Origin of the sequence: Nocardioides oceani, assembly GCF_030412965.1 — a bacterium.
In the GTDB taxonomy this organism is placed as follows: Bacteria; Actinomycetota; Actinomycetes; order Propionibacteriales; family Nocardioidaceae; genus Nocardioides; species Nocardioides oceani.
In genome coordinates this window covers 549,650-660,627 of the sequence record NZ_JAUHJQ010000002.1, presented here as the reverse complement: position 1 = coordinate 660,627, position 110,978 = coordinate 549,650, and the positions used below count along the sequence as shown (strand labels likewise).

Below are 110,978 nucleotides of genomic sequence, written 5' to 3'. Positions count from 1 at the left end.
ATTGCGACCCGGGTGCCGAGCAGGGAGATGAGCAGGGAGAGCCCACCCCCGAGCAGTACGGCTCTCACGTCACGTCCTCCAGCAGTCCCTCGGCGAGGACCTCGAGCGCGGCGCCGCGCGAGGCCTTGACGAGGACGGCGTCCCCGGCGCGAGCATTCTCCCGCACCCAGGCGAGTGCTTCGTCCCGCCCCGCCGTGAGCATCGCCTCACCGGTCCAGCCGGCGGCCGCACGCGCGCCCTCGGCGATGCCGGCGGCCGGCTCCCCGACCGCGACGACGACGTCGATGCCCGCCTCGGCGGCCGCCCGGCCGACCGCGACGTGGTCGTCGTGGCTGGTCGGGCCGAGCTCGCGCATCTCCCCCAGCACCGCGACGGTACGCCGCCCGCCGCTCCGCCCGATCGCGGCGAGGGCCTCGATGGCGGCGACGGCCGACGCGGGGTTGGCGTTGTAGGCGTCGTTGAGCACCACCAGGCCGTCGGCCCGCTCGTGCATCTCCATCCGCCACCGCGACGCGCTCTCGGCGGTCGACAGCGCGGCGGCGACGTCGGCGAGGTCGCACCCGGCGGCCAGCGCCATCGCGGCGGCCGCGGCGGCGTTGGCGACCTGGTGGGCGCCGATCTGCCGCAGCGCCACCCGGTGCCAGCCGCCGTCGTGGCCGAGCTCGAAGCGGGGCCGGCCGAGCTCGTCGAGCTCGAGACCGCGCCAGGTCACGTCGCCGGTCTCGCCGAAGGCGAGCACCCGGGCGGCGGTGCGGGGCGCCATCGCGGCCACCAGCGGGTCGTCGGCGTTGAGCACCGCGGTGCCGCCCTCGGGCAGCGCCTCGACGATCTCGCCCTTGCCCTGCGCGATCGCCTCGCGGCTGCCGAACTCGCCGAGGTGGGCGGTGCCGACGTTCAGCACGGCGGCGACGACCGGCGGGGCGACCCGGCACAGCTCGGCGACGTGCCCGACGCCACGGGCACCCATCTCCACCACCAGGTGGGTCGTGTCGGGGGTCGCGCGCAGCACGGTGAGGGGGACGCCCAGCTCGTTGTTGAAGTTGCCCCGCGTGGCGACGGTGCTGCCGGGCACGCCACTGCCGGCGACGGTGGCGAGCACGTGCGCGAGGTAGTCCTTCGTGCCGGTCTTGCCCTGCGAGCCGGTGAGGGCGAGCACGGTCGCCCCGGTCCGGTCGAGCACGTGGCGGGCCAGCCGCCCCAGCGCCGCGACCGGGTCGCCGACCACGACGGTCGGGCGACCGGTCGGCCGGCTGCCCAGGACGGCGTGGGCGTGCTCGGCGTACACGTGCCCGTCGACACGCTCCCCCGCCACCGCGACGAACAGCCCGCCGACGACCGGGTCACGGCTGTCGAGGTACGCCGGCCCCGTCACCTGCGTCGTGCCGTCGCCGTCGACGGTCCCGTCGACCACCCCGGCGACCTCGTCCAGCGTCATCGCGATCACGACCGCACCGCCTCCAGCTCCTCGCGGACGACCTCGCGGTCGTCGAACGGGTGGACCACGCCGGCCACCTCCTGACCGGTCTCGTGCCCCTTTCCGGCGACGAGCACCACGTCACCGGGTCGCGCCATGGCCAGCGCCTCGCGGATCGCGGCCCGGCGGTCGCCGATCTCGAGCACCTCGGCACCCCCGGTCGCGCCGGCGAGCACGGCCGCGCGGATCGCCGCGGGGTCCTCGGTGCGGGGGTTGTCGTCGGTCACGACCAGCACGTCGGACAGCCGGGAGGCGATCTCGCCCATGATCGGCCGCTTGCCGGGGTCGCGGTCGCCACCCGCGCCGATCACGACGACGAGCCGTCCCTCGGTGACCGGTCGCAGGGCGGCCACGGCCGCCTCGACGGCGTCGGGCTTGTGGGCGTAGTCGACGACCACGACGAAGTCCTGGCCGGCCTCCACGCGCTCGAGCCGACCCGGGACGCCGCCCCCGGTCGCGATGCCGGCGGCGACCCGCTCGGCCCCGAGGCCGGCCTCGGCGCAGGCGGCGACGGCGGCGAGGGTGTTCGCGACGTTGAACCCGCCGGGGATCGGGCAGGCGGCCGCCACCTCGAGCCCGTCGGGGCCGAGCACGCGGAAGGTCGACCCGTGCGGGTGCAGCTCGACGTCGACGGCCCGCCAGTCCGCCTCGGCGCCGTCGGCGGAGAAGGTCCGCACCGGCACCGCCGTCTCCGCAGCCAGGCGCCGGCCGTGCTCGTCGTCGACGTTGACCAGTGCCAGCCGCGCGCGCTCGGGGGTGAAGAGCGACGCCTTGGCGCGGTAGTAGTCCTCGACGTCGGCGTGGAAGTCGAGGTGGTCGCGGCCGAGGTTGAGGAAGACCGCCACGTCGAAGACGATCCCGTCGACGCGGCCCATGACGAGCGCGTGGCTCGAGACCTCCATCGCACAGGCCTCGACGCCCTGCTCGACCATCGCCGCGAAGAGCCCGTGCAGGTCCGGCGCCTCCGGCGTGGTCAGGGTCGTGCGCACGTCGGCACCGCGGACGCGGGTGCCGACCGTGCCGATGACCGCCGCCGGGACGCCCGCGGCGTGCAGGCCGCCCTCGGCCAGCCGGGTGGTGGTGGTCTTGCCCTGGGTGCCGGTCACGCCGACCATCCGCATCCGCGTGGCCGGGTCGCCGTAGACCCGGGCGGCGAGCCGCCCGAGCAGCGCCCGCGGGTCCGCAGCCACGAGCAGGGGTACGTCGCCGACCGACCGTTCCGCACCCGTGGGGTCGGTGAGCACCGCGACCGCGCCGGCCTCGACCGCCGCCGCGGCGTACTCCGTGCCGTGCACGCGGGCGCCCGGCAGGGCGGCGTACAGGTCACCGGGCAGGACGCGCTGGGAGCTCAGCGAGACGCCGGTGACGACGGGGTCCTCGCCCCGCTCGTCGGGGCGGGCGAACTCGAGGTCGCCAACCTCGGCGACGAGGGCGGACAGGGACGTGCGCCGCGGGTGCTGCGGCCGGAGGGGGCTCGTCATGACGCGGCGAGGGTATCGCCGCGGCTCACCACTCGACCGGGAGGCGCGAGGGCTGCGTGCCGGTCGGGGGCACGCCGTAGCGGCGCAGCGCGTAGCCCATCAGCTTGGAGAACGCCGGGCCCGCGACCGAGCCGCCACCCCCGCCGTTGCTGGGGTCCTGCACGACGACGTAGACGGTGAACCGCGGGTCGTCGGCCGGGGCGAAGCCGGCGAAGGAGACCGTGAAGCCCTCGTAGCCGCCGGCGACCGCGCGCTGGGCGGTGCCGGTCTTGCCCGCGACGCGGTAGCCCGGGACGGCCGCAGCCGGGGCGACGCCGACCTCGGGGTCGATGACGCGCTCCATCATCTTCATCGTCTGCTCTGCCGCGTCCTCGCTGACGACGCGCCGACGGGTCGCGGTGTCCGTGCCGACCTCGGTGCCGTCGGGCAGCTCGGCGGTCCCCTTGATGATGTTGGGGTCGACCCGCACGCCGCCGTTGGCGATCGCGTTGACCGCGGCGGCCATCTGCACGGCGTTGACCGACAGCGCCTGGCCGAACGCGATCCGGTCCTCGGTCTGGTCGGTCCACAGGGCGCCGCTGGGCAGGATGCCGGCCGACTCACCCGGCACACCGAGGCCGGTCCGGGCGTCCAGGCCGAAGTCGACCAAGTAGTCGCGCAGCTCGCCGGCGTCGAACTTGTCGGCGGCGAGGACGGTGCCGATGTTGGAGGACTTCGCCAGCACGCCGGCGAGGGTCAGCTTGATCTCCCCGTGGTCGAACCAGTCACCGATCGGGCTGTCCTGGCGACGCAGCAGCGGCGGCACGGTGATCCTGGTCCGCGGGGTGACCTTGCCGGCGTCGATGAGCGCCGCCATGGTCAGCACCTTCTCGACCGAGCCGGGCTCGTAGACGTCGCCGAGGGCGCGCGAGACGCGGTTGACCTTCTTGGCCAACTCGGGGGCGTTGGCGTCGAACGTCGGGTGGTCGGCGAGGGTGAGCAGGTCGCCGGTCCGGGTGTCCATGATGACCGCGAAGGCCGACTCCGCCCCGGACGCACGCGTGGTCTGCGCGAGGACGCGCTGGGCGTACCACTGCATCTCGCGGTCGATCGTCGTCACCAGGTCCCTGCCGTCGACCGGCGCGACCTTCACGTTCTCGCCGAGGGGCAGCTTGTTGCCACCGCCGACCTCGTAGCGCGCCGAGCCGTCGGTGCCGGCCAGCCAGTCGTCGAAGGCCAGCTCCAGGCCGACCAGCGGCTGGTCGCCCTCCTCCGGGTGCGGCATGCCGAGCGCCCCGATGACGTTCGCGGCCACGTCGCCCGCGGGGTACTCGCGCACCGGGTCGCGCTGGGTGAGGATCCCGTCGTAGCCGAGCTCGCGGGCCTCGGTCACGACGTCGGTGGCCAGCGTCGAGGGCACCTGGCGGGCGATGTACTCGTACCGGCTGCCCTCCTCGCGGAGACGCTCGAGCGTCGTCGGGTAGTCCACGTCGAGCCGGCGGGCGAGGAACGTCGCGATCTCTGCGGCATCGTCCGTGGTCAGCTTCGGGTCCGCGACGACCATCAGGCCGTCCACCGAGTCCGCGAGCGGCTCGCCGTTGCGGTCGAGGATGTCGCCGCGCGTCGCGGGCAGCACGACGCTGCGCGAGCCCTCGGCGGCCGCCATCGCGGCGTACGACCCCGGGTCGAGGCCCTGCAGCTGCACCAATCGGCCCCCGAAGACCGAGAGCACCATCGCGATGAGCACGAAGCCCACCCGGAGCCGCAGCTGCGGTGACCCGCGGAGGCCGCCTCGAGCACGGACGGGGCGGGTACGGCGCACGGGGTCTCCCTGGTCCTGCTCGACGGTCCTGGCGGTACTGCTCAGCGGTTGCGCTGCTGGTTCTGCTGGTTCTGCTGGTTCTGCTGGGATCCCTGTGACTGCTGGGGCTCCTGTGAGTTTCTACCCCCGTCGCGGCCCCCGGCGCCGTCACCGCGGCCCGTGTCGCCGGAGTTTCCGCGCTGCCCGTCCTGGCCGGCGCCCCGGTCCTCGGGCAGCACGCCCTCGGGCGGCGCCTCGACCTCGACGACCGTCGGCGCCGGGGCCAGGACCGCCGGCAGCACGGGCGGGGCGGGGTTGATCGGGAGGCTGTTCTCGGGGCCGGCCGGGGTCGTCGTGCCGTGCACCTCGCCGGTGTCGAGATCGAGGAACGTCGGCGCGGTCGGCACGACCATCCCCAGGCGGGTCGCGCGGGCGGCGATGGTCTGCGGGTCGCGCAGCCGCTCGATCTCCATGCTCAGCGTCTGCTCGCGAGCGGCGAGGTTGCCGGCCTGCTGCTCCAGCGCGGTGGCAGCGAACGACGCCTGCTGCATCTGGGTGTTGAACAGGAGCAGCCCGACGACGCCGCCGAGGAGCACCGCGGTCACGAGCATCACGAAGGGGACGCGCGCGGCGCGCACCCGCCGGCTCGGGACGACGGTCAGCCGGGCCCGGTCGACTGCCGCCTCGGCCAGCCGGGGGACGCGGTGGCGGAGCTGGGCCGCTGCGCTGCTGGAGGTGGTGCTCATGAGGCTGCTCCCTGGGATGCGCGAAGCCGTTCGATGGCACGCAGGCGGACCGAGGCCGCTCGCGGGTTCTGGGCGATCTCCTGCTCATCGGCCTGCTCGGCGCCGCGGGTGACCAGGCGCAGGGCGGGCTCGCTCCCCTCGGGCACGAACGGCAGGTCGAGCGGGACGGTGGACCGGGTGGCAGCGGTGAACGCCTGCTTGACCAGCCGGTCCTCGAGGGAGTGGTAGGACTCCACGACCACGCGGCCGCCGACCCCGATGGCGTCGATCGCGGCCGGGATCGCCCGCCGCAGGACGGCCAGCTCGTCGTTGACCTCCATGCGCAGCGCCTGGAAGGTCCGCTTGGCCGGGTGCCCGCCGGTCCGGCGCGCCGGCGCCGGGATCTCGGCGTACAACAGCTCGACCAGGGGGCCGGAGGTCGCGAACGGCTCGGTCTCGCGGCGGCGGACGATCGCGTGCGCGATCTTCTTGGCGAAGCGCTCCTCGCCGTAGTCGCGCAGCACGCGGGTCAGCTCGCCGGCGGAGTAGGTGTTGAGCACGTCGGCGGCCGTCGGACCGGTCGTGCCGTCCATGCGCATGTCGAGCGGGGCGTCCTCGGCGTAGGCGAAGCCGCGCTCACGCACGTCGAGCTGCATCGAGGAGACGCCGAGGTCGAAGAGGACCGCGTCGACGGACGGCAGGCCGAGGTCGGCGAGGACGTCGGGCAGCTCGTCGTAGACGGCGTGGACGCCGGTGAAGCGCTCGCCGTACGCCGCCAGCCGCTCGCCCGCGCGGCGCAGGGCCTCGGGGTCGCGGTCGATGCCGACCACGCGCGCCTGCCCGCACCGCTCGAGGACGGCCTCGGTGTGGCCGCCGAGGCCGAGCGTGCAGTCGACGAGGACGGCGCCGTCGTGCTCGAGCGCGGGTTGCAGGAGGGCGACGACCCGGTCGAGCAGCACCGGGACGTGTCGGGGCTCGCTCATCGCGGGTCAGCCCCCGAGCCGGGCGAGCAGGAGGAAGGTGGTGGCCAGCCCGATCGAGCTGACCGCGGAGAAGGCCATGAGCACCGCGGCGTCGCGGGCCTGGTGCCGCACGCGCGGGGCGGCACCGTCGCTCGTCCTCGCGGACGTCACGTGCGTGCTGCTCATCGGCTCGACCCCTGCTGCGTGGTGGTGGTGCGTGGTGGTGGTGCGTGGTGGTGGGTGGTGCTGCGGCGCCGCAGGGCCAGGTCTCCTGCCCGCTCCCCCGGTGGGGAAGTGCCGCCACCTGGCACCGGGGAAGGTGCGCCAGCTGGCGGGGAGAGCGGGCCAGAGACCTGGCCCTGCGGATCCGTTCTTCGGTTCTGGTGCTGCCGGGTGCTGCTGGGTGCTGCCGGTCAGTCCTCGCCGGCCTCGTCGAGCTCGGCGAACTTGCGCTGGGCCTCGCTGGAGAACGCCTCCCAGCGAGCCGGGTCCCAGATCTCGATCCGGTCCATGACACCGATGACGACCACGTCCTTCTCCAGCGACGCGTAGTCGCGGAGGGTGGCGGGGATCGAGATCCGGCCCTGCTTGTCCAGCGACCCCTCGTCCGCGCCGGCGAAGAGCACGCGGGCGTACTCACGGGCGGACTTGTTGGTCATCGGCGTCGCCCGGGCCCGCTGCGCCTCCTGCATGAAGACGTCGCTCGGCCACACGACCAGGCAGTTCTCCTGACCCTGCGTCACCACGAGCCCCTCTGCGAGTCGGTCCCTGAACTTCGCCGGGAGGAACAGCCGCCCCTTCTCGTCGAGCCGGGGGGTGTAGGTGCCCATGAAGAACATCGGGCACCTCCGTCAGCCACGTTCCTCCACTTCGCACCACTTTAACCCACTTCTCCCCACCGTCAACCACATCGGGCGTGTCCACGGCGTCTTTTCGGCGTACGTCGCCGCTCCCCTCCCCCGCGCCCGTCCGGTCTGCCCGGGCTGCCCCGTCGATCGGGGTGCACGCCGTTCCCGCAGGTCAGCGGGCTCGTCGGCCAGCCGGGCGCCGCACCGGGACGGGCCCGGTGGGGCGGTGGTGGTGCGCGGGTGGGGACGCGGGGTGGGGCGTGGTGGGGCGTGGCGGGACGGCGCGGCGCGGACGAGGTGGAGGAGGCCCGCGGCCGGCGGCGTCGGAACCGCCTCCACGGAAGCCCCGTCGGAGCGCGAGGACCGGCGTAGGTTGCCGCCACCGAATACGGTGGTGGGGCACGGCTGGACGGGACGGGAAGGGTCGACGTGGGTACTCCGACAGCGGGAGGCGCTGACCTCGAGACGCTCGCGCGCGTGGTCGCCCGGATCCGCTCGAACGTCGAGCGGGTGATCGAGGGCAAGCCCGACGTGGTCTCCGCCTCGCTGGTCGTGCTGCTCGCCGAGGGCCACCTGCTCATCGAGGACGTCCCCGGCGTCGGCAAGACCATGCTCAGCAAGGCGCTGGCCCGCAGCATCGACTCCACCGTCCGCCGGATCCAGTTCACCCCGGACCTGCTGCCCTCCGACGTGACCGGCGTGTCGGTGTTCAACCAGGACTCCCGCGAGTTCGAGTTCCGGCCGGGCGGGATCTTCGCCAACATCGTGGTCGGCGACGAGATCAACCGTGCCTCGCCCAAGACCCAGTCGGCCCTCCTGGAGTGCATGGAGGAGCGGCAGGTCACCGTCGACGGCACCACCTACCAGCTCGACACCCCGTTCATGGTCATCGCGACGCAGAACCCGATCGAGATGGAGGGCACCTACGCCCTCCCCGAGGCGCAGCGGGACCGGTTCATGGCCCGCGTCTCGGTGGGCTACCCGGTCGAGGCCGCCGAGATCGCGATGATCGGCTCCCACGCCGGCGCGAGCCCTCTCGACGACCTCGAGCCGGTCACCGACGCCGCCGAGATCCGCAAGCTCACCGGCATCGTCGGCCAGGTCTACGTCTCCGACGCGGTGCAGCGCTACGTCGTGGCGCTGACGGGCGCCACGCGGCGTACCGACGACCTCACGCTCGGCGCCTCCCCCCGCGCCACGCTGCACCTGGTGCGCGCCGCGAAGGCGTACGCCGCCATGCAGGGCCGCGACTACGTGCTGCCCGACGACGTGCTCGCCCTCGCCCGCCCCGTCCTCGCCCACCGGCTGCTGCCGAGCGTCGAGGCGGCGATGAGCGGCCGGACGAGCGCGTCGGTCCTCGACGGGGTGCTGGCGTCCGTGCCGGTCCCCGACGGGCACGGCTCGTGAACGTCTCCGCCCACCCCGGGACGGGTCGTGCGTGAGGCGCTCGCCGGGCTGACCGTCCGCGGCCGGGCCTTCGTCGCGGCCGGCGTGACCGCCGTCGTGTGCGCGATCGTCCTGGGCCAGCCCGCACTGAACCGCGTCGGCGTGCTCGTGCTCGCGCTGCCCGTGGTGACGGCCGCGGTGCTCGCGCGCAGCCGCTACCGGCTGGCACTGGTCCGCACGGTCACCCCGCAGCTGGTGACCGCCGGGCAGTCCGCGCGGGTGGACCTCGCCTTGACCAACGAGGGACGCACGCCGAGCGGCGTGCTGCTGCTGGAGGACCAGGTGCCCTACGTGCTGGGCTCGCGGCCACGGTTCGTGCTGGAGGGCATCGGGCACGGGTGGCGCCGCCACGCGTCGTACCAGGTGCGCTCGGACGTCCGCGGCCGCTTCGAGCTCGGGCCGATGTCGGTGCGCGTGGCTGACCCGTTCGGCCTGGTCGAGATGGGGCGCTCGTTCCGCACCACCGCGACGCTGACCGTCACCCCGCGCACCGTCGCGCTGCCCACGATCCCCCTCGGCGGCGGCTGGACCGGCGCCGGCGACAACCGTCCGCGCGCCTTCGCGACCGGCTCCGCCGAGGACGTCACCGTGCGGGAGTACCGCCGCGGCGACGACCTGCGCCGGGTCCACTGGCGCAGCTCGGCGCGCACCGGCGAGCTGATGGTGCGTCGCGAGGAGCAGCCCTGGCAGTCCCGCGCGACCCTCGTCGTCGACAACCGCGCCCGCGCGCACCGCGGGCAGGGCGTCGCCTCCTCCCTGGAGGCGGCCGTCTCCGCCGCGGCCTCGATCGCGGTGCACCTGACCCAGCGTGGCTTCGCCGTCCGACTGGTCACCGCGACCGGCGAGGACCCCGGCAACGCCTGGCACCAGCGCGAGGCGAACGTCGGCACCGGCCCGCTCCTCGAGGCGCTCGCCGTGCTCCCGCCGGTCTCCTCCCCCCGCCTGGACGGCTCCTGGCTCGGCGAGCAGGGCCACGGCGGGCTGACGGTCGCGGTGCTCGGCGCCGTCGAGGCGCTCGACGTGCCGGTCCTGCGCCGCATGCGGCACCACGCCGGCTCCGGCCTGGCGGTCGCGCTCGACGTCGACGCCTGGGTCGACGTGCACGGCCCGGCCGGTGCTCCGGGCGGCGCGACGCCGGTGCTCGTCCAGCAGGGCTGGCGGGCCGCGGCGCTGACGCCGGGCGACCGGCTCGACACCATCTGGCAGGAGCTCGGCTCGACGGGCAGCCGCGGCCCCCGGACGCGCGGCGTGGAGGTGGCCCGGTGACGACCCGACGCGCGAGCCTGCGCACGACGCTGGCCGTCTCGGCGGCGGCCGCGGCGACGACCTGGGTGGCGATGCTGTCCTGGCGTCCCTTCACCGAGCTGCCCGGGCGCTTCCTGGGCCCGCTCGCCCTCATCGGCCTCGTCGTCGTCGCCACCGGCGCGCTCGCGCGCTGGGCGCGGCTGCCCGGCGGGGTGGTCGTGCTCGCCCAGCTGCTGACCGGCGGCGTCGCGACCTCCCTGGCCCTGACCGGCTACCCGCTGCCCCTCGGCCCGGGTGCCGTAGCGCTCGAGGCGGTCTTCCGGGCCGCGGTCGACAGCGCCAACCAGTACGCCCCGCCGGTGCCGAGCACCGCGCCGGGCGTCCACCCGCTGCTGGTCTCCGGCGGCCTCGCCTGCTTCCTGCTCGTCGACGTGCTGGTCTCCACGCTGCGCCGGGTCTCGCTCGCGGGCCTGCCGCTGCTGACGATCTACAGCGTCCCGGTGAGCCTCGTCGGCGGCGGCCTGTCCTGGTGGGTCTTCGCGCTCACCGCGACCGGCTTCCTGCTCGTGCTCTACCTCCACGAGGGCGACCGGGTCACTCGCTGGGGCCGCACGGTCGAGGAGGACCCGACCGCGTTCGACGTCCGCACCGGGCGGGTCCGGGCCACGGCGCTCGCGATCGGCGCCCTGGCCACGGCGCTGGCGGTGGCCGTGCCGATCGCGGTGCCCACGCTCGACGTGCGCCTGGTCGACTTCGGCCACGGCCCGGGCGGGGACGACGACATCGAGCTGTCCAACCCGCTGGCCGACCTCAAGCAGGACCTGGTCCGCGGGCCCGACGACCCGGTGCTCCGGTTCACCACCGACGACCCCGACCCGTCGTACCTCCGCACGACCGCGCTGACCTGGTTCAACGGCGACACCTGGAGCGCCGGCGACCGCGAGGTGCCGACCACCAACCTCGCGGCCGGCCAGCTCCCGCCGCTGCTCGGGGTGGAGTCGGGCCTGGACCGCCGCACCTACGACTACCGGGTCAGCGTCTACGAGAACTTCGAGTCGAGCTGGCTGCCCGCGTGGGCGACCAGCACGCTGGTCGACGCGCCCGGCGACTGGCGCTACGACGTCCAGACCCGTGACTTCCTCGCCGCCGACGACGACCTGGACACCCGCGGCCTGCAGTACCGCATGCTCGGCGTCGAGCTGGACTACGACGCCGTCGACATGGCCCGGGCCCCCTCGGTCGGCGGCCTGGTGCCGAGCACGTACACCGAGCTGCCCGACGGCCTGCCCACCGAGGTCCGCAACCTGGCGATCCAGGTGACCCGCGAGGCGCCGACCCGCTACGAGAAGGCCGTCGCGCTGCAGCGGTGGTTCCGCGAGACCGGCGGCTTCGAGTACACCACCGACGGCGTCGCGGGCAACGACATCCAGGACCTGGTGTCCTTCCTCCGCCCCGACGGCCGCCGCGGCTACTGCGAGCAGTACGCCGCGTCGATGGCGATCATGGCGCGGATGCTCGGCATCCCGGCGCGCGTGGCGGTCGGCTTCCTGCGCCCGCAGCGCGTCGGCACGAACACCTGGGAGTACAGCGCCCACGACCTCCACGCCTGGCCGGAGCTGTTCTTCCCCGGCAGCGGGTGGGTGCGCTTCGAGCCCACGCCGGCCGCGCGGGCGCGCACGGTCCCGCAGTGGACCCGCCAGGACGTCCCCGCCCCCGACCCCGGCTCCCCCGACCGGACCGAGGGTGCGGCGCCGGACACCCCCGACCGCGCCGCGGACCAGCCGGCGGCGCCGGTCGAGGAGGAGCAGCCGGAGGAGGCAGCCGGGGCCGGCGACGACCGCGCCTGGCTGCTGCCGGTGCTCGGCGGCCTGCTCGGAGCGGGCGCGCTCGCCGTCCTGCTCCTCCTCCCGCGCCTGGTCCGGACCCGGCGCCGCGCCCGACGGCTCTCCGCGGGCCCCGAACCGGCGTGGGCCGAGCTCCGCGACACCGCGGTCGACCTCGGGCTGCGCTGGCCCGTGGCCCGGTCGCCCCGGCAGACCCGCGACTGGCTGGTCCAGCACTTCGGCGCCCGGACCGACGAGTACGCCGCACCCCGCCCGCCGCGGGGGCCCGAGCTCGCCCCCGACGCCGTGCACGCCCTGGACCGGGTCGTCGCGTCGCTGGAGCTGCGGCGCTACTCCCCCCGCGGGGAGGACGCCACCGCCACCCTCCGCGCGGAGGTCGAGACGGTCACCGAGGCCCTCCACGACGGCGCGTCGCGCGGCGCCCGGCGGCTGGCCGCCTGGTGGCCCCGCTCGGTCCTCACCCGGCAGGCCGGGCCCGCGCCCCGGAGCACCACGGAGCCCGGACAGACGCGGTACGGCGGCGTCGTCGACCACGTCGGCACCTGACCCGCCGGCGCTGGTCCGTCGGCTGGGTTTCGACACGGTTGCTGCGCAACCTGATCAACCGGCCCGCGGACACCGGGCGGGGCGGAGCTGGGGGTGGCTCAGAAGCCGCCGTTCTGCTCCCGGCGCCTGCGCCAGCGCTCCTCCATCCGCTCCATGAAGGAGCCGGAGGAGCGTCGGGTGCGGCGGGTGCGACCGCGGCGCCCGCCGTCGATCACGGTGAAGCCACGCGAGGGGTGGGCCGCCTGACGGGGGTCGGCGACCGGCGACGACGCGGCGGCCGCCTGGCCGCGCATCGCGGTGAGCGCGACGGTGGCCGAGCCGAGCATGACGAGGAACCCGACCACGCCGACGACCGCGAGCTGGGTGACCGCACCGGTCATCAGCAGCGTGACGCCGACGAGGAAGCAGACGCCGGCGATGATCGCGCGGCGGCGGGCGGAGCGTCGCAACGAGGTGCCGCGCAGGGTGGAGGCGAACTTCGGATCCTCCTCCGAGAGCGCGCGCTCCATCTGCTCGAGCAGTCGCAGCTCCTCTTCGGAGAGTGGCACCGTTCCTCCACTGGTCGTACGAGCGGTAGACGTCCCACGCGGGTCGTGCACCAAGTCTAGGCAGGCGTCCTGGAACGCGGTACCCGCGTCGGTGAAATTCGTCCCTCCGGGTCCTCATGCCGGTGCGTCCCCGGACCGGCGACCGGCCCGGCCGTCGGCGCCGGGCAGCAACGCGGCCGGCCGCACGACCCCCGCCCCGAACCGGCTCGTCGCCCGGTCCATCGCTCGGTCGGCGTCGGACCAGCCGTGCTCGCGCTCGCCGAGCACCCGCTGCCGGTGCACGCGCGCGCTCGGCAGGAGGCCCTCGACCCGCACGCCGACGAGCCGCAGCGCGCCGCGGCGGCCCGGGCGCCCGCGCTCCTCGCGCCGCAGCGCGTCGAGCAGCGCCGTCGCGGCGGCGTACACCTCCTGCGTCACGTCGGTCGGCTCGGCCAGCGCGCGCGAACGGGTCAGCGTCGTGAAGTCGGCGTACCGGACCGTCAGCACCACCGTCCTCCCGGCGACCCCGCCGGCGCGGAGCCGACGGGTGACCTTGGCGGCCAGCGCGAGCAGCTCGCGCAGCACGTCCTCGCGCTCGGTCAGGTCGCGCGCGAACGTGCGTTGCGCCCCCATCGAGCGGTCCGGCTCCTGGGGCCCGCGCCGCTCGTGCAGCTCGGAGCGGTCGCGGCCCCACGCCAGCACCTGCAGCTGGTGCGCCGCACCCGGGCCCACGGCGGCACGGAGCTCCTCGAGCGGAGCGTGGGCGAGCTGTCGGACCGTCCGCAGGCCGGCGCGGCGCAGCCGGGTGGCGGTCGCCGTCCCGACGCCGTACAGCTCCTCGACGTCGAGCGCGTGGAGGAACCCGACGACCTCCTCGGGCGGCACGACGAGCACGCCGTCGGGCTTGGCCCGCCGGCTGGCGATCTTGGCCACCGACACCGTCGGCGCGACCCCGGCCGAGCAGGTGATGCCCTGCTCGTCGTGGACGGTCGCCCGGACCAGCTCGGCGATCGCCCGGGGTGACCCGAGCCGGCGGGTGGCCCCGCGGACGTCGAGGAACGCCTCGTCCAGGGACGCCATCTCCACCAGCGGCGTGACCCGGCGGAAGATGTCGCGCAGCGCCGAGGACACGGTCGAGAACGCCGCGTGGTCGCCGGGCACCGAGACCAGCTGGGGGCACAGCCGCTGGGCCCGGGCGCCCGACATCCCGCCGCGCACGCCGTACGCCCGGGCGGCGTAGTTCGCCGACAGGACGACGCCGCGGTGGCCACCACCGACCGCCGCCGGGACGTCCCGCAGGTCGGGCCGGTCGCGCAGCGCCACGGAGGCGAAGAACGCGTCCATGTCGACGTGCAGGATCGGGCAGTCCCACGAGCGGTCGAGGTACCCACCCGGGCCGGGAGGCGGGCGCCCGCCCCGCGGTGACCCGGTCACGGGCGGGAGCGGCCGCCCCCGCCCGCCGGCTCAGCGGGCGAGCAGGTGCAGCTGCGTGGCGAGCGGGAGGTACTCCGGACGGTCGGCGACGGCCCGCTCGAGCTCGACCAGGGCCGCGGCGGCGCCGGGCTCGGAGTCGAGGAGGGAACCGGGGACGAGGTCGGCGAAGACGCGGACCGCGTGCACGGTGCCGACCTCGAAGTCGGCCGCCGCGAGCAGGTCGCCGATCTCGGACCGCGTGAACCGCCGGCCCGACCGGCCGGGAGCCTGGGCGGTGCCGCCGGTCTCCTCGAGGAGGGCGAGGGCCTGCTGGAAGTGGCCCGCCATCGCGCGGGCGACCACGGCGGCATGGCGCTGCGCGACCAGGAGGCTGAGCGTCCCACCGGGGCGCAGCACCGCCCGGAGGGCGCGCAGGGCGGTCGCGGGGTCGGCGACGACCTCGAGCACCCCGTGGCAGAGGACGACGTCGGCCGCGTCGGGACCGACGACCTCGTCCAGCGTCGAGAGGTCGCCCTGGTGCGAGGCGACCTGGACGCCGACCTCCCGCGCGCGGCGGTCGAGCGCGGCGAGCGCGTCGGGGCTGGGGTCGACCACGGTGACCCGGTGGCCGAGCTCGGCGACCCGGACCGCGAGGCCACCGGTGCCGCCGCCGATGTCGAGCACGTCGAGCGAGCCGTCGGCGAGGACCGGGTCGAGGGCTCCCCACACCACGGCGGTGCGGGCCGCTCCCCGTCGCTCGCTGGGACGGTCGCCGGGCCGCTCGGTGACAGGCATGCCGCCCAGCCTAGGGCGTGGCCCCGGCCCCTTCGCCGCGCCCGACCCCCGACGCTCATCCGACCCGGCGCACGACGTGCACCTGCACCGGGACGTGCGGCACCAGGCCGAGGGCCTGCTCGACGACGCTCAGGAACCGGTCGGCGTCGCGGACCAGGTCGTCGGCCTCGCGCTCGGTCACCGCGCGGCGCGACCCGGCCTCGGCCGCCGCGCGCTTGCCCGCCCCCGCGGCGAAGAACCGGGCCCACTCCTCGAGCTCGGGCGCGACCTCGACGAGGAGCACCCAGGCGTTCTTCTGCGGGCGGCGCCGGGCCGGCGCCGGCCGGGCCCGCGCGGCGAGGAGCGCGGCAGCGGCCCGCAGCGCCGCGACGTGCGCGTGGGCGTAGCGCTCGGTCACCTCCGTCGCGGCGATCGCCTCGCTCAGCGACTCCGCCGAGCGCGCGAGGTAGGCGTGGGTGGTCGCGGGCAGCGCGTACGGGTGGGGCTGCTCACCGGGGCTCGGCACGCGGGTCACTCCCCCACCCCGGATCCCACCGCGAGCAGCTGCCACCGGCCGGCCCGCAGGTCGTGCGCGAGCTCGAAGACGTCGGCGGCCCGGCCCTCCTGGTCCAGCCGGCCACGTCCGGCAGCGACCCGCCACAGCTCCCGCCGGGGCAGCTCCTGGCTGCGCCGGTCGAGCACCTCCCTGACCTTCCACAGCCGCCCGCGCCACAAGAACTGCGCGGGCCCCTCCTGCCCCGTGCCCGTCCGCACCTCGACGGGGTCGTCGTACCGCACCACGCTCGCCTCGCTCCTCGGGCTCTCGCCCGGCTCCGTCGACCCCACCGACCCCGGACCGTGCGGCCCGGCGGGGACGGGGGTCGAGGTCGTCCCCGCCGGGGTTCGTTCGAACACAGGTTCGAACGAGGCGAAGGTACACCTCTGCACCGACAGGCCGTCAAGACCTGCCGGGAGGAGCGGCGCGAGGCCGCCCGGAGACTCAGGCGGCCGGGTCGTGCCCGCGCACGTACGCCGTGGTGGCGCGGCTCCAGAGCAGGACGAGGATCGCCACGTCGACGACCAGCGACACCGCGGCCGCGACGACGAACGGGGCCGGCGGGTCGGTGCGCAGCCCGGCCACCGTGGCGAGCGCCGCCATCAGCACGACGGCCGCCAGCGAGTGGCGCGCCCAGTTCGTGCCCGCGAGCAGGAAGGGGACGAGCGTGACGACCAGCCCGACGAAGACGACGAGCAGCACGACGGCGACGGGCACGAAGGCCGGCTGCTGGATGTCGGCGTCGACCGGGTGCCCCGAGGACCAGGAGTCCAGCAGGTCGTCGCGCAGCAGCACGCTGAGCACCGCGGTGAGCACGGCCAGCCCGACCAGGACGACCAGCAGCCGGACGGCGCGCTGCACCGCCGCGGGCCGGGCCGTCGTCGCGCGGGCCGGCGTGGTCTGGGTCCTCATGGGGGCTCCTCGGTGCGGGGCGGTTCCGGGGCGGTGGGGCGTGGGCGGGGCGCCCGTGGTCGTCCGTCGCGTCACGGTGCCGGTCCGGGGGTGCCCGTCGGTGCGGTGCCCTAGGGTCGCGCCATGACGACCGAGCACCCCTCGATCACGCGCTTCCGCGAGGAGCACGCACGACGTGGCGGCACGGGCGACGTGGTCATTCTGCCCGACTCGGTGCACACGGCGGCACTGGCCGCCGACGCGCTGGGGTGCGAGGTCGGCGCCATCGCCAACAGCCTCCTGTTCGAGGCCGACGGCGCGCCGGTCCTCGTCCTCACCTCGGGCGCCCACCGGGTCGACACCGGGGTGGTCGCCCCCGCCGTCGGGGTGCCGCGGCTGCGCCGGGCCAGCGCGGAGCTGGTCCGCGAGGCGACCGGCCAGGTGATCGGCGGCGTCTCCCCCATCGGGCACCCCGCCCCCGTCCCGACCTACCTCGACCGGTGGCTCGCGCGGCACCCGGTGCTGTGGGCCGCCGCGGGTCACCCCGCGGCGGTGTTCTCGACGACGTACGACGAGCTGCGCGCGCTGACCGGCGCCGTCGAGCTGGACGTGGAGTGAGCCGATGAGCATCGAGATCTGGCTGAACCCGGCCTGCAGCAAGTGCCGCGCCGCCGTCGCGGAGCTGGACGCCGCGGGCGCCGACTACACGGTGCGCCGCTACCTCGACGACCCGCCGACCGCAGCCGAGCTCGGCGCGGTGGTCGCCCGCCTCGGCCTCGAGCCGTGGGACGTCGCCCGGCCGAAGGAGGCGCGCGAGGCCGGCATCGACCTCCCCCGCGAGCCCGCCGCCCGCGAGACCTGGCTGGAGGCGCTGGCGGCGTACCCGCGGGCCATCCAGCGACCGATCCTGACCGCCTCGGACGGCACCACGGTGGTCGGGCGCGACGCCGACGCGCTGGGCCGCGTGATCGCCCGGGGTTGAGGTGGAGTCCCTCGCGCTCGCGTTCTCCAGCGGCTGGGCCAGCGGCGTCAACGCCTACCTGGTCGTGCTGGTCCTCGGCGTCGCCGACCGCCTGGGCGCCCTGGCCCAGGTCCCGGACGTGCTGGGCCGCTGGGACGTCCTCGCCGTCGCCGCCCTGCTCTACGCGATGGAGTTCGTCGCCGACAAGGTGCCGTACGTCGACTCCGCGTGGGACGCGGTCTCCACCGCGATCCGCCCCACGGTCGGCGCCGTCGTCGGGGTCCTCCTCGCCGGCGACGCCCGCACGCTGGACCAGGCCGTGCTCGGCACGGTCGGCGGCGGCACCGCGTTGCTCTCCCACCTGACCAAGGCCGGCGGCCGGCTGGCGATCAACACCTCCCCCGAGCCCGTGAGCAACGTGCTGGCCAGCGTCACCGAGGACGTCGCCGTCCTCGCCGTCGTGTGGTTCGCCATCGAGCACCCGCGCGCCGCCGCGGCCGTGGCGGCGGTGCTGCTGGCCGGCGGGCTCGTGCTGCTCTACCTCGTGGCACGGCTCGTCCGCCGGGGGTGGCGCCGCTGGTTCGCCCGCCCGGGCCCGCCCGCCGACGGCGTCGGCACCGCCCCCTAGGGTCGACCCGTGGCAGGCGTGGTGGTCGTGGGAGGCGGGTTCGCCGGGCTGGCGGCGGCCGCCCGACTGGCGAAGCTCGGCCACGACGTCACGCTCCTCGAGCGGTCCGGCACGCTCGGCGGGGCGCTCGGCACGGTCGAGGCCGACGGCTTCGCGTGGGACGCCGGGCCGACGTGGACGACGCTCCCGGCGGTCGTGCGCGACCTGTTCCGCAAGAGCGGGCGCCCGGTCGAGCGCGAGCTGGAGCTGGAGCCGCTCGACGTCGTGCGCGAGCACCGGTTCATCGACGGCACGGTCGTCTCCGTCCCGCCCTCGCGCGCCGGCCAGGTCGCGGCCTTCGACGCGCTCGGAGCCGGGCTCGGCCGGCAGTGGACCGAGCACGTCGCTTCGTACGCCGACGTGTGGGAGACCCTGCGCCGGGAGTACCTCGAGGTGCCCTGGGACCCGGCCGCGCCGTCGCGGGAGCTCGCCGCACTGCTGGACGGGCGGCAGACGCTGCACCGGCTGCTGCGCCGGACGTTCCGGGACGAGCGGCTCGCGCTCGTCGCCGGCCACCCCGCCGTCGCCGACGGCCACGACCTGCGCAACGTGCCCGCCTGGGCCGGCGTCACGGCGTACGTCGAGCAGCGCTTCGGCGCCTGGACGGTCGAGGGCGGCATGGCTCGGCTGGCCGACGCGCTGACCGCCCGGCTGGGGACCCGGGGGGTCACCGTCCGCACCGGGACCACGGCCCGGGACCTCGTGGTCCGGTCGGGCCGCGTCGTGGGCGTCGACGTCGGTCCCGGGGAGGTGCTCGAGGCCGACGTGGTGGTCGTCGCGGTCGACCCGCGCCTGCTGCCGGCGCTCGCGCCGCTCGTCGCCCGCACGATGCCGGCGATCCCGCCGGTCGTGGCGCACCTCGGCCTGGAGGGCGAGGTGCCCGACCTCCCCCACGAGCTCGTCCTCCACGGCGACCCGCTGCTGGTCGTGCGGCCCGGCGGCCGCGCTCCCGACGGCGCGTCGGCGTGGACCGTGCACGGTCGCGGCCGGCTCGCCGAGGACCTGCTCCGCGCGCTCGCCCGGCACAAGATCGACGTCCGCCCGAACGTCGTCACGCGCCTCGACCGCACCCCGCGCGACCTCGTCGAGCGGTGGGGCGGCTCGCCCCTCGGCGTGGTCTGGCAGGGGCGCTCCACGGTCCGTCGCCGGCTCGGGCCGACGACGCCGGTCGCCGGGGTGTACGCCGCCGGGGCACACGCGACCCCGGGCGCCGGCCTGCCGTTCGTCGGGCTCTCGGCCGCGTTGGTCGCCCAGGCCGTCGGTCCCGCGTGAGGCGCGAGCCCAGCCTCAGACCGAGACGTTGAGCCGGTCGAAGATCTCGAGCGTCGCCCGGGACCGGTTGAGCGTGTAGAAGTGCAGCCCGGGAGCACCGCCGGCGAGCAGCTCCTCGCACAGCTCGGCGGCGACCGCGATGCCCTCGTTGCGGACCGCGGCCGGGTCGCCCTCGTGGGCGGAGATCCGGCGCACGACCTCGTCGGGCACGTCGGCGCCGATCAGCTCGCCCTGCCGGCGGATGGCGCCGAGGTTGAGGATCGGCATGATCCCGGGCAGGACCGGCATGTCGACGCCGCGGTCGCGGACCCGCTCGACCAGCCCGAAGTAGTCAGAGGCGCGGAAGAACATCTGGGTGACGGCGAACTCCGCCCCGGCCCGCGCCTTGGCGACGAGCACGTCCGCGTCGTGGTCGAGCGACTCCGCAGTGGGGTGGCCCTCCGGGAAGGCCGCGACGCCGACCCGGAAGTCGCCGCGCGAGCGGGCCAGCTCGACCAGCTCGGTGGCATAGGTCAGCCCGCCCTCGGTCGGCGTCCACGCGGCGCGCGGCCCGTCGGCCGGGTCGCCGCGCAGCGCCATCACGTGATGGACGCCCGCCTCGTGGTAGGCGTCGAGGATCGCCTCGAGCTCCGCGCGGGTGTGTCCCACGCAGGTCAGGTGGGCCATCGGGATGAGGGAGGTCTCGCGCGCGATCCGGCCGGTGACCCGCACGGTCGTGTCGCGGGTCGAGCCCCCGGCGCCGTACGTCACCGAGACGAAGGTCGGCCGATAGGGCTCGAGGGCGCGGATCGCGTCCCACAGCTGCTGCTCCCCGGCCTCGTCCTTGGGCGGGAAGAACTCGAACGAGAACGACTTGCCGCCCTCGCGGATCATGTCCGCGAGCGAGCGTCCCGGTCCGGTCACCATGCCGGAAGCCTACGTTCGGCACCGCCCCGGGGTCGCATCCGTCCACCCTCTAGTCTCGTCGGCGTGACGGCCGCCGGGTGGGACAGCAGCGCCTTCCGAGACCGGGTGCAGGAGGCGCTCGACTCCTTCCTCGACGAGCAGGCCGCCCGGCTGGCGCCCCTCGGCCCGGACGCGGCCCGGCTCATCGCCGAGGCGCGCACCACGGTCCGCGGGGGCAAGCGGTTCCGCGCCGCGTTCTGCTGGTGGGGCCACCTCGCCCTCGCGCCGGCGGCCGACGAGGAGGCGCTCGTCCGCGCCTGCGCGGCCCTCGAGCTGCTGCACGCCAGCGCGCTGGTGCACGACGACCTCATGGACGCCTCCGACACCCGGCGCGGCCGGCCCGCGACGCACCGCCAGCTGGAGTCAGAGCACCGGACGTCTGGCTGGACCGGGGACCCGGAGCAGTACGGCGCGGCCGCGGCGATCCTGCTCGGCGACATGCTGCTGAGCTGGGCCGACGAGCTGCTGCGCCGCTGCGGCCTCCCCCTGACCCAGGTCGCCCCCGCGCTCGAGGTCTTCGACCTGTGCCGCTCGGAGGTCGTCGCGGGCCAGTTCCTGGACGTGTCGGTGCAGGCGCGCGGTCGCGCCGACGTCGACACCGCGATGACCGTGCTGCGCTACAAGTCGGCGAAGTACTCCATCGAGCGGCCGCTCCACATCGGGGCCGCGCTCGCCGGTGCCGACCGGTCGGCGCTCGACGCACTCTCCGCGTTCGGGCTGCCCCTGGGCGAGGCGTTCCAGCTGCGCGACGACCTGCTCGGCGTCTTCGGCGACCCGGCCACCACCGGCAAGCCGGCCGGCGACGACCTGGTCGAGGGCAAGCGCACGGTGCTGGTGGCCCTCGCGCTCGACGCAGCGCCGCCCGCCCAGGCGGCGCTCCTCGACCGCTCGCTCGGCGGGCCGCTGGACGAGGCGGCCGTCGCGCGGCTGCGGGAGGTCATCGACTCCTCCGGCGCCCGCGCACAGGTCGAGGCGGTCATCGAGCAGCTCGCCGACCTCGCGCTCGCCGCGCTCGACCGGGCGTCGGTCGACGTCGCGGCCCGCGACGCGCTGCGCGGCCTGGCCGAGGCCGCCACCCAGCGCGACGTCTGAGCCGGGGTGCCCTAGTCCAGCGGCGGGACGTCGACCTCGGGTCCGTCCCCGTGGAGCAGGACGGCGATCCCGGAGCCGGTCAGCAGGCGCAGGACGACACCGAACGACCGGGCGTCCTCCCGGGCCGACGGGCCCCAGCCGTCCCAGAGCAGGGCGACGCGGTCGGTGTCGACGTCGCGCAGGCAGTCGGCGAGCGCGTCGAGGTTGCGGCCCCACCAGGCGGGCAGCCCGAGCGCCTCGCCGAGCGCCTCGAGCATCTCGGCGCGAGCCGGGTGGGACCAGCCGTCGAGGTGCGCGAGGCGCCAACCGGCGAGCTCGACCGCGCCCCGGACCTCCTCGACGTCGTACGCCGCGTCCCAGCGGTACACCGCCGGCGGCAGCTCCCCGGCCAGCAGCGCCGCGAGGCCGCTCACGGCAGGACCTCCGCGAACGACGCGTAGTGGTCGTCGGTCCAGTACCACTCGCGCGGCTCGCCCTCGACGATCCGGCGCGGCCCGCGGTGGCCGAGGCCGGGCGTCGGCACGGTGTACTCCCGGTAGTAGCCGTCCTCCTGCTCCGGCAGCAGGCCTTCGTAGTTGTGGAAGACCGTGCCGTCGTGCTCCGGCTCGGGGAACGGGCCGCCCTCCTCGATCAGCTCGACGGTGCGGCGCGCCTCGACCGGCAGGTCCTCCAGCCCGACGGTCGGCAGCCCGGAGGTGCCGGCCTCCTCGCGGGTCCGGTCGTCACCGACGGGGTCCCCGCCACCGGCGAGGAGCGCGCCGAGGACGACGAGCACGACGACCGCCACGAGCGTGGCGGCCGCCCTCGTCCGGGCGCTCACCCGCTCACCCGCTCCGCCGTCGCCGGGTCAGAAGGCCATCGCCTGGGCGCGGCGCTTGACCTCCGAGCCGCGGTTCTCCCGCAGCGCGTCGATGGGGCGGCCGGGCAGGTCCTGGTCGAGGTAGAGCCAGGCGATGCACTCGCGGTCGTCGTACCCGCCGTCGTGGAGCACGGTCAGCAGGCCGGGCAGGCCCTTGACCGGGAAGCCGTCCTGGATGAAGTCGGCCGGCACCTGCTGGCCCGCGCCCGGGTAGGGCACCGCCGCGGCGAGCTCGTGGTCGCGGATCATCGTGCGGACCTTGGCCACGGTGACCTCGAGCAGGCGGGCCGCCGCGGCCCAGTCGAGCCAGTCCGGCACCAGGGCGGCGAGGTCGTGGTCGGCGAGCGGGATGTCGGTCATGGGCACCATCCTCCCACCGGCCGGGCCGTCGCCGCGCCACGCCGGGCGCCACGCTCACCCGTCCGGAGGGGCCGCGCTCCGTACGATGGTCCCGCCGAGGACTTCCCCCTTCGGCACGCAGGAGGGTCGCCGTGACGTCACACCGTCATGCCCGGTCGGGCGCGGACGCGCCCTCGACCGACCCCTCGACCGGCTCCTCCCCCCGGTGGGACGGCCAGCGGCTCGAGGGCCGGCTGCTCGACGGCCGCTACCGGATCGGGCCGCGGATCGCCCGCGGCGGCATGGCCAGCGTCTACGAGGCCACCGACATCCGGCTCGACCGCACCGTCGCGGTCAAGGTGATGCACCCCGGGCTGGGCGACGACGAGGAGTTCGCGGCGCGGTTCGTCCGCGAGGCGCGCGCCGCCGCCCGGCTCTCCCACCCCAACGTCGTCGCGGTCCACGACCAGGGCGACGACGACGGCGTGGTCTTCCTCGCGATGGAGCTCGTGCCCGGCCACACCCTGCGCGACGTGATCGCCAAGGAGAGCCCGATGCCGCCCGCGCGGGCCCTGGCGCTGCTCGAGCCGGTGCTCTCCGCGCTCGCCGCCGCCCACCGCGCCGGGCTGGTGCACCGCGACGTCAAGCCCGAGAACGTCCTCATCGCCACCGACCCCGACAGCGGCTCCAGCCGGGTCAAGGTCGCCGACTTCGGCCTCGCCAAGGCCGTCAGCGCCGACACCCAGCACACCGCCACCGGCGGCGTCCTCATCGGCACCGTGTCCTACCTCGCCCCCGAGCTGGTCGTCGACGGCCGGGCGGACGCCCGCGCCGACGTGTACGCCGCCGGCGTGCTGCTCTTCGAGCTGCTCACCGGCCGCAAGCCGCACGAGGGCGAGTCCCCGATCCAGGTCGCCTACAAGCACGTGCACGAGGACGTCCCGCTCCCCTCGACGCTCGTCCCCGGCCTCCCGGCGTACGTCGACGCGCTGGTCGCCCGCGCGACCGCTCGCGACCGGGGCCAGCGCCCCGCCGACGCCGGCGTGCTCCTGCACCAGCTGCGCCGCGTGGCGACCGCCGTGGCGACCGGCGTCCGGGAGGACCCCGAGCTGGTGGCCGACCTGATGCCGCGACCGCCCGCGGCGGGGACGCTGGGCGCCGGCACCGGCGAGCTGACCCAGCCGCTGCTGCGGCCCACCGAGGTCCCGCCGGCCGTCGAGCGCGGCGACACCGCGGCCGAGCCCTGGGACACCGGCGAGATGGCCGCGTTGCTCGGTCCCTCCCAGGCGGCCGACGCCGCCGCGGGCAGCCCGCCGCCGGCCGAGCACACGCGGACGGTGCGGGTCCCGGTGGACCACGCCGCGGCGCCGGCACCGCGACGTACCCGTCGGTCCCGGAGGGGCCTGCTCGCGCTCGTGCTCGCCCTCCTGCTCGCGGCGGGCGTGGGGACCGGCGCGTGGTGGTTCGGCTTCGCGCGGTGGACGACCACCCCGGGCGTCATCGGGCTGGACCGCGCCGCCGCGGTCGAGCGGCTCGAGGCCGCCGGCCTCGAGGCGGAGGTGGGGCCGCGGGCGTTCTCGCGCACGGTCCCCGCCGGCGAGGTCATGGCGACCGACCCGGCCGCCGGCGACCGGGTGCTCGACGGCGGCACCGTGACGGTGACGATCAGCAAGGGCGAGGAGCTCTACGACGTCCCGCGGCTGCGAGGCATGACCGAGGACGAGGCGCAGGACGCGCTGGCCGAGCTGAAGCTGGAGTTCGGCGGCTCCGCGCTCACCTGGTCCGAGGATGTCCCCGAGGGCGTGGTGATCTCCAGCGACCCCCGGCCGGGCACGACGCTGCGCCCCGGCGCGGTCGTCAACCTGTTCGTCAGCAAGGGCCGCAAGCCGATCCGGGTCAAGGACTGGACCGGCAAGGACGCCGACACCGCGCGCGAGCGGATGGAGGCCAAGGGCCTGGTCGTCGAGGTCACCGGCGAGGAGCACTCCGACGACGTCGCCGAGGGTGACGTGATCAGCCAGGACCCGGTCGACGGCACGCTGTTCCGGGGCGACACCGTCGGGCTGGTGGTCTCGCTCGGGCCCGAGCTCGTGGAGGTCCCCAACGTGCGTGCGTCCGGCGTCGACGCGGCCCGCGAGGAGCTCGAGGCGCTCGGCTTCGACGTGGACACGCGGAAGGCCCCGGGCTACCTCGGCCTGGGCTACGTCTTCTCCCAGGACCCCGGCTCCGGCGAGATGGTCCCCCGGGGCTCGACGATCACGCTGACGCTCATCTGAGCGGGTAATCTCCGCGGGTGCTCGACCCCGCTCAGCTGGCTGCCCGCAACCCGGTCGGCACCCACGTCATCGTCGGCAAGGGCCTGGTCGCCGGGGCGCTCGCCTCGGCCGACGAGCTCGGCTGCGAGACCTTCCAGGTCTTCTGCGGCAACCCGCGCGGGTGGGCGCTCTCCGCCGGGAGGCCCGCGGAGGACGCGGGGTTCCGGGCCGAGGTGGAGCGACGCGGCACGCGGGTGTTCGTCCACGCGCCGTACCTCGTCAACCTCGGCTCCCCCACCCCGCTCACCTACGAGCGCTCGGTCGCCAGCGTCGCGCACAACCTGCGCCGCGCCGCCGAGATCGGCGCCGAGGGCGTCGTGGTGCACACCGGCTCCTACGTCGCGCCCGACGACACCTCCGAGCGGTACGACGCCGCGATGCGCCAGGTCCGCGAGGGCCTGCTGCCGCTGCTGGCCGACCTGCCGGAGGACGGTCCCTGGCTGCTGCTCGAGCCGACCGCCGGCCAGGGGCGGTCGCTGTGCGCCGGGGTCGACGACCTCGCGCCGTACCTCGAGGCGCTCGACCACCACCCGAGGGTCGGCGTCTGCCTCGACACCTGCCACGTCTTCGCGGCCGGTGCGCCCCTCGACGAGACCGGCGGCGCGGCGGCGACCCTCGACCGGCTCGTCGAGGTCGCCGGCCCCGGTCGGCTGCGGCTGGTCCACGCCAACGACTCGATGGACGTCCGCGGCGCGCTCAAGGACCGGCACCAGAGCATCGGCGCCGGCCACATCGGCATCGAGCCGTTCCTCGAGCTCTTCGCCCACCCCGCGACCGAGGGCGTGCCGTTCGTGGCCGAGACCCCCGGCTCGCGGGAGGTCGGCGGCGACGTGCAGGTGCTGCAGGAGCTCCGCGCCAAGGCGCTGGGGTGAGCGACCGCCGTACCTCCCTGCTGGCCGCCGCCGCGCTCCTGGCGATGACGGCCACCTGGGGCAGCACCTTCGTCCTCATCAAGGACCTGCTCGACCGGGTGCCGACGCTCGACTTCCTGGCCGTCCGGTTCACGATCGCCGGCGTCGCGATGCTGCTCGTCGCGCCGCGCGCGGTCCGGCGGCTCTCCCCCGCCTCGCGGCGCCACGCGCTCGTGCTGGGCGGGGTGTACGGCGTCGCGCAGATCCTGCAGACCGCCGGCCTCGCCCACACGGCCGCCTCGGTCTCCGGCTTCATCACGGGGATGTACGTCGTCCTCACCCCGGTCCTCGCAGCACTCCTGCTCCGCTCGCGGACGACCGGGCTGACCTGGGCCGCGGTCGCGCTGGCCACCGCCGGGCTCGGCGTGCTCACCCTCGACGGCGTGGCGGTCGGCTACGGCGAGGCGATCACGCTGGTCAGCGCCGTGCTCTACGCGCTGCACATCGTCGGGCTCGGCGCGTGGTCGAACGCGCGGGAGGCGCTCGGCATGTCGATCGTGCAGCTCCTCGTCATCGCCGTCGTGTGCCTGGTCGCGACCGCGCCGGACGGCATCGTGCCGCCGCCGACCGCGGCCGACTGGCTCTCGGTGGTCTACATGGCGCTGTTCGCCGGTGCGCTCGCGCTCATCGGGCAGACCTGGGCGCAGGCCCACCTCTCGGCCACGCGCAGCGCGATCATCATGAGCATGGAGCCGGTCTTCGCCGCGTTCTTCGCCGTGCTGCTCGGTGGGGAGTCGGTGACCGCGCGGATGGCGCTGGGTGGCCTCATGGTGCTGACCGCGATGCTCGTCGTCGAGGCGCTGCCGCGACGCAAGGTCGAGGGCGAGGTCCAGCACCTGGTCGTCTGACCGGGTCGGCTCCGCTCGGCTCACGGACGCCGATCCCACATGGTGGAAATGCCGGCGGACGCCCGGGCACGGGGCCGTAGGTTCCTGCTCGTGACGCGCACCTATCTGTTTGGACGCCAGCCGGGAGCACCCGTGCCGGCCGTCCTGTCCTAGGTACGCCGCACTCCATCCAACGCCCCCGGCTCCGGCCAGTGGGGCGTTCGTTGCGTCCCGGGGTGTCGGAGCCGCCCGGGCCGCTCGAGAAAGAGGAACACCATGGTCGTCGTCATGTCCCCGGACGCCACCGACGAGGACGTCGCCGCCGTCGTCGCCCGTGTGGAGGGCGTCGGGGGCGAGGCCTTCGTCAGCAAGGGCGTCGTGCGCACCATCATCGGCCTGGTCGGTGACATCGAGTCCTTCCACCACCTCAACCTGCGCACGCTCAGCGGCGTCGCCGACGTGCACCGGATCTCCGACCCCTACAAGCTCGTCAGCCGGCAGCACCACCCCGACCGGAGCACCGTCTGGGTCGGCGCGCCCGGCCGGCAGGTCCCGATCGGTCCGGACTCGTTCACCTTCCTGGCCGGGCCCTGCGCGGTCGAGACGCCCGAGCAGACCCTCGCGGCGGCGCAGATGGCCAAGGGTGCCGGCGCCACGATCCTGCGGGGCGGGGCCTACAAGCCGCGCACCTCGCCGTACGCCTTCCAGGGCCTCGGCGTCCGCGGCCTGGAGATCCTCGCCGACGTCGGGCGGGCCACCGGGCTGCCCGTGGTCACCGAGATCGTCGACGCCCGCGACGTCGCCGTCGTCGCCGAGCACGCCGACATGCTGCAGATCGGCACCCGCAACATGGCCAACTTCGGGCTCCTCCAGGCCGTCGGCGAGGCGGGCAAGCCGGTGCTGCTCAAGCGCGGCATGACGGCGACCATCGAGGAGTGGCTGATGGCCGCGGAGTACATCGCCCAGCGCGGCAACCTCGACGTCGTGCTGTGCGAGCGCGGGATCCGCACCTTCGAACCCGCGACCCGCAACACCCTCGACCTCTCCGCGGTGCCGGTCGTGCAGGCGACCAGCCACCTGCCGGTCATCGTCGACCCCAGCCACGCCGCCGGCCGCAAGGACCTCGTCGTGCCGCTCTCCCGCGCCGCGATCGCGGTCGGGGCGGACGGGATCATCGTCGACGTGCACCCGGAGCCGGAGACGGCGCTGTGCGACGGGCCGCAGGCGCTGCTCGGCAACGACCTGCGCGAGCTGGCCCAGGCCGTCCGCCGGCTGCCCCCCGCGGTGGGACGGGTGGACGCCGCCGAGCTGACCCGGACCGCCTGACGGCGTCCCGGACGGCCCGGCGGCGGGGCCGCTCGCTACGCTCGACCCCCGTGGAGAACTGCACCGCCTGCGGCGCGCGGCTCGGTCCGGGCCGCGCCTGCGCCGCCTGCGGCCAGCCGGTCGAGGGGCTCGACCTGTCCGACTGGCGCACCGACACCGCCGAGCGGCCTGCGATCAAGGACGTGCCGCCCGCGCCGCGCTACCCGCTGTACGCCGACCAGTCGCCGGTCCCCGGGTCCGTCGGGTCCGTCGGGTCCGTCGGGTCGGTCGGGGCCCGTGGCCGGCGCCCCGGATGGCTGCCGTGGGCGGCCTGCGTCGCCGCGCTCGCACTGCTCGGTGGGGTCGGCACCGCCCTGGTGGTCAGTGGTGGCGGCGACCCCGACGAGGAGCCGGCCGCCGCGGTCGCCACCGACGACCCCTCGCGTGCCCCGAACGCGTCCGCGAGCCCCTCCGCGAACCCCTCCGCGAACCCGTCCGTGCCGGCCGCGCAGCCGACCCGCACGGCCGGCGGCGAGCTGAGCCGCAAGCCCGAGCCGCGGGACCCCGAGGACGTCACCCGCGGCGCCCGCGTCTCGGTCCCCGCCACCGCCCCGCCGAGCCGCGGGCTCGACGGCACCCGCACGGCGTACGACGCCGGGAACCTCGTCGACGGCGACCGCACCACCACCTGGCGGATGCGCGGCGACGGCACCGGCGCCGAGCTGGCGCTCCGGCTGGACCGCCCCACGACCGTCACGCGCCTGGGCCTGGTCAACGGGTACGCCAAGCGCGCCCGCGGCCCCCGCGGCGGCGTGCTCGACTGGTACACCGGCAACCGCCGCGTGCTCGCCGTGGAGTGGGTGCTCGACGACGGCACGGTGGTGCGCCAGGGGCTCGGCGAGACCCGCCGCGTGCAGACCGTCGACGTCGGCGCGATCACCACCCGCTCGATCCGGCTGCGGCTCGTCCAGGTCTCCGCCCCCGGCTCCGGGCGCGCCGGCCGCGACTACACCGCCATCAGCGAGCTGTCGGTCGTCGGCCTGCCCGGCTGACGGGCGACGCGCGGCCGGGACGCGTGTGCAGCGACCACACGGTCGCTGCACACGCCGCAGGAGGCGGGTGGAGCGACCAGAGGGCCGCTGGACCCCCGGCCGGAGGCCAACCCCCGGCAGGCGCAGCGGCCCCCTTCTCGGGGCGTCCTCGCACGGGTGACTGGAAGGCGTGTGAAGCGACCACACGGTCGCTCCACCCGCCGCAGAAGGCGTGTGAAGCGACCACAGGGTCGCTGGACACCCGCCCGGAGGCCGACCCCCGGGCAGGCGCAGCCGGCTCAGAGCGCGCTGAGCGCGGCGGCGGCCTTCTCGGCGTCCTCGCGGGTGACGTCGAGGTGGGTGACGAGGCGGACGGTCGTCGGGCCGACCATCGACACCCGGACACCGGCATCGGCGGCGCGGGCGACGAAGTCCGGGGCGTCACTCCGGGGCACGACGACGATGTTGGTGTCGACGCCCTCGGGGTCGACCCCGCAGGCCTCGGCCAGCAGCCGCGCGTGGGCGTGGTCGTCGGCGAGCCGCTCGACGTGGTGGTCCAGCGCGTGCAGGCCCGCCGCGGCGAGGACGCCCACCTGGCGCATGCCGCCGCCCATCCGCTTGCGCCACACGCGCGTCTCGGCGATGACGTCGGCCGAGCCGAGGGTGAGCGAGCCGACCGGCGCGCCGAGGCCCTTGGAGAGGCAGACGGCCATGACGTCGGCGACCGCGCCGTACTCCGCGAGCGGCGTGCCCGTGGCCACGTGGGCGTTCCAGATCCGGGCGCCGTCGACGTGGACGGTCGCACCGGCCGCGGTCGCCAGCTCGCGCAGGTCGCGCAGGTCCTCGATCGGCAGCACCGCGCCGCCGGCGAAGTTGTGGGTGCACTCGACCGAGAGCGCCGCGGTGCGCACGAAGAACGGCCCCAGGTCCGGGGCGAACATCTGGCGGACCATCGGCAGGTCGACCTGCCCGCGCGGGTGGAACCACGTGCGCATCGTGATCCCGCTGTACGCCGCGTGGGCGCCCAGCTCGGCACGCGCGATGTGCGCGGAGGCCTCGCAGAGCACCTCCTGGCCCGGCTGGACCAGCGCGCGGACCGCGAGCACGTTGGCCATCGAGCCGGTCGGCATGAACAGCGCGGCCTCGTGGCCGAACAGCTCCGCGACCCGCTCCTCCAGCGCGAGGACCGTCGGGTCCTCGCCGTACACGTCGTCGCCCACCTCGGCGCGCGCCATCGCCCGGCGCATCGCCTCGGTCGGGCGGGTCAGGGTGTCCGAGCGGAGGTCGATCACGCCTTGCGCAGCATCTCTGCGACGAGGAACGCCAGCTCGAGGGACTGGACGCGGTTCAGGCGCGGGTCGCAGACCGACTCGTAGCGGTTGCCGAGGTCGACCTCGAGGAGGTCCTCGCCGCCGCCGACGCACTCGGTGACGTCGTCACCGGTGAGCTCGACGTGCAGGCCGCCGGGCCAGGTGCCGAGCGAGCGGTGCACGTCGAAGAAGCCCTGCACCTCGTCGATGACGTCGTCGAAGCGGCGCGTCTTGTAGCCCGAGCTGGCCTCGAAGGTGTTGCCGTGCATCGGGTCGCAGACCCACGCCACCTCGACGCCCTCCGCGGTGACCTTCTCGACCAGGTCCGGGAGCCCGTCGCGGATGCGGCCGGCGCCGAAGCGGGTGATGAAGGTGAGGCGGCCCGGCTCGTTGAGCGGGTTGAGCCGCGAGGCGAGCGCGAGAGCGTCGTCGGGCGAGGTGGTCGGGCCGAGCTTCACACCGATCGGGTTGCGGATGTGGCTGAGCAGCTCCACGTGCGCCTGGTCGAGCTGGCGGGTGCGCTCGCCGATCCAGACCATGTGGCCCGAGACGTCGTACGGCATCTGGGTGCGCGAGTCGATGCGAGTCATCGCGTGCTCGTACTCCAGCACGAGCGCCTCGTGGCTGGAGTGGAAGTCGACGCGGTGGAACTCGACCGGGTCGGCACCGATGGCCGACATGAAGGTCAGGGCACGCTCGATCTCGCTGGCCACGGCCTCGTAGCGCTGGCCGACCGGCGACTCCTTGACGAAGTCGGTGTTCCAGGTGTGCACCTGGCGCAGGTCGGCGTAGCCGCCGGTGACGAAGGCGCGGATCAGGTTCAGGGTCGCCGCGGAGGAGTTGTAGACGTCCACCAGGCGCTGCGGGTCGGGCACGCGCGCCTCGGGGGTGAAGTCGAAGCCGTTGACCGCGTCGCCGCGGTACGCCGGCAGGGTGACGCCGTCGCGGGTCTCGAGGTCGGAGGAGCGCGGCTTGGCGTACTGCCCCGCGAGCCGGCCGACCTTGACGACCGGGACGGAGGCGGCGTACGTCAGCACGACCGCCATCTGCAGCAGCACGCGCAGCTTGTTGCGGACGTTGTCCGCGGTCACGCCGGCGAAGGTCTCGGCGCAGTCGCCGCCCTGCAGCAGGAACGCCTCGCCGCGGGAGACCGCGGCGATCTTGTCCTTGAGCTCGTCGCACTCGCCGGCGAAGACCAGCGGCGGGAGGGTGCGCAGCTTCGCGACCGCGGAGTCGACCGCCGCGGAGTCCGGGTACGTCGGCTGCTGGGCGGCGCCCAGGGCGTGCAGGGTCGCGAGGTCGGGGATGCTCACCGACCCAGCGTACGTCCGGGTCCGGGCCCGGCCGGAATCAACGGACCGCCGTGGGACGCGCTCAGTCCTCCAGGTGCTCGATGTCGCGGAAGCCGGTCTTCTTGGCGCGGACGCCGCGGTTGGTCAGCCAGGTCAGCGCCCACAGCACGACGCCGATGCCGAGGAGGACGCCGGCGATGACGTACTGGTTCCAGTCCTCCCGGTCCCGCGCCCACGGACCGACGAGGAACAGGCACGCCACCGCGCCGAGCCACGGCGTCCAGGTGGGGGCGGTGAACCCGCGAGCCGGCTCGCGGCGCAGCACGATGCAGGAGATGTTCACGACCGTGAACACGCACAGCAGCAGCAGCGCGGTGGTGCCGGAGAGCGCGGCGATGACCTCGGTCTCCGAGGCGTAGGTGACCACCAGGATCAGGCCCAGGGCCAAGAGCGTGGAGAAGGCGATGCCGGCCCACGGCGTACGCCGCCGGGGCAGCACCGCGGACAGGCTGCGGGGCAGCACGTCCTGCTTGGCCAGGCCGTAGAGCAGGCGGCTGGCCATCAGCATGTTGATCAGCGCGGTGTTGGCGACCGCGAAGACCGTCAGGAACGGGAAGATCGTGTCGATGGGCAGGTCCGGCGCGCCGATCGAGACCACGTTGAGCAGGACCTTGCCCTCGTCCTCGGCGACCGAGACGAGGTCGCCCTCGGGGACGACGGCGATCACCGAGACGGCGACCAGCACGTAGAACAGCACCGCGATGCCGAGGCCGGTGAGCATGATCCGCGGGAAGACGCGCTCCGGCTCCTGGGTCTCCTCGACCATGTTGACCGAGTCCTCGAAGCCGACCATCGCGAAGAACGCGATCGCGGTGGCGACCGTGACCGCCAGGAACATGCCGCGGTCCGAGCCGGACTCGAAGGCCACGAGCCGGCCCATGTCGCCGTCGCCGCGGACGATGACGGAGAAACCGATGCCGATGACGATGAACAGCGCGAGCATCTCGACGAGCGTGAGGACGACGTTGAACTTCACGCTCTCCCCCACGCCGCGCAGGTTGATGAGCGCGAGCAGCAGCATGAAGCCGATCGCCACGGCGGTCACCGCGCCGGTGCCGGCCGGGACGTCCCAGCCGACGGCGTCGAAGCCGGCGAGGAGGTTCTCGGCGAGCAGCTTGGCCGACGTCGAGGCGCTGGTGATGCCCGAGCAGATGACCGCGAAGGCCACCAGGAACGTCACGAAGTGCACGCCGAACGCCTTGTGCGCGTAGAGCGCCGCACCGGCGGCCTGCGGGTGCTTGGTCACCAGCTCCAGGTAGGAGTACGCCGTCAGCGTCGCGACCGCGAAGGCGACGAGGAACGGCACCCACACGATGCCGCCGACCTCGAGCGCCATCTCGCCGGTCACGGCGTAGATGCCCGCGCCCAGGATGTCGCCGACGATGAACAGCAGCAGGAGCCGCGGCCCCAGGACGCGCTTCAGCTCCGGCTCGGTGCCGCTGCCCGGGCCCGGCGCGGCTGAGGTGTCGGTGACGCTCATGCGTCCCCTGTTGCCCCCACCCGTTCGGGGGAAACCTCGGTGGCGCTCAGGCCGCCGCGTCGGCGGCGGGCTCGATGACGCCGAGCCGCTCGAGGAGCACGAGGAAGGCGACCGCGAAGTCGTTCGCGGCGGTCTCCCGGCGTACCTCCTCCCAGTCGACCTGCTCGCGGACGGCGCGGGCGACCGGGAGCACCTTGCCGAAGTCGCAGGCGTGCTCCTCCATCGCGTTGAGCTTCTGGCCCATCAGCACGGTCGTGGCGAGCACCGGCATCTGCACCGACTCCACCTCGATGGGGTCCACGTCGGTGAGCACCGACCGCTGCACCGGGACGCCGTTGGTGCGGAACAGGATGTCGACCATCGCCCCGTCGACGAAGACCTTGAACAGCCAGTCCTCGGGCGGCTGCACGACGTCGAGCCCCTCGTCGGCCAGCAGCTCCGCGGCCCGCGGGGCGTCGTCCTCGGCCACGACGAAGTCGACGTCGTGCTCGGGCTCGGGGCCGCCGCGGGCCCACAGCGCGTAGCCGCCGGCGAGCGCGAAGGGCACGTCGCCCTGCTTGAGGGTCACCGCGACCCGCTTGAGCGCCTCCCGCAGCGGGTGGAGGTCGGGGATGCCGTGGCTCACGCCGAGCGGTGTACCCGCGGGGCGGCGCGGGTACACGGCCGACCGATGCGCCTGGTCACCTTCAACATCCTCAACGGACGCCACCCCGCCGACGACCACGTCGACGTCGACGCCTTCGCCGCCGCGGTCCGGTCGCTCGACGCCGACGTGCTCGCGCTGCAGGAGGTGGACCGCAACCAGGCCCGCTCGGGGCACGCCGACCTCACGGCGGTCGCGGCCGAGGCCATGGGTGCCGCCGACAGCAGGTTCGTCGCGGCGCTGAGCGGCAGTCCGGGCGCCACCTGGGTGGCGGCGACCGGCGAGGAGCAGCCCGACGCCGCGGCGTACGGCATCGCGCTGCTGAGCCGCCGGCCGGTCCGTGCCTGGCAGATCATCCGGCTGCCGGTGCTGCGCACCCGCGTGCCGATGAAGTTCAAGGACAGCCGCCTCCCCACGCTCGTGCAGGACGAGCCGCGGGTCGCCGTGGCCGCTGACGTCGAGTGCGGCGACACCACGCTGACCGTCGCGAACACCCACCTGTCGTTCGTGCCCTGGTGGAACGGCCGGCAGCTGCGCTCGCTGGTCGCCTCGCTCGACACCTCCCAGCGGCCGCTGGTCGTCGTCGGCGACCTCAACATGGACGCCGAGCGGGCGGGACGGACCACCGGGATGCGCGGGCTCGCCGGCCACGCGACGTTCCCCGCGCACGCGCCTGTCGAGCAGCTCGACCACGTGCTGGCCGACGGCGACGTCAGCGCGACCGCGAGCGAGGCCCGGGAGATGCCCCTCTCGGACCACCGCGCGCTCGTGGTCGACCTGGCGTGGTAGGCGCGCTCACGTCCCACCGGGTCCCGACACGCCGGTCACGACCTCGTTCCTCGGTCGTGCGGCTCGCTCGACCACCGACAGCGCGTCCGCTGACGCGTCCGCACTAGCCGAAGAAGACCTGCGCCTCGGCGTACTCCTCCGGGCTGACCACCTTGAGCTCGGCGGTGCCCTCGGAGAGCGGGACGCGGATGATCTTGGTGCCTCGCAGGGCCATCATCGTGCCGAACTCACCGTCGGCGACCGCGTCGATCGCCTGCAGCCCGAACCGCGTGGCCAGCCAGCGGTCGAACGCCGTCGGGGTACCGCCGCGCTGGACGTGGCCGAGGACGACCGCCCGGGCCTCCTTGCCGGTGCGGGCCTCGATCTCCGCCGCCAGCCGGTCGCCGATGCCGCCGAGCCGCACGTGGCCGAAGGCGTCCTTCTCCCCCGACACCAGCGTCATGTCGCCGCCCTCGACCGGCACGGCGCCCTCGGAGACCACGATCACCGGGGCGTACTCGCTCTGGAACCGCGTCTCGACGTGCGCGCAGACCTTGTCGATGTCGAAGGGCTGCTCGGGGATGAGCACCGCGCTCGCGCCGCCGGCGATGCCGGCGTGCAGGGCGATCCAGCCGGCGTGGCGGCCCATCACCTCGACCACCAGGACGCGATGGTGGGACTCGGCGGTGGTGTGCAGCCGGTCGATCGCCTCGGTCGCGATGTTGACGGCCGTGTCGAAGCCGAAGGTGAAGTCGGTGCCCGAGAGGTCGTTGTCGATGGTCTTCGGGACGCCGACCACGTCGACCCCGAGCTCGGCGAGCTTCGTGGCCACCCCGAGGGTGTCCTCGCCGCCGATCGCGACGAGCGCGTCGACGCCGTGCGCGGCCAGGTTGTCCTTGATCCGCTCGACGCCGCCCTCGATGGCGAACGGGTTGGTGCGCGAGGAACCCAGGATGGTGCCGCCGCGCGGGAGGATGCCGCGGCACTGCTCGATCCCCAGCTCCATGGTCAGCCCCTCGAGCGGGCCCCTCCAGCCGTCCCGGAAGCCGACCAGCTCGAAGCCGTGCTCGCGCACGCCCTTGCGGACGACGGCGCGGATGACCGCGTTCAGGCCGGGGCAGTCGCCCCCACCGGTGAGCACTCCGACGCGCACGGGACCTCCAGGGTGTGGGGTTGGAACGTTCCAGACGCGCCTGACCCTAGTGCGCCCCGCGTCACACCGGTAGCGGGTCCGGACGGTTGGTCACCCGGTCGGCCGCGACCGGCAGCACCCGCCCGAGCCGGGCCGCGAGCACGGCACCGAGGAGGGAGACGGCGGTGAGCGCCAGCCACACCGGGGCCGCGCCGGCGTCAAGCAGCCAGGCGAAGGTCACCGGCGCGATCGTGCTGGCGAGGTTCCAGGCCAGCTGGATGAGCGAGAGGTAGCGGCCGCGCAGGTGCTCGGGCGCCGCCTCCGCGCCGAGCGCGCCGAGGACGGGACCGCCGAGCAGCTCGCCGACCGTGTAGACGACGGTCCCCACCAGCACGACCGCGACGCCGACCGCGACACCGGCGGGGCCGGCGCCGAGCAGGACCACGAACGACACCGCGAAGACCAGGTCGGCCAGCACGAGCACCCGCCAGCGCCGGGCGCCGGTCATGGCCCGGACGACCAGCCCCTGGCCCAGCCCCACCATCACCGTGTTGAGCGTGAACACCGCGCCGGTCACCCAGCCCGACAGCCCCAGGACGGTCGTGGCGTAGACCGGCATCGCCACGTTGAGCACCATCATCGAGAAGCAGTAGGTCAGCTGCACGCTCCACAGCAGCCAGTACGGCCGGTCGCGCAGCACGGTCGCCCACGAGCCGCTCACCGCGCGGTGGCCGGCCGGCGCCGGGGCCGGCACGGCCAGCAGGAGCACGAACGCGACGACGTACGACGCGGCGTTGGCGACCACGACGGCGGCGTACGCCTCCTGGGTGCCGACGGTGATCGCCGCGCCCGAGACGAGGCCGCCGACCGCGAAGCCGACGTTGCGCAGTGCCCCGAGGAACCCGAACCACGCCTCGCGCTCCCCCGGCCGCGAGATCGCGGCGACGATCGTGCCGTAGGAGCCCCAGAACGCGGTGCGCCCGACGGTGACCACGACGGTCCAGAGGGTGAGGCCGAGGAACGAGTCGGTGACGAGGTACGCCGCGAAGCCGAGCGCCTGCAGGGCGTTGCCGGCGAGCAACACCTGCTTGGCGCCCAGCCGGTCGACGACCCCGCCGAGGACCGGACCGACGGGCAGCGCGATCAGCGAGGCCAGCGACAGCACCCCGCCCACCTGGACGAGCGAGAGGTCGGTCGTCATCAGGAAGTACAGGACCGAGACCGGCATGAAGACACCGCTGCCGACGGCGTCGATCGCGATGGCCGTCACGAACCGCCGGTGCGGTCCGATCGAGGGGAACCCGAGACGTTGCAGCACTCGCGGATCCTCCCCCGGGACCGCGTCGCGGACCGGCACCGGGCGCGCGACGGGCACCGTGTCGCCCGCGCCCACGCTCGCTACCCTCCGGGCATGACGTTCTCGATCGTGGCCCGCTCCGCCGACGGTGAGTCCTGGGGGGTCGCCGTCGCCTCGAAGTTCCTCGCCGTCGGGGCCGTCGTGCCGGCCGCGGTCGCCGAGGTCGGCGCGATCGCGACCCAGGCCGACGCCAACGTGGCGTACAAGGGCATCGCGCTGTCCCACCTCGACGAGGGCGCGACCGCGCAGGTCGCGCTGGACCGGCTGCTGGAGGAGGACGAGGGGCGCGACGACCGCCAGGTCGGGATCGTCGACGTCGACGGCGGCGCCGCCACCCACACCGGTGACGCCTGCCTGGACTGGGCCGGCGGCGCGACCGGCGAGGGGTACGCCGTGCAGGGCAACGTGCTCACCGGGCCCGAGGTCGTCGAGGCGATGCAGCGGGCCTTCGAGTCCTCCGACCCGGCCGCTCCCCTGGCGCGGCGGCTGCTCGCGGCGCTCGCGGCCGGCGACGAGGCGGGCGGTGACAAGCGCGGACGGCAGTCGGCGGCGCTGCTGGTGGTCAGCGAGGGGGCGGGGTACGCCGGCGGCGACGACATCGCCGTCGACCTGCGCATCGACGACCACGCCGCGCCGGTCACCGAGCTCGCGCGGCTGCTCGACCTCAACGACCTCTACCTGACCGCCTCCACCGAGGACGAGAAGGTGCCGGTGGACGACGAGCTGGACCGCGAGCTCCAGACCTGGGCCGCCGAGCGCGGCCACCGCGACTTCGCCGCGTGGGTCGGCACCGAGAACTACGAGATGCGGGTCGCCCCGGACCTCGCCTGGATCGACCGGCGGGTCCTGGCGATCGTGCGGGGCGAGGCGTGAGCATCCTGGCGATCGACGCCGGCACCACCGGCGTCACCGCGGTCGTCGTCACGCGCGACGGGCGGATCGCCGCGAAGGGTTACCAGGAGTTCGCCCAGCACTTCCCCCAGCCCGGCTGGGTCGAGCACTCCCCCGAGGAGATCTGGCAGGCCACGCTGGAGGCCTGCCGCGACGTGCTCGGGCAGGTCGACCGCTCCGAGCTCGAGGGCATCGGCATCACCAACCAGCGCGAGACCGTCCTGCTGTGGGACCGCGAGACGCTCGGCTCGCCCCGGCGCGCGATCGTCTGGCAGGACCGGCGCACCGCCGACATCTGCACCCGGCTGCGCGACGCCGGCCACGAGGAGCGGGTCGCCGAACTGACCGGGCTGCGGCTCGACCCGTACTTCTCCGGCACCAAGCTGGCCTGGATCGCCGAGCACGAGCCGCACACCTGGGCACTCGTCGAGCAGGGGCGGTACGCCGTCGGGACGGTCGACTCCTACCTCGTCGCCCGCATGACGCGCGGCCTGCACCACGTCACCGACGTCTCGAACGCCTGCCGCACGCTGCTGATGGACCTCTCCACCGGCGAGTGGAGCGACGAGCTGTGCTCGCTCTTCGGGGTCCCCCGCGACGCGCTGCCGGACCTGGCGCCCAACTGGGGCGAGCTCGCCGTCACCGATCCGCGGTCCTTCCTCGACCTGTCGCTGCCGATCGCCGGGCTCGCGGGCGACCAGCAGTCGGCGCTCTTCGGCCAGACCTGCTTCGAGGTCGGCGACTCCAAGTGCACCTACGGCACCGGCTCGTTCATCCTCACCAACTGCGGCACCGAGCTGCCCCGCTCCTCGGCCGGCCTGCTGTCCACCGCCGCCTGGCGCTCCCCGGACGGGGAGCTGACCTACGCCCTCGAGGGCGCGATCTTCGTGACCGGCGCCGCGGTGCAGTGGCTGCGCGACGGCCTGCAGATCGTCGGCTCGGCCGCCGAGACCGCCGCCATCGCCGCGACCGTGCCGTCCGCGGAAGGGGTGGTCTTCGTCCCGGCCCTGACCGGCCTGGGCGCCCCCCACTGGGACCCGCACGCCCGCGGCCTGATCATCGGCGTCACGCGCGGCACCACCCGCGCCCACCTCGTCCGGGCCACCCTCGAGGCGATCGCCTTCGAGGTCCGCGACGTGCTCGAGACGATGCCGGCCCGGCTGTCCTCGCTGCGGGTCGACGGCGGTGCGTCGGCCAACGACCTGCTGTGCCAGGTGCAGGCGGACCAGGTCGGCGTGCCCGTCGAGCGGCCCGAGCTGGTCGAGACGACCGCCCTCGGCGCGGCCTTCCTCGCCGGGCTCGGCACCGGTGTCTGGTCCTCCACCGACGAGCTGCGCGAGACCTGGGCCCTCGACCGCTCCTTCACCCCCGGCCGCGACCGCACGGCGTACGACGCCTCCCACGCGCGGTGGCGCGAGGCGGTCGAGCGGTCCAAGGGCTGGGCGCTCGTCTGACAGCCTCGCGTCCAGGCCTCTGGGCGGATGGTCCGCCACCGGTGCGCCCTTTCGCCCGGCGCCAAGGGCCAGGTGTGCCGGACCATCCGGCAGCCCGGTCGGGCGTGTAGGGATAGTCACGGACGTTCTCGTCCTCGGTGAGGACGCCCGAGGACGTTTTCGTCCGTGACTACCCCCGCAACCGGGCACGCCGTACGCCGTCAGCCGCCGAGCTTGTCCAGGGCCGCCCGGGCGGCGTCGCGGGCGCGGGTGAGGTCGGCGACGGAGGACTGCGCCTCGTCGCGGGTGTCCTCGGCCTCGGCCAGCTCCTCGTCGAGGGCGTCGTGCTCCTCCTCGAGAGCGGCGATCCGGGCGCGGAGCTCCTCGATCTCGGCCTGCAGCTGGAGGCCGCGGGCCTCGAGCCGGGAGACCTCCTCGCCCGCCTCGTCGAGGCCGGACCGGGCGTCGGCCAGCTCGGACTCCGCCGCCTCGAGCCTCTCCTCGGCCGCGCGGCGTACCTTCGCCTCCGCCTCGGGGTCGGGGACGACTTCCAGCTTGGGCCGCGCGGCTGGGGCGGACGAGCGGGGGGCGGCCTCGCGCGGCGCGGCCGCGAAGCCGAGCGCCTCGGGCAGCGCGACGGCGGCGCCGGCGTCGACCTCGTCGACGCCCGTCGCCTCGATGGCGCTGACGAGCAGGCCGCTGCGGACCGCCTTCGCGCACCCCTCGTCGACCATCGCCGCGGTGAGGGTGGCGGCGACCTGGTCGGCGACCGCCTCGGTGACCCGGAGACCGCGGTCCTTGGCGACCGCACGGGCCTGGCTGGTGACCGCCGCGGTCAGCTGGCGGCGCTGCTTGGTGAGCGTGCGGAGCTCGTCGGCCGACATCGACGCCTGCGCCTCGCGCAGGGCGGCCCCGACGGCGAGGACCTGGTCGACCTGCTCGGTCTCGTGCCGCACCAGCAGGTTGACCACCCACGCGGCCGTGGACGGCTTGCGCAGCGCCTTGACCGGCTTGGCGAGCTCGGCGAGGTCGGTGCCCTTGAGCTCCTTGGCCCGGGCGTCGCGGGCGGGGGTGAAGTCCGCGAGGTCGAGCGCGTACAGCTCGTCGGCGATCGCCAGCAGCTCCCCCGTCGCGTCGGCCATGACGGGAACCTACCCACCCGGCCCGGTCACGAGCGCAGGCCGGCCACCAGCATCGAGGTCGCCACGTCGACCAGCGCCTCCCGGTCCGACCCCGGCGGGCGGAACAGCGCGATGCGGAGCGCGGTCGCGACGACCACGCCCATCGTCATGAAGACGAGGGACTCCAGGCGTTCGGGGGGTACCTCGGGCAGGTGCCGCCGCGGGATCACCGCGGCCAGCTGGAAGAGGTCGCGCTCGATCTCCGGCAGCACGTTGGCGTTGCTGCCGCCCGGCTGGGCGTCGACCATCGCCAGCACGACCGGTCCGTGCCGCTCGAACCCCCCGACCAGGGTCGTGACGATCTCCCGGACGGCCGGCTCGAGCTCCAGGTCGAGCGCGCGCACCACCGCCTCCCGCAGGTCGCGGTCGACTGCGGCGACCGCCTCGTCGCGCAGCGCGGTGATGATCTCGGCCTTGTCGTTGAAGTAGCGGTAGAAGGTCCCCGTGCTGACGTGGGCCCGCTCGACGATCGCCGTGGTGGTCAACCGCTCGGCGCCGCGCTCCTCCAGGAGGTGAAGAGCGGCGTCGAGGAGCGTCCGGCGCATCTGGACCGCTCGCTGCTGGGTGGGCCGGATACGTTGCCGGTGCGCCACGAGCCGGACCTCCATGGAGTCGAGCGAGAAGTGAATGGAAGATGAGACATCCTCACTTCTAGGCTCGGTCCATGCAAGCGACCGGTCACCCGCCGACCCTGCCGACCACGCTGCGCCACGTCGAGCTCGCGGAGCAGCGCTACCCGCGGCTGGCGCCGACGTACCTCGCCGCCATGTGGGACGGCGACCCGCTCGCCGACGCCTTCGCCGAGGACCTGGCGCGGGTCGGCCACGGCAGGGGCATGCGGATGCTGCGGACCGCGTGCCGCCAGGGCATCGGCGCGGTGCCGGACGCGCCCGACTCCCTGCGGGCGCTCTTCGCGCAGCTCGACGACGCCCCCGACTGGGTCGACCTCGAGGCGATCGACCGGGCGGCGGCGCACCTGGGGCGGTACACCCGCCAGGCCGGGATCGTGCTGGGGGCGGCGTCACTGGTCAGCGGCTACGCCAACTCCGCGGCGTCGCGGCCGCTGGAGATGACCGGTCGCTACATCGAGAACGCCGGCATGCGCACGATCGAGGTGGGCTCCTGGCTGGTGGCGGTCAACGAGCGGGGTGGCCTGGGCCGCCACGAGGAGGGCTTCGAGCTGACCGTGCGGGTGCGGGTCATCCACGCCCTGGTCCGACAGGCATTGCTGCGCGACGAGCGCTGGGACGCCGCTGCGTGGGGCGTGCCGATCTGCCAGTCCTACCTGGCCTACACGCTCATCGAGTTCTGCCTGATCCCGCTGCGCGGCATGCGCGCGATCGGTGCGCCGTACCGACCGCACGAGCAGGCGGCGTACTACGCCCGCTGGCGCTACATCGGCCACCTGCTCGGCATCGACGAGCGTTTGCTGCCCACCGACGAGGCCGAGCAGGAGGCGCTCGAGGGGATCTACCTGCTCACCCGCCCGCCGGTCGACGAGTACTGCCGCGAGCTGGTCGGCGCGATCAACAGCGAGTTCCTCGTCCCGGAGATCGAGCAGCTGGTCCCCGAGCGGCTCCACCCCGTCGCGCCGCGGGTCGTCGCGGCGCTCGAGCGGGTCTTCATCGGCGACGCGATCGCCGACGAGCTCGGCGTCGCCGACACCCGGCTCAAGCACGTCGTCCGCGCCGCCGGGCCGGTCCTCGGCGGCGTCAACGCCGCGCTCGACCGGCTGCCGTTCACGCTCGGGCCGCGCACCCGGATGGGCGAGCGCTACCGGGAGGCGCAGGACGTGCGGCTGCGGACGCGGTACGGCGTGCAGCACGACCTCGTCGACGCCTCCCCCGGCGGCGGCCGACCCCACCCGGCCCGCGGCTGAGGGCACCGGCGGGCGCCGCCGGTCCCGGCTCGGCCCGGCCCCACTTCTCAGGGGAGTCCCGCACTTCTCAGGGGAGATCTGCCCCGATATGTGCAGGAGTCCCCGGTTGACCGGGGACTCCTGCAGCGGCCGCGCCCCGCTCAGTCCTCGTCCAGCCCCTGCTGGATCGCCCACCGCGTGAGCTCGACGCGGTTGTGCAGCTGCAGCTTGCGCAGGGTGTTCTGCACGTGGTTCTGGACGGTGCGGTGGGAGAGCACGAGCCGCTCGGCGATCTGCTTGTACGACATCCCCTTCGCGACCATCTTCAGCACCTCGGTCTCCCGCTCGGTCAGCTGCGGCTGGGCCGGGTCGGCGGAGGCGGTGGGGTCCGCGAGCCGCCGGAACTCGCCGAGCACCAGGCCGGCGAGGCCGGGGGTGAAGACGGTGTCGCCGTGCGCCACGCGACGTACGGCGTCGAGCAGCTCGGCCCGCGAGGCGGACTTGACGAGGTAGCCGGTCGCCCCGGCCTTGACCGCCTCGAGCACGTCGGCCTGCTCGCCGGACGCGCTGAGCACCAGCACCCGGGCCGAGGGGTCGTGGGCGAGCGCCTCACGGGTGACCTCGACCCCGTCGGGGGCCGGGATCTGGAGGTCGAGCACGACCACCTGCGGCCGCGCCGCCTTGAACCGCGCGAGCGCCTCGGCGCCGGTCGCCGCGACCGCGACCACGTCGAAGCCCGCCTGCTGCAGGTCGCGCTCGACGGCGTCGCGCCACATCGGGTGGTCGTCGACCACCATGACCCGCAGCTGCTCGTCGCCAGGACCGGTGCTCATCGGGCCTCCTTCTCCTGACCGAGCCGCAGCCACCGTCCGCGCCGGTGCCCGAGCGGGTCGACGTCCTCGCCGGCGACCGCGGCGGACACCCGGCAGGTCACGAGCAGCGACCACCCGGCGAGCGCCTCGTCGACGAGGTCGACGTCCGCCCAGGTCGTGGCGGTCGCGAGGCGCGGGCCGTGCGCCGAGTCGGCGAACTCCGCCTGCCGGAACAGCCCGCCGGGGGCCGGCGCGGTGCCGGCGAACATCTCGGCCAGGCCGCGGTCGGCCCAGGAGAGCAGCTGGACGACCGCGCGGCCGGTGCGGCGCAGCTCCGCGACCAGGTCGGAGTCCGGGTCGAGCAGCGCGAGCACCTGCGGCGTCTCGCCGTGGGCGACCATGAGCGAGGTGACCGTCAGCCCGGCGCGGTCCTCGGCGTCGCCGGCGGTCCACAGGGTGACGGTGCCCCCGAGCCGGCCGCGGAAGCGACGTACGGGGTCGTCCTCACTGGCGAACGGATGGGTGTCGTGGATGGTCATCGCGCCCGAGGCTAGCGAGCCGGCCACGCCGCCCGCCTCACCAGCGGTTGTGGACGTCCTCGGCCCAGCCGACGACGTCCTCGACCCGCACCCACGCCCCGCTCTCGTCGCGCACCCGCCCGGCCCAGTGGCCGAAGCACTGGTGGGTGCGGGAGGCGAAGACCTTGAGGTCGGTCACCGACCGCTTGAGGTGGAACGGCGTGAACGTCAGCTCGACCGTGGTGCCGGTGACCCGCCACGGCGCCAGCCAGTCGTCGCGGTCGTAGTCCCAGACCAGCTCCTCGCTGATCTTGGTGAGCCGCCCGTCGACGACCAGCGCGTTCTCGACCGACCCGGTGCCGTCGGTCCACTGCCCGCCGACCTGGATGCCGACGACGCGACCGTCGGTGCGACCGGAGCCGGCGCCCCAGTTCCACCGCACGTCGTAGGGCCAGCGCCCCCGGCCGTGGTCGAGGGTCGCCCACGACTCCCCCGCCGGTACGTCGGCGGCGACGCCGTCGAGCCGGACGGTGCCGGTCGCGGGGCGGGCGACGTCCTTGACGGTGTACTGGAAGAGCCGGTCGCTCCACGGCACCACGACGCCGAGGCACTCGTGCCCCGGCGGCCGGTGGGCGACGACGTCGACCTCGACCCGCGGGCCTCGTGCCCGCAGCCGGGTGCCGCCCTCGACCTCGTCGACCTGGATGGCCACCTGCCTGGTGCGCGAGCGGACCGGTCCCGCGCCGAGCGTCCCGGGCAGGGTGGCGCTGCGCCCGGTGACCCCGATCGCGTCGTGGGCGACCGCCTCGCCGGTGCGCCGGTCGAGCAGCCAGATGCCGTGCACGGCGGCGTAGTCGATGTCGGAGGTCACCAGCGCGACGACGTGGGTCGGGGTGGTGACGGCCCAGTACTCCCACCGCTTGTTGCGGCCCCGGCCGACACGGCCGCGGCCGATGCCGTCGGTGGTGTGGAGCGGCGTGCGGGTCCAGCCGACCGCGGCGGGGTCCAGCCGGCCGTCGGGCAGCGTGAGCGACACCGGGGCGGTGATCTCGCGCTCGGTCACGGGCAGCGGGCGGGCAGGCACGGGCGGAGACTAGCCACGCGGGTCACCCACGGGGACGACGATCTCCCACTCGGTGCCGAAGGACCCGGTCGAGAGCGTGGCCGTGCCCCCGAGGTCCGCGACCCGGCCGCGGATCGACCCGCTCACCCCGAGCCGGCCCTCGGCGGCCGCCTGCTCCAGCCGGCCCGCGGGGATGCCGGGACCCTCGTCGCGGACCGACACCTCGACCCGGTCCGGGAACGCCTCGAGCAGCACCCAGGCGGGGGCCCGCTCGCCGACGTGCACCGCCACGTTGTCCAGGCAGGCGCCGACGACGGCGCACAGCTCGTGGACCACCTCCGCGGGCAGCTCGACCGGGGTGGCGGGGGCCGCGACGCTCACGGCGGCGCGGGACTCCAGGCGACCGAGCTCGACGGCCAGGTCGAGCGTCGGCGCCGCACCGGCCGCGGCCCCGGCGGCGTCCGTGGTCCGCTCCTGGGTGCGGATCAGGGTGCGCAGCCGCGACTCCTGCTCGCCGGCGAGCCGGCCGAGCTCCGCCGCCTCGCCGCCGAGCTCCGCCCCGCGCCGCTGCACCAGGGAGAGCACCTGGAGGACGCCGTCGTGGACAGCGCGGGCCAGCCGGGCCCGCTCGGCCGCCGCGGCGGCCGAGCGCTCGGCGCGGTCGCGCTGGACGGCCATCTCCTGCAGCGACCCGCACATGAACCCGACGATCGGGCCGCCGATGACGATGAGGAAGACGTTCCCGTAGTTGGCCTGGGTGACCTCCTGGCGGACCAGCAGGTCGACCGCCGCCAGGACGGCCGCGGCCACCAGACCACCCACCCAGCGGTAGCGGACGGCCCAGGCGAGCAGCGCCCCGGCGACCCAGAAGCCAGGGACGGTCGCGTTGAACCCCTCGCCCTTGACGACCGGGGTCGCCGCCAGGAGCGCCACCGCCACGGCGAGGTCCGCGGCCAGCAGGCCGGCGGTCCGGCGCCGGGGCGCGGCGTACGCCCCCACGGCGAAGGCCGTCCAGGCGACCATGACCACCACGCACAGCACGCCGCCGGCCGGCCGCTGGAAGTTCTCGGCGCGGTAGAGGTTGAGCACCACCGCGTTGGCCAGCGTCACCCCGCGCAGGACCGCCAGCGCCCGGAAGAGCCGGTCCTCGACGGCCAGCCCGGCGGACGCGCCGTCCGGCAGGTCGCGGCCTGCGCTCAGGACGCCTTCTTCTGCTGCTCGGCGGGCTGCTCGCCCCGCTCGGCCTTCTTCGACTCGGCGTCGGCCTTCTTGGCCTGTGCGGCGTACATGTCGACGTACTCCTGGCCGGAGAGCCGCATGATCTCGTACATGATCTCGTCGGTCACCGAGCGGAGGATGTAGCGGTCGTTGCTCATCCCCTCGTAGCGGGAGAAGTCCAACGGTTTGCCGAAGCGCACGACCGGACGGGTGAACGTGCCGAAGGTCTTGCCCGGGGGCGCGACGACGTCGGTGCCGACGACGGCGACCGGGATCACCGGCACGCCGGTCTCGAGCGCGAGGCGGGCGACGCCGGTCTTGCCGCGGTAGAGCCGGCCGTCGTGGCTGCGGGTGCCCTCCGGGTAGATGCCGAACAGCCCGCCCTCCTGCAGGATCCGCTTGGCCGCCGTGAGCGCGCCCTCGGCCGCGCTGGCGCCGCCCCGGTCGATCGGCACCTGACCGGCGCCGGAGAAGAACTGCTTCTGGAACCAGCCCTTGACGCCGGGGCTGGTGAAGTACTCCGCCTTCGCCACGAACGTCACCCGGCGCGGCAGGGTGAGCGGCATGAAGAGCCAGTCGGCGTAGGACAGGTGGTTGCTGGCGAGGATCGCCGGGCCGTCGGCGGGGACGTTGTCCGCGCCGGTCACCTGCGGCCGGAAGATGACCCGCAGGAACGGCCCGAGGGCCACCCACTTCAGGAACCAATAGAACACGCGGCGCACCTTCCAAGACCCGGCCCGGACGGGGCAACCCTAGACCTAAGGTGCGGGCATGACGACCGCGCCGAACGCCGGCCCCGCGATCCACCCCCTGGCCGCCCCGCTCTCCGTGCCCGCCCGCCCCGAGCTGACCGGCGGCCGCCGCGTCGGCGTGCTGCTCAGCCACGGCTTCACCGGGCAGCCGGCGTCGATCAAGCCGTGGGGCGAGGCGCTCGCGGAGCGGGGGTACGGCGTCGAGGTGCCGCGGCTGCCGGGCCATGGCACCACTTGGCAGGACTGCAACACCACGACGTGGGACGACTGGTACGCCGAGCTGTCGCGGGCCTTCGCCGACCTGCGGCGCGACCATGACGCGGTCGTCGTCGGCGGGCTGTCGATGGGCGGCGCGCTCACGCTGCGGCTGGCCGCCGACCACGGCGACGCCGTGGCGGGGGTCGTGGTCGTCAACCCCGCGCTGGCCACCGGGCGCAAGGACGTCACGCTGCTCCCCGTGCTCAAGCACCTCGTCGGGAGCTTCCCGGGCATCGCGAACGACATCAAGAAGCCCGGCGTCGAGGAGCACGGCTACACCCGCACGCCGCTCAAGGCCGCCCACTCGATGTTCCGCGCCTGGCCCGGCCTCGTCGCCGACCTGCCCCGCGTCACCGCCCCGCTGCTCTACCTCCGCTCGACCGTCGACCACGTCGTCGACGAGCTCACCCAGCCGCTGGTGGTCGCCGGGGTGTCCTCGCGCGACGTGACCGAGGTGTCGCTCCCGGAGAGCTACCACGTCGCCACCCTCGACCACGACCTGCCGACGATCGTCGAGGAGACCGCGGCGTTCGTGAAGCGGGTGACCGCGGCGTAGCCTCGACCCCGTGAAGCGGGACGACGAGGACGACGTCTGGCGCGCGATCGTCGAGAACTACGGCGAGCGCCCGACGCTCGACGAGGACCCGCCCGCGCCCACCGTCGACGCCGGCCCGCCGACGTACGACGTGCCGCTCCCGGAGGATCCGGGCAGCGACCTCGCGCGGGCCGACGAGGAGCGGTTCGTCCCGCCGGCTCCCCCGCCGCTGCCGCGTCCGCGCGGCGCGCGGGCGGTCGGGTGGGCCGGCGTCTTCGGCGCGCCCGCGGTGCTGCTGGTGTGCCTGGTGGCCGGCGTCGGGCTGCCGCAGCTGCTGTCCTACCTGCTCGTCGGCTGGTTCGTCGGCGGCTTCCTCTACCTCGTCCTGCAGATGCCCCGCGGCCCGCGGGACCCCTGGGACGACGGCGCCCAGCTCTAGGCCCGGCGGCGGGCGAGCATCGCCCCGCCGACGATCCCCGCCTCCGGCCCGAACCGGGCGCGGACGACCTCCGGGACGGTGCGGTGCGCGGCGCCGACCAGCGACCGGGTGAGCGCCCGGCGGGCGGGGTCGAGCAGCAGGTCGTCGGCCGCGGAGACCCCGCCACCGACGACGACGAGCGCGGGGTCGAAGGCGGCGACCAGGTTGGCGATGCCGACGCCGAGCCAGTCCCCCACGGACGCGAACGCGGCGGCGGCCACCCGGTCCCCTCGCTCGGCGGCCTCGGTCACCATCGGTCCGACGACGGCCTCCGGGTCGCCGCCGCACAGCTCGTCGAGCACGGTGGCCTCGCGCCCGACGCCGCTCCGCGCGAGCCGGACGAGCGCGTTGCCGCTGGAGTACTGCTCCCAGCACCCCGCGCCGCCGCACTCGCACGCGTGGCCGTCCGGCACCACCTGGGCGTGCCCGAACTCCCCGGCCATCCCGTTGGTCCCGCGGTGGACGCGGCCGCCGATCACGACCGCGCCGCCGATCCCGGTCCCCATCGTGACGAGCAGGAAGTCCTCGACACCCGCCGCGGCACCGAGCGCGCCCTCCGCGAGCGCCGCGCAGTTCGCGTCGTTGTCGAGCGCGACCACGGTGCCCCAGCGCTCGGCGAGCCGGTCGCGGACGTCCTCGCCCTGCCAGGGCAGGTGCGGCGCGAACATCACCCGCTCACCCGCGGCGTCGACGAACCCGGCGGCCGCGAGGCCCACGCCGTCGACCCGCCGGCCGTCGGCGACCTCCGCGACGGCCTCGGTCAGGGCCTGCTCGACCAGGGCGGCGTCGACGCGACGGCCGGGGGTGGCCCGTCGGGCGGTACGCCGCACCGTGCCGTCGGCGTCGACCTCGCCGGCCAGCACCTTGGTGCCGCCGACGTCGACGCCGATGTGCAGGCTCACGCGCCGACCCTCAGTGGCGGGCGAGGTCGGCGGCGCCGATGAGGCCCGCGCGGTTGCCCAGCCGGGCGCGGCGGATCTCGAGCGTCGGCCGGTGGCCGCGCGCCGGGAGCTCGGCGACGAACGCCGTGCGGATCGGGCCGAGCAGCAGCTCGCCGGCCTCGCTGACGCCGCCGCCGACGACCACGACGGCCGGGTCCAGCACGGCGGCCAGCGACGCGATGCCCTCGCCGAGCCAGCGGCCCAGCTCGGCCAGCTGCGCCACCGCGAACGGGTCGCCGGCACGGGCGGCCTCGGTGATGAGCGGACCCGTGATCGCGAGCGCGTCGCCGCCGGCCCGGGCGAGCAGGCCGCGGGCCGCCAGGGACCCCTCGACCGCGGCCGCGCGCGCGTCGCGGACGAGCGCCGACCCGCTGGCGTACTGCTCGAAGCAGCCGCGGTTGCCGCACCCGCAGCGGATGCCGTCCGGCACGACCCGCATGTGGCCGATCTCCGCGCCCGCGCCGAACGCGCCGCGGTGCAGCCTGCCGTCGAGCACGATGCCGCCGCCGATGCCGGTGCCGACCGTCACGAGCAGCAGGTCGTCGACGTCGTGGCCGGCGCCGAAGACGAACTCGCCCCAGGCCGCGGCGTTCGCGTCGTTCTCCACCACGACCGGCAGCTCGACGCGCTGCTCCAGCTCCGCCTTGAGGGGTACGTCGCGCCAGGCGATGTTCGGCGCGAACATCACCACCGAGCGGGCCTTGTCGACGTAGCCGGCCGCCCCGACGCCGACGGCCGTGATCTCGTGGCGGGTGCGCAGGTCGGCGACCAGGCCGGCGATCGCGTCCTCGATCGCCTCGGCGTCGGTCGCCGGCGACTCGACCCGCAGCTCCTCGAGGATCGTGCCCTCGCTGTCCACCACGCCGCCGGCGATCTTCGTGCCACCGACGTCCACGCCACACGTGAGCGTCATTCCTCGTCCTCCGGCCACTCGTCGGTCCCCGTGTCGGGGTCCAGGTCGATCCGTTCCACCCGCGTGCCGGCGTCCGGCGGCGGGCGACGGTCCTGCGGGACCGCCGTCGCCATCGCCTCGGCGGCCGCCTGCAGCAGCGAGGAGGCGGCCGCCGTCAGGTGGGCCCGCACCTCGGGGCTCGTCCGGCGCACCGCCTGGACCGCCCGGCAGACCGGGCACCAGGTGCACTCGGGGGCGCCGGTCGCGAGGTGCTCGTCCAGCCCGTGGGCGGCCGCGGCGGCCTGCGCCGCGAAGCCCGAGAACCCGGCGCCGAGACCGTCGCCCTGGTCCTGCGCCCAGTCGCCGAGTGCGCCGAAGAGCTTGGCCGCCTCCTCGGCGACGCTGCCCACGTCCTCACCGTCGGGGCCGGCTGCGTCGCCCGGCCGCTGCTCGTCGCTCATGCGCTCGCTCCCCGCGAGCGGTCGTGGCGGGCGCGGAAGCGGACCTGCAGCTCGCCGTCCTCGACCCGGGCGCCGGCCACGTCGAGGTGCACGAGCGCGGCGGGCAGCGTGATCGGGCGGCGGTAGGACCCGACGGTCACGACCAGCTCGTCGTGCGTGCGCGCGAGGTCGACCTGGTCGCGGGCCACCAGCGGCAGCCGCAGGCGCAGCACCGCGCCGTCGGCGGTCCGCGTGACGCGGAACGGCCCGTCGCCGGTGGGCACCACGAGCGGGTCGGCGCCGGCGTACACCTCCTCGGCGAGGTCGCGGAGCGCCTCGACGCCCACGGGCTCGGCCGGCCGGTACCGCGAGCGCCAGACCGGCAGCCCGACGAAGGACTGGTCGACCTCGGCGAGGACCTGCTGCTGCGCGGCGACCCAGCCGGCGCGCCAGTCGTCGCCGTCGGCGTCCGGGAAGACCCGGTTGGCGACGACCCCGTCGACGCGGTAGCCGTAGAGCGACAGCGTGGTCCAGCTGCGGCGGGCCTCCGCGACGACGACGGCCTCGGGGGTGAGCACGAGGCGCACGCTCGCCGACGGGCCCTGGAGCAGCGCCCGGACCTCGTCGAGCTCGGCGTGCAGCCGCTCGACGGCGTCGAAGACCGACCCGCCCGGCATCGGCACCCCGGCCGCGCGCGCGAGCACCGGCTTGAGGGTGCTGACGACGCGGGCCTGGAGCGGGAAGACCCGCTGCATGTACCACCCGAGGGCCTCGGGCAGCGCCAGCAGCCGGAGCGTCTCGGCGGTGGGCGCGCAGTCGACGACGACGACGTCCCACGCACCGGAGAGGACCTGGAGCCGCAGCTCGAGCAGCGCCAGCACCTCCTCGGCGCCGGGGAGGACGGTCAGCTCCTCGGCCGCGACCCGGTCGACGCCGGCGGCGTCGAGGACCGAGAGGAGGTAGCGCTGCACCTCGCCCCACGACTCCTGGAAGCGCAGCTGGGCGTCGACCTGCTGGACGAACAGCCGGTCGGCCACCTCGGTGGGGTCCGGCCCCACGGGCACGCCGAAGGCGTCACCGAGCGAGTGGGCCGCGTCGGTGGACAGCACCAGCGTGCGGTGGCCCGCGGCGGCCGCGAGCGCCGCCGTACCAGCCGCGACCGTGGACTTGCCGACACCGCCCTTGCCGGTGAGGAGGAGGAGACGCATCGGGCGCGTCAGCGCGACTCGACGCGCTTCTTCAGACCCTTCAGCGCCGTGTCGATGAGGATCTTCTCGCCCTTGCGCTTCAGCATCCCGATGAGCGGGATCGAGACGTCGAGGGCGAGCCGGTAGGTCACCTCGGTCGAGCCGCCGAGGTCGCGCAGCACGTAGGCGCCGTCGAGCGCCCGCATCATCTGGCCCTCGACCAGGGTCCAGGTGACCTCGCGGTCGCCGTCCCACTGGTACTCCAGGGTGTACTCGTCCTTGATCGGCGAGACGTCGAGGGCGAAGAACACCCGCTCGGCCCGGCCGTCGGGGTAGGTCGAGACGACGTCGGCGGTCCGCACGCCCTTGGCCCACTCGGGGTACGCCGCGAAGTCCGCGATCACCGTCATCACGTCGGCCGGCGCGGCGTCGACGGTGATCGACGACGTGGTCTGTTCGGCCATGGCGGGGCCCCCTGGAGGTCGCGGCTGCTGGGCGGGGTCGGCGGGTGGATCGATGCGGCAGCGTACCGGATGGGAGGGGCGTCCTCGGGCGGCGGTAGCCTGCGACGAGGCGTCCGACCGGGCGCCCGTACCGACGTGTCCGGAGGAGTGCAGCGTGCGGGAGTTCTCCACGCCCCTGACGATCGAGGTCCCGGGGACCGGCAACCTGACCGACGACGTGGTGAGGAACGCCGAGGAGGCGCCCGACGCCGTCGTCTTCAGCCGGCCGGCGGGCGACGGGGGCTGGTCCGACGTGACCGCCGCGGAGTTCCTCGCCGAGGTCTCCGCCGTCGCCAAGGGCCTGGTCGCGGCCGGCATCGAGACCGGCGACCGGGTCGCGCTGATCTCCAAGACCCGCTACGAGTGGACGCTGCTCGACTACGCCATCTGGTTCGCCGGCGCGGTCACCGTGCCGATCTACGAGACCTCCTCGGCCGAGCAGATCGAGTGGATCCTGCGCGACAGCGGCGCCCGGGCGATCGTCGCGGAGACCGACGACCACGTCGCGCGGGTGGCCGAGGTGCGCGCCGGGCTCGAGGCGCTCAACCACGTGTGGTCGCTGACCGACAACGCCGTCGAGGTCCTGGGCCGCCTCGGCGCCGACATCGCCGACGAGGAGCTGGAGAAGCGGCGTACGACGGCGACGCCGCTGGACCTCGCGACGCTGATCTACACCTCCGGCACCACCGGGCGCCCCAAGGGCTGCATGCTCACCCACGGCAACTTCATGTTCGAGCTCGGCGTCGCGGTCGACGAGCTGCACCGGCTCTTCGACACCGAGGGCGCCTCGACGCTGCTGTTCCTGCCGCTCGCGCACGTCTTCGCCCGGATCATCCAGGTCGGCTGCGTGAAGTCGCGGACCCGCCTGGGCCACTCCCCCGACATCAAGAACCTCCTGCCGGACCTGCAGTCGTTCCGGCCGACCTTCATCCTCGCCGTGCCGCGCGTCTTCGAGAAGGTCTTCAACACCGCCTCGCAGAAGGCGACGGCGGAGGGCCGCGGCAAGATCTTCGACCGCGCGGCCGACGTCGCCATCGCCTGGTCGCGCGGCCTGGACAAGGGCCGGCCCTCGCTCGCCGTCCGCGCCCAGCACGCGCTGTTCAGCAGGCTGGTCTACGGCAAGCTGCTCGACGCGCTCGGCGGCAACTGCCAGTTCGCGGTCTCCGGCGGCGCGCCGCTGGGCGACCGGCTCGGCCACTTCTACCGCGGCATCGGGCTGACGGTCCTCGAGGGCTACGGGCTCACCGAGACGACCGCGGCGCTGACCGTCAACCTCCCCGACGCCCAGAAGGTCGGCTCCGTCGGCCGCCCGATCCCGGGCACCGCGGTCCGCGTCGCCGACGACGGCGAGCTGCTCTTCCGCGGTGGCCAGGTCTTCGCAGGCTACTGGGAGAACGAGGACGCCAGCCGCGAGGCGCTGGAGGCCGACGGCTGGTTCCACACCGGCGACGTCGGTGAGGTCGACGAGGAGGGCTTCGTCAAGATCACCGGCCGCAAGAAGGAGATCATCGTCACCGCCGGCGGCAAGAACGTGGCACCGGCCGTGCTCGAGGACCGCCTGCGTGCGCATGCGCTCGTCGACCAGTGCGTCGTGGTCGGCGACGGCCAGCCGTTCATCGCCGCACTGGTGACCCTCGACCGCGAGTCGCTGCCGGTGTGGGCCGAGGCCCGCGGCAAGTCCGGCGACCTCGAGCAGCTGGTCGACGACCCCGACCTGCGCGCCGAGATCGAGTCCGCCGTGGAGGACGCCAACAAGGCGGTCTCCAAGGCCGAGTCGATCCGCAAGTTCACCATCCTCGCGGCGGAGTGGACCGAGGAGGGCGGACAGCTCACCCCGAGCCTGAAGCTGAAGCGGAACGTCGTCATGCGCGAGTTCCGCGCCGACGTCGACGCCCTCTACTCCTGACCGGCACCCCGGCACGTCCCGGCGCGCGTCACCCGTACGGGTGGCGCGCGCTGCCGTTCCCGCCATTTCCCCGCGGGAACTGATGGGGCCGCCTAGCATCGTTGCTCGGTGCGTCCGCTCGGGGAGGAGCGGACCGTTGCCGCATGGGACAACGCTGGACCGTCGGAGGGGGCTCCCGACGTTCCTCACAGGACGGAGAGGTTCTGTCGATGGATCGACGAAGGATCCTGCTGATCGCCGCTGCGCTCGTCGCTGCCCTCGGCGCGGTGCTGGTCTTCCTGTACGTGCGGGGGGCCGACGAGCGCGCGGAGGACCGGTTCGCCACGGTCGACGTGCTGCGGGCGACCGCGCCGATCGCCAAGGGCGAGAAGATCGAGGACGCCCTGGCCGCCGGCAAGGTGGCGCTCGAGCCCGTTGCGCAGGACCAGGTGCTCGAGGGCGCGCAGTCCGACACCGAGCTCTTCAGCGGCCAGCTCGCGCTGGTGCCGATCTATCCCGGTGAGCAGCTGATCCCTGCCAAGTTCGGCGGCGCCGCGCAGGTCTCGGCCGACACCGGACTGCAGCTGCAGAAGGGCCAGGTCACCGCCACGGTGAACCTCACGGACACCGCCCGGGTGGCCGGCTTCGTCAACCCCGGCTCGCAGGTCGCGGTCTTCTTCAACGGCGCGGACCCGAGCACGGGCCAGCCGTTCACCCGGCTGCTGCTGCCGAAGGCCACGGTGCTGGCCGTCGGCTCGACCACGCCGGTCTCGACGACCACGACCGACCAGACCGGTCAGCAGACCGTCGAGCAGCTGCCGCGGACGCTGATCACCCTGGCGCTCACCCAGGACGAGGTCGAGCGGGTGATGTTCGCGCAGGGCAACGGCGAGCTGGCCTTCGCCCTCGTCGGCGAGGGCACCAGCGTGCGCCCCGGACCGGGCGTCACTAACCAGAACCTGTTCAGGTAGTCGACGTGCCCGTCGTCGTCGATCCCGAGAACTCCACCGTCGCCGCGCTCCTGGCCGGTCTGCCCACCGGCGCGCAGGGCGTGCTGTCGGTCGACCGCATGCAGGCCTGGCTCACCCAGCACACCGACGAGTACGTCGTCGTGCTGGGCCCGCACCTGGCGCTGGAGGAGACCGTCGCGGTGTGCGAGGGCCTGCGCACCTCCCGGCCGACCGTCAGCGTGGTGCTCGTCCGCGACGAGCTCGACACCGCCACCCTGGCCGGCGCGATGAAGGCCGGGGCCCGTGATGTCGTCGCCACCGACGACGTCACGGCGCTCGAGGCCGCCGTCGACCGCGCCTACCAGCTGCACCTGGCCCTCCGCGGACCCTCGGGCGCCGCGCACGTCGGCCGCGTCGTCACGGTCTTCTCCCCCAAGGGCGGCGTCGGCAAGACCACGATGGCGGTCAACCTGGCGCTGGCGCTGACCGACCAGGGCGCCCGCAAGGTGTGCCTGGTCGACCTCGACCTCGGCTTCGGCGACGTCGCGATCACCATGCAGCTCTTCCCCACCCACTCGATCGAGCAGGCCGTCGGCGCCGAGGACTCCCTCGACGTGGCCATGCTCGACGGGCTGCTGACCCGGCACCAGGAGTCCCTCATGGTGCTGGCCGCCCCCGCCCACCCCGACGTGCGGGAGCGGGTCACCGCCGCGCTGGTGACCAGGATCCTGCGCACGCTGCGCGAGACCTTCGACTACGTCGTCGTCGACACCGCGCCGGCCTTCGACGAGCAGACGCTGACCGCCCTGGACGAGACCGACGAGTGCGTCATCGTCGCGACACTGGACGTGCCGACCCTGAAGAACGTCAAGGTCGCGCTCGAGACGCTGGAGATGCTCAACATCGCCCGCGGCCACCGGCACCTGCTCCTCAACCGGGCGGACGACGCCGTGGGCATCGGCCCGGACAAGGTCGAGGCGATCCTCGGCATGGGCGTGGCCACCCAGGTGGAGAGCTCCATCGACATCGCGGCCGCGACCAACTCCGGCACGCCGATCCTGCTGGAGAACCCCACCCACCAGTCCAGCACCGCCATCCGCGACCTCGCCGTCCGCCTCGCGGGCGAGACCGTCGCGGCCCCTCGCTCCGCCGGGGCCCCCGAGGAGGGGGCCGACCCGGCCGAGTCCGAGAAGCCCGCCCGCCGGTTCCGTCTCCGGAGATGACCAGATGAGCTCCCTGTCCGAACGCCTCGCCGCCGCCCGCCGCGCAGACCCGTCCGGGCCGTCCGAGCCGTCGGGCGCCGTCCACCCCGCCGGCCCCGAGGTGGGCGCGGCCGGTGACGCCGCGCACGACGGCACGACGGTGGTCGACCCCGCACGCGACCAGCCCGCCGGCGCGGCCGCGGCCGGGGCCGCCGCGAACGCCGCCGCGGCGGTGAGGCGCAAGGCCGACGCCGCGCCCCGGCGTACCCTCGGCACGTCGCAGGCCGACCGCATCGAGGAGCTGAAGAGCAGCGTCCACACCGAGCTGCTCCAGGAGCTCGGACCGCACCTGTACGACGCCGACATGGACCAGGACGAGCTGGACCAGCGGGTCCGCACGGTCCTCGCCGACGTGCTCGCCTCGCAGGACCGGCCCCTCAGCAGCGGCGACCGCGCGCGCGTCACCCAGGAGATCAGCGACGACATCCTCGGCTACGGGCCGATCCAGCCGTTCCTGCGCGACCCCGACGTCTCCGAGGTCATGGTCAACGGCCACCGCTCGATCTGGCTGGAGAAGAACGGCCGGCTGCAGCCCGCCGACGCCCACTTCGTCGACGAGGCGCACCTGCGCCGGACCATCGACAAGATCGTCTCCCGCATCGGCCGACGCGTCGACGAGTCCAGCCCGATGGTCGACGCGCGCCTGCCCGACGGCAGCCGCGTCAACGCCGTCGTCCCGCCGCTGGCCGTCGACGGCTCCGCCCTGACGATCCGGAAGTTCGCGACCGACCCGCTGACGGCCACCGACCTGGTCTCGTTCGGCTCGTTGACCCCGCAGACCTGCGACTTCCTCGACGCCTGCGTCCGCGGCCGGCTCAACATCATCGTCTCCGGCAGCACCGGCGCCGGGAAGACCACGACGCTCAACGTGCTGTCGTCGTTCATCCCCTCCGACGAGCGCATCGTGACGATCGAGGACGCCGCGGAGCTGCAGCTCAAGCAGGACCACGTCGTGCGCCTGGAGTCGCGGCCGGCCAACATCGAGGGCAAGGGCGCGGTGCACATCCGCGACCTGGTCCGCAACAGCCTGCGGATGCGCCCGGACCGGATCATCGTCGGCGAGGTCCGCGACGCCTCCGCGCTGGACATGCTGCAGGCGATGAACACCGGCCACGACGGATCCATCTGCACCCTGCACTCCAACGGCCCGCGCGACACGCTCTCCCGCATGGAGACGATGGTGCTGATGGCCGGCATGGACCTGCCCGTGCGCGCCATCCGCGAGCAGGTCGCGTCCGCGGTCGACGTGATCGTGCACCAGACGCGCTTCAAGGACGGCACGCGCCGGATCACCCACATCACCGAGGTCGAGCGGATGGAGGGCGACGTGATCACGCTGCAGGACATCTTCGTCTTCGACACCTCCGCCGGGTTCGACACCCACGGCCGCACGCTGGGCCGCCTGCGACCCACCGGGCTGCGTCCGAAGTTCCTCGACAAGATGGCCTACGCCAACGTCACCGTCGACCCGATGCTGTTCGCGACGGACCGGATCTGATGCGACGAGCCGTCCTCCGACTCCTCGCCCTGGCGGCCGCGGTCGCGCTGGGCCTCGCACCGTCCGCGGCGCTCGCCGCGGACGGATCGGTCGCGCACGTCGAGACGACCGCCGACGGGTTGCAGGTCCTCGTCTCGGTCCCGGCGGACGTCGAGGTCGACCTCGACGACGTGACGGTCACCGTCGACGGGGTGGCCTCGCCCGCGACCGCCGCACCCGCCGGCACGTCGGCGGCCGTACGGCGTACCGCCGTCCTGGCGATCGACACGAGCAACTCCATGCGCGGCGACCGCTTCGGGTCGGCGAAGGCGGCCGCGCTCGCCTTCGTCCGGACCGTGCCGAAGGACGTCGAGCTCGGCATCGTCAGCTTCGCCGGGACGGTCACCGAGGCGCTCGCGCCGACGACGGACCGCGACGCCGCCCGCGAGGTCATCCGCTCGCTGTCGCTGAGCCAGGAGACGCTGCTGCACGACGGCGTGCTCGCGGCGGTGGAGATGGCCGGCGGGGAGGGCCAGCGCTCGCTGCTGGTCCTCTCCGACGGCGCCGACACCTCCGGCACGCCGCTCGAGGACGTGACCTCCGCGGTCGAGGAGTCCGGCGTCGCGCTGGACGTCGTCGCGCTCGAGCAGGGCGACGCAGCGCTGGCCGCGCTCCGCGAGCTGGCCGGGGCCGGCTCCGGGCGACTGATCGAGGCCGGCCGCACGGCGCTGGCCGACACGTTCTCCGCCGAGGCCGAGGCGCTCGCCCGCCAGGTCCTGGTCACGACGTCCGTGCCCGAGGGCGTCACCGACGCCGAGGCGACCGTCGAGGTCACGCTCGGCGGCGAGGACCCCGTGGTCGCCCAGGCCTTCACGACCGTCCAGGGCGCCGCCCCGGTCGCCGCCTCCGCTCCCCCGCCGGTCGTCGAGGACGCAGGCTGGGTCCCGCCGTCCTGGGTGATGTACGCCGGCGTCGGCACGCTCGGGCTCGGGCTGGTCGCCCTCGTCGTGCTCCTGGTGCCGCGCGCCCCGGCGGCGCCCACCGCCGAGGAGCGGTTGACGCGCTACACCGCCGCCACGGGGCCCGGCGCCGCGGAGGGCCCGCGCCTCGACGCCGACCAGGCGCTCGCTCAGGCCAAGGACGCCGCGGCCACGGTGCTGCGGCGCAACCAGTCGCTCGACGCCCGGATCACCCACCGGCTCGAGGGCGCCGGGAGCGAGCTGAAGTCCTCGGAGTGGCTGCTGGTCCACCTCGGCGTGCTCGTCGCCGCGGGGCTCGTCGGGCTGCTGCTCGGCCGCGGCAACATCGTCATCGGGCTGCTGTTCCTCGTGCTGGGCGCGCTGGGCCCGTGGCTCTACCTCGGGGTCCGGCGCTCGCGGCGGCGCAAGGCGTTCAACGCGCTGCTGCCCGACACCCTCCAGCTGATGTCCGGGTCGCTCGCGGCCGGTCTCTCGCTGGCGCAGTCGGTCGACACGATCGTGCGCGAGGGTGCCGACCCGGTCGCCACGGAGTTCAAGCGGGTGCTGGTCGAGACCCGCCTCGGCGTACCGCTCGAGGACGCGCTGGAGGGGGTCGCCGAGCGGTTCGAGTCCAAGGACTTCGAGTGGGTCGTCATGGCGATCAAGATCCAGCGTCAGGTCGGCGGCAACCTGGCCGAGCTGCTCGACACCGTGGCCGCGACCATGCGGGAGCGGGAGTACCTGCGTCGGCAGGTCGCCGCGCTCGCCGCCGAGGGCAAGCTGTCCGCGTGGGTGCTGGGCTGTCTCCCGCCGGTGTTCATGTTCTACCTCTTCCTCACCCAGCGCGACTACGTGATCGTGATGTTCACCGAGCCGCTCGGCATCCTGATGCTGATCGGTGCCGCGGTGATCCTCAGCGTCGGCGCGTTCTGGATGAGCAAGCTGGTCAAGGTGGAGGTGTGAGATGACGTTGCTCTTCGTGCTCGGCGTCGTGATGGTCCTCGTCGCGCTGCTGCTCGTCGGCATGGCCCTCTCCCCCGACGGTGGCCAGACGACGGGCGTCGCCCGCTCGCTGGCGGCGATCCAGGCGATCACCTCGGCCCCCAAGGAGCTGCGCGACGAGCTCGACCGGCCGTTCGGCGAGCGGGTGCTCGAGCCGCTCCAGGCCCGGGCGCTCCGGATCGGCCGCCGGCTGTCCGGCGCGGACTCCGCGGAGCGGATCCGCAGGAAGCTCGACTTCGCCGGCAACCCGCGCGACTGGAGCGTCGACCGGGTCGTCTCGGGCAAGGTGATCGGCGCCGTCGCGCTCACCCTGGTCGGCGGTGCGCTCGCCCTGGTGCTCGGCGTGTCGGTGCCGGTCGCGATCGTGATGCTGCTCGGCGGGCTCGTCGTCGGGTTCTTCGTGCCCGACCTGTACCTGTACCAGAAGACCTACGAGCGCACCGAGCGGATGCAGCGCGAGCTCGCCGACGCCATCGACCTGATGACGATCAGCGTCGAGTCCGGTCTCGGCTTCGACGCCGCCGTGCAGCAGGTCGCCCGCAACACCGAGGGTCCGCTGGCCGAGGAGTTCTCCCGAGTTCTGCGCGAGATGCAGATCGGCCAGGGCCGGGCGAATGCGCTGCGCGCCCTGGGGGACCGGACGAACGTGCCCGACCTCAAGGCGTTCGTCGGTGCCATGGTGCAGGCGGACTCCTTCGGCATCCCGATCTCCCAGGTGCTGCGCGTCCAGTCCGGCGAGATGCGCGTGAAGAGACGTCAGCGCGCCGAGCACAAGGCGCAGCAGGTACCTGTCAAGATCACGGTGCCCCTCATCTTCTGCATCCTGCCGTGCTTGTTCATCGCGGTCATGGGGCCCGCGGTGATCAGCATCATGGAGAACATGGGATGACCTTCCCGGACCTGCCGTTCGCGCGACTCAGCCTCGCCGCACGCGGGTTCGTCCTGCTCGCCCTCTGCATCGCGGCGCTCGCCGACAAGGACGAGGACATGTCGCTGGCGCTGATCGCCATCGGCGCGACGTGGGTCGTCGTCCAGCTCGCCGAGTTCCGCCCCGGGGTGTCGACCGCGTTCGCGACGACGTTCGACGCCGTGGTCGTCGGCCTGGTGTGCGGCATCACCGTCGGCGACAGCCTGACCGTCCTGGCGGCCTTGGCCGTCCCGCCGTTCACCGCCGGCCTCTACCGCGGTGCCCTCGGCGTGGCCCTGGCGATGTCTGCCCAGCTCGTCGCCCTCCTCGCGACCGCGTTCCTCGGGTACGACGGGCTGGGCGCCGAGCAGGCGATCGGCGTCTTCACCTGGGGCGTCACCGGGCTCGGGCTCGGCCTGATCGCGACGTTCCTGCACTCCGCCATCGAGCGCTCGGCCGACCCGCTGGCGCCGTACCACTACGCCCAGACGCTGCTGCGGCAGCTCATCGACCTGTCCGGCGGCCTCAGCTCGGGGCTGGACCCGAACGCCCTCGGCGGCGCCATCATCAGCACCGCCCGCGACGAGCTGCCGATCGCGACCCTCGTGCTCTACGTCCCCCGCGGCGACGGCCTCACCCCGCTGGTCGAGAAGCACCTCGACGGCGAGTCGGCCGACTGCGAGGACGTCGCGCTCGAGGCGTGGGCCCGGGGCGAGAACGTCGTGACCGGGCGGTCCTTCGCGATCCCGCTCGACGACGCCGCCGTGGTCGCCGGGGTCCTCTCCGACCGGCTCGACCCCGGCCGGCTCGACCTCGCCGGCCGGATCCGGAGGCTGCAGCGCCGCCTCGCCCCCAGCGCCGTCCACCTCGACACCGCGCTGCTGTTCGCGTCCTTCCGCGACGCCGCGACGGCCGAGGAGCGCCGCCGCCTGGCCCGCGAGATGCACGACGGCGTCGCGCAGGAGATCGCCTCCCTCGGCTACCTCGTCGACGCCCTCGCCGCCCAGCCCGGCTCCCCCGAGCAGGCCGACCGGATCGCCCTGCTGCGGGACCGGGTCAGCCACGTGGTCGGCGAGGTGCGCCAGTCGGTGCTCACCCTGCGCACGAGCATCGGCGAGAACGAGAGCCTCGGGGCGGCGATCAGCTCGATCGCCCGCAACCTCAGCGAGGTCTCCGGCGTACCCATCCAGGTCACGCTCGAGGAGCACACCACGCGGCTGCGTCCGGAGGTGGAGGCGGAGCTGTTCCGCATCACCCAGGAGGCGATGAACAACGCCATCAAGCACGCCCAGGCGTCGGTGATCGACGTCCACTGCCGCGTGCACGCCCCCCGCGCCGTCATCACCGTCTCCGACGACGGTCGGGGGATGCAGCAGGCCCGGTCGGACTCGCACGGCCTGGAGATCATGCGCGAGCGCGCGATGCTCATCGGCGGCCGGCTGAGCATCGACCCCGTTCACGGTGGCGGCCTGATGGTCACCGTGGCCGTGGGCGCCGACCTCGAGCCCGACGTCCACCTCGAGCACGACACCGAAGAGAAGAAGGTGAAGGCATGAGCGACCGGAACATCCGCGTGCTCCTCGTCGACGACCACCAGCTCATCCGCGACGGCCTGTCCGGCGTCCTCGACCTCGAGCACGACATGAGCATCGTCGGCGTCGCCGCCACGGTGGCCGAGGCCATGACGAAGTACGCCGACCTCTCCCCCGACGTCATCGTCACCGACCTGCAGCTGCAGGACGGCACCGGTCTCGACATCGTCCGCGCGGTCCGCAAGCGCAGCAACGACACCGGCCTCATCGTGCTCACCATGCACTCCGGGGACGAGCAGATCTTCGCGGCCATGCAGGCCGGCGCCTCCGGCTTCGTCGGCAAGGACGCTCCCTCGACCGAGGTCGTGAAGGCGGCGCGGCACGCGGCCGTGTCCCCGCGCTCGTTCATCTGCACCGGGCTCGTCGGCGCGATGATGCGCCGCCAGGCCGGCGAGTCGACCAAGCTGTCCGACCGCGAGCACGAGGTGCTGCTGCTCCTGGCGGACGGTCTCGGCGCCGCCCAGATCGGCGACAAGCTCTACCTCAGCGAGTCGACCGCCAAGTCGCACATCGCGAAGATCTACCAGAAGCTCGGCGCGGCCAACCGGGCCCAGGCGCTGGTGACCGCCATGCGGATCGGTCTGCTCTCCAGCGTCAAGCCGGCTGACTCCTGAGGGCCGGGTAGCCCGCCCGACCACGACGGCCGCCGACCGGGGGTAGTCCGTTCGGACTACCCAGGTCGAGACGGTGACGGGATTCGCTGACCTGCGGTTTCAGCGAGGATTCCTGTCGTGAGGTTCTTCGGCCTCGCGCCGAGAACCACTCCCCGTCACAGCACTTCCAAGGAGAACCTGGTCATGGTCGACTACTTCCGCATCCTGCTCAACGCCCGCCTCGCCAAGATGGAGGAGCGCGGCGCCTCCGCCGTCGAGTACGGCCTCCTCATCGCCGGCATCGCGGCCCTCATCGTCGTCGCGGTCTTCGCCCTCGGCCCCGTCGTGAAGGAAGCCTTCAGCGACACGTGCGCGTCGATCAAGAGCGGCAACTCCAACATCTCCTCTAACTGCTGACGCAGTCACCTCACACCGGAGACATGACGATGACGAATCTTCTTGAGCGCCTGTTGAACCGCCGGACCGAGCGCGGTGCTTCTGCCGTGGAGTACGGCCTGTTGATCGCGGGCATCGCCGCGCTGATCGTTGTCGCGGTCTTCGCGCTGGGGCCGGTGGTCTCGGAGGCCTTCGACGACACCTGCGAGAGTATCGCCGGCGCGTCCGGTACCACGATCACCACCGACTGCAGCTGATCCTAGCGTTGACCGGGGGCCGCGTTCGCGGCCCCCGGTCTGCATTTGCCGCCGCTCGACGTGCGAGCCCGATCCGATCGAGCACCCCGGGGTGGCTCTGGAACCACGCGGCGAGCAGGTCCGGCGGAGTGGGATCAGCGAGAGAGTGCTCCGCCAGCTCCACCTGGAGACCCACGAAGGCCTCCGGCTGCTGGGTCGCCGACAGGGCGTCCACGTCGGCGCGCGTCTCGACCTGCCGGCTGATCCCGTTCTGGACCGGGCTGGCTACCAGACCTCCCACGGCGAACAGCGCGAGGACCAGTGGCACCACCGCCGCGTCGCCGGCCGCCGGCCATCCACGATGCCCGAGCCGGCCCACCACGACGGCCAGCAGGCCGACAGCGACGAGAGCCCCGGCAGCGCCGAGCGTGGTGCCGACGACGACGTCCCCGTGCTTGGCGTGCCCCAGCTCGTGCGCCACGACCGACAGCGCCTGGTCGGCCGACAGGTCCTCGACCAGGGTGTCGTAGAGCACCACCCGACGGCTTGCGCCGAAGCCCGAGACGTACGCGTTCAAGGTCGACGTACGTCGGGACGCGTCCGCGACGAGCACCTCGCCGATCTCGACGCCCTCCTCGTCCGCCAGCTCGACGATCCCCTGGCGCAGGGGTCCGTCCGGCAACGGCTCGAAGGAGTTGAACGCCGGCTCGACGACGACCGGGTACACGAACGAGCCGAGCACCACGAGCGCCGCGACGAGCAGACCGGCGACGACCGGCCACACCCGCGGCAGCCGTCGCGCCAACCCGATGACGACCAGCAGGGCGATCGAGGCGACGACGATGCCGAGCACCTCGTTGCGGACGACGTCAGCGGCGTACCCGCTCCACGGCCGGGTGGACAGCCCGTAGTCGCGGCGGTGCTGCTCGAACGCGATGCCGAACGGGAACGTCACGACCCGGCGGACGAGCTCGACGGCGGTCACCAGCACCACGACCTGGACCCACCACGGACCTGGCGCGCGCTGTGCCCAGGACCGGCCGCGCCTGCTGAACCCGAGGTAGCAGGCGACGAGGATCGACACCGCCAGCGACGAGTAGCTCCACGTCCGCGCCCACTGCGAGTACTGCTCCGCGCGGGCGATGTGCTCGGGGCTGAAGTAGTCCTCGGCCCGCACCGGCTCGACGGGCCCGCCTGGCACGGGGTCCCACGGCACGAGCCACCAGGCGAGCAGGACGAAGGCGGTGCCGCCGACAGCGACGAGCGCCCCCGAGAGCTTCCGGGCGGTGGGCGTCACGCGGTTCAGTCTGACAGGCCGGCCAGATCGGCCAGCCTCGACCGCCAGGCGCGGGTGAGGGCGGCCTCGTCCCAGTCGGCGACGTCCCGGAGTGCGTCCTCGAGCCCGAGCCGGGCCGCGGCGCGGTAGAGATCGACGAGGCCGCTCTCCCCCGCGCGCTCCGCCAGGACCACGCAGGCCAGCCAGGCCGCCTCGTACGTCGCGCCGAGGTGCGTGGTGGCGGTGTCGAACTCGACGGGGCCGGGCAGGTCGCCCGGCAGCCCGTCCCGCCGTACCTGCTCGATCACCTGTCCGGCGGTCGTGGTCAGCGGCAGGTCGACGTCTCGCAGGGCGACGTAGTCAGCGAACCCCTCGAGCAGCCAGAGCGGCTGGGTGGTCACCGGCGCCCGGGTCGCGACGTGGGTGGCCTCGTGGCTCATGACCACCTGGGCGCCGCGGCGGCCGAGGCTGCCGAGCACCTCGGGGTTGACGAAGACGTGCAGCGGCGCGTCGGGAGCAGTCGAGCCGTCCGGGGCCGCGGTCACGGCCGCGACAGCGTCGTACTGGCCGTCCTCGGCGCCCAGCGCGGCGCCGAGCCCCTCGGCGGAGCCCGGCACCTCGACCACCAGTCGGGGACGCCAGGCGCGGAGCACTCGACGGACCACCGGCACGGCGGCCTCGGCGCGGGAGAACACGGAGCCGACATCGACGCCAGCGGCAGCGAGCACGAGGACCCGGTCGGACCGGCGCGCCTCGACGGGCCCCGTCAGCCACAACGGGCTCCGGGCATCGCCGCCGCCGACCGACGTGAGCACCGCGTCCTCGCGGTCGGCCGCGAAGGTCATCTCGACCTCGGTGCGCGCCGGTCGCACGTCGAAGCCGCCGAACCGCCAGGTGACGTCGACAGCCGCCCGAACCCCCTCGTCGGTCCGCCCGAGGACGTCCACGAGGCGGAGGTCGAGGTCACGGACCCGCAGCAGGGAGGCGTTGCGGACGACGTCGGCGGGCGTGCCCTGGAGCGAGCCGGCGTCGCCGGCCGCGGCGGCCTCCTCCAGCCGGTCGAGCGCGGCGTCGACCGCCCGCGGGCCCAGGGCATCGGCTGTCCGTCCTGCCGGCGTGGCGACGTACGCGTCGTCCCGCAGGGTCAGCCAGGAGACGGCCCCGACGGCCAGCACCGCGAACGCGACGAGGCCGGCCACCCACCGACGTGGGCGACCGGCCTCGGCCGGACGGACGGGCTCAGCCAGGGCGCACCGCGCCGACGTACGGCATCGAGTGCAGCGGCGCAGTGGTGACGCCGGAGCCGGGGTTGGCCGCGTGCACGATCATCCCGCCGCCGATGTACATGCCGACGTGGCTGATCGGGCTGTAGTAGAAGACGAGGTCGCCCGGCTGGAGGTCGCTCTCAGCGACCTGCGGTCCGGAGGAGTACTGGGCGCTCGAGGAGTGCGGGAGAGCCACGCCGGCCGCGCCCCACGCCATCATGGTCAGGCCCGAGCAGTCGAAGGCGCTGGGGCCGGCCGCACCGTAGACGTAGGCGTCCCCGACCTGGGCCATCGCGTACGCGACGGCGGCCGCGGCCCGGCCCGAGGCCGGCACGGACACCGGCGGGCGGGTCGTGTCGCGGGAGACGAGCGCCTCGCGCTCCTTCTCCTCGAGCCGGTCGAGGAGACCCTCGGCCTCGGCGAGCTTCTCGTCGATCTCCGCCTTCTCCTCGGCGAGCTGCTCCTTGACCTCGGCCACCTGGGCCGCGCGGTCCTGGGTCGCCTCGCGACGGATGTCGAGAGCCTCGAGCTCGGCGGTGTAGTCGCCGTACATCTGGTCCTGCAGGTCGTCGAAGGCCGACATCGTCGAGAGCTCGGCGAGGAAGCCCTGCGGGTCGTCGGAGACGATCACCTGGCCGACGGCAGAGAGGCCCTGGCCCTGGTACTGGCGGACGACGGAGCGCTCGACCTGCTGGCGAACCCCCTCGAGGCGGTCACCTTGGCGGTCCTCGTCGGCCCGAAGCGAGCGCAGGTCGCTGTTGAGCTCGCGCAGCTCGATCCTGGCGTCGTTGAACCGCTCCGAGGCCTGCTCGGCCTCGTGGAACAGCCGGTCGACCCGGGCCTGGACGTCGTCGATGTCCGGCTCCGCCTGGGCGGGCCCGGAGGGGCCGATGCCGATGAGTCCGACGAGGGCGAGCCCGGTGAGGGCGGGGATGATGCGCTTCCGGCCGTTGAGCACGAGCGGACGGTCTCCTCGGTGTCGTACGCCTACCGGGTGAGCTGACGGGTTCGGGCACGACAGGCCCTACGCCCGCTCCTCACCGCTGTGCGGTGCCTCGCGGGTGATTCACCCCAGTGACGCTGCGCGCAGCGCCGGTGGTTCCCCGGCTCCCGGACCGCCGCAGCGGGCCAGGACTCGACGCGGTGCCCGCGCAGACCGGTTGGTCCACTGCCACGGGCGCCTGAGCACGACAGGTTAGTCGCGGGTCCGGTGTCCCGCGAATCTTCCCCGGTATGTCGCAACAGTTTCTGGGGAGAGCGCCGGATTCTTTACCCCCAGCGGTCACCCACGTCACTGCCGTCACAGGAGTCACGCCGACTCGACGTCGTACCCGTCCACTGGTCGCACCAGCCGCAGCGGAGGCACCAGCCCGCTCTCCGCCAGCACGTCCAGAGCCTGTCGCTCGTCATCGTCGAAGGTCAGCTCCGGGGGCGGCCCCAGCAGCACCGTCACCACGCAGTCATGGCAGGCCAGACCCCGCACCACGCAGGTGTCGCAGTCGATCCGTGTCGTCATGCAGCACACCGTGGCAGTGCCCACCGACAGTCAGTAGACAGCGTCTGCAAGGCGAGCGCGTTGTCGACCTCTGGCCCGACCAAGCGCGGGTCTCTCGACGAGCAACCAGGATGCAATCGCGAACGGCATGGTGACGGCGCCCGAAACCATCACAAAGACGAGCCACGGCAGGTCCGCCAAGCCGTTCATGATGAGTGCCTGCTGCACCGGGAACGAGTACAGGTAAATGCCGTACGAGACATCGTGCTTCGTCCCCTGCCATTCGTGGGCGCCGCGGCTCGCGACGTACAGGCAGAGGTACACCAGCGGCATCGAGGCGACGAGGCGGTAGTTCTCCAGTGCAACGGGACTGGCGAGCACAAGCGCTCCAGCAGCGACCGCGGTGGGTCTGCACAAACGCACCCTGTGCCGAAGGCAGTAGAGCAAGGCGCCGGCAAGGAAGGGCAGTCCCGCTCGCAGGGGACCCCAGAAGGTGACCGGACCGACCATCGGTGGCAGGCCGGCCGCCTCGACCGCTGCCGCTACCCCCCACACTGCGACGAAGAGGGCGCCGACCGTGCGTGCTCGGATCGAGCGTGTCACTCCGAGGGCCGCCACGACGGCATAGCACGACCCTTCCCACCACAGGCTCCACAGCGAGCCGTTCCAAGAAGCGTCGAACTGGTTCGGCACGGCGCCGGCGATCCCCCACTGCCGCACCCAGATCGTCGCATTCGACGAGACGAAATCGACCAGGTCCGTCGCCCGCGGAACGGGAACACCGGCTGCCATGCACGCTGTCGGAACGATCACGAATGCCGTCACGACGAGCGACATCCACAGGCCCGGGAGGAGACGTCGTGCCCGCCCGACCGCGAACAGTCGCACGCTCGGTCGGCCGCACCAGGACTTGCAGATGAGGAAGCCCGAGATCCCGAAGAAGGCATCGACACCCACGTCGCTGACGACCCGCTGGACAGCAGGAGGCAGGACGCCGCCTCGCAACGAGACGCCGTGCCACATCACCACTTCAAGAGCGAGAAGCAGCCGCAGGAAGGTGAGACTGTTCGGAGCAGCGCTGTCATAGCGCGCACCAAGCGTCGTGGACTGCGGCACGGTCCGATGGTCGCGGCGCGGCTCGATCCTGTCCCACGAACGCCCCTGGCCTCGCGGGTCGTTCCCAGTGTCGGCTGCACTACGTCAGCGACGACGTTCGGACTATCTTTGCCGAGTGGATGGCACCTCTGGCGAGGACTACGCCGACCGATTGGTCCAGCTCAGCGACGCCCGCTGGAAACGGCTTCTGAATGTCCAGACGCCCTACCGTTGGCACCTTCGTCGTCACCGCCTCGGCCGAACACTCGACGTCGGCTGCGGTATCGGCCGGAACCTCGCCTGGCTGCCTGACGGGTCAGTTGGGGTCGACCACAACGAGGCCTCCGTCCGCGTTGCTCGTGGGCGCGGGCTTGCGGCCTTCACGGTCGCCGAGTGGCGCCGGGCCGATCAGGCCGTGGCGGGGTCCTTCGACTCCCTCCTCCTTGCGCACGTCGTCGAGCACATGACCATTGGCGAGGCGAGGGCGCTGCTCGAGGAGCACCTACCGGCTGTGCGCCTGGGCGGCCGAGTCCTCGTCATCTGTCCCCAGGAACGGGGCTTCGCCTCCGATCCAACGCACGTCGAGTGGTTCGACGACGGGAAGATCGCGAATCTCCTCGCACAGTCCGGCCTGCAAGTGCGACGAGCATCGAGCTTTCCCTTGCCGCGGAGGGCCGGCCGCGTGTTCAGGTACAACGAGTTCGTGGTCGAAGCGGTCAAGCACTGATCAGCTGATCAGCGCCGCCAGGGCGTCGACCGAGGCGCCGCGTGCGCCCGCGCGGGTGACGTCGGCCAGGACGGCCTGGTCACCGGTCACGACGACGACCACGCGGCCCGCCGGCTCGGCGGCGACCAAGTCCCTGATCACATCGTCCGCGATCGTGCCCTCGGGGCTGAAGTACACCCGGACGCCACGGGGCGCCGCGACCACCGGACGGGCACCCTGACCGGCCTGGCCCGCGTCGAAGACCACGGTGGTGTCGACGCCGGTCCGGGCCACCAGCGGCGCGAGGCCGTTGACGAGCCGGATCCGCTGCGCCTCGAGCGGTGAGGTCGGCCAGACGTTCTTGCTGACGTTGTAGCCGTCGACGATGAGCCGGGCGCGCGGCATGGCGAGGTACTGCTCGAGCAGGCCGGCCGAGGCGCCGGTCAGGAGCCGTGCCCCGTCCGCGACACCGGCCGACAGCCCGGCCTCGACGCGGTCGGCCGGTGCGCCGCTCACCGACGGCAGGCCCAGCTCGCGGCGGAGACCGGCGGCGGCGTCGATCATCGTCTCCAGCAGGACCCGCGCCCGCACGGTGGCCTCGTCCCGCTCCGCTCGTACGGCGCGGCGCCCGGCCGAGGCGTCCGCCTCGAGCTCCGCGACGCGGGCACGCAGCCGGCGTACCTCCCGCTCCTGCGCCGACGCCAGGGCCTCGACCTCGCGACGCAGACCGTCGACCTCCGCAGCCGCCTGCTCGCCGGCTGCCCGAGCCGCCTTCTCCGCGGCGCGGGCCTCCCCGAGCCGGCGCCGCAGGGTCGCGTTCTCGCCCTTGACCTCGTCAACCTGGGCGCGGTGCATGGCCCGCTGCTCACGGGCCGCACGCTCGGCAGCGTCGAGCCGGTCGCGCAGCCGGGACAACTCGGTCTCCTCGCGGGTGGGGCCGGCCGGGACGACGCCGTGGAGGGCGGCCGCCAGCTCCTCCTCCCACGCGCCGGTCCGGACCAGCCAGGCCGTCGCCGCGCGGTCGAAGGGCGTGGCCGCCGTCGCCGGCTGCACCACGAGGTGGGACGCAACGCGGCCACGCAGCTCCTCGTCCCGCAGCGCCGAGGCGATCGCCGTCGCGCCCAGCTTCGCCCGGCGGGCCGGGGCGAAGGTCGCGACCCGGCGGAGCGCGGGCGGCAGCTGACCCAGCGCGGGAAGCACCTCCGCCGTCATCGCCACCACGCGGGCCTGCACGGGCTCGGGCAGCTGCGCGAGGGCCGGGGCCGACGCGGGCGACGAGGAGGAGGTGGACAACGGTGGCTCCAGACGGTCGGGAGGGACGACGACGAGCCTATTCCGCGAGCCGTCACGGGATTGTCGGCGCCCGCGCCTAGCGTCGCCCGCATGAGCAGCACCCTCTCCACCGAGCACCCGGGAGGCCGGCCCTCGGCGGGCCGGGCGACCTGGGAGTCGCAACGGAGCTTCGACGAGCTCGGGAGGCCGCTCCGCGACATCACCTTCACCGTGGTCGACCTCGAGACGACCGGGGGCTCCGCCGAGGGCGGCTCGATGATCACCGAGATCGGCGCGGTCAAGGTGCGCGGCGGCGAGGTGCTCGGCGAGTTCCAGACCCTGGTCGATCCCCGCGGCCCGATCCCGCCGTTCATCGCCGTCCTCACGGGCATCAGCAACGCGATGGTCGCGGATGCGCCTCCGGTCGAGTCGGCGCTGCCCGCGTTCCTGGAGTTCGCGGCCGGGACGGTGCTGGTCGCCCACAACGCCCCGTTCGACGTCGGCTTCCTCAAGCACTTCTGCGAGCAGCAGGGGCGGCCCTGGCCGGCGTTCGAGGTGCTGGACACCGCCCGGCTGGCGCGCCGCGTGATCACCAAGGACGACGCACCGAACTGCAAGCTCTCCTCGCTCGCCCGGGCGTTCGGCTCGGCCACCACCCCCAACCACCGCGCCCTCTCCGACGCCCGCGCGACCGTCGACGTCCTGCACGGGCTGATGGAACGCCTCGGCGGCCTCGGCGTGCACACGCTCGAGGAGCTCCAGACGTTCTCCGGACGCGTGAGCACCGCCCAGCGCCGCAAGCGCCACCTCGCCGAGGGCCTGCCGCACGCCCCCGGGGTCTACCTCTTCCGCGACCACGAGCGCCGGGTGTTGTACGTCGGCACGTCCAAGGACCTCCGGACGCGCGTACGCACCTACTTCACCGCCTCCGAGACCCGGTCCCGGATGGGCGAGATGGTCGGCATCGCCGACAGCGTCACCGGCATCGAGTGCGCGACGCCGCTCGAGGCCGAGGTCCGCGAGCTGCGGCTGATCGCCGAGCACAAGCCACGCTACAACCGCCGCTCGCGGTTCCCGGAGAAGACGACGTTCGTGAAGCTGACTCGCGAGCCGTGGCCGCGGCTGTCACTGGTCAAGCGGGTCCTCGACGACGACGCCGACTACCTCGGCCCGTTCTCCTCGCGGAAGGTGGCGGAGAACTGCCTCGCCGCCCTGCACGACACGTTCCCTCTGCGGCAGTGCTCAGACCGGTTCGGCAAGGCGCCGTCCCGCACGCCGTGCGTCCTCGCCGAGCTCGGCCGGTGCCTCTCCCCCTGCGACGGCACGGTCGACCACGACACGTACGCCGCGGTCGTGCGACAGCTGCGGGACTCGCTGCTGCGCCGTCCGGACCGGGTCGTGGAGCAGATCAACGTCCGGATGGAGGCACTCGCGGCCGACGAGCGGTTCGAGGAGGCCGGCGTCCACCGCGATCGGCTCGCCGCATTCATCCGTGCCGCCAGCCGCACCCAGCGGTTGAGCGCCCTCACCCGCTGCCCCGAGGTGGTCGCGGCACGGCGCGGGGACGACGGGCGCTGGGCGGTGCACGTCGTGCGGCACGGCCGGCTCGCAGCCGCAGGCGTCATCCCGCCGGGAGCCGACGCCCATGCGTACGTCGCGTCGCTGCGCGCCTCCGCCGAGACCGTCTCCGGCGGCCCGGGTCCGGTGCCGGTCGCCACGGCCGAGGAGACCGAGAAGATCCTCCGGTGGCTGGAGTCGCCGGGCATCCGCCTGGTCGGCGTCGAGGGCGAGTGGGTCTGCCCCGTCGACGGCGCCACGCGGCACCTCGCCGTCCACGACGCGGTGAGCCGCTCACGGACCGAGCTGGTGCCCTTCGACGACCGCCGCGACCTCGCGCCGGTGCACCAGCCGGCGCGCTGAGGATCGCCCGGCCGAAGGCCCGTCACGGCTAGGGTCTGGCCCATGATCACCGCCATCGTCTTCGTCAAGGCTGACGTCGCCCGCATCCCCGAGGTGGCCGAGGCGATCGCAGCCCTCGACGGGGTCAGCGAGGTCTACTCGGTGACCGGGCAGATCGACCTCATCGCGCTGGTCCGGGTCCGCGACCACGACGACGTGGCGCGGGTGGTGGCCGACCGCCTCAACAAGGTCGAGGGCGTCACCGCGACCGAGACGCACATCGCCTTCCGCGCCTACTCCCAGCACGACCTCGAGTCGGCGTTCTCCCTCGGCCTCGACTAGGTAGACGGCGACAACCTCCCGTCTGGGCAACGGATAGTCACTTCGGGCCATTCTCCTACCGGTCGGCCAGACCTGTACGTGAGTACTCCTACGCGAGCCGTCCGCTTTCTAATCTTCCCACTGGAAGCGGGAGGCGAGATGGATCAGACGACGGTCGTGCTGGTGCCGATGTACAACGAAGCGTCGGTGGTCGGCACAGTGGTGGCCGAGCTGCGCGAGCACTTCGCAACCATCGTCTGCGTCGACGACGGCAGCTCGGACGACTCGGCCAGCGTGGCGCGGACGGCGGGCGCCCTCGTCCTCCGGCACCCCGTGAACCTCGGCCAGGGCGCCGCCCTGCAGACCGGCTTCGACCTGCTCTCCCGCCGACCGGGCACGGGCCTCACGGTCACCTTCGACGCCGACGGGCAGCACCGGGTCGCGGACGCGGTCGCCATGGTCGAGGCCAGCCGCCGAACCGGGGTGGACGTGCTGCTCGGGTCCCGAGCCCTCGGATCCACCACGGACCAGCCGCTCGCACGCCGACTGCTCCTCGCGGCCGCCCTGCGCTACTCGCGCTGGTCGACGGGCCTTGCGCTGACCGACACGCACAACGGGCTGCGGGTGCTCAGCAGGCGCGCGATCGGCGCGATCAGGCTGCGTCAGCCGGGCATGGCATACGCGACCGAGCTCGAGTCGGCGATCACGCAGTCTCGGCTCAGCTGGGCGGAGCACCCGACCACCATCGCGTACACCGAGTACTCCCGCCGCAAGGGCCAGTCGAACCTGAACGCCTTCAACATCGTCTACGACCTGACCAGCCAGCGGTTGAGGTCGGCGCTGTGATCATCAAGGTATTCCTCATCGCCAGTGTGGCGATGGCGGGGTGGTGGCTCCTCCGCAGCAGCGGTGGCCGCCAGCTGGCGGCCACTCGACTCGGCGGTCTCCTCTTCGCCGCGAGCTGGGTCACCGCGGTCATGGCCCCGGACCTCGTCAGCAGGGTCGCCAACCTCATGGGCGTGGGCCGCGGCACCGACCTGGTGCTCTATCTCCTCGTAGTGGCCTTCCTGTTCAGCTCCATCGCCCAGCGGCAGCGCCTCCGAACGGTCGAGGAGCGGCTCGCGACCGTGGCGCGGTCGCAGGCGCTCCTCGAGCTGGAACTGGCGCGCCGTACCGACGAGCGGGAGCGTGTGCCCGAGTCATGACGTTGGACGCGATCGACATCGTCGTCCCCTTCTACGGGCGCGTGGACTACCTCGCCGCCACCGTCGACAGCGTTCTCGCGCAGGACGACCCGCGGTGGCGACTGACCGTGGTGGAGGACGGCCGGCACGACGGGCTCGGCACGCCGGCATGGCAGCGGCGGCTCGAGGACCCCCGCGTCCGGTGGGTCACCAACCCGGAGCGGCTCGGTCTCACACGCAACTTCCAGCGGGCGCTGGACCTCGTCGACCACGAGTGGTGCGTCTTCCCTGGCTGCGACGACGTCCTCCTCCCCCACTACGTGCGGACGATCAGGGAAGTCGTCACCCACGGGACGACGATCGACATGGTGCTACCCGCGGTGCAGGTGATCGACGAGAGCGGGCGCCGCTCGGCGCCCCTCGCCGACCGGGTCAAGCGCTTGCTCCGAGCCAGGCAGCCTGCGGCCGAGCTGCACGGGGAAGGTCTGGCCGCGTCGCTGATGCACGGCAACTGGCTCTACTTCCCCGCGCTGTCCTGGCGCAGCAGCCGCATCAAGGAGATCGGCTTCCGCCAGGACCTGCCGACCACGCTCGACCTGGCCCTGGCCGTCGAGGTCGTCCGTCGCGGCGGCGTCCTGGCCCTGACGGATGTTGAGGCGTTCCAGTACCGGCGACACGGACTGAGCGAGTCGTCATTGGCGGCGTCGACGCGGACGCGCTTCGTCGAGGAGCGCCTCCTGTTCTCCGAGCTCGAGGCCGCTTTCAGCGCCATGGGTTGGCCCCGCGCTGCGCGCGCTGCACGATGGCACGTGACCAGCCGGCTTCATCGCGGTGTCGCGCACGTCGCACGGCGACGGACCGGCGGCCGTCTGCGGGTAGGCCCCTCGTGACCGCCCCGGCGCGCGCAGCCCTGTGGTTCGTGCTCGGAACCTTGTGCCTGCAGGCGGCCTGGGTCCTCACCGTCCCGCCCTACCGGGGGCTGGACGAGCACGAGCACGCCTACAAGGCCGCCGCGGTGGCGCGAGGTGACTGGTCCCCGACCCACCCTCGCTCCCCGGACGGATGGGGGGACCGGCTGCAGGTACCGCGGGATGTCGTCGACAGCGCTCACCCCGTGTGCGAGTCGCTGCCCTACACGACCCCCGACAACTGCGAGGGGACGTCGAACGGCGACGGGAGGACGACCGTCGCCAGCTCGGCGGCGCGCTACAACCCGGTGTTCTACGCGCTCGTCGGCTCCGCGGCCCTCCCGTTCGACGGTGTCGCCGCCCTGTACGCGATGAGAGTCTGCGCGGCCCTCCTGTGTGCGTTCCTCCTCGGCGCCGCGGCGTTCGTGCTCGCCCGTCGCGGGTCCTCGAGGTGGACCTGGATGTGCTTCGCGTCGGTCCTGACGCCGATCGTGCTGTACTCGAGTGCCGTGGCCGCCCCGAACGGCGTGGAGCTGGCCTCGGCCGTGCTCGTCTGGGTGGGCATCGTGGGCCTGAGGCGCGACTCGTCCAGGAGCCCGGCCCCCGACCGCTTCTACCTCGGGGCCGTGGCGATGGGCGGCCTGGGCCTTGTCATGGTGCGGACGCTGGGGCCGCTGTGGTTGGTCCTCATCCTCGCCGGCGGGTCCCTGCTGCTGGGGCGTCCGCGGGTGTTCGCACTGCTGCGCTCCCGAGCCGGCGCGGCGACCGCGGGCCTCCTCGTGGTGGCAGGAGTCGCTGCCCTGGGCTGGACCGCCGCGGCACGGACGAACGACCCGGGCGGCCCCCTCGGGGTCACGCGCGACGCCTGGGCGGCGCTCCCCGGCGGCTGGGCGATGTGGCTCTTCCAGTCGGTGGCTGCATTCCCGGCCCGGGACGAGATCGCTCCGCTCGGCTTGTACGCCGTCACGCTGACCGTCTGGACCGTCATCCTCCTCGTGGGCCTCCGCGCCGCGGACCACCGCCTCAGGCGCGCGGTCGCACTCGTGGTCGTCTCCGCCGTGCTGGTGCCGTCGGCCGCGACCCTCCTGACGCACGCCGAGCTCGGCATCGCCTGGCAGGGCCGGTACAGCTACCCCCTCGCGCTGGGAGCGCTCCTGCTGTGCGCAGCCGCCAAACCACCGCTCCCGCACGTCCACGGGCGGCTGGCGGTGGCCCTCGTCGCGCTGACCGTCGTCGTCCCCACTGCAGCCGTCGAGCTGATCGGCGTCCTCGACGTCGTCAGGGGCGAACGACTGTCCAGCCCGCTGGCAGGCACGGACTCATGGTTCGTGCCGCCGGACAGCGTCCTCGCACTGCTTGTCGTGAGCGGCGCGACAGCGTGGGGCGTCGCCGTCGCCGTCGCGACACGGTCGCGCCATCTGGAACCCGAGGGTCCGGCCCCGGGACGGCTGACACTGGAGCCCAGTACTCTCCACCGATGACCTGGCTCGCGGACCACTGGCTCGACGTGGTCGGGTGGGGCGGGAGCGCGCTGCTGGTCTACTCGCTCCTGCAGGCGCGGGTGCTGCGCTTCCGCACGCTCAACCTGCTCGGCTGCCTGGTGCTGCTCGTGTTCAACGCGCTCGTCGGGGTGTGGCCGATGGTGGGGATGAACGCGGTGCTGGCGGTCATCAACGTCTACTGGATCGTGCGGCTGACGCGCGACCGGCACGACGAGGCGGCGTTCGAGGTCGTCGAGGTGCGGCCGGAGGACGCCTACCTGCGCCACGTCCTGCGCACGCACGCCGAGGACATCCGGCGCTTCCAGCCCGACTTCGACCCGGCACCGGCCGGCAGCCAGCACGCGTTCGTGGTGCTCAAGGGTGACGAGACGGTCGGGATCGTCGTGCTCCGCAAGGACGGCGACGTCGCGCACGTCCAGCTCGACTACGTGACGCCCCGCTACCGCGACTTCTCCCCCGGCGAGTTCCTCTGGCGCCGCAGCGGCGTGCTGCGCGACCTCGGCCTGCGCCACGTGCTGACGCCGCCGGGGATGGTCGGCGCCTACTACCCCCACCTCGGCTTCCGCCCGAACGGTCGCCAGTTCGTCCTCGACCTCTGAGGCTCGGCCGAGCAAGGCCGTCAGGCGGAGGAGGCCGCCACCCAGCGCTCCAGCGTGGCCGCGGCGGCGCCGGAGTCGATCGCCTCGCCGGCCCGGCGGATCCCGTCGCCGAGCGACTCCGTGGCGGGCAGCGACGGCGAGGCATGCACCGCCAGGGCCGCCCCGGCGTTGAGCAGGACCGCGTCGCGCACCGGCCCGCGCTCGCCGGCCAGCAGGCGGCGTACGACGTCGGCATTGTGCGCGGCGTCGCCGCCCTGGAGGTCCTCCGCCGTCGCCGGCGCCAGGTCGTACGCCGCCGGGTCGACGGTCTCGGGGACGACCTCGCCCGCGTGGACCCGCCACAGCCGCGACGTGGTCGTCGTCGTGAGCTCGTCGAGCCCGTCGTCGCCGCGGAACACCCACGCGTCGACGCCCCGCGCGGCGTACACCCCGGCCATCACCGGCGCGACGCGCGCGTCCGCGCAGCCGATGGCCTGCGCGGCGGGGCGGGCCGGGTTGGTGAGCGGGCCGAGCAGGTTGAACGACGTGCCGATGCCGAGCTCCCGGCGCGGGACGGCCGCGTGCCGCATCGCCGGGTGGAACGCGGCGGAGAAGCAGAACGTGATCCCCGCCTCCACGGCGACCTCGGCGACCCGGGCGACCGGCAGGTCGAGACGGATGCCGAGCGCCTCGAGCACGTCGGCCGAGCCGGACTTCGAGGAGGCCGAGCGGTTGCCGTGCTTGACCACGGGCGCGCCCGCGCCGGCGGCGACGATCGCCGACATGGTCGAGATGTTCACCGAGAACGACCGGTCGCCGCCGGTCCCCACGACGTCGAGCAGCCGGCCCGGCACGGAGATCGGGTTCGCGGCCGCCAGCATCGCCTCGGCGAGCCCGCGCAGCTCGTCGGTGGTCTCGCCCTTGGCGCGCAGCGCGACGGCGAAGCCGGCGACCTGCGCTGGCGTGGCCTCACCGGCGAGCACCTCCCCCATCGCCCAGGCGGTCTGGTCGGCGCTCAGGTCCTCCCCGGCGACGAGCGCGCCGAGGACCTCGGCCCAGGTCGACACCTCAGGAGGTGGAGGTGCTCGAGGCGGGCACCCGCGAGCGCAGCAGCGCGACGACGGTCTCCGCGAGCTGGATCGGGTCGAGCGGGTGCGGCACCGCCGCCTCCGCCCGCGACCACGTCGCGAGCCACGCGTCCTGCGGGCGGCCGGTCAGCACGACCACCGGCGGGCACTGGTAGATCTCGTCCTTGAGCTGCTTGGCGATGCCCATGCCGCCGGCGGGCACGGCCTCGCCGTCGAGGATCACCAGGTCGACGTGGCCGGCGTCCATGTTCTGGATCACGACCGGCTCGGTCGCGACCTCGACGTACTCCAGCTCGGGCAGGTCCGGGTGCGGGCGCCGGCCCAGCGCCAGGATCACCTGCTGGCGGGTGTTCACGTCGTCGCTGTAGACGAGCACCTTGAGCGGAGCGGTCGCGGAGTCGGTCACGCCCGGGATCGTACGACGCACGGCCGGTCGCTGCCCACGACCCTCCCTAGGATCCGGACATGCCGGCGCTGCAGCGAACGACGGAGCCCACCACCCTGGTCCGCACCTCGACGGTGCCGCGGCCGGCGCCGGAGGTGTGGGCGCGCGTGACCAGCCCGGCCGGCATCCGTCACGAGATGCGGCCCTGGCTGTCGATGACGATGCCGCCGGCACTCCGCGGCGGCACCGTCGACGACGCCGCGCCGCTGCTGGGCCGCCCCCTCGGCAAGGCCTGGCTGCTCGCCGGCGGCGTCCTCCCCGTCGACTTCGACGACATGACCGTCGTGGCGCTCGAGCCCGGGCGCCGGTTCCACGAGCGCTCGCGGATGCTGCTCTTCCCGCGCTGGGAGCACGAACGGACCGTGCAGCCGCTCGACGCGGGGACGTGCGAGGTCACCGACCGGCTCACCTTCTCGCCGCGTCTGCCGGGCGCCCGCCACGTCGTCGGCTCGTTCTTCACCCACCGCCACCGCCGCCTCCGCGCGTGGGCCCGGCCGCCGGGGGCCGGACGCTCAGGAACCGCTCGCTAGGTTCGCCGCGTGGACACCCAGACCTTCGTCAACCTCGGCCTGGTCGTGCTCTTCGTCCTCGTCGGCGGCGTCTTCGCGGCCACCGAGATCGCGCTGGTCTCCCTGCGCGACAGCCAGGTCTCCCGCATGGAGCGCGAGAGCGCCCGCGGCGCCCGGGTGGCCGCGATCGCCCGTGACCCCAACCGCTTCCTCGCCGCGGTCCAGATCGGCGTCACCGTCGCCGGCTTCTTCTCCGCCGCGTACGGCGGGTCGACCCTCGCGCCCGACGTCGCGCCGTACCTCGTCGACCTCGGCCTGCCCGAGGGGGCCGCCGACACGGCGGCCCTGGTGTCGATGACGCTGCTGATCGCCTACCTCTCCCTGGTCCTCGGCGAGCTCGTGCCCAAGCGGCTGGCCCTCCAGCGCTCCGCGCAGCTCTCCCTGCTCGTCGGTCCCCCGCTCGACCGGTTCGCCACCGTCATGCGCCCGGTGATCTGGCTGCTGTCGCGCTCCACCGACGCGCTGGTCCGCCTGCTCGGCGGGGACCCGTCCGCCACCAACGACGAGCTGTCCGAGGAGGAGCTGCGCGACATCGTCGCCACCCACGAGGGCCTCGACGAGCAGGAGCGCCGCATCCTCAGCGACGTCTTCGCCGCCGGCCGCACCACCGTCAAGGAGGTGATGCGCCCGCGCCGCGAGGTCGCCTTCCTCGCCGGCGACCTGCCGCTGGCCGAGGCCGTCGACCAGGTCCGGGGGCTGTCCTGGTCGCGCTACCCGGTCACCGGCGCCGGCGGCTTCGACGACATCACCGGCTTCCTGCACGTGCGCGACCTGCTCGACCTCCGCGACGCCGGGGACCGCCTCGTCCGCGACGTGCAGCGCGAGGTCCTCGTCGTGCCCGAGACCAACCACGTCCTGCCCACGGTCACCCGGATGCGCCGCGAGGGCGTCCACCTCGCCGTGGTCGTCGACGAGTACGGCGGCACCGACGGCATCGTGACCCTCGAGGACCTCGTCGAGGAGATCGTCGGCGAGATCCGCGACGAGCACGACGCTCCTGAGCCCGAGGTCCGCACCCCCGACGGGTCGCTGCTGCTCGAGGGCGGGCTGAGCATCGAGGACTTCGCCGAGCGGACCGGGGTCGAGCTCGAGGACGGCGACTACGAGACCGTCGCCGGGTACGTCGTCAGCCGGCTCGGCCGCATCGCAGAGGCCGGTGACGCGGTGCCCGTCGGCGACGTGCTGCTCCGCGTGGCAGAGACGGACGCGGCGCGGGTGACGCGGATCGCCGTCGAGGACGAGGGTGCCCGGGACGACCGGGAGACCCCCGCTACGGACGCGGGCTGAGCTCGCGGGCCCGCGCCCGCTCCTCCTCGCGGTCCAGCCGGCGGTCCTCCCGCCGGGCCTCCTGCATCGAGGACCGCACCCACTGGGCGAAGAGCACCCCGAAGAACACCAGGCCGATCAGGTCACCGGAGCCCCACAGGATGCCGCCGGCGAGGTGCTGGTCGTCGGCGGCGTCGGGCAGCCAGGAGGCCATCGGGCCCTCGCGCAGCGCCCGGTAGTGGTCCCCGCCGATCAGCTCGGTCTGGCCCATGATCGTCACGCCGAGGAAGGCGTGGAAGGGCAGCGTCAGCACGGTCAGGAGCACCCGGAACGGGTAGCCGACCCGGCCCGGCACCGGGTCGATGCCCATGAGCGGCCAGAAGAACAGCGCACCGATCAGCACCAGGTGCAGGTGCATCATCTCGTGCACGTAGGTCGAGGCCAGCGACGCGTCGTACCAGCCGGTGAAGTAGAGCGCCCACGGCGAGATGACGTACAGCGCGAAGGCCAGCGGCGCGAACGACAGCACCGCGGCGACCCGGGAGTGCAGCACCGCCAGCAGCCACCGGCGCGGTGCAGCGGGCAGTGTGCGCAGCGCGAGGGTGACCGGCGCGCCCAGCGCGAGAGCCAGCGGGACCACCATCGAGAGCACCATGTGCTGGACCATGTGCGCGCTCAGCAGCGTCGTGTCGTACGCCGCCAGGCCCGACGCCGTCGCAACGTAGAACGAGCCCATCCCCACCCCGACGAACGCGATCGTCCGCCCCACGGGCCACCGGTCGCCCCGGGCGCGCAGCTTGGCGACCCCGAGCAGGTAGAGACCCACGACCCACACCGTCATGACGGTGGGCACGGGGGCCAGGGACCACTGCGAGAAGAAGGCTCCGAACGAGGGCTCGGGGAGCTGCGGCACAGCGGTCAGGGCCACGAGGAGAGGAGCGCCGGACACGGTGTGAACTTTATGACCAGCACCTGAGAGGGGGTCGGGGTGCCCTCGTCGGCGACCCGGGACATAATGGCGCCGTGGCGACCACAGCAACCATTCCGGCCTCCCGCCTCCACGGGCATCACGACCGTCCCAGCATGGTCAGCGTGGGGACCATCATCTGGCTCTCGAGCGAGCTGATGTTCTTCGCGGCCCTGTTCGCGGCGTACTTCACGATCCGCTCGGTGAGCCCGGAGCTGTGGGACCAGAACACCGCCCTGCTCGACGTGCCGTTCGCGGCGGTGAACACCACGATCCTGGTGCTCAGCTCGCTGACCTGCCAGCTCGGCGTCTTCGCCGCCGAGCGCGGCCAGGTCGGGCGTGCCGGCTCGGTCCTCAACGTCCGCGGCTGGGGCCTGCGTGAGTGGTTCATCCTCACCTACGTCATGGGCGCGATCTTCATCGCCGGTCAGGCCGTCGAGTACGCGAACCTGATCCAGGAGGACGTGACCATCCCGAACTCCGCCTACGGGACGATGTTCTACCTGACCACGGGCTTCCACGGGATCCACGTCACCGGCGGTCTCATCGCCTTCCTGTTCGTCCTCGGGCGCACCTACCTGGCGCGCAAGTTCACCCACGAGCAGGCCGTCAGCGCCATCGTCGTCTCGTACTACTGGCACTTCGTCGACGTGGTGTGGATCGGGCTGTTCGCGACCATCTACCTCGTCAAGTAGCAACGAACACCCCTCAGCACCACCAGCAGCACACCCAGCAGCCCGCCCACCCGCAAGGACCCGAGGATCACAACGTGCGTCTCCTGAACCGTTCCGCAGGTCGACTCTCCCGGCATCGCCGGGGCCCGCTCGCGGGCGTCGTCCTGTTGCTGCTCGGCCTGGTGCTCACCGGAAGCCTGTACGCCGCGTTCGCGCCCGCGCAGGCCACCTCCGCCGAGAGCGACGCCGAGCAGGTCGCGAAGGGCCGTGAGCTCTTCCTCGTCGGCTGCGCCTTCTGCCACGGGCAGAACGGCGAAGGCATCCTGACCCAGCGCGGCGACACCCAGCTCGGCCCGCCGCTGGTGGGCGTGGGCGAGGCGGCCGTCGACTTCCAGGTCGGCACCGGCCGCATGCCGATGTCGCAGCCCGGTCAGCAGGCGCCGGACAAGGAGGTCGTCTACTCCCAGGAGGAGATCGACGCCCTCGGCGCCTACGTCGCCTCACTCGGCCCCGGCCCCGCCGCTCCCGAGCCCGAGGACTACAGCCTCGACGGTCTCACCGAGGAGGAGCGCGAGGAGGCGATCGTCCGCGGTGGCCAGATCTTCCTCACCAACTGCACCGCCTGCCACAACTTCAACGGCGCCGGCGGCGCCATGCCGCGCGGCGGCTACGCCCCCTCGCTGCACGAGACCGACCCCAAGTACATCTACGAGGCCATGCTCACCGGCCCCCAGCAGATGCCGAACTTCTCCAACGGCAACCTCCCGCCGGAGGAGAAGCGCGACGTCATCGCCTACCTCGAGTCGCTCCGCGAGACGCCGGAGTACGGCGGCTTCGGCCTCGGCGGCCTCGGCCCGGTGAGCGAGGGCCTGTTCGCCTGGCTGGTCGGCATCGGCGGCCTCGTCGGGTTCGCGATCTGGATCGCGGCCCACACCACGCGCTCCACGAAGAAGAAGGGACAGGCGGCGTGACCGACGCCCGCGACCACGAGTCGCACGAGAACGACCCGCACGAGGGCGAGTCGTCGCAGAACCTCCCCGACAACCCCGCCGGCTCGGCCGGTGCGGTGCCGGAGTCGGCCGAGCCGATCGCGGACCCGGGCCTGCCCGCGCACGCGTGGCGCCCCGCCGACGTCGACCCGGCCCACGAGAAGCGCGCCGAGCGCCAGGTCGCCGGCATGTTCGGCCTGTCGGCCGTCTGCGTCATCCTCTTCCTCGTCGCGTACTTCACCCTCGACATCGGGGACGACCACGACACGGTCGGCGGCCTCGGCGCCTCCACCGTCGCGCTCGGCACCACCTTCGGCCTCGCGCTGCTGCTCATCGGCATCGGGATCATCCAGTGGGCCCGCAAGCTCATGGGCGACCACGAGATCTCCGAGCTGCGGCACCCGGCCCGCTCCTCCGACGACGACCGCAAGGCCACCCTGGCCGCGCTGAACGCCGGCCTCGAGGAGTCCGGCATCGGCCGCCGCCCGCTGGTGCGCAACTCGCTCCTCGGCGCGGTCGGCCTGCTCGGCCTCCCGGCCGTCGTCCTCCTGCGTGACCTCGGCCCGCTCCCCGGCGACGTCGAGGACGACCAGGAGTACCCCGGTGCCGGCCTCGAGCGGACCGTCTGGACCAAGGGCATGCGCGTCGTCCGCGACGTCGTCGGCACCCCGATCCGCGCTGCCGACCTCGAGATCGGCGACCTGGTCAACGCCGTCCCGGAGGCCTTCTTCGAGGTCGACGAGGAGGGCGAGCACCTCATCGAGGGCATCGAGCTGCAGATCGCCAAGTCCAAGGCGGCGGTCATCGTCGTCCGGATGGAGCCCGACGAGATCATCCCCGGGGACGGCCGCGACAACTGGTCCGTCGACGGAGTCCTGTGCTACTCCAAGATCTGCACCCACGTCGGGTGCCCGATCTCGCTGTACGAGCGCACCACGCACCACGTGCTGTGCCCGTGCCACCAGTCCACCTTCGACCTCGCGGACTCCGCGCGGGTCGTGTTCGGCCCGGCAGCCCGCCCCCTCCCCCAGCTCCCGCTGGCGGTGGACGACGAGGGCTACCTGGTCGCGACGAGCGACTTCCTCGAGCCGGTCGGCCCGAGCTACTGGGAGCGTGGCTGACACATGAGCATCGACACGAGCAAGGTCGCGACGAGCAACTCGTCCGCGGCCGTCGCGAAGAAGCCCGGCCGTGCCGGCGTCGTCGCGAACTGGGCCGACGAGCGCCTCGGCCTCGCCACGGCCATGAAGAAGAACCTGCGCAAGGTCTTCCCCGACCACTGGTCCTTCATGCTGGGCGAGATCGCCCTGTGGAGCTTCGTGGTCCTGCTGCTCTCGGGTGTCTTCCTGACGCTGTGGTTCAACCCCAGCATGGGCGAGATCCACTACGAGGGCTCCTACGACCAGCTGCGCGGCGTCGCGATGTCCGAGGCGTACGCCTCGAGCCTCGAGCTGTCCTTCGACGTCCGCGGCGGCCTGCTGATGCGGCAGATGCACCACTGGGCCGCGATGCTCTTCATCGCCTCGATGATGATCCACCTGCTGCGCGTGTTCTTCACCGGCGCGCACCGCAAGCCCCGCGAGATGAACTGGGTCATCGGCTGCCTGCTGCTGATCCTGGGCACCCTCGAGGGCTTCACCGGCTACTCGCTCCCCGACGACCTGCTCTCGGGCACCGGCGTCCGGGCCGCCGACGGCTTCATGAAGTCCATCCCGGTGATCGGCACCTACATGTCGTTCTTCCTCTTCGGCGGCGAGTTCCCCGGCGACGCGATCATCCCGCGCCTCTACACGATCCACATCCTGCTGATCCCGGGCCTGCTGCTGGCGCTGATCGCCGCCCACATGCTGCTGCTCGTCTACCACAAGCACACCCAGTGGCCCGGCCCCGGCCGCACCGAGCAGAACGTCGTGGGCTTCCCGATGCTCCCGGTGTACGCCGCCAAGGCCGGCGGGTTCTTCTTCATCGTCTTCGGCGTCAGCGCCCTGATGGGTGGTCTGCTGACGATCAACCCGGTCTGGAAGTTCGGGCCCTACGACCCGACGAAGGTGACCGCCGGCTCGCAGCCGGACTGGTACATGGGCTGGCCCGACGGCGCGCTGCGCATCATGCCGGGCTGGGAGTCGGAGTTCTGGGGCACGACCTGGTCCTGGAACGTCTTCCTGCCGATCATCGTGCTGCCCGGCCTGATGTTCACGATCCTGCTCCTCCTGCCGTTCCTGGAGGCGTGGATCACCGGTGACAAGCGCGAGCACCACCTGCTCCAGCGGCCGCGCAACGCTCCGACCCGCACGGCGCTGATGGTCGCGCTGATGACCTTCTACGGCCTGATGTGGGCCGCGGGCGGCAACGACATCATCGCGATCAAGCTGCACCTGAGCATCAACCAGATCACGTACTTCATGCGTGCTGCGGTGTTCCTCGGGCCCGTGCTGGCCTTCATGATCACCCGCCGCTGGTGCATCTCGCTCCAGCGTCAGGACAACGAGAAGCTCCTGCACGGCTACGAGACCGGCGTGATCATGCGCTCGCCGGAGGGTGGCTACAGCGAGCGGCACCTGCCGATCGACACGGCCAAGGCCTACGCCCTGACCGCGCGTGACCGCGACGAGGCCTCCTACGTCCCGGTCGGCACCGGCGGCGGGACCGACGCGAACGGCATCCCCGCGCCGGTCGGCCGGATGAGCGGCCTGCGCGGCAAGCTGCAGACGCTCTGGTTCGCCGACAACGTGCAGAAGCCGACCGCGGCCGAGCTCGAGGAGGCGCACCACCACGCCGAGCACGAGGCGCACGAGCTCGAGGGCGTCTCCACCGACGGCCACCAGCTCGACGGGCACCACGCCGTCGCGGACGAGCCCCTCCGCCGCGACCACTGATGCCCGGGCACTGACGCCCGAGCACGATCCAGCCGAGGGCCCCGGACCGCACCAGCGGCCGGGGCCCTCGTCGTACCGGCGGGAGCCCACCACTCCCCCGTCCCTGCCCCACCACCGGAAGGCGACCATGGAGATCCAGCTCGGCCTCGACACCTTCGGCGACGTGACCGCCGGTCCCGACGGCGCGCTCGTACAGCACGCCCAGGTCGTGCGGGACGTCGTCGAGCAGGGGCGGCTGGCCGACGCCGTCGGCGTGGACGCCTTCGGGGTCGGCGAGCACCACCGCGACGACTACGCCGTCTCCGCCCCGGACGTCGTCCTCGCGGGGCTCGCGACCACCACCGAGCGGATCCTCCTCGGCTCGGCCGTGACGGTGCTCAGCTCCGACGACCCCGTCCGGGTGATGGAGCGGTTCGCCACCATCGACGCGCTCTCCGGCGGCCGCGCCGAGGTGACCCTGGGTCGCGGCTCCTTCACCGAGTCCTTCCCCCTCTTCGGCTTCGACCTCGCCGACTACGACGTGCTCTTCAGCGAGAAGCTCGACCTGTTCGCGCGGCTGCGCCTCGCGACCGCCCAGGGGGAGCCGCTCAGCTGGCAGGGCGAGACCCGCGCCCCGCTCGTCGACGCCCGGGTGTGGCCCGCGCCCGAGCAGCCGCTGCGGACGTGGGTCGCCGTCGGCGGGTCACCCGAGTCGGTCGTCCGCTCGGCGCGCTACGGACTCCCGCTGATGCTGGCGATCATCGGCGGCGAGCCGGCCCGCTTCGCGCCGTACGTCGACCTCTACCACCGGGCGCTCGACGAGCTCGGCCAGCCGCGGCTGCCCGTCGGCGTGCACTCCCCCGGCTTCGTCGCGCGGACCGACGACGAGGCCCGCGAGCGCCTGTTCCCGCACTTCAAGGCCAACCGCGACCGGATCGGCCGCGAGCGCGGCTGGCCGCCCGCGACCCGCGAGCAGCTCGACGCCGAGGCCGATCACGGGGCGTTGTTCGTCGGGTCCCCCGAGACGGTGGCCACGAAGATCGCCGCGACCGCCCGGGCGCTGGGGCTCGACCGGTTCGACCTGAAGTACTCCCACGGACCGCTGCCCCACGGGCACCTGATGGAGTGCATCGAGCTGTACGGCACCGAGGTGGCGCCGCGGGTGCGCGAGCTGCTCGCCGACGCCTGACCCGACCTGGACCGGCCGGCCGGCCGGGCTCAGCCCAGCGCCGAGCCGGCCCGGTAGTCGGCCCAGGAGGCGTTCCAGTCGCCGTAGCCGTTGTCGAGCGTCATCGGGCGGTCGGTGCCGACGTACTCCACGACGTCGCCGCGGCGGCTCATGGCGTAGAGCCAGCCGGCGTCGGCGGTGCTGAGGCCGGTGCACCCGTGGCTGACGTTGGCGTACCCCTGGGAGCCGACCGACCACGGCGCGGCGTGGATGAACTCACCGGAGTACGTCAGCCGCATCGCCCACTGCACGTCGTCGATGTCGTAGGCCTCGGCGCTGCCGGCGGCGATGCCGACGGTCTCGGAGTTCATCCGCTTGACGTCGAACTTCTCGATGATGACCTTGGTGCCCGACCGGGTGGTGAAGCCGGGCTTGCCGGTCGTCACCGGGATCGTCCGCAGCAGCTCGCCGTTGGAGAAGACCTTCATGTGGTGCGCCGCGGCGTCGACCCGGTAGACGTGGGCGTCGCCGACGGTGAAGTCGACCGTGCGGCTCACCTGGCCGTAGATGCCGCCGCCCGCCGGGATCCCGTTGACGTCGACGTCGACGCTGACCTCGGTGCCCGGCTTCCAGTACGTCTTCGGGCGGTAGTGCACCTCGGTGTCGCTCATCCAGTGCCAGGTGCCCGGCTGGGCCGGGCGGGCGTCCACCTCGAGGTGCCGCTCGATCGAGGCGCGGTCGGTGACCGGCACGTCGAAGGTCACGATGACGGGCATGCCGACGCCGACCGTCTCGCCGTCCAGCGGCGCCACCGACGGGTAGGTCTGCTGGTCCAGCGTCAGGTCGACGGTGCGGAACCGCTCGGCGCGCCGGAGCACGTTGCCGTCGGCGTCCTCGCCCCGGGCGCGCAGGACGTAGGCCACGCCGGGCTCGAGGCGCTCCTCGGCGCGCCAGGCTCTGCCGTCCGCGGTGAGCCGCCCCGCGACGGCGGGCGCCTCCTGGGTCGGCCCGCCCACGGGCTCCAGGCGCACCGTGTCGAGGACCGCGCCCTCGGCCGCGACCTCCACCACCGTGTCGACCGGGACGGGCCGGGCGCCACCGGCGACGTTCGGCGTGATCCGACCCGTCGCGCCGGGCTCGGCGCCCGCGGCGGTCGTGCCGGGGCCGTCGGGCCGGCCGGACGCCGCGTCGGTGCTGTCGCAGGCCGCGGCCAGTGGCAGGGTGAGGACGAGGGCGGCGGCGAGGGCGGCACCCCGACGGGTGCGGGCGCGACGCTCGGACATGCGGACTCCACGGCGATCGATCGAGGGCTCCGGCGCAGTGCCGGCCGACCCTCCGAGGGTAGGTGCTGACACTGCTGAGACACGAAAACCCGCCGTCCGGTTGCACCGGACGGCGGGTTTCCTCGAAGCGACGGGCGGCAGCCTCAGTGGGCGTGCTCGCCGCGGTAGTACTCGAAGACCCACCCGCTGAGCGCGATCGCGCCCAGCACGCTGCCGATGATGAACATCCACCAGGCTCCGGCGGCGATGCCGAGCACGCAGACCGCGAGGGTCAGGGCGCACCACAGCGGCCACCAGGAGTACGGCGGGAAGAAGCCGAGCTCGCCGGCGCCCTCCACGATCTCGGCGTCCTTGCGGTCCTCGGGGCGGGGGTCCATCTTCCGGGCGTGGAAGCCCAGGTAGAGCGTCACCATCGCCACGAGCAGCGTGGTCATGACCAGCGCGGACGTGCCGGTCCAGTCGCCACCGTGGTCGCTGGCGGACGTCACGAACCAGTACGCCGGCGTGACGAGCACCAGGAAGACGGTGCAGATCGCGAAGATCCAGGCCTCGGACTTCATCGGTCGGTCCCCTCGTCGTTCGGCGTGCGGTCGTCGATCAGGTCGGCGCGACCCTCCATGTCCGGCGCGTCGGCGAAGCCGCCGTCACGCGCGGCCTGGTTCTGCTCCATCTCGATGGCCGCGACCTCGGGGTGGTGCAGGTCGAAGGCCGGCGACTCCGAGCGGATCCGCGGGATCGTGACGAAGTTGTGGCGCGGCGGCGGGCAGCTGGTCGCCCACTCGAGCGAGCGGCCCCAGCCCCACGGGTCGTCCACGAGGACCTTCGGACCCCGCGCCGAGATGTAGACGTTGTAGAAGAACGGCAGCGTGGACGCGGCCAGCAGGAACGAGCCGATGGTCGAGACCTGGTTGAGGGCGGTGAAGCCGTCCTCGGGGAGGTAGTCGGCGTACCGGCGCGGCATGCCCTCGACGCCCAGCCAGTGCTGAACGAGGAAGGTGGTGTGGAAGCCGACGAACAGCAGCCAGAAGTGGACCTTGCCCAGGCGCTCGTCGAGCATCCGGCCGGTCATCTTCGGCCACCAGAAGTAGAAGCCGGCGAACATCGCGAACACCACGGTGCCGAAGACGACGTAGTGGAAGTGCGCGACCACGAAGTAGGAGTCGGTCACGTGGAAGTCCAGCGGCGGGCTGGCCAGGATGATGCCGGTGAGGCCACCGAAGAGGAAGGTGATGAGGAAGCCGAAGCTCCACAGCATCGGGGTGTCCAGCGACACCGACCCGCCCCACATCGTGCCGATCCAGTTGAAGAACTTCACGCCGGTGGGCACCGCGATCAGGAACGTCATGCCGGAGAAGAACGGCAGGTCGACCGCACCGGTGACGAACATGTGGTGGGCCCACACCGCGACCGAGAGGATCGCGATCGCGAGCGTCGCGCCGACCAGGCCGACGTAGCCGAAGATCGGCTTGCGGCTGAAGACCGGCAGGATCTCGGTGATGATGCCGAAGAACGGCAGCGCGATGATGTACACCTCGGGGTGCCCGAAGAACCAGAACAGGTGCTGCCACAGGATCGACCCGCCGTGGGCCGCGTCGAAGACGTGGGCCCCCAGCTGCCGGTCGGCCTCGAGCATCAGCAGCGCGCCGGCCAGGATCGGGAACGCGATCAGGACCAGCAGGCTGGTGATCAGCGTGTTCCAGGTGAACAGCGGCATCCGGAACATGGTCATGCCCGGCGCACGCATCGAGATGATCGTGGTGATGAAGTTGACCGCACCGAGGATCGTGCCGAGACCGGCGAGGTAGAGGCCCATGATCCACAGGTCGCCACCGACGCTGGGCGAGCGCACCGCGTCGCTCAGCGGCGTGTAGGCGTACCAACCGAAGTCGGCCGCGCCCTGCGGGGTGAGGAAGCCGGAGGCGGCGATGAGACCACCGAAGAGGAACAGCCAGTAGCTGAACATGTTCAGCCGCGGGAACGCGACGTCCGGCGAACCGATCTGGATCGGCATGATCACGTTGGCGAAGCCGAAGAACAGCGGCGTCGCGAAGAGCAGCAGCATGATCGTGCCGTGCATCGTGAACAGCTGGTTGTACAGCTCGTCGTTGACGACCTGCTGTCCGGGGTAGGCCAGCTCGGACCGGATCAGGAGGGCCATGAGCCCGCCGATGATGAACCAGAAGAACGACGTGCCGAGGTACAGCTTGCCGATCAGCTTGTGGTCCGTGGTGGTCATGATCCGGACCAGCTGCTGCCCCAGGGGCTTCCGCGCGGCCGCCATGTCGGCCGTGCGTGCTGCTGTTGCGGTCATTCTGCGTCTCCCTCGGCGTACTCGTCCGCCTCGTCGGTGAGGCCGACCTGCGTGTCGGCGTTCTCTCCACCGATGAGCGGGCCGTCACTGGTGTTGCCGGTCCCCTCGAGCTCCTCGAGGTAGGCGGCGTAGTCCTCTTCGCTGACCACCTCGACGTTGAAGAGCATCCGCGAGTGGTAGACGCCGCAGAGCTCGTAGCACTTGCCGGAGTAGGTGCCGATCTCCTTCGGGGTGACCTGGTAGTGGTTCACCCGACCCGGGATGACGTCCATCTTCATGAGGAACGCCGGCACGCCGAAGTCGTGGATGACGTCAGGCGAGTAGAGGTTGAAGCGGGTGGTCTGGTTGACCGGCAGCACGAGCGTCGGGATGTCCGAGCCGGTGCCGCTCACGTAGGCGTACTCCTCGTATGCGTACTCGTCGTCGGTGACCTCGTCGTTGGCCGACGGGTCCTGCTCGCCGAGGCCGTAGTTGAAGGTCCACGACCACTGCTGGCCGACGACCTCGACGGTGTTGTCGGGCGTCGGGTCGTCGAGCACGATGTTCTGCACCCGCACCGTGTGGGAGAAGAACACGATCACCATGATGATCGGCGCGAGGGTGTAGAAGACCTCGAGCGGCAGGTTGTAGCGCGTCTGGATCGGGATCTCGTCGTCGCTGCGGCGGCGGTAGCGCCACACGACCCAGAAGATGAGAGCCCAGACCACGACACCGGTCACCAGGGCGGCGACCCAGGCGCCCTGCCACAGCGCCAGGGTGTGCTCACCCTGCTCCGTGACGGGCGAGGGCATCGCCAGGTTCTTCCAGTCGTCCCGGTTCTCCGAGGAGCACCCGGCGAGCAGCACGACGGCGACGCCGAGAACGGCGGCGAGCAGGGGCGTCCGGCGGGCGCGCCCGGCCTTCCCGACCCCTCGCGGGGGGAGTTGCAGACCCACGAACGAGCCTTCCTCTTGGGTGGTCACGAGTAGGTCGAACACTACTTCAACCACCGCCCGGGACGCGCCCGGGGGTCGTCTATCTTCGGCCTGTGACCACCAGCGGCTACCTGGACGCGGCGTCGTCGGAGCCGATGCACCCAGCGGCCCGCGACACGCTGCTCGCCGCGCTCGACCAGGGGTACGCCGATCCCCGCCGTCTGCATCGCACGGCACGGTCGGCCCGGCTGCTCCTGGACAACGCCCGCGAGGTGGTCGCCGACTGCCTCGGCACCCGCCCCGACGAGGTCACCTTCACCGCCTCGGGCACCGAGGCGGTGCACCGCGGCCTGCTGGGCCTGCGGGCCGGCCGGGCCCGGCACGGTGACGCCGTCGTGCACTCCGCTGTCGAGCACTCCGCGCTGCTGCACGCGGCCGCCTGGGTGCCGGGCGAGCACGTGGCCGTGGACGTCGACCGGACCGGGCGGGTCTCCCCCGCCGACGTCGCGTGCGCGGCCGGGGCGGCCGGCGTTGCGGTCGCCGCGGTCCAGGCGGCCAACCACGAGGTCGGGACGGTGCAGCCGGTGACCGAGGTGGCCGCCGCGCTGGCGGGCACCGGCGTGCCGCTGTTCGTGGACGCCTGCGCCTCGGCGGGGCGCCTCGCGCTCCCCGAGGGCTGGGACGCCGCGGCCGCCTCGGCGCACAAGTGGGGCGGACCGGCCGGCGTCGGCCTGCTCCTGGTCCGCAAGGGCGCCCGCTGGCGCAACCCCTTCCCCGGTGACGACCGCGTCGACGAGCGCGCCGCAGGCTTCGAGAACGTCCCGGCCGCGCTCGCGGCGGCGGCAGCCCTGCAGGCCGTGGTCGCCGAGCGCGCGGAGGTCGGCCGGCGCCAGGCGGCGCTGGTGGACCGGATCCGTGCGGCCGCCGCCGCGCTGCCGGACACCGAGGTCGTCGGCGACCCGGTCGACCGGCTGCCCCACCTGGTGACCTTCTCGTGCCTCTACGTCGACGGCGAGGCGCTGGTCGACGGGCTGGACCGGCGCGGCTTCGGCGTGGCCAGCGGCTCGGCGTGCACCGCCTCGACCCTCGAGCCGAGCCACGTCCTGGCCGCGATGGGCGCGCTCACCCACGGCAACGTGCGGGTCTCCCTCACGCGCACGACCACCGAGCAGGAGGTCGACGGCCTGCTGGCCGCACTGCCCGAGGTCGTCGCCGGCATCCGGGCCGAGGTCGGCCTGTGAGCGGCGCCCCGGACGACTCGGAGGTCGCGCTCGAGCTGGACTGCCGGGGCATGCTCTGCCCGCTGCCGGTCATCCACCTCGGCCGCCGGGTGGGCGAGGTCCCCGTCGGCGCGCTGCTCGCGGTCGTCGCGACCGACGTCGCCGCCCGAACCGACGTCCCGGCCTGGTGCCGCATGCGCGGCCACGAGTACGTCGGCGAGGACGCCGCGGCGGACGGGTCGCCCCGCTACCTGGTGCGGCGCTCCGGCTGACGTGCCGCCCGGACCGCGGCGCCGATCAGGGCAGGTGCGGCCGGACGTCCGCCGCGGCCTCGGCACCGTAGGCGCCCTCGAGCCGGCGCAGGAACTGCTCGCCGGTGAAGGAGTACTCCTGCGTGCCGACCGTCTCCACGACGTACGCCGCGAGCACGCAGCCGACCTGCGCCGCCCGCTCGAGGCCCACGCCCCAGCTCAGCGCGGCGAGGAACCCGGCGCGGAACGCGTCGCCGACGCCGGTGGGCTCCACCGCCGTCACGTCCTGCACGGCGGGCAGCACGATGTCGGGCTCGCCCTTGCGGTGCACCCGCACGCCGTCCGCGCCGAGCGTGGTGACCTGGACGCCCACCCGGTCGAGGACCTCCTCGGCCGACCAGCCGGTCTTCTGCTGGATCAGGTGCGACTCGTACTCGTTGGAGAACAGCAGCGCCGCCCCGTCGACCAGCTGGCGGATGAGGTCGCCCTCGCCGAAGGCGAGCTGCTGGCTCGGGTCGGCGATGAAGGCGTAGCCGCGCTGCCGGCACTCGTCGGTGTGGCGGAGCATCCCATCGGGGTCGTCGGCGCCGATGAGGACGTACTCCGGCTCGCCGACCGTCGCGACGATCGGCGCCAGCTCGATGAGCCGCGCCTCGGCCATCGCGCCGGGGTAGAACGACGCGAACTGCGCCATCGTGGTGTCGGTGGTGCACACGAAGCGGGCGGTGTGCTTGCTCTCGGAGATGCGCACGTGCGAGCAGTCGACGCCGTGCCGCTCCAGCCAGGAACGGTAGTCGCCGAAGTCCTCGCCGGCCGCGCCGACCAGCACCGGGCGCAGGCCCAGCCGGCCGAGCCCGAAGCACATGTTCGGGGCGACGCCACCGCGGCGGATCTCGAGGTCGTCGACCAGGAACGACACCGACAGCTTGTGGAGCTGCTCAACCACCAGGGAGTCCTCGAACTTCCCCTGGAAGGTCATCAGGTGGTCCGTGGCGATCGAGCCGGCGATGAGCAGCGGCCGAGGAGAAGGCATGACACCGGACACTACCGATCGGTACCCGTAGGACTACCCCGCGGTAGCCCCTAGCGTCGAACGCATGACGCTCCAGCACCCCTCCCGGCAGCCCGCTCCGCGCCCGGCGTACGACGACGCCGCCACGCTCGCGGAGATGCACGACGACTGCCTCGCCGTCGGCCGCAACCTCCGGCTGGACCGGGTCGCGCGCGCGGCGGCCGCACCGGTCCCCAGCCTGCACTTCGACGAGTTCCCGCGCGAGGTCGCCAAGCGCGACATCCGCGTCGACGAGGCCGCCCAGCGGATCGCGAACGCGCTGCACCTGCACCTGGACTGAGCGGGGCCGCGCCAGCGGACCCGCTGACGGTGGTCGAGCGAGCCGCGCGACCGAGGAACGAGGTCGCGACCGGCGTGTCCGGACCCGGTGAGTGCCCACCCAGGGTGACAACGCAGAACGACCCCCGAGGACGTGGTCCTCGGGGGTCGTTCCGGTGCTCGGTCAGTGGAAGGAGTCTCCACAGGCGCAGGAGCCGGTCGCGTTCGGGTTGTCGATCGTGAAGCCCTGCTTCTCGATGCTGTCGACGAAGTCGATCATCGCGCCGTTGAGGTAGGGGACGCTCATCCGGTCGACGACGACGGTCACGCCGTCGAAGTCGGTGGTGACGTCGCCGTCGAGGGTGCGCTCGTCGAAGAAGAGCTGGTAGCGCAGTCCCGAGCAGCCACCGGGCTGCACGGAGATGCGCAGCGCGAGGTCGTCGCGGCCCTCCTGCTCGAGGAGCGTCTTCACCTTCGTGGCCGCGACCTGGCTCAGGTTGATCTGGTCGGTGCGGCGCTCAGTGGGGGTGTCCACCTGCTCGGTCATGTCGTTGCTCCCAAGGGATAGCGGGGACGGTGCTGCGGTACAGACGACCTCAATGGTCGCACACGGCCGGTTATTCCCGGGACCACGTCCGGGCGACCCGGGCGGCCAGGTCGGCCAGGGACCCGGCGGGGTCGGCGAACGCCCGCTCCTCCCCCACGAGGTCCACCAGGGAGTACGCCGACTCCACGCCGAGGGCGCGCATCTCCCGCGCCCCGACCAGCACCTGACCGGCGAGCGCCACGCACGGCCGGAGCGCCTCGGCGGCGGTCGCGGCGACGCCGTACGGCACCTTGCCGGAGCGGCTGGAGAAGTCGAAGGCGCCCTCGCCGGTCAGCACCAGGTCCGCCGCCCGGGCGCGCCGGGCCAGGTCGACGGCGTCGGCGACCAGCTCGATGCCCGGGGCGCGACGGGCGCCGAGCGCGAGCAGCGCGAAGCCCAGGCCGCCGGCCGCCCCGGCGCCCTTCTCCAGCGACGTGCGCCTATCGACCGCGGCCGCGAGCTCCTCGAGGACGCCGTCGAGCGCGGGCAGCCGCTCCTCGGGGACCCCCTTCTGCGGCCCGAAGGTCTTGGTGGCGCCGAAGAGTCCGGTCAGCGGGTTGTCCACGTCGGTCGCCGCGACCAGCCGCACCGGCACGCCGGGCAGGTCGACCCGGCCGACGCCGGCGAGCGCGGCGACGCCGGCGTCGAGCGGTCGGTCGGCGGTCGCCCCGAGCGCGGCCAGCAGGCCCGCTCCCCCGTCGTTGGTGCCGCTCCCGCCCAGGCCGACCACGACCTCCTCGGCGCCGGCGTCGAGGGCAGCGGCGACGAGCTCGCCGACGCCGTACGTCGACGCCTCCTCGACCCGCTCGCCCCCGGTCAGGTGCAGCCCGCACGCCTGCGCGCTCTCGACGTACGCCGTCGGGCCCGCGAGCAGCAGCGTGGCGGGGACCGGCTCGCCGAACGGGCCGCGGACCGTGGCCGCGAGCAGCTCGCCCCCGAGCGCCTCGTGCAGCACGTCGACGAACCCTGGGCCCCCGTCGGCCATCGGGCACAGGTCGAGCTCGTCGAGCGGGGCCCGCCGCCGCCAGCCGTCGGCGATGGCCGTGGCCGCCTCGACCGCGGTCAGCGTGCCCGCGAACTTGTCCGGGGCGATGAGGATGCGCACGCGCCCATCCTGGCCGACCTAGCATCCGGACGTGGACGACCTGCTCATCCGGCCGATGACCGAGCACGACGTGGAGGCCGCCGAGCGCGTGAGCGACGCGGCCTTCCTCGAGGTGGACCGGCGGGCCCGCCGGGCCGACGAGCCGGAGCCGACGACGCGCACACCGGCGCACCGCGCCACCTGGGTCGAGCGCACCCGGCACCTCGTGCGCACCGACCCCGAGGGCTGCTGGGTGGCCGAGGACGACGGCGAGGTCGTCGGCATCGCGACGTCGCTGCGCCGAGAGACGCTGTGGTGCCTGGCGACGTACGCCGTGCTGCCGGGCCGCCAGGGGCGGGGCGTGGGGCGGCCGCTGCTCGCGGCGGCGCTGCACCACGGCCGGGCCTGCCTGCGCGGCATGCTCTCCTCGTCGACCGACCCCCGCGCGGTGCGCACCTACCACCGCGCCGGCTTCGAGCTGCACCCGCAGATGCGGCTGACCGGCACCGTGGACCGCAGCACGCTGCCGGTCGTGGAGAAGGTGCGCGACGGCTCGGCCGGCGACGTCGACCTGATGGACTCCCTCGACCGGCTCGCCCGCGGCGCCGGCCACGGGCCGGACCACGAGCTGATGCTGCGCACGTGGCGGCTCCTGGTCTCCGACACCTCGACCGGCCGCGGCTACGTCTACCTCGACCACCGCGGGCCGGCGCTGCTCGCCGCCTCGGACCGGCGCACGGCGGCGCGGCTGCTGTGGGCCGCGCTCGCGGAGTCGACCGGCCCGGTGGGCGTGGGGCACGTGACCGGTGCGAACCAGTGGGCCGTCGGGGTCGGGCTCGACGCGGGCCTCGCGCTCACCCAGGAGGGTTACCTGGGGCTGCGCGGGATGAAGCCGCCGGCGCCGTACGTTCACTCCGGTGCGCTCCTGTGAGCGCGTCCGCCCCGCGCGAATAGGATCGGTGCCCATGACGACCGTCGACCTCCCCCTCCTCCCCCTCGGCCGCGGCGTGGACCGCACCTCCGAGCGGGGCGTCGAGTGCCCGGGCGACCTGCCCGCGCCCTCCGACCCCGACCTGGTGGCCCGCGCCCGGGCCGCGAAGGAGGCGCTCGGCGACCGGGTCTTCGTGCTCGGCCACCACTACCAGCGCGACGAGGTCATCGCCTTCGCCGACGTCACGGGAGACTCGTTCAAGCTCGCGCGCGACGCGGCGGCGCGGCCGGAGGCGGAGTTCATCGTCTTCTGCGGCGTGCACTTCATGGCCGAGTCCGCCGACATCCTCACCGGCCCGGACCAGAAGGTCGTGCTGCCCGACCTGGCCGCCGGCTGCTCGATGGCCGACATGGCCCGCCTCGCGCAGGTCGAGGACGCCTGGGACGCGCTGGCCGACGCCGGCGTCCTGGACTCGGTCGTCCCGGTGACGTACATGAACTCCAGCGCCGACATCAAGGCGTTCTGCGGCCGCAACGGCGGCGTCGTGTGCACCTCCAGCAACGCCGAGGTGGCGCTGGAGTGGGCCTTCGCGCAGAAGCCGGACGCCAAGGTCCTCTTCCTCCCCGACCAGCACCTCGGGCGGAACACGGCCGTGCAGAAGATGGGGCTCACCCTCGACGACTGCGTCGTGTGGAACCCGCTCCGCCCGAACGGCGGCCTCACGCCCGAGCAGCTGCGCGACGCCAGGATGATCCTGTGGAAGGGGCACTGCTCGGTCCACGGCCGCTTCTCCCCCGCCGTGGTCGACGAGCTGCGCGCGACGATCCCGGGCGTCAACATCCTGGTGCACCCCGAGTGCCAGCACGAGGTCGTGCTCAAGGCCGACCTCGTCGGGTCGACCGAGTTCATCATCAAGACGATCGAGGCCGCGCCGGCCGGCTCCAGCTGGGCGATCGGCACCGAGCTCAACCTGGTCAAGCGGCTCGCGAACGCCCACCCGGACAAGAACATCGTCTTCCTCGACAAGACCGTCTGCTACTGCTCGACGATGAACCGGATCGACCTGCCGCACTTCGTCTGGGCGCTCGAGTCGCTCGTCGCCGGCACGGTCCCCAACCAGATCACCGTCGACCCCGACACCGAGAAGTGGGCGCTCGTCGCGCTGGAGCGGATGCTCGCCCTGCCCGGCCGCACGCAGAAGGACTGAGGCCCCGGCCCCGAGGGTCAGGCGGGCAGCTCGAACCAGGCGGTGGTGCCGCCGTACGGCGACTCGTCGAGCCCGATCTTGCCGCCGTGCGCCTCGACGATGCGCCGGCAGGTCGTGAGCCCGATGCCGGATCCCTCGGCGGAGTCGTCCACGCGGGCGAGCGGCTGGAAGACGCGGTTGCGCTGCTCGGGCGCGACGCCGATCCCGCGGTCGACGACCTCGATCCGGCAGAACCCGTCGCGCTGCTCGGCGCGGACGGTCACGTGTGCCTTCTCGCCGGGGCGGACGAACTTCGCGGCGTTCGCCACGAGGTTCTGCAGGACGGCGCGGAGCTGGACCGGGTCGCCGGTGACCACCGGCAGCGGCTCCACCTCGAGCGTCGCGCCCTGGAGCGCGGTGGTGAGGTCCTCGGCCACGTCGCGCATGACGGCGGAGAGGTCGACCGGGCGGCGCTGCAGCTCCCCGCCGAGGCGGGCGAAGGCGAGCAGGTCGTCGATGAGCGACTGCATCCGGCCGGCTCCGCTGATCGCCCGCGCCAGGAGGTACTGCAGGCCGGGCTGCTGGTCGCCGTCGCGCTCGGCGATCTCGTCGGAGAGCATGCGCAGGGCCATCGAGACCGCGGTGAGCGGGTTGCGCAGGTCGTGGCTGACCTGGCCGGCGAAGGCGGCGAGCTGCTCGTTGGAGCGGCGCAGCTCGGACTGCACCTCCTCGAGACGGTGCACCGACGCGCTCAGCTCCCGGGTGCGCAGCTCCAGCTCGAGCAGGTCGACGACGCGGTCGGCGAGCCCCTGCAGGGCTCGCTCCTGCTCCGGGGTGATCGTGCGGGGCACGGTGTCGAAGACGCACAGGGTGCCGATGACGACGCCCTTGGGCGTCCGCAGCTGGTGGGTCGCGTAGAACCGCACCTCGCCGATCTCGCCGGTCACGAACGGGTTGTCCGCGAACCGCTCGTCCTTGCTCGCGTCCTCGATGACGACCGGCTCCGGGTCGTGGAGCACCGCGTTGCACATCGAGTCCTCGCGCGCACACACCGAGGCCTCGAAGCCCGCGGTCGCGATCTGGTGCTGGTGGGTGTCGGTGATGAGGTTGATCGTGGCGAGCGGCACCTGCGCCACCTGCGCGGCGATCTCGACGAGCGCGACCAGGTCGCTGCGCGGCGGTCGCGTGATGACGCGGTACTCGCCGATCTGGGCGACGCGGACCTCATCGGTCTCGGGGGTGGCGGTCACCGTTCGGCTCCTCACTTCCTCGGTCTGGGGATCCTACGGCGCTGTCCCCGGACGGGCCGCTGCCCGGACAACGACCCAGCAGGACAACGGGTACGGCGCGGCGCGGGTCGGCCACGTCAGGTCGTCAGAGCCCGGGGGCGCCCCAGATGGCCAGCCAGCGCGACATCTCCCGCTCGACGGGCAGCTCGGCCGCGAGCGCGTCGCGCACCTGGATCTCCAGCAGGTTGTCCCGCTGCTGGCCCCGCCCCGGCGCCGGGGCGAACGGGTAGAACGTGCCCTGCTTGTAGAGGTACACCAGACCCACCCGGCGCCCGGAGGGGTCCGCGAACGGCACGAGCGAGCACAGCAGCGCCGGGCCGAAGCCCTCGGCCTCCAGACCGGTGTTCACCGCGTGCAGGTCGGTGCACAGCCCGCTGGTGTCCTCGGCGTCCCGGTGGACCTGCAGCCAGGTGAACCCGAAGGAGTCGCTGCTGACGTCGACCTCCGGCGCGTCCGCGGCGTCGCGCAGGAGCGCGAGCACGTCGGTCTGCGTCCGGTCGAAGCCCGCCCCGGCGGCGGCGCGGTAGCAGACCGAGCCGTCGCCGGTCGGGGCCAGCCCGAGCGTCGTCTGCAGGGTGATCGCCGCGCTCGGGACCATGAAGAGCGCGTCGAGGTTGGCCGCCTTCGGCTTCGAGCGGCCCAGGATCGAGTCGAGGAAGCCCATCAGGCGCTCGGCCGGCCGAGCTCGGACTGGATCTCGGCCAGCTGCTCGAGCCGCTGCTCGAGCGAGGGGTGCGTCGAGGTCAGCGTGCGCAGCGAGACGCCCTTGATCGCCGGGGCGATGAAGAACGCGTTCATCGACTGCGAGGCGCGCAGGTCGCGTTGCGGGATGGTGTTCATCTCCCCGGTGATCTTCTGCAGCGCCGAGGCGAGCGCGTGCGGCTTCATGGTGAGGTACGCCCCGGCCCGGTCGGCAGCGAGCTCGCGGTAGCGCGAGAGCACCTTGAGCAGCAGGAAGCTGATCGCGTACGTCACCAGGCTGATGAGCAGGACGAGCAGCCAGACCGGCAGCCCGTTGCTGTTGTTGTCGCGGCGGTTGCCGCCGAACATCGCGCCGTACTGCGCGCCCTGGGTCAGCATGCCCGCGACGATGCCGGCCGAGGAGGCCACCGTCATCACCAGCACGTCACGGTGGGCGACGTGGGAGAGCTCGTGGGCGAGCACGCCCTCGAGCTCCTCGGCGGTCAGCGTGCCGAGGATGCCGGTCGTCACGCAGACGACCGCGCGGTCCGGCGACCGGCCGGTCGCGAAGGCGTTGGGGATCGCCAGGTCCGCGACGCCGACCCGCGGCTTGGGCATGTCGGCCAGCGCGCAGAGCCGGTCGATCATCCCGTGCAGCTCGGGCGCCTCCTGCGGGGTGACCTCGCGGGCGCGCATCGCGCGCATCGCCACCTTGTCCGAGGACCACCACTGGTACCAGGCGATGCCGAGCCCGGCCACACCGATGAGCAGGGCGAGCCCGGGGTTGCGGACCGCGGCCATGAGCCCGCCGATCAGTGCTACGAACAGCGCACCCAGCAGGAACATGACCAGCGTCATCCGGGCGGTCAGGCCGCGGTCGGGCAGGAAACGGGTGCGTGCCATGGGTCCATTCTCGTCGGTGACCCCAAGGGGCCAGCCTGGCTCAGCCGTCAGCCTGGCTCAGCCGGGGATGAGCCCCTCGTCGGTGAGCATGGTGCGCACCTCGTCGATCGTGGCGTCCGCGGGCGGGAGGATCAGGTCGGACTCGTCGAGGGCGTCCAGGGCGTGCTCCACACCGATGGCGCGGACCCCGTCGAGGAGAGCGGGAAGCGCAGCCTCGAAGGCCTGCTGGTCGGCGGCCTCGACGGCTGCCTCGACCGCGGCGTCGAGGGCGTTGAGCTGGTCCAGGGCGCTGTCGGGGACGTCGTACTGGCCCTCCCCCAGGATGCGGACGATCATCGGGTCTCCTCGCTGCCGGGCTCGGTCGCCTTCTGCGGCTCCGGCGCGAGGATGTCGCCGCCCTCGATCGCCTGCGGCTGGGCGGGCGCGCCGAGGCCCTTGAGCCTGGCCAGCTCGGCCTCGACGTCGGACTGGGAGCTCATCGCCTCCAGCTCACGGCTGATGTCGTCACCGCGGTTGAGCGAGCTGGCGTCGTCGAGCGCGCCCGAGGCGATCAGCTCGTCGATGGCGCCGGCGCGGGCCTGCATGCTCGCCGTCTTGTCCTCGGCGCGCTGGATGGCCAGCCCGACGTCGCCCATCTCCTCGCCGATGCCCGACATCGCCTCACCGATGCGGGTCTGCGCCTCCGCGGCGGTGTACGTCGCCTTGATGGTCTCCTTGCGGGTGCGGAAGGACTCGACCTTCGCCTGGAGCCGCTGCTGCGCCAGGGTCAGCTTCTCCTCCTCGCCCTGCAGCTGCGCGTGCTGGGCCCGGAGGTCGCTGATCTGACCGGCGAGGGCCGACTTGCGGGTCAGCGCCTCCCGGGCGAGGTCCTCGCGGCCCATGTCGATGGCCTTCTGCGCCTGGGACTGCAGCTTGGCGGCCTGCTGCTCGAGCTGGTTGACCTGCAGCTCGACGCGCTTGCGGCTCGTGGCCACGTCGGCGACGCCGCGGCGTACCTTCGAGAGCAGGTCCAGCTGCCGCTGGTAGCTGTAGTCGAGGGTCTCGCGCGGGTCCTCCGCGCGGTCGAGGGCCGTGTTGGCCTTCGAGCGGAAGATCAGGCTGAGGCGCTTCATCAAGCTCATCGGGTACGGCCCTTCCAAGACGACCTGCGGTGTGTCCCTCACCCTACGGCTGGACGGCAACCGACCGCGAGGCGCCGGTAGGCTGGGCCGACCGTCCGTCGTCCTCAGAAGGCCTCCGTGTCCCCCGTGTTCCGTCGCAGCAAGCCCGAGACCGTCGTCTCCCCCGAGCCCGTGCCCGCCAAGGTCGGCGGCAAGGGCCGTCCCACGCCCACCCGCAAGGAGGCGGAGGCCGCCGCGCGCGCCCGCGCCAAGACCCCGCGGACGCGCAAGGAGCAGGCCCGCGCGCAGCGCCAGGCCCGGGCCGAGTCCAGCCAGAAGGTCCGCGCGGCGATGAAGGCCGGGGACGAGCGCTACTACCTGCCCCGCGACCGCGGGCCGGTCCGCCGGTTCGTGCGCGACTACGTCGACACGCGGTTCTCGATCATCGAGCTGATGATCCCGCTGCTCATCCTCACGATGATCCTCGGCTACTCCGGCAACCAGCGCCTCGCCGGGATCGGCAACACGATCCTGTTCGGCACCGTGCTGCTCGTCGTGATGGACATGGTGTTCCTGCGCTTCCGGCTCCGTCGCGAGCTGGCCCGCCGGTTCCCCGAGGAGAGCCACAAGGGCACGACGTACTACGCGGTCACCCGCGCGATGCAGATGAAGTTCATGCGGCTGCCCAAGGCGCAGGTGAAGATCGGCCAGGAGCTCCCCGAGCACTACCGATGAGCACCCGGTGAGCCCACGGTGAGCCCCCGGTGAGCTGGCTCGGGCTGATCGCCGGCCTCGGCGGGGCGCTGCTGTTCGGGCTGGGCGCGGTCGCCCAGGCCCACGGCGTACGTCGCGTGGCCGAGCGCCCCACGGGCCTGCTCGGCTTCGTCCGCGCCTCGGTACGCGACCCGTGGACGATGGGTGTCGTCGCGGCGTACCTCGCCGGCTTCGTGCTGCACGCGGTGGCGATCTGGCTGCTGCCGCTCTACCTGGCGCAGGCGGCGACCGCGATGTCCTTCCCGGTCACGGCGCTGGCCGCCGCCCTGGTCGGCGAGCGGCTCCGCCCGGCCGCGTGGGCAGCCGTCGGCGTGGTGACCGGTGGCCTCGTGCTGCTGGCGATCGGCTCCGGGGAGGCCGGCCCGGTCGTCTCCTCCGCGGCCTTCGCGCCGGCGGTGTGGCTGGGCGTCGTCGCCCTCGCCGCGCTCGCGGTGGTCGGTCGGCACCTCGGCGGCGGCGTGCTGGGCACGCTCGCCGGGCTGGGGTACGCCGGGTCCGCCATCGCCGTGCGCGGGACCGGCACGCCGGTCGACCTGACGGTCGTCGCGGTCGCGCTCGCGGTGCCGGCGTACAGCCTGGTCGCCTTCTGGCTCTACTCCCTCGGCCTGCACTCCGACGAGGTGTCGGCGGCCACGGCGCCGATGATCGTCGGGCAGACGTTCGTGCCGGCGCTGGTCGGGGTCCTGCTGCTGGGGGACGGCGTTCGCGCCGGCTGGGGGCCGGCGGTGACCGCCGGCCTGCTGCTGTCCACGGCGGGGGCCGCGTGGCTCGCGGCCCCCCGCCGGGACCTGGCCGGTCTCAGGAGGGACGACGCGCCGGGGACTGCGTCTTCGCCGGGTCGCGCTCCACGACCGGGTCCAGCACCTCGTCGATCGCCTTGAGGACCGCGTCGTCGAGGGAGACCCCGGCGGCCTTGACGTTCTCGGTGACCTGCTCGGGCCGGCTGGCGCCGATGATCGCCGAGGAGACGTTGTCGTTCTGCAGCACCCAGGCGACCGCCAGCTGCGACATCGACAGCCCGGCCTCCTCGGCGATGGGGCGCAGCTGCTGGACGCGGGTGAGGACGTCGTCCTGCATCCAGCGCCCGATCATGTCGGCGCCGCCCTTGCTGTCGGTGGCGCGCGAGCCCTCCGGCGGCGCCTGGCCGGGCTGGTACTTGCCGGTGAGCACGCCCTGGGCGATCGGCGACCAGACGATCTGGCCGATGCCGAGCTCCTCGCAGGTCGGGACCACCTCGGCCTCGATGACGCGCCAGAGCATGGAGTACTGCGGCTGGCTGGAGACCAGCGGGATCCGCAGCTCGCGGGCCAGCGCGTGGGCGGCGCGGATCTCCTCCGCGCGCCACTCCGAGACGCCGATGTAGAGCGCCTTGCCGGAGTGGACGACGTCGGCGAACGCCTCCATCGTCTCCTCCAGCGGCGTCTCGTAGTCGTAGCGGTGCGCCTGGTAGAGGTCGACGTAGTCGGTGCCGAGCCGGGTCAGCGAGCCGTTGATGGACTCCATGATGTGCTTGCGGGACAGGCCGTGGTCGTTGTGCTTGCCGGGGCCGGTGGGCCAGTAGACCTTGGTGAAGATCTCCAGCCCCTCGCGCCGCTCGCCGGCCAGCGCCTTGCCGAGGACCGTCTCGGCCGCGGTGTTGGCGTAGACGTCGGCGGTGTCGAAGGTCGTGATCCCCTCGTCGAGGGCCTGCCGCACGCAGGCGAGCGCGGCGTCCTCCTCGACCTGGGATCCGTGGGTGAGCCAGTTGCCGTACGAGATGGCCGAGATCTTCAGGCCGCTCGCGCCGAGGTTGCGAATCTCCATGTCCCGGACGGTACCCACCTGCATCCAGCCGCTCCGGGGCGAGGCCTCAGGCGTCGAAGTCGAGCACCACGCGGTCCGACGTCGGGTGCGCCTGGCAGGTGAGCACGTCCCCGGCCGCGACCTCCTCGGGCTCCAGGGCCCAGTCGGCGTCCATCGCGACGGTGCCCTCGACCAGCCGCGCGCGGCACGTCCCGCACACTCCCCCGCGGCACGCCCAGGGCAGGTCGCCACGCACCGCCAGGGCCGCCTCGAGGACCGGCGGGCCGTCGGGGCGCAGGTCGAGCTCGCTGCTGCGCCCGTCGCGGCGTACGACGACGCGCGCCGCGCCCGCGACCGTCGAGGCGACCGGGGGCGTGGATGCCCGCGCGACCGGGTCCGCGTGGAAGAGCTCGGCGTGCACCCGGCCGGGCAGGACGGCACGCAGGTCGGCGACCAGCTGCTGCGGGCCGCAGACGAACCACTCCTCGACGCCGTGCAGGCCCAGCGCGTCGAGCAGCCGCGCGGCCCGCTCGCCGTCGAGACGGCCCGAGAGCAGCGCGACGTCCTGCTCCTCGCGGGTCAGCACGTGCGCCAGCTGCAGCCGGTCGGGAAAGCGGTCCTTGAGGTCGTGGACCTCGTCGAGGAACATCACCGACCGCTGGGTCCGGTCGACCCGCAGCAGCGTCACGCGCGACCCCGGCTCGCCCTCGAGCAGCGCGGTGACGATGGGCAGCACCGGCGTGATGCCGGACCCGGCGGCCACCGCGCCGTACCACCGCCGCGCCGCGGGGTCGGGGGTGACGGTGAACCGCCCGCTCGGGGTCATCACCTCGAGCCGGTCGCCGGGGCGCAGGGACCGGACCACCCGGTCGCTGAACGCGCCACCGGGCAGCCGCTTCACCCCGATCCGCAGCGAGCCGGCGGCCGGGGCGGTGCACAGGGAGTAGGAGCGGCGCTCGGCATCCCCCGGGCTCCGCACGGACACGTGCTGGCCGGGCGAGGCGGTGTACGCCGCCACGAGCTCCGGCGGCACGAGGAACGTGATCGCCACCGCCTCGTCGGTCAGCTCCTCGACGTCGGCGACCTCGAGCGGGTGGAAGGGCACGGCCGGCTCAGATCGGCTTGACGTGGTCGAACGGCTCCGCGCACGCACCGCACACGCGCAGCGCCTTGCAGGCGGTGGACCCGAACCGGCTCAGCTCCCGGGTCTCCGGGCTGCCGCAGCGCGGGCAGCGCACGCCGATCTCGACGTCGACCGGTCCGCCTGCCGCCCGGGCCGGCGCCGGGGGTGCGATGCCGTGGTCGGCCAGCCGGGCGCGGCCCTCGGCGGTGATCCAGTCGGTCGTCCACGCCGGCCAGAGGACCGTCTCGACGTCGACGCGGCGGTAGCCCGCGCACGTCAGCCGCTCGACCAGCTCATCGCGGATCGTCTCGACAGCGGGGCAGCCGGAGTAGGTGGGTGTGACCTGGACGTGCACGCAGCCGGTGTCGTTCTCGGTGACGTCGCGCAGGATGCCGAGGTCGCCGATGGTCACCACCGGCAGCTCGGGGTCGGGCACGGCGGCCGCGATGTCCCAGGCCGACCGCGTCGTCGTGGCACTTCCGGACTCGTTCACCAGGTCGCTCCCGGGTGGGCTCGGGCCACCTGCTGCATCTGCGCGAGCAGGTCGGTCAGGTGCTCGGTGTGGTGGCCCGCGCGACCGCCGGTCGGTGGCGCCGCGGGCAGGGGCGGGACGGTCAGCGTGGCCTGCTCCAGCACGGGCAGGACGCGGCCGAGCACCGCCTCGCGCAGCGTCGCCGGGTCGACCGGCGCGGTGGCGTCGGGCTCGAGCAGCTCGGGCAGGTGGGGCCACTCGGCCTCCAGCGCGGCCCGGGTGCGCTCGTGGGACAGCGGCGTGCCGTCACCGAGCCGCAGCACCCACTGCGCGGCGTGGTCGAGGTGGTAGGCCACCTCCTTCACGGCCTTGGCCGCGACGCCCCGGGCCGGGCCCTCCCGCGCCGCCAGCGCGGCGTACACCTCGACCTGCCAGGCGGCCAGCAGCAGCATCCGCACCACGCAGACCGCGAAGTCCTCCTGCGGCCGCTCGACGAGCAGGACGTTGCGGAACTCCGCGGGGCCACGGAGGTAGGCCAGGTCGTCCTCGGTGCGCCCGGCGCCCTCGAGCTCGGCGACGACGGCGTAGAGGCCGCGCGCCTGGCCGAGCTGGTCGAGGCCGATGTTGGCCAGGGCGACGTCCTCCTCGAGCTCCGGAGCGCGGCTGATCCACCAGCCGAGCCGCTGGGCGGTGACCAGGGCGTCGTCGGCGAGCCCGAGGAGGAACGGGACCGGCGTGCTCACAGGTGCTGCACCCCGTCGGGGACGGTGTAGTGCGTGGGGTGGCGGTAGTCCTTGTCCGCGGCCGGCTCGAAGAACGACCCGCGCACGTCGGGGGTCGACGCGACGACCTCCGCGGACGGCACCACCCACAGCGAGACGCCCTCCTGGCGGCGGGTGTAGACGTCGCGGGCGTTGCGCAGCGCCAGGTCGGCGTCCGGTGCGTGGAGCGAGCCGACGTGGACGTGCGCCATGCCGCGGCGGGCACGCACGAACACCTCCCACAGCGGCCACTCCCCTCCGCCGCTCGCGCCGCCGCTCATGCCGCCGGCTCCCGCGCCGCCCGCTTGGCGGCGTGGGCGGCCGCCGCCTCGCGGACCCACGCCCCGTCCTCGTGGGCGCGCACCCGGTGGGCGAGCCGGTCGGCGTTGCACGGGCCGCGGCCGGCCACGACCTCGGCGAGCTCGGCGAAGTCGGGCGTGCCGAAGTGCCAGTGGCCGCGGTCCTCGTCCCACCGCAGCTCGGGGTCCGGGAGGGTCAGCCCGAGCGCCTCGGCCTGCGGGACCGCGATGTCGACGAACCGCTGGCGCAGCTCGTCGTTGGTGAAGCGCTTGATCCCCCAGGCCATCGACTGCTCGGTGTTCGGCGAGTCCGCGTCGGGCGGGCCGAACATCATCAGGGAGGGCCACCAGAACCGGTCGACCGCGTCCTGGGCCATCGCCCGCTGCTCGGCCGTCCCCCGGGCGAGGGTGTGGAGGATCTCGAAGCCCTGCCGCTGGTGGAACGACTCCTCCTTGCAGATCCGCACCATCGCCCGGGCGTAGGGGCCGTAGGAGCAGCGGCACAGCGGCACCTGGTTGACGATCGCCGCGCCGTCGACCAGCCAGCCGATCGCGCCGACGTCGGCCCAGGTGAGCGTCGGGTAGTTGAAGATCGAGGAGTACTTCTGGCGGCCCGCGTGCAGCGCCTCGAGGAGGTCGGCCCGCGGCGTGCCGAGCGTCTCGGCGGCGGCGTACAGGTAGAGGCCGTGGCCGGCCTCGTCCTGCACCTTGGCCATGAGGATCGCCTTGCGCCGCAGGCTGGGCGCCCGGCTGATCCACTCGCCCTCCGGCTGCATGCCGATGATCTCGGAGTGGGCGTGCTGGGCGATCTGGCGCACGAGCGTGCGGCGGTACCCCTCCGGCATCGGGTCGCGCGGCTCCACCGTCGTGCTGCGGTCCATCCCGGCACGCTAGCACCGATGTGTGACAGGTCACACCACCTCGGCGGCCGCGGTGTCACAAACCTCGGCGGCTGCCAGGATGGCGCCATGAGCACCGCAGACGTCAGCGTCCGCGTCGCCTGGGCGGACGACGCCCCGGCGATCGCGGCCCTGCAGCTGCGCACCTGGCCCGAGACGTACGCCGGCGTGCTGCCACCCGGCGCGTTCCCCTCCGGTCCGGAGGCCGTCGAGCAGGCCGCGGCCGCCTGGCACGCCTCGCTGACCCGGCCCGCCGACGCCCGGCACCGGGCGCTGGTCGCGCTCGAGCACAACCGCGTCGTCGGGTTCGCCGTCACCGGCCCCGCGGGCGACCCCGACTGCGACCCGGTCGCCGACGCGGAGCTCGCCGAGCTGACCGTCGACCCGGCCGAGCGCGGCCGCGGGCACGGGTCGAGGCTGCTGCAGGCCGCGGCGGACACCATGCGCGCCGACCGGTTCGGGCGCGCGGTGCTGTGGACCGTGGCCACCGACGACGCGCTGCGCCGGTTCCTCGCCGACGCCGGGTGGGCGCCGGACGGGGCGCACCGCGAGCTCGACCTGGACGGCGAGGGCACGACGACGGTGAAGCAGGTCCGCCTGCACACGCGCCTCGACTGACGTGACCGGCACGCTCGACCCCGCGGAGCGCAGCGGGATCGTCCGCGACGGCGTGGGCGTCGGCATCGCGACCGGCGTCTACGGCACGTCGTTCGGCGCGGTCTCGGTCGCCGCCGGCCTGGACGCGTGGCAGACGTGCGCGCTCTCGCTGCTGATGTTCACCGGCGCCTCCCAGTTCGCGCTCGTCGGGGTGCTCGCCTCCGGCGGCGCGCCGCTCTCCGGCGCCCTCACCGCGCTGCTCCTCGGCACGCGGAACACGCTCTACGGCCTGCGGCTCGCACCGCTGCTCGGTTGGACCGGCTGGCGTCGCGCGGCGGCGGCCCACCTGGTCATCGACGAGTCGACCGCGATGTCGGTGACGCGACGGGACCGCACCGCGGCCCGCCTCGGCTTCGGGGTCACCGGCGGCTCGGTGTTCGTCCTGTGGAACCTCGCCACGCTGGTCGGCGCGGTCGCGGGCTCCGTCATCGGCGACCCGCGCGACTACGGTCTCGACGCGGCGGTCGGCGGGGCGTTCCTCGCGCTGCTGTGGCCGCGGCTGGACACCACCCGCAACCGGGTCGTCGCCGTCGCGGCGGCGGCCGTCGCCCTCGGAGCGGTGCCGCTCACGGCCGCCGGCGTGCCGGTCCTCGTCGCCGGCGGCGTCGCCCTCCTCGTCGGCGCGCTCGGCGCCCGGACGCAGGTCGAGCGGTGAGCGTCTGGGCAGCCGTCGTGCTGGCCGGCCTGGGCTGCTACCTGCTCAAGCTGGCCGGCCTCTCGGTCCCCGCACGCGTCCTCGACCGGCCCGCGGTGGCACGCGTGGCCGACCTCATCCCCGTCGCCCTCCTCTCGGCCCTCGTGGCCGTCCAGGTCACCGCGGACGGCCAGGCGCTGGTCGCCGACGCGCGGCTGCTCGGCCTCGGGGCGGCGGTGGTCCTGCTGCTCCTCCGCGCGCCGTTCCTCGTCGTGGTCTTCGGCTCCGCCCTCGTCGCCGCGCTCGCCCGCCTGCTCGCCTGACCGGCGGATCAGTCCAGGTCGAGGTAGTGCTCGAGGCCGACGGTGAGGCCGGGGTGGTCGGCGACGGCGCGGACGCCGGCGAGGACGCCCGGGCTGAAGGAGGAGCGGTCGAGGGAGTCGTGGCGGATGGTGAGGGTCTCCCCCACCCCGCCGAGGACGACCTCCTGGTGCGCGACCAGGCCGCGGATGCGCAGGCCGTGGACGCGGATCCCCTCGACGTCCGCCCCGCGGGCGCCGTCGATGGCGGTGCTGGTCGCGTCCGGCACCGGGCCCAGCCCGGCCTCGCGGCGGGCCGCGGCGACGAGCTGCGCCGTACGCCGCGCGGTGCCGGAGGGTGCGTCGGCCTTGTCCGGGTGGTGCAGCTCGACGATCTCGACCGACTCGTAGAACGGCGCGGCGGCCGCGGCGAAGCGCATCATCAAGATCGCGCCGATCGAGAAGTTCGGCGCCACCAGCACCCCGACCCCGGGTGCGTCGGCCAGCCACCCGCGGAGGGTCTCGAGCCGCTCCTCGTCGAAGCCGGTGGTGCCGACGACCGCGTGGATGCCGTGCTCGACGCAGAAGCGCAGGTTGTCCATGACGACGTCGGGGTGGGTGAAGTCGACGACCACCTCGGCGCCCGCCTCGACGAGCGCGCCGATGTCGTCGCCGGCGTCGATGCCGACGACGAGCTCGGTCCCGGAGGCCTCCTCGACCGCGCGGCACACCTCGGCGCTGACCTTCCCGCGCGCTCCCAGCACGCCCACCTGGATGTTCTTGCTCACGCCACCACGCTAGTGGGGCGACCGGCGGCACCACTCCGCAGCCCGTTCTGGCAAGGTTGACCCCATGGCTGTGCAGGCGATCCCGGCGCGCATCCGCTGGGCGGTGGACTTCATGGACGTCCAGCCCTCCGACCACGTGCTCGAGATCGGGTGCGGACCCGGAGCCGGCGTCGAGGCGATCTGCGCCAAGCTCGAGTCCGGCAGCGGCAAGATGTTCGCGATCGACCGGTCGGAGTCCGGCGTCGACCGGACCAAGCGCCGCAACCAGAAGCACGTGGACGCGGGGCGACTCACGGTCCGCCAGATCGACCTCGCGACGCTGCGGGTCCCGGTCAAGCGGCTGAACAAGGTCTTCGCGTTCAACGTGAACCTGTTCTGGGTGCGCGGCTGCCACGACGAGGTCGCCCTGCTGCACGAGCGGCTGCTGCCCGGCGGCGCCGTATTTCTCTTCTACGAGGTGCGGTTCCCCGACCAGGTCCAGGAGATGATCGCCAAGGCGTCCGCCTCGCTCGCCGAGGTCGGCTTCCGCGTCTCGGTCGTCGAGCAGAAGCAGCCCGCGGTCATCGGCGTCATCGGCCGACGCTGACCTGAAGGCTCTGACC

General features: G+C 73.7%; 119 protein-coding genes and 1 riboswitch (1 of these 120 cut by a window edge). Of the genes, 55 read left to right on the top strand and 64 right to left on the bottom strand.

What is annotated here, in order from left to right; genetic code table 11:
• From mraY to mraZ, 8 genes are all read right to left on the bottom strand, one after another.
• Positions 1-68: the start of a phospho-N-acetylmuramoyl-pentapeptide-transferase gene (gene mraY, locus QWY28_RS08760; protein ID WP_300952078.1), read on the bottom strand. The gene continues 1,003 nt to the left of window position 1, outside the view; 68 of the gene's 1,071 nt are visible here — the first part of the coding sequence; the start codon lies at positions 66-68; its stop codon lies off the left edge, out of view.
• A complete protein-coding gene (locus tag QWY28_RS08755; RefSeq protein ID WP_300952302.1) occupies positions 65-1,435 on the bottom strand; it encodes a UDP-N-acetylmuramoyl-tripeptide--D-alanyl-D-alanine ligase in 1,371 nt (456 codons plus the stop codon). The genes mraY and QWY28_RS08755 overlap by 4 nt, the downstream gene beginning before the upstream one ends.
• A gap of 5 nt (positions 1,436-1,440) precedes the next feature.
• A complete protein-coding gene (locus QWY28_RS08750) occupies positions 1,441-2,955 on the bottom strand; it encodes a UDP-N-acetylmuramoyl-L-alanyl-D-glutamate--2,6-diaminopimelate ligase (protein ID WP_300952076.1) in 1,515 nt (504 codons plus the stop codon).
• Between the two features lie 25 nt (positions 2,956-2,980).
• Positions 2,981-4,756 carry a peptidoglycan D,D-transpeptidase FtsI family protein gene (locus QWY28_RS08745; RefSeq protein WP_300952075.1) on the bottom strand — a complete coding sequence of 592 codons (1,776 nt, stop codon included), beginning with the start codon at positions 4,754-4,756 and terminating at the stop codon, positions 2,981-2,983.
• A gap of 41 nt (positions 4,757-4,797) precedes the next feature.
• The gene (gene ftsL, locus QWY28_RS08740; RefSeq protein ID WP_300952073.1) at positions 4,798-5,481 is read right to left on the bottom strand and encodes a cell division protein FtsL; all 684 of its coding nucleotides are present in this window, start codon (positions 5,479-5,481) and stop codon (positions 4,798-4,800) included.
• Positions 5,478-6,443 (bottom strand): 16S rRNA (cytosine(1402)-N(4))-methyltransferase RsmH, encoded by a 966-nt coding sequence (gene rsmH / locus QWY28_RS08735; protein ID WP_300952071.1) that lies wholly within the window; start codon positions 6,441-6,443, stop codon positions 5,478-5,480. Before rsmH ends, ftsL begins: the two co-directional genes overlap by 4 nt.
• A 6-nt stretch (positions 6,444-6,449) precedes the next feature.
• A complete protein-coding gene (locus QWY28_RS08730; RefSeq protein WP_300952069.1) occupies positions 6,450-6,608 on the bottom strand; it encodes a hypothetical protein in 159 nt (52 codons plus the stop codon).
• 227 nt (positions 6,609-6,835) lie between these two features.
• A complete protein-coding gene (gene mraZ / locus QWY28_RS08725) occupies positions 6,836-7,261 on the bottom strand; it encodes a division/cell wall cluster transcriptional repressor MraZ (protein WP_300952067.1) in 426 nt (141 codons plus the stop codon).
• 438 nt (positions 7,262-7,699) lie between these two features.
• On the opposite strand from mraZ, the gene QWY28_RS08720 reads away from it, so the two are divergent.
• Genes QWY28_RS08720 through QWY28_RS08710 form a run of 3 tightly spaced genes read left to right on the top strand, consistent with a single transcriptional unit; the run spans position 7,700 to position 12,351 of the window.
• Positions 7,700-8,677 (top strand): AAA family ATPase, encoded by a 978-nt coding sequence (locus QWY28_RS08720; protein WP_300952051.1) that lies wholly within the window; start codon positions 7,700-7,702, stop codon positions 8,675-8,677.
• Between the two features lie 27 nt (positions 8,678-8,704).
• A complete protein-coding gene (locus QWY28_RS08715; RefSeq protein WP_300952049.1) occupies positions 8,705-9,982 on the top strand; it encodes a DUF58 domain-containing protein in 1,278 nt (425 codons plus the stop codon).
• Positions 9,979-12,351, top strand: coding sequence for a transglutaminase TgpA family protein (locus QWY28_RS08710; RefSeq protein WP_300952047.1), 2,373 nt, complete (start codon positions 9,979-9,981; stop codon positions 12,349-12,351). The genes QWY28_RS08715 and QWY28_RS08710 overlap by 4 nt, the downstream gene beginning before the upstream one ends.
• Positions 12,352-12,449: 98 nt before the next feature.
• Here the strand turns inward: QWY28_RS08710 and QWY28_RS08705 are convergent, their stop codons facing one another.
• From QWY28_RS08705 to QWY28_RS08680, 6 genes are all read right to left on the bottom strand, one after another.
• On the bottom strand, positions 12,450-12,899 hold the full coding sequence (locus QWY28_RS08705; RefSeq protein WP_300952045.1) for an SCO2097 family morphological protein: 450 nt from the start codon (positions 12,897-12,899) through the stop codon (positions 12,450-12,452).
• A 114-nt stretch (positions 12,900-13,013) separates the two neighbouring features.
• Positions 13,014-14,312: a DNA polymerase IV gene (gene dinB / locus QWY28_RS08700; protein ID WP_300952043.1), complete on the bottom strand. Its 1,299-nt coding sequence runs from the start codon at positions 14,310-14,312 to the stop codon at positions 13,014-13,016.
• 30 nt (positions 14,313-14,342) lie between these two features.
• Complete coding sequence (locus QWY28_RS08695; protein WP_300952042.1) at positions 14,343-15,086, bottom strand: methyltransferase; 744 nt, start codon at positions 15,084-15,086, stop codon at positions 14,343-14,345.
• A 55-nt stretch (positions 15,087-15,141) separates the two neighbouring features.
• Positions 15,142-15,591, bottom strand: coding sequence for an SAV_6107 family HEPN domain-containing protein (locus QWY28_RS08690; protein ID WP_300952040.1), 450 nt, complete (start codon positions 15,589-15,591; stop codon positions 15,142-15,144).
• A gap of 5 nt (positions 15,592-15,596) precedes the next feature.
• Positions 15,597-15,866, bottom strand: coding sequence for a DUF6504 family protein (locus QWY28_RS08685; protein ID WP_300952038.1), 270 nt, complete (start codon positions 15,864-15,866; stop codon positions 15,597-15,599).
• Between the two features lie 199 nt (positions 15,867-16,065).
• Positions 16,066-16,533 (bottom strand): hypothetical protein, encoded by a 468-nt coding sequence (locus QWY28_RS08680; protein ID WP_300952036.1) that lies wholly within the window; start codon positions 16,531-16,533, stop codon positions 16,066-16,068.
• Between the two features lie 123 nt (positions 16,534-16,656).
• Between QWY28_RS08680 and QWY28_RS08675 the strand changes: the two genes are divergently transcribed.
• Genes QWY28_RS08675 through QWY28_RS08660 form a run of 4 tightly spaced genes read left to right on the top strand, consistent with a single transcriptional unit; the run spans position 16,657 to position 19,412 of the window.
• Complete coding sequence (locus tag QWY28_RS08675) at positions 16,657-17,130, top strand: YbaK/EbsC family protein (RefSeq protein WP_300952034.1); 474 nt, start codon at positions 16,657-16,659, stop codon at positions 17,128-17,130.
• Positions 17,131-17,134: 4 nt separating this feature from the next.
• A complete protein-coding gene (locus QWY28_RS08670; RefSeq protein ID WP_300952032.1) occupies positions 17,135-17,494 on the top strand; it encodes an ArsC/Spx/MgsR family protein in 360 nt (119 codons plus the stop codon).
• A 1-nt stretch (position 17,495) separates the two neighbouring features.
• Positions 17,496-18,101: a DUF4126 domain-containing protein gene (locus QWY28_RS08665; protein ID WP_300952030.1), complete on the top strand. Its 606-nt coding sequence runs from the start codon at positions 17,496-17,498 to the stop codon at positions 18,099-18,101.
• A gap of 9 nt (positions 18,102-18,110) precedes the next feature.
• Complete coding sequence (locus QWY28_RS08660) at positions 18,111-19,412, top strand: phytoene desaturase family protein (protein ID WP_300952029.1); 1,302 nt, start codon at positions 18,111-18,113, stop codon at positions 19,410-19,412.
• A gap of 15 nt (positions 19,413-19,427) precedes the next feature.
• Here the strand turns inward: QWY28_RS08660 and metF are convergent, their stop codons facing one another.
• On the bottom strand, positions 19,428-20,318 hold the full coding sequence (gene metF, locus QWY28_RS08655) for a methylenetetrahydrofolate reductase [NAD(P)H] (protein ID WP_300952027.1): 891 nt from the start codon (positions 20,316-20,318) through the stop codon (positions 19,428-19,430).
• Positions 20,319-20,381: 63 nt separating this feature from the next.
• Between metF and QWY28_RS08650 the strand changes: the two genes are divergently transcribed.
• Positions 20,382-21,449 carry a polyprenyl synthetase family protein gene (locus QWY28_RS08650; RefSeq protein ID WP_300952025.1) on the top strand — a complete coding sequence of 356 codons (1,068 nt, stop codon included), beginning with the start codon at positions 20,382-20,384 and terminating at the stop codon, positions 21,447-21,449.
• Between the two features lie 11 nt (positions 21,450-21,460).
• Here the strand turns inward: QWY28_RS08650 and QWY28_RS08645 are convergent, their stop codons facing one another.
• From QWY28_RS08645 to QWY28_RS08635, 3 genes are read right to left on the bottom strand one after another with little or no spacing between them, the layout of a single operon-like run.
• Positions 21,461-21,862, bottom strand: a complete 402-nt coding sequence (locus QWY28_RS08645) for a barstar family protein (protein WP_300952023.1) — start codon at positions 21,860-21,862, stop codon at positions 21,461-21,463.
• Positions 21,859-22,269 carry a guanyl-specific ribonuclease gene (locus tag QWY28_RS08640; RefSeq protein WP_300952022.1) on the bottom strand — a complete coding sequence of 137 codons (411 nt, stop codon included), beginning with the start codon at positions 22,267-22,269 and terminating at the stop codon, positions 21,859-21,861. The genes QWY28_RS08645 and QWY28_RS08640 overlap by 4 nt, the downstream gene beginning before the upstream one ends.
• Before the next feature lie 27 nt (positions 22,270-22,296).
• Entirely contained in the window at positions 22,297-22,668 is a 372-nt protein-coding gene (locus QWY28_RS08635; protein WP_300952020.1) for an Rv2175c family DNA-binding protein, read from the bottom strand.
• Positions 22,669-22,799: 131 nt separating this feature from the next.
• On the opposite strand from QWY28_RS08635, the gene pknB reads away from it, so the two are divergent.
• From pknB to QWY28_RS08610, 5 genes are all read left to right on the top strand, one after another.
• Positions 22,800-24,923, top strand: a complete 2,124-nt coding sequence (gene pknB, locus QWY28_RS08630; protein ID WP_300952018.1) for a Stk1 family PASTA domain-containing Ser/Thr kinase — start codon at positions 22,800-22,802, stop codon at positions 24,921-24,923.
• Positions 24,924-24,940: 17 nt separating this feature from the next.
• Positions 24,941-25,834 (top strand): deoxyribonuclease IV, encoded by an 894-nt coding sequence (locus tag QWY28_RS08625; RefSeq protein ID WP_300952017.1) that lies wholly within the window; start codon positions 24,941-24,943, stop codon positions 25,832-25,834.
• A complete protein-coding gene (locus QWY28_RS08620) occupies positions 25,831-26,721 on the top strand; it encodes a DMT family transporter (RefSeq protein WP_300952015.1) in 891 nt (296 codons plus the stop codon). The genes QWY28_RS08625 and QWY28_RS08620 overlap by 4 nt, the downstream gene beginning before the upstream one ends.
• Positions 26,722-26,988: 267 nt before the next feature.
• The gene (aroF, locus tag QWY28_RS08615; protein WP_300952013.1) at positions 26,989-28,026 is read left to right on the top strand and encodes a 3-deoxy-7-phosphoheptulonate synthase; all 1,038 of its coding nucleotides are present in this window, start codon (positions 26,989-26,991) and stop codon (positions 28,024-28,026) included.
• 50 nt (positions 28,027-28,076) lie between these two features.
• The gene (locus QWY28_RS08610; RefSeq protein ID WP_300952011.1) at positions 28,077-29,057 is read left to right on the top strand and encodes an NADase-type glycan-binding domain-containing protein; all 981 of its coding nucleotides are present in this window, start codon (positions 28,077-28,079) and stop codon (positions 29,055-29,057) included.
• A gap of 278 nt (positions 29,058-29,335) precedes the next feature.
• Here the strand turns inward: QWY28_RS08610 and QWY28_RS08605 are convergent, their stop codons facing one another.
• The 4 genes from QWY28_RS08605 to QWY28_RS08590 all read right to left on the bottom strand — a co-directional run bounded on the left by QWY28_RS08605 (position 29,336) and on the right by QWY28_RS08590 (position 33,803).
• Complete coding sequence (locus QWY28_RS08605) at positions 29,336-30,328, bottom strand: threonine aldolase family protein (protein ID WP_300952009.1); 993 nt, start codon at positions 30,326-30,328, stop codon at positions 29,336-29,338.
• Complete coding sequence (locus tag QWY28_RS08600; protein ID WP_300952008.1) at positions 30,325-31,659, bottom strand: class II 3-deoxy-7-phosphoheptulonate synthase; 1,335 nt, start codon at positions 31,657-31,659, stop codon at positions 30,325-30,327. The genes QWY28_RS08605 and QWY28_RS08600 overlap by 4 nt, the downstream gene beginning before the upstream one ends.
• Before the next feature lie 61 nt (positions 31,660-31,720).
• On the bottom strand, positions 31,721-33,178 hold the full coding sequence (locus QWY28_RS08595) for an APC family permease (protein ID WP_300952005.1): 1,458 nt from the start codon (positions 33,176-33,178) through the stop codon (positions 31,721-31,723).
• A gap of 46 nt (positions 33,179-33,224) precedes the next feature.
• Positions 33,225-33,803, bottom strand: a complete 579-nt coding sequence (locus tag QWY28_RS08590; RefSeq protein WP_300952003.1) for a nucleotidyltransferase family protein — start codon at positions 33,801-33,803, stop codon at positions 33,225-33,227.
• Between the two features lie 45 nt (positions 33,804-33,848).
• On the opposite strand from QWY28_RS08590, the gene QWY28_RS08585 reads away from it, so the two are divergent.
• Positions 33,849-34,610: an endonuclease/exonuclease/phosphatase family protein gene (locus QWY28_RS08585; protein ID WP_300952002.1), complete on the top strand. Its 762-nt coding sequence runs from the start codon at positions 33,849-33,851 to the stop codon at positions 34,608-34,610.
• A gap of 103 nt (positions 34,611-34,713) precedes the next feature.
• On the opposite strand, the gene QWY28_RS08580 is transcribed toward QWY28_RS08585, so the two are convergent.
• Positions 34,714-35,742 carry a 6-phosphofructokinase gene (locus QWY28_RS08580; protein WP_300952000.1) on the bottom strand — a complete coding sequence of 343 codons (1,029 nt, stop codon included), beginning with the start codon at positions 35,740-35,742 and terminating at the stop codon, positions 34,714-34,716.
• A gap of 61 nt (positions 35,743-35,803) precedes the next feature.
• Complete coding sequence (locus QWY28_RS08575) at positions 35,804-37,039, bottom strand: MFS transporter (RefSeq protein ID WP_300951999.1); 1,236 nt, start codon at positions 37,037-37,039, stop codon at positions 35,804-35,806.
• A 93-nt stretch (positions 37,040-37,132) separates the two neighbouring features.
• Here QWY28_RS08575 and QWY28_RS08570 point away from each other — a divergent pair, with 93 nt between their 5' ends.
• The gene (locus tag QWY28_RS08570; protein ID WP_300951997.1) at positions 37,133-37,951 is read left to right on the top strand and encodes a DUF1028 domain-containing protein; all 819 of its coding nucleotides are present in this window, start codon (positions 37,133-37,135) and stop codon (positions 37,949-37,951) included.
• Complete coding sequence (gene glpK / locus QWY28_RS08565) at positions 37,948-39,423, top strand: glycerol kinase GlpK (protein WP_300951995.1); 1,476 nt, start codon at positions 37,948-37,950, stop codon at positions 39,421-39,423. Before QWY28_RS08570 ends, glpK begins: the two co-directional genes overlap by 4 nt.
• A gap of 200 nt (positions 39,424-39,623) precedes the next feature.
• On the opposite strand, the gene QWY28_RS08560 is transcribed toward glpK, so the two are convergent.
• Together QWY28_RS08560 and QWY28_RS08555 are read right to left on the bottom strand one after the other, a co-directional pair.
• A complete protein-coding gene (locus tag QWY28_RS08560; RefSeq protein WP_300951993.1) occupies positions 39,624-40,544 on the bottom strand; it encodes a hypothetical protein in 921 nt (306 codons plus the stop codon).
• Between the two features lie 26 nt (positions 40,545-40,570).
• Positions 40,571-41,191: a TetR/AcrR family transcriptional regulator gene (locus QWY28_RS08555; protein ID WP_300951992.1), complete on the bottom strand. Its 621-nt coding sequence runs from the start codon at positions 41,189-41,191 to the stop codon at positions 40,571-40,573.
• A gap of 56 nt (positions 41,192-41,247) precedes the next feature.
• Here QWY28_RS08555 and QWY28_RS08550 point away from each other — a divergent pair, with 56 nt between their 5' ends.
• Positions 41,248-42,462 (top strand): oxygenase MpaB family protein, encoded by a 1,215-nt coding sequence (locus QWY28_RS08550; protein ID WP_300951990.1) that lies wholly within the window; start codon positions 41,248-41,250, stop codon positions 42,460-42,462.
• Between the two features lie 140 nt (positions 42,463-42,602).
• On the opposite strand, the gene QWY28_RS08545 is transcribed toward QWY28_RS08550, so the two are convergent.
• From QWY28_RS08545 to QWY28_RS08525, 5 genes are all read right to left on the bottom strand, one after another.
• Positions 42,603-43,274 (bottom strand): response regulator, encoded by a 672-nt coding sequence (locus QWY28_RS08545; RefSeq protein ID WP_300951988.1) that lies wholly within the window; start codon positions 43,272-43,274, stop codon positions 42,603-42,605.
• Positions 43,271-43,792, bottom strand: coding sequence for a flavin reductase family protein (locus QWY28_RS08540; RefSeq protein ID WP_300951986.1), 522 nt, complete (start codon positions 43,790-43,792; stop codon positions 43,271-43,273). Before QWY28_RS08540 ends, QWY28_RS08545 begins: the two co-directional genes overlap by 4 nt.
• Positions 43,793-43,829: 37 nt before the next feature.
• Positions 43,830-44,855: a DUF2804 domain-containing protein gene (locus QWY28_RS08535; RefSeq protein WP_300951985.1), complete on the bottom strand. Its 1,026-nt coding sequence runs from the start codon at positions 44,853-44,855 to the stop codon at positions 43,830-43,832.
• 9 nt (positions 44,856-44,864) lie between these two features.
• Entirely contained in the window at positions 44,865-45,944 is a 1,080-nt protein-coding gene (gene macS / locus QWY28_RS08530) for a MacS family sensor histidine kinase (RefSeq protein WP_439117240.1), read from the bottom strand.
• Positions 45,945-46,030: 86 nt separating this feature from the next.
• Positions 46,031-46,765 (bottom strand): lysophospholipid acyltransferase family protein, encoded by a 735-nt coding sequence (locus tag QWY28_RS08525; protein ID WP_300951983.1) that lies wholly within the window; start codon positions 46,763-46,765, stop codon positions 46,031-46,033.
• A gap of 58 nt (positions 46,766-46,823) precedes the next feature.
• Between QWY28_RS08525 and QWY28_RS08520 the strand changes: the two genes are divergently transcribed.
• Both QWY28_RS08520 and QWY28_RS08515 read left to right on the top strand, forming a co-directional pair.
• Positions 46,824-47,618: an alpha/beta hydrolase gene (locus tag QWY28_RS08520; protein ID WP_300951981.1), complete on the top strand. Its 795-nt coding sequence runs from the start codon at positions 46,824-46,826 to the stop codon at positions 47,616-47,618.
• Positions 47,619-47,628: 10 nt separating this feature from the next.
• A complete protein-coding gene (locus QWY28_RS08515) occupies positions 47,629-48,036 on the top strand; it encodes a hypothetical protein (RefSeq protein ID WP_300951980.1) in 408 nt (135 codons plus the stop codon).
• Here QWY28_RS08515 and QWY28_RS08510 read toward each other — a convergent pair.
• The 5 genes from QWY28_RS08510 to QWY28_RS08490 are packed head-to-tail and all read right to left on the bottom strand — an operon-like array spanning position 48,033 to position 51,999.
• The gene (locus QWY28_RS08510) at positions 48,033-48,977 is read right to left on the bottom strand and encodes an ROK family protein (RefSeq protein WP_300951978.1); all 945 of its coding nucleotides are present in this window, start codon (positions 48,975-48,977) and stop codon (positions 48,033-48,035) included. The two genes, QWY28_RS08515 and QWY28_RS08510, sit on opposite strands and share 4 nt — an antisense overlap.
• Before the next feature lie 10 nt (positions 48,978-48,987).
• A complete protein-coding gene (locus QWY28_RS08505) occupies positions 48,988-49,929 on the bottom strand; it encodes an ROK family glucokinase (protein WP_300951976.1) in 942 nt (313 codons plus the stop codon).
• Positions 49,926-50,369, bottom strand: a complete 444-nt coding sequence (locus QWY28_RS08500; protein WP_300951975.1) for a hypothetical protein — start codon at positions 50,367-50,369, stop codon at positions 49,926-49,928. Before QWY28_RS08500 ends, QWY28_RS08505 begins: the two co-directional genes overlap by 4 nt.
• On the bottom strand, positions 50,366-51,556 hold the full coding sequence (locus QWY28_RS08495) for an ArsA family ATPase (protein WP_300951973.1): 1,191 nt from the start codon (positions 51,554-51,556) through the stop codon (positions 50,366-50,368). The genes QWY28_RS08500 and QWY28_RS08495 overlap by 4 nt, the downstream gene beginning before the upstream one ends.
• A gap of 8 nt (positions 51,557-51,564) precedes the next feature.
• Positions 51,565-51,999 carry an SRPBCC family protein gene (locus tag QWY28_RS08490; protein WP_300951971.1) on the bottom strand — a complete coding sequence of 145 codons (435 nt, stop codon included), beginning with the start codon at positions 51,997-51,999 and terminating at the stop codon, positions 51,565-51,567.
• A 154-nt stretch (positions 52,000-52,153) separates the two neighbouring features.
• Here QWY28_RS08490 and QWY28_RS08485 point away from each other — a divergent pair, with 154 nt between their 5' ends.
• The 10 genes from QWY28_RS08485 (at position 52,154) to QWY28_RS08440 (ending at position 63,318) form a co-directional block, all read left to right on the top strand.
• A complete protein-coding gene (locus QWY28_RS08485; RefSeq protein ID WP_300951970.1) occupies positions 52,154-53,944 on the top strand; it encodes an AMP-dependent synthetase/ligase in 1,791 nt (596 codons plus the stop codon).
• 209 nt (positions 53,945-54,153) lie between these two features.
• Positions 54,154-54,894: a Flp pilus assembly protein CpaB gene (gene cpaB, locus QWY28_RS08480; RefSeq protein WP_300951968.1), complete on the top strand. Its 741-nt coding sequence runs from the start codon at positions 54,154-54,156 to the stop codon at positions 54,892-54,894.
• 5 nt (positions 54,895-54,899) lie between these two features.
• Entirely contained in the window at positions 54,900-56,096 is a 1,197-nt protein-coding gene (locus QWY28_RS08475; protein WP_300951967.1) for a CpaE/TadZ family protein, read from the top strand.
• Between the two features lie 4 nt (positions 56,097-56,100).
• Positions 56,101-57,633, top strand: coding sequence for a TadA family conjugal transfer-associated ATPase (locus QWY28_RS08470; RefSeq protein ID WP_300951965.1), 1,533 nt, complete (start codon positions 56,101-56,103; stop codon positions 57,631-57,633).
• Complete coding sequence (locus QWY28_RS08465; RefSeq protein WP_300951964.1) at positions 57,633-59,534, top strand: type II secretion system F family protein; 1,902 nt, start codon at positions 57,633-57,635, stop codon at positions 59,532-59,534. Before QWY28_RS08470 ends, QWY28_RS08465 begins: the two co-directional genes overlap by 1 nt.
• A gap of 1 nt (position 59,535) precedes the next feature.
• A complete protein-coding gene (locus tag QWY28_RS08460; protein WP_300951963.1) occupies positions 59,536-60,462 on the top strand; it encodes a type II secretion system F family protein in 927 nt (308 codons plus the stop codon).
• Positions 60,459-62,036 carry a sensor histidine kinase gene (locus QWY28_RS08455; RefSeq protein WP_300951962.1) on the top strand — a complete coding sequence of 526 codons (1,578 nt, stop codon included), beginning with the start codon at positions 60,459-60,461 and terminating at the stop codon, positions 62,034-62,036. Before QWY28_RS08460 ends, QWY28_RS08455 begins: the two co-directional genes overlap by 4 nt.
• On the top strand, positions 62,033-62,686 hold the full coding sequence (locus QWY28_RS08450) for a response regulator transcription factor (RefSeq protein WP_300951960.1): 654 nt from the start codon (positions 62,033-62,035) through the stop codon (positions 62,684-62,686). The genes QWY28_RS08455 and QWY28_RS08450 overlap by 4 nt, the downstream gene beginning before the upstream one ends.
• Before the next feature lie 117 nt (positions 62,687-62,803).
• Positions 62,804-63,082 (top strand): Flp family type IVb pilin, encoded by a 279-nt coding sequence (locus QWY28_RS08445; RefSeq protein ID WP_300951958.1) that lies wholly within the window; start codon positions 62,804-62,806, stop codon positions 63,080-63,082.
• A 23-nt stretch (positions 63,083-63,105) separates the two neighbouring features.
• Positions 63,106-63,318, top strand: coding sequence for a Flp family type IVb pilin (locus QWY28_RS08440; RefSeq protein WP_300951956.1), 213 nt, complete (start codon positions 63,106-63,108; stop codon positions 63,316-63,318).
• Here QWY28_RS08440 and QWY28_RS08435 read toward each other — a convergent pair.
• The 5 genes from QWY28_RS08435 to QWY28_RS08415 all read right to left on the bottom strand — a co-directional run bounded on the left by QWY28_RS08435 (position 63,299) and on the right by QWY28_RS08415 (position 68,449).
• Positions 63,299-64,594 (bottom strand): M48 family metallopeptidase, encoded by a 1,296-nt coding sequence (locus QWY28_RS08435; protein WP_300951955.1) that lies wholly within the window; start codon positions 64,592-64,594, stop codon positions 63,299-63,301. The two genes, QWY28_RS08440 and QWY28_RS08435, sit on opposite strands and share 20 nt — an antisense overlap.
• A 5-nt stretch (positions 64,595-64,599) precedes the next feature.
• The gene (locus tag QWY28_RS08430; RefSeq protein WP_300951954.1) at positions 64,600-65,772 is read right to left on the bottom strand and encodes a hypothetical protein; all 1,173 of its coding nucleotides are present in this window, start codon (positions 65,770-65,772) and stop codon (positions 64,600-64,602) included.
• Between the two features lie 40 nt (positions 65,773-65,812).
• On the bottom strand, positions 65,813-66,796 hold the full coding sequence (locus QWY28_RS08425) for a C40 family peptidase (RefSeq protein WP_300951952.1): 984 nt from the start codon (positions 66,794-66,796) through the stop codon (positions 65,813-65,815).
• An 11-nt stretch (positions 66,797-66,807) separates the two neighbouring features.
• Positions 66,808-66,974: riboswitch (cyclic di-AMP (ydaO/yuaA leader) on the bottom strand.
• 173 nt (positions 66,975-67,147) lie between these two features.
• Complete coding sequence (locus QWY28_RS08420) at positions 67,148-67,354, bottom strand: hypothetical protein (protein ID WP_300951950.1); 207 nt, start codon at positions 67,352-67,354, stop codon at positions 67,148-67,150.
• A gap of 30 nt (positions 67,355-67,384) precedes the next feature.
• Positions 67,385-68,449 carry an acyltransferase family protein gene (locus QWY28_RS08415; protein WP_300951948.1) on the bottom strand — a complete coding sequence of 355 codons (1,065 nt, stop codon included), beginning with the start codon at positions 68,447-68,449 and terminating at the stop codon, positions 67,385-67,387.
• Between the two features lie 115 nt (positions 68,450-68,564).
• Here QWY28_RS08415 and QWY28_RS08410 point away from each other — a divergent pair, with 115 nt between their 5' ends.
• Complete coding sequence (locus QWY28_RS08410) at positions 68,565-69,155, top strand: class I SAM-dependent methyltransferase (protein WP_300951946.1); 591 nt, start codon at positions 68,565-68,567, stop codon at positions 69,153-69,155.
• On the opposite strand, the gene QWY28_RS08405 is transcribed toward QWY28_RS08410, so the two are convergent.
• The gene (locus QWY28_RS08405) at positions 69,156-70,427 is read right to left on the bottom strand and encodes an NYN domain-containing protein (protein WP_300951945.1); all 1,272 of its coding nucleotides are present in this window, start codon (positions 70,425-70,427) and stop codon (positions 69,156-69,158) included.
• Positions 70,428-70,517: 90 nt separating this feature from the next.
• Here QWY28_RS08405 and QWY28_RS08400 point away from each other — a divergent pair, with 90 nt between their 5' ends.
• From QWY28_RS08400 to QWY28_RS08370, 7 genes are all read left to right on the top strand, one after another.
• Positions 70,518-72,326 carry a DEDD exonuclease domain-containing protein gene (locus tag QWY28_RS08400; RefSeq protein WP_300951943.1) on the top strand — a complete coding sequence of 603 codons (1,809 nt, stop codon included), beginning with the start codon at positions 70,518-70,520 and terminating at the stop codon, positions 72,324-72,326.
• A gap of 42 nt (positions 72,327-72,368) precedes the next feature.
• Positions 72,369-72,647: an Lrp/AsnC family transcriptional regulator gene (locus QWY28_RS08395; protein WP_300951942.1), complete on the top strand. Its 279-nt coding sequence runs from the start codon at positions 72,369-72,371 to the stop codon at positions 72,645-72,647.
• Between the two features lie 138 nt (positions 72,648-72,785).
• Positions 72,786-73,472: a glycosyltransferase family 2 protein gene (locus QWY28_RS08390; protein ID WP_300951940.1), complete on the top strand. Its 687-nt coding sequence runs from the start codon at positions 72,786-72,788 to the stop codon at positions 73,470-73,472.
• Complete coding sequence (locus QWY28_RS08385; RefSeq protein ID WP_300951939.1) at positions 73,469-73,831, top strand: DUF2304 domain-containing protein; 363 nt, start codon at positions 73,469-73,471, stop codon at positions 73,829-73,831. Before QWY28_RS08390 ends, QWY28_RS08385 begins: the two co-directional genes overlap by 4 nt.
• Complete coding sequence (locus QWY28_RS08380; protein ID WP_300951937.1) at positions 73,828-74,700, top strand: glycosyltransferase family 2 protein; 873 nt, start codon at positions 73,828-73,830, stop codon at positions 74,698-74,700. The genes QWY28_RS08385 and QWY28_RS08380 overlap by 4 nt, the downstream gene beginning before the upstream one ends.
• Positions 74,697-76,199: a DUF2142 domain-containing protein gene (locus QWY28_RS08375; protein WP_300951935.1), complete on the top strand. Its 1,503-nt coding sequence runs from the start codon at positions 74,697-74,699 to the stop codon at positions 76,197-76,199. The genes QWY28_RS08380 and QWY28_RS08375 overlap by 4 nt, the downstream gene beginning before the upstream one ends.
• Complete coding sequence (locus tag QWY28_RS08370) at positions 76,196-76,819, top strand: GNAT family N-acetyltransferase (protein ID WP_300951934.1); 624 nt, start codon at positions 76,196-76,198, stop codon at positions 76,817-76,819. Before QWY28_RS08375 ends, QWY28_RS08370 begins: the two co-directional genes overlap by 4 nt.
• A gap of 20 nt (positions 76,820-76,839) precedes the next feature.
• Here QWY28_RS08370 and trpD read toward each other — a convergent pair whose 3' ends face one another.
• Both trpD and QWY28_RS08360 read right to left on the bottom strand, forming a co-directional pair.
• Positions 76,840-77,865: an anthranilate phosphoribosyltransferase gene (gene trpD / locus QWY28_RS08365; protein WP_300951932.1), complete on the bottom strand. Its 1,026-nt coding sequence runs from the start codon at positions 77,863-77,865 to the stop codon at positions 76,840-76,842.
• Position 77,866: 1 nt separating this feature from the next.
• Positions 77,867-78,292: an Rv3143 family two-component system response regulator gene (locus QWY28_RS08360; protein ID WP_300951930.1), complete on the bottom strand. Its 426-nt coding sequence runs from the start codon at positions 78,290-78,292 to the stop codon at positions 77,867-77,869.
• A gap of 59 nt (positions 78,293-78,351) precedes the next feature.
• Between QWY28_RS08360 and QWY28_RS08355 the strand changes: the two genes are divergently transcribed.
• Both QWY28_RS08355 and QWY28_RS08350 read left to right on the top strand, forming a co-directional pair.
• On the top strand, positions 78,352-78,861 hold the full coding sequence (locus tag QWY28_RS08355) for an Rv1443c family protein (RefSeq protein ID WP_300951928.1): 510 nt from the start codon (positions 78,352-78,354) through the stop codon (positions 78,859-78,861).
• Positions 78,862-78,870: 9 nt separating this feature from the next.
• Positions 78,871-80,187 (top strand): hemolysin family protein, encoded by a 1,317-nt coding sequence (locus tag QWY28_RS08350; RefSeq protein WP_300951927.1) that lies wholly within the window; start codon positions 78,871-78,873, stop codon positions 80,185-80,187.
• On the opposite strand, the gene QWY28_RS08345 is transcribed toward QWY28_RS08350, so the two are convergent.
• Complete coding sequence (locus tag QWY28_RS08345) at positions 80,171-81,115, bottom strand: cytochrome c oxidase assembly protein (protein ID WP_300951925.1); 945 nt, start codon at positions 81,113-81,115, stop codon at positions 80,171-80,173. The two genes, QWY28_RS08350 and QWY28_RS08345, sit on opposite strands and share 17 nt — an antisense overlap.
• Positions 81,116-81,189: 74 nt before the next feature.
• Here QWY28_RS08345 and ctaE point away from each other — a divergent pair, with 74 nt between their 5' ends.
• The 5 genes from ctaE (at position 81,190) to QWY28_RS08320 (ending at position 86,840) form a co-directional block, all read left to right on the top strand.
• Complete coding sequence (gene ctaE / locus QWY28_RS08340; protein ID WP_439117239.1) at positions 81,190-81,828, top strand: aa3-type cytochrome oxidase subunit III; 639 nt, start codon at positions 81,190-81,192, stop codon at positions 81,826-81,828.
• Positions 81,829-81,902: 74 nt separating this feature from the next.
• Entirely contained in the window at positions 81,903-82,778 is an 876-nt protein-coding gene (qcrC, locus tag QWY28_RS08335; protein WP_300951924.1) for a cytochrome bc1 complex diheme cytochrome c subunit, read from the top strand.
• Entirely contained in the window at positions 82,775-83,917 is a 1,143-nt protein-coding gene (qcrA, locus tag QWY28_RS08330) for a cytochrome bc1 complex Rieske iron-sulfur subunit (RefSeq protein ID WP_336622411.1), read from the top strand. Before qcrC ends, qcrA begins: the two co-directional genes overlap by 4 nt.
• 3 nt (positions 83,918-83,920) lie before the next feature.
• A complete protein-coding gene (gene qcrB / locus QWY28_RS08325) occupies positions 83,921-85,672 on the top strand; it encodes a cytochrome bc1 complex cytochrome b subunit (protein WP_300951922.1) in 1,752 nt (583 codons plus the stop codon).
• 127 nt (positions 85,673-85,799) lie between these two features.
• Complete coding sequence (locus QWY28_RS08320; RefSeq protein WP_300951921.1) at positions 85,800-86,840, top strand: LLM class flavin-dependent oxidoreductase; 1,041 nt, start codon at positions 85,800-85,802, stop codon at positions 86,838-86,840.
• A 29-nt stretch (positions 86,841-86,869) separates the two neighbouring features.
• On the opposite strand, the gene QWY28_RS08315 is transcribed toward QWY28_RS08320, so the two are convergent.
• From QWY28_RS08315 to ctaC, 4 genes are all read right to left on the bottom strand, one after another.
• Entirely contained in the window at positions 86,870-88,102 is a 1,233-nt protein-coding gene (locus QWY28_RS08315) for a L,D-transpeptidase (protein ID WP_300951920.1), read from the bottom strand.
• Between the two features lie 143 nt (positions 88,103-88,245).
• Entirely contained in the window at positions 88,246-88,662 is a 417-nt protein-coding gene (locus QWY28_RS08310; RefSeq protein ID WP_300951918.1) for a cytochrome c oxidase subunit 4, read from the bottom strand.
• Entirely contained in the window at positions 88,659-90,413 is a 1,755-nt protein-coding gene (gene ctaD, locus QWY28_RS08305) for an aa3-type cytochrome oxidase subunit I (protein ID WP_300951916.1), read from the bottom strand. The genes QWY28_RS08310 and ctaD overlap by 4 nt, the downstream gene beginning before the upstream one ends.
• On the bottom strand, positions 90,410-91,348 hold the full coding sequence (gene ctaC, locus QWY28_RS08300; RefSeq protein ID WP_300951915.1) for an aa3-type cytochrome oxidase subunit II: 939 nt from the start codon (positions 91,346-91,348) through the stop codon (positions 90,410-90,412). Before ctaC ends, ctaD begins: the two co-directional genes overlap by 4 nt.
• Positions 91,349-91,440: 92 nt before the next feature.
• Between ctaC and QWY28_RS08295 the strand changes: the two genes are divergently transcribed.
• Together QWY28_RS08295 and QWY28_RS08290 are read left to right on the top strand one after the other, a co-directional pair.
• Positions 91,441-92,568: a cysteine desulfurase family protein gene (locus QWY28_RS08295; RefSeq protein ID WP_300951913.1), complete on the top strand. Its 1,128-nt coding sequence runs from the start codon at positions 91,441-91,443 to the stop codon at positions 92,566-92,568.
• Entirely contained in the window at positions 92,565-92,819 is a 255-nt protein-coding gene (locus tag QWY28_RS08290; protein WP_300951912.1) for a sulfurtransferase TusA family protein, read from the top strand. Before QWY28_RS08295 ends, QWY28_RS08290 begins: the two co-directional genes overlap by 4 nt.
• Before the next feature lie 25 nt (positions 92,820-92,844).
• Here the strand turns inward: QWY28_RS08290 and QWY28_RS08285 are convergent, their stop codons facing one another.
• Complete coding sequence (locus QWY28_RS08285) at positions 92,845-93,831, bottom strand: carbohydrate kinase family protein (protein WP_300951910.1); 987 nt, start codon at positions 93,829-93,831, stop codon at positions 92,845-92,847.
• 64 nt (positions 93,832-93,895) lie between these two features.
• Between QWY28_RS08285 and QWY28_RS08280 the strand changes: the two genes are divergently transcribed.
• Positions 93,896-94,150, top strand: coding sequence for a hypothetical protein (locus tag QWY28_RS08280; RefSeq protein ID WP_300951908.1), 255 nt, complete (start codon positions 93,896-93,898; stop codon positions 94,148-94,150).
• Positions 94,151-94,312: 162 nt separating this feature from the next.
• On the opposite strand, the gene erpA is transcribed toward QWY28_RS08280, so the two are convergent.
• Complete coding sequence (erpA, locus tag QWY28_RS08275) at positions 94,313-94,675, bottom strand: iron-sulfur cluster insertion protein ErpA (RefSeq protein WP_300951907.1); 363 nt, start codon at positions 94,673-94,675, stop codon at positions 94,313-94,315.
• 70 nt (positions 94,676-94,745) lie between these two features.
• Positions 94,746-95,819, bottom strand: coding sequence for a glycerate kinase family protein (locus QWY28_RS08270; RefSeq protein WP_300951906.1), 1,074 nt, complete (start codon positions 95,817-95,819; stop codon positions 94,746-94,748).
• Between the two features lie 31 nt (positions 95,820-95,850).
• On the opposite strand from QWY28_RS08270, the gene QWY28_RS08265 reads away from it, so the two are divergent.
• Both QWY28_RS08265 and nadA read left to right on the top strand, forming a co-directional pair.
• Positions 95,851-96,729, top strand: a complete 879-nt coding sequence (locus QWY28_RS08265; protein WP_300951905.1) for a GNAT family N-acetyltransferase — start codon at positions 95,851-95,853, stop codon at positions 96,727-96,729.
• 34 nt (positions 96,730-96,763) lie between these two features.
• The gene (nadA, locus tag QWY28_RS08260; RefSeq protein ID WP_300951903.1) at positions 96,764-97,936 is read left to right on the top strand and encodes a quinolinate synthase NadA; all 1,173 of its coding nucleotides are present in this window, start codon (positions 96,764-96,766) and stop codon (positions 97,934-97,936) included.
• Positions 97,937-97,953: 17 nt separating this feature from the next.
• Here nadA and QWY28_RS08255 read toward each other — a convergent pair whose 3' ends face one another.
• From QWY28_RS08255 to QWY28_RS08235, 5 genes are all read right to left on the bottom strand, one after another.
• Complete coding sequence (locus QWY28_RS08255) at positions 97,954-99,165, bottom strand: sensor histidine kinase (protein WP_300951902.1); 1,212 nt, start codon at positions 99,163-99,165, stop codon at positions 97,954-97,956.
• 124 nt (positions 99,166-99,289) lie between these two features.
• Positions 99,290-99,868, bottom strand: a complete 579-nt coding sequence (gene pspAB, locus QWY28_RS08250) for a PspA-associated protein PspAB (RefSeq protein ID WP_300951900.1) — start codon at positions 99,866-99,868, stop codon at positions 99,290-99,292.
• On the bottom strand, positions 99,868-100,788 hold the full coding sequence (gene htpX / locus QWY28_RS08245) for a zinc metalloprotease HtpX (protein WP_300951899.1): 921 nt from the start codon (positions 100,786-100,788) through the stop codon (positions 99,868-99,870). The genes pspAB and htpX overlap by 1 nt, the downstream gene beginning before the upstream one ends.
• Before the next feature lie 57 nt (positions 100,789-100,845).
• Positions 100,846-101,124, bottom strand: coding sequence for a PspA-associated protein PspAA (gene pspAA, locus QWY28_RS08240; protein ID WP_300951897.1), 279 nt, complete (start codon positions 101,122-101,124; stop codon positions 100,846-100,848).
• Positions 101,121-101,909 carry a PspA/IM30 family protein gene (locus QWY28_RS08235; protein ID WP_300951895.1) on the bottom strand — a complete coding sequence of 263 codons (789 nt, stop codon included), beginning with the start codon at positions 101,907-101,909 and terminating at the stop codon, positions 101,121-101,123. The genes pspAA and QWY28_RS08235 overlap by 4 nt, the downstream gene beginning before the upstream one ends.
• Positions 101,910-102,026: 117 nt before the next feature.
• On the opposite strand from QWY28_RS08235, the gene QWY28_RS08230 reads away from it, so the two are divergent.
• On the top strand, positions 102,027-102,623 hold the full coding sequence (locus QWY28_RS08230; RefSeq protein WP_300951894.1) for a DUF3043 domain-containing protein: 597 nt from the start codon (positions 102,027-102,029) through the stop codon (positions 102,621-102,623).
• Between the two features lie 29 nt (positions 102,624-102,652).
• Positions 102,653-103,543: a hypothetical protein gene (locus QWY28_RS08225; protein WP_300951893.1), complete on the top strand. Its 891-nt coding sequence runs from the start codon at positions 102,653-102,655 to the stop codon at positions 103,541-103,543.
• On the opposite strand, the gene QWY28_RS08220 is transcribed toward QWY28_RS08225, so the two are convergent.
• From QWY28_RS08220 to paaA, 6 genes are read right to left on the bottom strand one after another with little or no spacing between them, the layout of a single operon-like run.
• Positions 103,461-104,465 (bottom strand): aldo/keto reductase family protein, encoded by a 1,005-nt coding sequence (locus tag QWY28_RS08220; RefSeq protein ID WP_300951891.1) that lies wholly within the window; start codon positions 104,463-104,465, stop codon positions 103,461-103,463. The genes QWY28_RS08225 and QWY28_RS08220 overlap by 83 nt on opposite strands.
• Before the next feature lie 46 nt (positions 104,466-104,511).
• Positions 104,512-105,549 (bottom strand): 2Fe-2S iron-sulfur cluster-binding protein, encoded by a 1,038-nt coding sequence (locus QWY28_RS08215; protein ID WP_300951890.1) that lies wholly within the window; start codon positions 105,547-105,549, stop codon positions 104,512-104,514.
• Positions 105,550-105,556: 7 nt separating this feature from the next.
• On the bottom strand, positions 105,557-106,060 hold the full coding sequence (paaD, locus tag QWY28_RS08210) for a 1,2-phenylacetyl-CoA epoxidase subunit PaaD (RefSeq protein ID WP_300951888.1): 504 nt from the start codon (positions 106,058-106,060) through the stop codon (positions 105,557-105,559).
• Positions 106,057-106,782, bottom strand: coding sequence for a 1,2-phenylacetyl-CoA epoxidase subunit PaaC (paaC, locus tag QWY28_RS08205; protein WP_300951886.1), 726 nt, complete (start codon positions 106,780-106,782; stop codon positions 106,057-106,059). The genes paaD and paaC overlap by 4 nt, the downstream gene beginning before the upstream one ends.
• A complete protein-coding gene (gene paaB / locus QWY28_RS08200) occupies positions 106,779-107,081 on the bottom strand; it encodes a 1,2-phenylacetyl-CoA epoxidase subunit PaaB (protein WP_300951884.1) in 303 nt (100 codons plus the stop codon). The genes paaC and paaB overlap by 4 nt, the downstream gene beginning before the upstream one ends.
• Complete coding sequence (gene paaA / locus QWY28_RS08195; protein WP_300951883.1) at positions 107,078-107,980, bottom strand: 1,2-phenylacetyl-CoA epoxidase subunit PaaA; 903 nt, start codon at positions 107,978-107,980, stop codon at positions 107,078-107,080. The genes paaB and paaA overlap by 4 nt, the downstream gene beginning before the upstream one ends.
• Positions 107,981-108,067: 87 nt before the next feature.
• Here paaA and QWY28_RS08190 point away from each other — a divergent pair, with 87 nt between their 5' ends.
• The 3 genes from QWY28_RS08190 to QWY28_RS08180 are packed head-to-tail and all read left to right on the top strand — an operon-like array spanning position 108,068 to position 109,612.
• A complete protein-coding gene (locus tag QWY28_RS08190) occupies positions 108,068-108,616 on the top strand; it encodes a GNAT family N-acetyltransferase (protein WP_300951881.1) in 549 nt (182 codons plus the stop codon).
• A gap of 1 nt (position 108,617) precedes the next feature.
• A complete protein-coding gene (locus tag QWY28_RS08185) occupies positions 108,618-109,310 on the top strand; it encodes an AzlC family ABC transporter permease (RefSeq protein ID WP_300951879.1) in 693 nt (230 codons plus the stop codon).
• Entirely contained in the window at positions 109,307-109,612 is a 306-nt protein-coding gene (locus tag QWY28_RS08180; protein ID WP_300951878.1) for an AzlD domain-containing protein, read from the top strand. Before QWY28_RS08185 ends, QWY28_RS08180 begins: the two co-directional genes overlap by 4 nt.
• Positions 109,613-109,620: 8 nt before the next feature.
• On the opposite strand, the gene dapB is transcribed toward QWY28_RS08180, so the two are convergent.
• A complete protein-coding gene (dapB, locus tag QWY28_RS08175; RefSeq protein WP_300951876.1) occupies positions 109,621-110,376 on the bottom strand; it encodes a 4-hydroxy-tetrahydrodipicolinate reductase in 756 nt (251 codons plus the stop codon).
• Positions 110,377-110,440: 64 nt separating this feature from the next.
• Here dapB and QWY28_RS08170 point away from each other — a divergent pair, with 64 nt between their 5' ends.
• Positions 110,441-110,962, top strand: a complete 522-nt coding sequence (locus QWY28_RS08170; RefSeq protein WP_300951875.1) for an SAM-dependent methyltransferase — start codon at positions 110,441-110,443, stop codon at positions 110,960-110,962.
• Positions 110,963-110,978 lie beyond the last annotated feature (16 nt).

Bases quoted from the DNA above. Each gene is read 5' to 3' on its own strand.
- mraZ (WP_300952067.1), bottom strand. From the start codon at position 7,261: ATGTTCTTCATGGGCACCTACACCCCCCGGCTCGACGAGAAGGGGCGG.
- QWY28_RS08320 (WP_300951921.1), top strand. From the start codon at position 85,800: ATGGAGATCCAGCTCGGCCTCGACACCTTCGGCGACGTGACCGCCGGT.
- QWY28_RS08540 (WP_300951986.1), bottom strand. From the start codon at position 43,792: ATGACCATCCACGACACCCATCCGTTCGCCAGTGAGGACGACCCCGTA.
- QWY28_RS08400 (WP_300951943.1), top strand. From the start codon at position 70,518: ATGAGCAGCACCCTCTCCACCGAGCACCCGGGAGGCCGGCCCTCGGCG.
- QWY28_RS08570 (WP_300951997.1), top strand. From the start codon at position 37,133: ATGACGTTCTCGATCGTGGCCCGCTCCGCCGACGGTGAGTCCTGGGGG.
- QWY28_RS08440 (WP_300951956.1), top strand. From the start codon at position 63,106: ATGACGATGACGAATCTTCTTGAGCGCCTGTTGAACCGCCGGACCGAG.
- htpX (WP_300951899.1), bottom strand. From the start codon at position 100,788: ATGGCACGCACCCGTTTCCTGCCCGACCGCGGCCTGACCGCCCGGATG.
- QWY28_RS08170 (WP_300951875.1), top strand. From the start codon at position 110,441: ATGGCTGTGCAGGCGATCCCGGCGCGCATCCGCTGGGCGGTGGACTTC.
- QWY28_RS08670 (WP_300952032.1), top strand. From the start codon at position 17,135: ATGAGCATCGAGATCTGGCTGAACCCGGCCTGCAGCAAGTGCCGCGCC.
- QWY28_RS08495 (WP_300951973.1), bottom strand. From the start codon at position 51,556: ATGCGTCTCCTCCTCCTCACCGGCAAGGGCGGTGTCGGCAAGTCCACG.
- QWY28_RS08560 (WP_300951993.1), bottom strand. From the start codon at position 40,544: ATGGCCGACGCGACGGGGGAGCTGCTGGCGATCGCCGACGAGCTGTAC.
- QWY28_RS08500 (WP_300951975.1), bottom strand. From the start codon at position 50,369: ATGAGCGACGAGCAGCGGCCGGGCGACGCAGCCGGCCCCGACGGTGAG.
- pspAB (WP_300951900.1), bottom strand. From the start codon at position 99,868: ATGGGCTTCCTCGACTCGATCCTGGGCCGCTCGAAGCCGAAGGCGGCC.
- QWY28_RS08460 (WP_300951963.1), top strand. From the start codon at position 59,536: ATGACGTTGCTCTTCGTGCTCGGCGTCGTGATGGTCCTCGTCGCGCTG.
- QWY28_RS08585 (WP_300952002.1), top strand. From the start codon at position 33,849: ATGCGCCTGGTCACCTTCAACATCCTCAACGGACGCCACCCCGCCGAC.
- QWY28_RS08190 (WP_300951881.1), top strand. From the start codon at position 108,068: ATGAGCACCGCAGACGTCAGCGTCCGCGTCGCCTGGGCGGACGACGCC.
- QWY28_RS08390 (WP_300951940.1), top strand. From the start codon at position 72,786: ATGGATCAGACGACGGTCGTGCTGGTGCCGATGTACAACGAAGCGTCG.
- QWY28_RS08310 (WP_300951918.1), bottom strand. From the start codon at position 88,662: ATGAAGTCCGAGGCCTGGATCTTCGCGATCTGCACCGTCTTCCTGGTG.
- QWY28_RS08315 (WP_300951920.1), bottom strand. From the start codon at position 88,102: ATGTCCGAGCGTCGCGCCCGCACCCGTCGGGGTGCCGCCCTCGCCGCC.
- QWY28_RS08675 (WP_300952034.1), top strand. From the start codon at position 16,657: ATGACGACCGAGCACCCCTCGATCACGCGCTTCCGCGAGGAGCACGCA.
- QWY28_RS08280 (WP_300951908.1), top strand. From the start codon at position 93,896: ATGACGCTCCAGCACCCCTCCCGGCAGCCCGCTCCGCGCCCGGCGTAC.
- nadA (WP_300951903.1), top strand. From the start codon at position 96,764: ATGACGACCGTCGACCTCCCCCTCCTCCCCCTCGGCCGCGGCGTGGAC.
- QWY28_RS08695 (WP_300952042.1), bottom strand. From the start codon at position 15,086: ATGCCTGTCACCGAGCGGCCCGGCGACCGTCCCAGCGAGCGACGGGGA.
- QWY28_RS08455 (WP_300951962.1), top strand. From the start codon at position 60,459: ATGACCTTCCCGGACCTGCCGTTCGCGCGACTCAGCCTCGCCGCACGC.
- QWY28_RS08420 (WP_300951950.1), bottom strand. From the start codon at position 67,354: ATGACGACACGGATCGACTGCGACACCTGCGTGGTGCGGGGTCTGGCC.
- cpaB (WP_300951968.1), top strand. From the start codon at position 54,154: ATGGATCGACGAAGGATCCTGCTGATCGCCGCTGCGCTCGTCGCTGCC.
- ctaD (WP_300951916.1), bottom strand. From the start codon at position 90,413: ATGACCGCAACAGCAGCACGCACGGCCGACATGGCGGCCGCGCGGAAG.
- QWY28_RS08490 (WP_300951971.1), bottom strand. From the start codon at position 51,999: ATGGCCGAACAGACCACGTCGTCGATCACCGTCGACGCCGCGCCGGCC.
- QWY28_RS08505 (WP_300951976.1), bottom strand. From the start codon at position 49,929: ATGACGCTCACGTGTGGCGTGGACGTCGGTGGCACGAAGATCGCCGGC.
- aroF (WP_300952013.1), top strand. From the start codon at position 26,989: ATGTCCCCGGACGCCACCGACGAGGACGTCGCCGCCGTCGTCGCCCGT.
- QWY28_RS08750 (WP_300952076.1), bottom strand. From the start codon at position 2,955: ATGACGAGCCCCCTCCGGCCGCAGCACCCGCGGCGCACGTCCCTGTCC.
- QWY28_RS08220 (WP_300951891.1), bottom strand. From the start codon at position 104,465: ATGGAGATTCGCAACCTCGGCGCGAGCGGCCTGAAGATCTCGGCCATC.
- QWY28_RS08465 (WP_300951964.1), top strand. From the start codon at position 57,633: ATGCGACGAGCCGTCCTCCGACTCCTCGCCCTGGCGGCCGCGGTCGCG.
- QWY28_RS08680 (WP_300952036.1), bottom strand. From the start codon at position 16,533: ATGAGGACCCAGACCACGCCGGCCCGCGCGACGACGGCCCGGCCCGCG.
- QWY28_RS08635 (WP_300952020.1), bottom strand. From the start codon at position 22,668: ATGACCGACATCCCGCTCGCCGACCACGACCTCGCCGCCCTGGTGCCG.
- QWY28_RS08730 (WP_300952069.1), bottom strand. From the start codon at position 6,608: ATGAGCAGCACGCACGTGACGTCCGCGAGGACGAGCGACGGTGCCGCC.
- erpA (WP_300951907.1), bottom strand. From the start codon at position 94,675: ATGACCGAGCAGGTGGACACCCCCACTGAGCGCCGCACCGACCAGATC.
- pspAA (WP_300951897.1), bottom strand. From the start codon at position 101,124: ATGATCGTCCGCATCCTGGGGGAGGGCCAGTACGACGTCCCCGACAGC.
- QWY28_RS08555 (WP_300951992.1), bottom strand. From the start codon at position 41,191: ATGGAGGTCCGGCTCGTGGCGCACCGGCAACGTATCCGGCCCACCCAG.
- QWY28_RS08450 (WP_300951960.1), top strand. From the start codon at position 62,033: ATGAGCGACCGGAACATCCGCGTGCTCCTCGTCGACGACCACCAGCTC.
- QWY28_RS08550 (WP_300951990.1), top strand. From the start codon at position 41,248: ATGCAAGCGACCGGTCACCCGCCGACCCTGCCGACCACGCTGCGCCAC.
- metF (WP_300952027.1), bottom strand. From the start codon at position 20,318: ATGGTGACCGGACCGGGACGCTCGCTCGCGGACATGATCCGCGAGGGC.
- QWY28_RS08470 (WP_300951965.1), top strand. From the start codon at position 56,101: ATGAGCTCCCTGTCCGAACGCCTCGCCGCCGCCCGCCGCGCAGACCCG.
- QWY28_RS08355 (WP_300951928.1), top strand. From the start codon at position 78,352: ATGCCGGCGCTGCAGCGAACGACGGAGCCCACCACCCTGGTCCGCACC.
- paaA (WP_300951883.1), bottom strand. From the start codon at position 107,980: ATGGACCGCAGCACGACGGTGGAGCCGCGCGACCCGATGCCGGAGGGG.
- paaB (WP_300951884.1), bottom strand. From the start codon at position 107,081: ATGAGCGGCGGCGCGAGCGGCGGAGGGGAGTGGCCGCTGTGGGAGGTG.
- rsmH (WP_300952071.1), bottom strand. From the start codon at position 6,443: ATGAGCGAGCCCCGACACGTCCCGGTGCTGCTCGACCGGGTCGTCGCC.
- QWY28_RS08235 (WP_300951895.1), bottom strand. From the start codon at position 101,909: ATGAGCTTGATGAAGCGCCTCAGCCTGATCTTCCGCTCGAAGGCCAAC.
- QWY28_RS08285 (WP_300951910.1), bottom strand. From the start codon at position 93,831: ATGCCTTCTCCTCGGCCGCTGCTCATCGCCGGCTCGATCGCCACGGAC.
- QWY28_RS08370 (WP_300951934.1), top strand. From the start codon at position 76,196: ATGACCTGGCTCGCGGACCACTGGCTCGACGTGGTCGGGTGGGGCGGG.
- QWY28_RS08380 (WP_300951937.1), top strand. From the start codon at position 73,828: ATGACGTTGGACGCGATCGACATCGTCGTCCCCTTCTACGGGCGCGTG.
- QWY28_RS08395 (WP_300951942.1), top strand. From the start codon at position 72,369: ATGATCACCGCCATCGTCTTCGTCAAGGCTGACGTCGCCCGCATCCCC.
- QWY28_RS08545 (WP_300951988.1), bottom strand. From the start codon at position 43,274: ATGAGCACCGGTCCTGGCGACGAGCAGCTGCGGGTCATGGTGGTCGAC.
- QWY28_RS08520 (WP_300951981.1), top strand. From the start codon at position 46,824: ATGACGACCGCGCCGAACGCCGGCCCCGCGATCCACCCCCTGGCCGCC.
- qcrB (WP_300951922.1), top strand. From the start codon at position 83,921: ATGAGCATCGACACGAGCAAGGTCGCGACGAGCAACTCGTCCGCGGCC.
- QWY28_RS08595 (WP_300952005.1), bottom strand. From the start codon at position 33,178: ATGAGCGTCACCGACACCTCAGCCGCGCCGGGCCCGGGCAGCGGCACC.
- ftsL (WP_300952073.1), bottom strand. From the start codon at position 5,481: ATGAGCACCACCTCCAGCAGCGCAGCGGCCCAGCTCCGCCACCGCGTC.
- QWY28_RS08755 (WP_300952302.1), bottom strand. From the start codon at position 1,435: ATGACGCTGGACGAGGTCGCCGGGGTGGTCGACGGGACCGTCGACGGC.